The sequence below is a fragment of the Bacteroides faecalis genome, from assembly GCF_003865075.1.
In the GTDB taxonomy this organism is placed as follows: Bacteria; Bacteroidota; Bacteroidia; order Bacteroidales; family Bacteroidaceae; genus Bacteroides; species Bacteroides faecalis.
The window spans coordinates 171,240-286,582 of sequence record NZ_BHWB01000005.1; the positions used below are offsets into that span (position 1 = coordinate 171,240).

At 38.9% G+C, this 115,343-nt stretch carries 106 protein-coding genes, 2 tRNA genes and 8 pseudogenes (1 of these 116 only partly in view); 53 read left to right on the forward strand and 63 right to left on the reverse strand.

The genetic code is table 11. The features are described 5' to 3' along the window. Window positions 1–694: 694 nt before the first annotated feature. A tRNA-Thr gene (locus tag EJF25_RS10745) sits at window positions 695–768 on the reverse strand. Window positions 769–1,085: 317 nt separating this feature from the next. On the opposite strand from EJF25_RS10745, the gene EJF25_RS10755 reads away from it, so the two are divergent. From EJF25_RS10755 to EJF25_RS10780, 6 genes are read left to right on the forward strand one after another with little or no spacing between them, the layout of a single operon-like run. Then, window positions 1,086–1,601, forward strand: coding sequence for a DUF4199 domain-containing protein (locus tag EJF25_RS10755; RefSeq protein WP_125041134.1), 516 nt, complete (start codon window positions 1,086–1,088; stop codon window positions 1,599–1,601). Window positions 1,602–1,658: 57 nt separating this feature from the next. Next, complete coding sequence (locus tag EJF25_RS10760; protein ID WP_125041135.1) at window positions 1,659–2,609, forward strand: glycosyltransferase family 2 protein; 951 nt, start codon at window positions 1,659–1,661, stop codon at window positions 2,607–2,609. Between the two features lie 20 nt (window positions 2,610–2,629). After that, on the forward strand, window positions 2,630–3,178 hold the full coding sequence (locus EJF25_RS10765) for a DUF6452 family protein (protein ID WP_125041136.1): 549 nt from the start codon (window positions 2,630–2,632) through the stop codon (window positions 3,176–3,178). Beyond that, window positions 3,117–3,920, forward strand: a complete 804-nt coding sequence (locus tag EJF25_RS10770) for a DUF6048 family protein (RefSeq protein WP_200832899.1) — start codon at window positions 3,117–3,119, stop codon at window positions 3,918–3,920. The genes EJF25_RS10765 and EJF25_RS10770 overlap by 62 nt, the downstream gene beginning before the upstream one ends. A 6-nt stretch (window positions 3,921–3,926) precedes the next feature. Next, the gene (locus tag EJF25_RS10775; RefSeq protein ID WP_125041137.1) at window positions 3,927–4,508 is read left to right on the forward strand and encodes a manganese efflux pump MntP; all 582 of its coding nucleotides are present in this window, start codon (window positions 3,927–3,929) and stop codon (window positions 4,506–4,508) included. A 24-nt stretch (window positions 4,509–4,532) separates the two neighbouring features. Beyond that, on the forward strand, window positions 4,533–5,549 hold the full coding sequence (locus EJF25_RS10780; RefSeq protein WP_125041138.1) for an FAD:protein FMN transferase: 1,017 nt from the start codon (window positions 4,533–4,535) through the stop codon (window positions 5,547–5,549). Between the two features lie 121 nt (window positions 5,550–5,670). Here EJF25_RS10780 and EJF25_RS10785 read toward each other — a convergent pair. Further along, window positions 5,671–5,886, reverse strand: a pseudogene (locus tag EJF25_RS10785) (DMT family protein); the annotation flags it as partial. 70 nt (window positions 5,887–5,956) lie between these two features. On the opposite strand from EJF25_RS10785, the gene EJF25_RS10790 reads away from it, so the two are divergent. The 10 genes from EJF25_RS10790 (at window position 5,957) to EJF25_RS10850 (ending at window position 16,981) form a co-directional block, all read left to right on the forward strand. Next, window positions 5,957–7,771, forward strand: a complete 1,815-nt coding sequence (locus EJF25_RS10790) for a recombinase family protein (RefSeq protein WP_125041139.1) — start codon at window positions 5,957–5,959, stop codon at window positions 7,769–7,771. A gap of 48 nt (window positions 7,772–7,819) precedes the next feature. Beyond that, the gene (locus EJF25_RS10795; protein ID WP_005924449.1) at window positions 7,820–8,674 is read left to right on the forward strand and encodes a hypothetical protein; all 855 of its coding nucleotides are present in this window, start codon (window positions 7,820–7,822) and stop codon (window positions 8,672–8,674) included. Between the two features lie 260 nt (window positions 8,675–8,934). Next, on the forward strand, window positions 8,935–9,843 hold the full coding sequence (locus EJF25_RS10805; RefSeq protein WP_005924455.1) for a hypothetical protein: 909 nt from the start codon (window positions 8,935–8,937) through the stop codon (window positions 9,841–9,843). 544 nt (window positions 9,844–10,387) lie between these two features. Further along, a complete protein-coding gene (locus tag EJF25_RS25085) occupies window positions 10,388–10,561 on the forward strand; it encodes a hypothetical protein (RefSeq protein WP_167332510.1) in 174 nt (57 codons plus the stop codon). Window positions 10,562–10,883: 322 nt separating this feature from the next. Next, window positions 10,884–11,699: a hypothetical protein gene (locus EJF25_RS10820; protein ID WP_125041141.1), complete on the forward strand. Its 816-nt coding sequence runs from the start codon at window positions 10,884–10,886 to the stop codon at window positions 11,697–11,699. A 357-nt stretch (window positions 11,700–12,056) separates the two neighbouring features. After that, the gene (locus EJF25_RS10825; RefSeq protein ID WP_125041142.1) at window positions 12,057–13,079 is read left to right on the forward strand and encodes a DUF3871 family protein; all 1,023 of its coding nucleotides are present in this window, start codon (window positions 12,057–12,059) and stop codon (window positions 13,077–13,079) included. 88 nt (window positions 13,080–13,167) lie between these two features. Next, window positions 13,168–13,614 carry a JAB domain-containing protein gene (locus tag EJF25_RS10830; RefSeq protein WP_125041143.1) on the forward strand — a complete coding sequence of 149 codons (447 nt, stop codon included), beginning with the start codon at window positions 13,168–13,170 and terminating at the stop codon, window positions 13,612–13,614. 150 nt (window positions 13,615–13,764) lie between these two features. Next, window positions 13,765–14,352 carry a tyrosine-type recombinase/integrase gene (locus tag EJF25_RS10835; protein ID WP_087321666.1) on the forward strand — a complete coding sequence of 196 codons (588 nt, stop codon included), beginning with the start codon at window positions 13,765–13,767 and terminating at the stop codon, window positions 14,350–14,352. Between the two features lie 749 nt (window positions 14,353–15,101). Continuing rightward, window positions 15,102–15,764 carry a hypothetical protein gene (locus EJF25_RS10845; RefSeq protein ID WP_005924471.1) on the forward strand — a complete coding sequence of 221 codons (663 nt, stop codon included), beginning with the start codon at window positions 15,102–15,104 and terminating at the stop codon, window positions 15,762–15,764. A 5-nt stretch (window positions 15,765–15,769) separates the two neighbouring features. Then, window positions 15,770–16,981, forward strand: coding sequence for a hypothetical protein (locus EJF25_RS10850; RefSeq protein ID WP_005924472.1), 1,212 nt, complete (start codon window positions 15,770–15,772; stop codon window positions 16,979–16,981). Window positions 16,982–17,045: 64 nt separating this feature from the next. Here EJF25_RS10850 and EJF25_RS10855 read toward each other — a convergent pair whose 3' ends face one another. From EJF25_RS10855 to EJF25_RS10865, 3 genes and pseudogenes are all read right to left on the reverse strand, one after another. Continuing rightward, a complete protein-coding gene (locus tag EJF25_RS10855; protein WP_125041144.1) occupies window positions 17,046–17,417 on the reverse strand; it encodes a DMT family protein in 372 nt (123 codons plus the stop codon). Between the two features lie 77 nt (window positions 17,418–17,494). Continuing rightward, window positions 17,495–17,653, reverse strand: a pseudogene (locus EJF25_RS10860) (DMT family protein); the annotation flags it as partial. Window positions 17,654–17,668: 15 nt separating this feature from the next. After that, complete coding sequence (locus tag EJF25_RS10865) at window positions 17,669–18,415, reverse strand: PP-loop family protein (RefSeq protein WP_125041146.1); 747 nt, start codon at window positions 18,413–18,415, stop codon at window positions 17,669–17,671. Window positions 18,416–18,596: 181 nt separating this feature from the next. On the opposite strand from EJF25_RS10865, the gene EJF25_RS10870 reads away from it, so the two are divergent. The 4 genes from EJF25_RS10870 to EJF25_RS10885 all read left to right on the forward strand — a co-directional run bounded on the left by EJF25_RS10870 (window position 18,597) and on the right by EJF25_RS10885 (window position 22,658). Continuing rightward, window positions 18,597–20,024 carry a tetratricopeptide repeat protein gene (locus EJF25_RS10870; protein ID WP_125041147.1) on the forward strand — a complete coding sequence of 476 codons (1,428 nt, stop codon included), beginning with the start codon at window positions 18,597–18,599 and terminating at the stop codon, window positions 20,022–20,024. A 9-nt stretch (window positions 20,025–20,033) separates the two neighbouring features. Then, the gene (locus tag EJF25_RS10875) at window positions 20,034–20,504 is read left to right on the forward strand and encodes an NfeD family protein (RefSeq protein WP_125041148.1); all 471 of its coding nucleotides are present in this window, start codon (window positions 20,034–20,036) and stop codon (window positions 20,502–20,504) included. Between the two features lie 25 nt (window positions 20,505–20,529). Continuing rightward, a complete protein-coding gene (gene floA / locus EJF25_RS10880) occupies window positions 20,530–21,531 on the forward strand; it encodes a flotillin-like protein FloA (protein ID WP_125041149.1) in 1,002 nt (333 codons plus the stop codon). A 248-nt stretch (window positions 21,532–21,779) separates the two neighbouring features. Beyond that, a complete protein-coding gene (locus EJF25_RS10885; RefSeq protein WP_125041150.1) occupies window positions 21,780–22,658 on the forward strand; it encodes a nucleoside phosphorylase in 879 nt (292 codons plus the stop codon). Between the two features lie 364 nt (window positions 22,659–23,022). Here EJF25_RS10885 and EJF25_RS10890 read toward each other — a convergent pair whose 3' ends face one another. Both EJF25_RS10890 and EJF25_RS10895 read right to left on the reverse strand, forming a co-directional pair. Then, window positions 23,023–23,682 (reverse strand): NAD(P)-dependent oxidoreductase, encoded by a 660-nt coding sequence (locus tag EJF25_RS10890; RefSeq protein WP_125041151.1) that lies wholly within the window; start codon window positions 23,680–23,682, stop codon window positions 23,023–23,025. An 82-nt stretch (window positions 23,683–23,764) separates the two neighbouring features. Then, window positions 23,765–25,675, reverse strand: a complete 1,911-nt coding sequence (locus tag EJF25_RS10895) for a PAS domain-containing hybrid sensor histidine kinase/response regulator (RefSeq protein WP_125041152.1) — start codon at window positions 25,673–25,675, stop codon at window positions 23,765–23,767. Between the two features lie 135 nt (window positions 25,676–25,810). Between EJF25_RS10895 and mnmE the strand changes: the two genes are divergently transcribed. From mnmE to EJF25_RS10905, 3 genes are all read left to right on the forward strand, one after another. After that, entirely contained in the window at window positions 25,811–27,211 is a 1,401-nt protein-coding gene (gene mnmE, locus EJF25_RS10900) for a tRNA uridine-5-carboxymethylaminomethyl(34) synthesis GTPase MnmE (RefSeq protein ID WP_125041153.1), read from the forward strand. Between the two features lie 107 nt (window positions 27,212–27,318). Next, on the forward strand, window positions 27,319–27,459 hold the full coding sequence (locus tag EJF25_RS24890; RefSeq protein WP_160119402.1) for a hypothetical protein: 141 nt from the start codon (window positions 27,319–27,321) through the stop codon (window positions 27,457–27,459). Between the two features lie 74 nt (window positions 27,460–27,533). Beyond that, window positions 27,534–28,187, forward strand: a complete 654-nt coding sequence (locus EJF25_RS10905; protein ID WP_125041154.1) for a hypothetical protein — start codon at window positions 27,534–27,536, stop codon at window positions 28,185–28,187. 69 nt (window positions 28,188–28,256) lie between these two features. On the opposite strand, the gene EJF25_RS10910 is transcribed toward EJF25_RS10905, so the two are convergent. The 13 genes from EJF25_RS10910 to EJF25_RS10975 form a co-directional block, all read right to left on the reverse strand. After that, entirely contained in the window at window positions 28,257–29,357 is a 1,101-nt protein-coding gene (locus tag EJF25_RS10910) for a DUF3843 family protein (protein ID WP_125041155.1), read from the reverse strand. Window positions 29,358–29,564: 207 nt separating this feature from the next. Continuing rightward, window positions 29,565–29,903 carry a hypothetical protein gene (locus tag EJF25_RS10915; protein WP_125041156.1) on the reverse strand — a complete coding sequence of 113 codons (339 nt, stop codon included), beginning with the start codon at window positions 29,901–29,903 and terminating at the stop codon, window positions 29,565–29,567. Window positions 29,904–30,178: 275 nt separating this feature from the next. Then, window positions 30,179–30,346, reverse strand: a complete 168-nt coding sequence (locus tag EJF25_RS24895) for a hypothetical protein (protein ID WP_160119403.1) — start codon at window positions 30,344–30,346, stop codon at window positions 30,179–30,181. Window positions 30,347–30,392: 46 nt separating this feature from the next. Further along, window positions 30,393–31,043 carry a hypothetical protein gene (locus EJF25_RS25635; protein WP_235016779.1) on the reverse strand — a complete coding sequence of 217 codons (651 nt, stop codon included), beginning with the start codon at window positions 31,041–31,043 and terminating at the stop codon, window positions 30,393–30,395. Window positions 31,044–31,089: 46 nt separating this feature from the next. Continuing rightward, entirely contained in the window at window positions 31,090–33,615 is a 2,526-nt protein-coding gene (locus EJF25_RS10930) for a phospholipase D-like domain-containing protein (RefSeq protein WP_125041157.1), read from the reverse strand. After that, window positions 33,612–35,132: a hypothetical protein gene (locus EJF25_RS10935; protein WP_125041158.1), complete on the reverse strand. Its 1,521-nt coding sequence runs from the start codon at window positions 35,130–35,132 to the stop codon at window positions 33,612–33,614. The genes EJF25_RS10930 and EJF25_RS10935 overlap by 4 nt, the downstream gene beginning before the upstream one ends. 33 nt (window positions 35,133–35,165) lie before the next feature. Continuing rightward, entirely contained in the window at window positions 35,166–36,251 is a 1,086-nt protein-coding gene (locus EJF25_RS10940; RefSeq protein WP_125041159.1) for a competence protein CoiA family protein, read from the reverse strand. After that, complete coding sequence (locus EJF25_RS10945; protein WP_235016787.1) at window positions 36,214–36,672, reverse strand: helix-turn-helix domain-containing protein; 459 nt, start codon at window positions 36,670–36,672, stop codon at window positions 36,214–36,216. The genes EJF25_RS10940 and EJF25_RS10945 overlap by 38 nt, the downstream gene beginning before the upstream one ends. A gap of 87 nt (window positions 36,673–36,759) precedes the next feature. Next, the gene (locus EJF25_RS10950; protein WP_125041161.1) at window positions 36,760–40,692 is read right to left on the reverse strand and encodes a DEAD/DEAH box helicase family protein; all 3,933 of its coding nucleotides are present in this window, start codon (window positions 40,690–40,692) and stop codon (window positions 36,760–36,762) included. Further along, the gene (locus tag EJF25_RS10955) at window positions 40,682–41,677 is read right to left on the reverse strand and encodes a restriction endonuclease subunit M (RefSeq protein WP_125041162.1); all 996 of its coding nucleotides are present in this window, start codon (window positions 41,675–41,677) and stop codon (window positions 40,682–40,684) included. Before EJF25_RS10955 ends, EJF25_RS10950 begins: the two co-directional genes overlap by 11 nt. Window positions 41,678–41,685: 8 nt before the next feature. Next, a complete protein-coding gene (locus EJF25_RS10960; protein WP_125041163.1) occupies window positions 41,686–42,540 on the reverse strand; it encodes a GIY-YIG nuclease family protein in 855 nt (284 codons plus the stop codon). A 43-nt stretch (window positions 42,541–42,583) separates the two neighbouring features. Then, window positions 42,584–42,802, reverse strand: a complete 219-nt coding sequence (locus EJF25_RS10965) for a helix-turn-helix domain-containing protein (RefSeq protein ID WP_125041164.1) — start codon at window positions 42,800–42,802, stop codon at window positions 42,584–42,586. Between the two features lie 934 nt (window positions 42,803–43,736). After that, window positions 43,737–44,774, reverse strand: coding sequence for an alcohol dehydrogenase (locus EJF25_RS10975; RefSeq protein ID WP_125041165.1), 1,038 nt, complete (start codon window positions 44,772–44,774; stop codon window positions 43,737–43,739). 437 nt (window positions 44,775–45,211) lie between these two features. Here EJF25_RS10975 and EJF25_RS10980 point away from each other — a divergent pair, with 437 nt between their 5' ends. Then, window positions 45,212–46,222, forward strand: a complete 1,011-nt coding sequence (locus EJF25_RS10980) for a beta-ketoacyl-ACP synthase III (protein WP_125041166.1) — start codon at window positions 45,212–45,214, stop codon at window positions 46,220–46,222. Between the two features lie 32 nt (window positions 46,223–46,254). Here EJF25_RS10980 and EJF25_RS10985 read toward each other — a convergent pair whose 3' ends face one another. The 8 genes and pseudogenes from EJF25_RS10985 to EJF25_RS11010 form a co-directional block, all read right to left on the reverse strand. Further along, window positions 46,255–46,539, reverse strand: a complete 285-nt coding sequence (locus EJF25_RS10985; protein WP_125041167.1) for a DUF202 domain-containing protein — start codon at window positions 46,537–46,539, stop codon at window positions 46,255–46,257. Window positions 46,540–46,759: 220 nt separating this feature from the next. Continuing rightward, window positions 46,760–46,968 (reverse strand): annotated as a pseudogene (locus EJF25_RS26580) (hypothetical protein); the annotation flags it as partial. 123 nt (window positions 46,969–47,091) lie between these two features. After that, a complete protein-coding gene (locus EJF25_RS26140) occupies window positions 47,092–47,223 on the reverse strand; it encodes a hypothetical protein (RefSeq protein ID WP_262707204.1) in 132 nt (43 codons plus the stop codon). Window positions 47,224–47,229: 6 nt separating this feature from the next. Next, window positions 47,230–47,410 (reverse strand): annotated as a pseudogene (locus tag EJF25_RS26585) (hypothetical protein); the annotation flags it as partial. A 77-nt stretch (window positions 47,411–47,487) separates the two neighbouring features. Beyond that, complete coding sequence (locus tag EJF25_RS10995; RefSeq protein ID WP_125041168.1) at window positions 47,488–47,745, reverse strand: hypothetical protein; 258 nt, start codon at window positions 47,743–47,745, stop codon at window positions 47,488–47,490. Window positions 47,746–47,927: 182 nt separating this feature from the next. Next, the gene (locus EJF25_RS11000; protein WP_125041169.1) at window positions 47,928–48,824 is read right to left on the reverse strand and encodes a fimbrillin family protein; all 897 of its coding nucleotides are present in this window, start codon (window positions 48,822–48,824) and stop codon (window positions 47,928–47,930) included. Between the two features lie 74 nt (window positions 48,825–48,898). Next, on the reverse strand, window positions 48,899–49,855 hold the full coding sequence (locus EJF25_RS11005) for a fimbrillin family protein (RefSeq protein WP_125041170.1): 957 nt from the start codon (window positions 49,853–49,855) through the stop codon (window positions 48,899–48,901). Window positions 49,856–49,894: 39 nt separating this feature from the next. Then, on the reverse strand, window positions 49,895–50,830 hold the full coding sequence (locus EJF25_RS11010) for a DUF5119 domain-containing protein (protein WP_160119405.1): 936 nt from the start codon (window positions 50,828–50,830) through the stop codon (window positions 49,895–49,897). Window positions 50,831–51,073: 243 nt separating this feature from the next. Here EJF25_RS11010 and EJF25_RS11015 point away from each other — a divergent pair, with 243 nt between their 5' ends. Beyond that, window positions 51,074–51,505 (forward strand): DUF6078 family protein, encoded by a 432-nt coding sequence (locus EJF25_RS11015; RefSeq protein ID WP_125041172.1) that lies wholly within the window; start codon window positions 51,074–51,076, stop codon window positions 51,503–51,505. Between the two features lie 116 nt (window positions 51,506–51,621). On the opposite strand, the gene EJF25_RS11020 is transcribed toward EJF25_RS11015, so the two are convergent. Next, window positions 51,622–53,712 (reverse strand): virulence-associated E family protein, encoded by a 2,091-nt coding sequence (locus tag EJF25_RS11020; protein ID WP_125041173.1) that lies wholly within the window; start codon window positions 53,710–53,712, stop codon window positions 51,622–51,624. 1,118 nt (window positions 53,713–54,830) lie between these two features. Next, a complete protein-coding gene (locus EJF25_RS11025) occupies window positions 54,831–55,085 on the reverse strand; it encodes a hypothetical protein (protein ID WP_125041174.1) in 255 nt (84 codons plus the stop codon). A gap of 155 nt (window positions 55,086–55,240) precedes the next feature. Between EJF25_RS11025 and EJF25_RS11030 the strand changes: the two genes are divergently transcribed. From EJF25_RS11030 to EJF25_RS11040, 3 genes and pseudogenes are all read left to right on the forward strand, one after another. Beyond that, on the forward strand, window positions 55,241–56,329 hold the full coding sequence (locus EJF25_RS11030; RefSeq protein ID WP_125041175.1) for an acyltransferase: 1,089 nt from the start codon (window positions 55,241–55,243) through the stop codon (window positions 56,327–56,329). Between the two features lie 213 nt (window positions 56,330–56,542). Continuing rightward, a pseudogene (bla, locus tag EJF25_RS11035) lies at window positions 56,543–57,422 on the forward strand (class A beta-lactamase, subclass A2). A 47-nt stretch (window positions 57,423–57,469) separates the two neighbouring features. After that, a pseudogene (locus tag EJF25_RS11040) lies at window positions 57,470–57,985 on the forward strand (GNAT family N-acetyltransferase); the annotation flags it as partial. Here EJF25_RS11040 and EJF25_RS11045 read toward each other — a convergent pair. Further along, on the reverse strand, window positions 57,983–59,248 hold the full coding sequence (locus EJF25_RS11045) for a metal-dependent hydrolase family protein (RefSeq protein ID WP_125041176.1): 1,266 nt from the start codon (window positions 59,246–59,248) through the stop codon (window positions 57,983–57,985). The pseudogene EJF25_RS11040 and the gene EJF25_RS11045 sit on opposite strands and share 3 nt — an antisense overlap. Before the next feature lie 149 nt (window positions 59,249–59,397). Between EJF25_RS11045 and EJF25_RS26145 the strand changes: the two are divergent. Both EJF25_RS26145 and EJF25_RS25645 read left to right on the forward strand, forming a co-directional pair. Continuing rightward, window positions 59,398–59,763, forward strand: a pseudogene (locus EJF25_RS26145) (GNAT family N-acetyltransferase); the annotation flags it as partial. A 51-nt stretch (window positions 59,764–59,814) separates the two neighbouring features. Beyond that, window positions 59,815–60,348, forward strand: a complete 534-nt coding sequence (locus tag EJF25_RS25645; protein ID WP_235016788.1) for a HEAT-like fold family protein — start codon at window positions 59,815–59,817, stop codon at window positions 60,346–60,348. A 170-nt stretch (window positions 60,349–60,518) separates the two neighbouring features. Here the strand turns inward: EJF25_RS25645 and EJF25_RS11055 are convergent, their stop codons facing one another. Both EJF25_RS11055 and EJF25_RS11060 read right to left on the reverse strand, forming a co-directional pair. Continuing rightward, window positions 60,519–60,983: a MaoC family dehydratase gene (locus EJF25_RS11055; protein WP_125041178.1), complete on the reverse strand. Its 465-nt coding sequence runs from the start codon at window positions 60,981–60,983 to the stop codon at window positions 60,519–60,521. 97 nt (window positions 60,984–61,080) lie between these two features. Further along, the gene (locus EJF25_RS11060; protein ID WP_125041179.1) at window positions 61,081–61,617 is read right to left on the reverse strand and encodes an SGNH/GDSL hydrolase family protein; all 537 of its coding nucleotides are present in this window, start codon (window positions 61,615–61,617) and stop codon (window positions 61,081–61,083) included. A gap of 99 nt (window positions 61,618–61,716) precedes the next feature. Here EJF25_RS11060 and EJF25_RS11065 point away from each other — a divergent pair, with 99 nt between their 5' ends. Next, window positions 61,717–63,357: an RluA family pseudouridine synthase gene (locus tag EJF25_RS11065; RefSeq protein ID WP_125041180.1), complete on the forward strand. Its 1,641-nt coding sequence runs from the start codon at window positions 61,717–61,719 to the stop codon at window positions 63,355–63,357. Window positions 63,358–63,435: 78 nt separating this feature from the next. After that, on the forward strand, window positions 63,436–64,425 hold the full coding sequence (locus EJF25_RS11070; protein ID WP_125041181.1) for a fimbrillin family protein: 990 nt from the start codon (window positions 63,436–63,438) through the stop codon (window positions 64,423–64,425). 197 nt (window positions 64,426–64,622) lie between these two features. Here the strand turns inward: EJF25_RS11070 and EJF25_RS11075 are convergent, their stop codons facing one another. Both EJF25_RS11075 and EJF25_RS11080 read right to left on the reverse strand, forming a co-directional pair. Beyond that, a complete protein-coding gene (locus EJF25_RS11075; protein WP_125041182.1) occupies window positions 64,623–66,020 on the reverse strand; it encodes an MATE family efflux transporter in 1,398 nt (465 codons plus the stop codon). Window positions 66,021–66,133: 113 nt separating this feature from the next. Continuing rightward, window positions 66,134–66,340, reverse strand: a complete 207-nt coding sequence (locus EJF25_RS11080; RefSeq protein WP_125041183.1) for a hypothetical protein — start codon at window positions 66,338–66,340, stop codon at window positions 66,134–66,136. A 56-nt stretch (window positions 66,341–66,396) separates the two neighbouring features. Between EJF25_RS11080 and EJF25_RS11085 the strand changes: the two genes are divergently transcribed. From EJF25_RS11085 to EJF25_RS11095, 3 genes are all read left to right on the forward strand, one after another. After that, entirely contained in the window at window positions 66,397–66,702 is a 306-nt protein-coding gene (locus tag EJF25_RS11085; RefSeq protein ID WP_125041184.1) for a nitrous oxide-stimulated promoter family protein, read from the forward strand. A 61-nt stretch (window positions 66,703–66,763) separates the two neighbouring features. After that, a complete protein-coding gene (locus EJF25_RS11090; protein ID WP_125041185.1) occupies window positions 66,764–67,495 on the forward strand; it encodes an SDR family NAD(P)-dependent oxidoreductase in 732 nt (243 codons plus the stop codon). 77 nt (window positions 67,496–67,572) lie between these two features. Next, entirely contained in the window at window positions 67,573–67,842 is a 270-nt protein-coding gene (locus EJF25_RS11095) for a zinc ribbon domain-containing protein (RefSeq protein WP_125041186.1), read from the forward strand. A 152-nt stretch (window positions 67,843–67,994) separates the two neighbouring features. Here EJF25_RS11095 and EJF25_RS11100 read toward each other — a convergent pair whose 3' ends face one another. Next, on the reverse strand, window positions 67,995–68,264 hold the full coding sequence (locus tag EJF25_RS11100; RefSeq protein WP_125041187.1) for a GNAT family N-acetyltransferase: 270 nt from the start codon (window positions 68,262–68,264) through the stop codon (window positions 67,995–67,997). 12 nt (window positions 68,265–68,276) lie between these two features. Further along, window positions 68,277–69,617, reverse strand: a complete 1,341-nt coding sequence (locus EJF25_RS11105) for a TIGR01777 family oxidoreductase (RefSeq protein WP_125041188.1) — start codon at window positions 69,615–69,617, stop codon at window positions 68,277–68,279. Window positions 69,618–69,739: 122 nt separating this feature from the next. On the opposite strand from EJF25_RS11105, the gene EJF25_RS11110 reads away from it, so the two are divergent. From EJF25_RS11110 to EJF25_RS11120, 3 genes are read left to right on the forward strand one after another with little or no spacing between them, the layout of a single operon-like run. Next, entirely contained in the window at window positions 69,740–70,582 is an 843-nt protein-coding gene (locus EJF25_RS11110; protein WP_125041189.1) for a DNA-formamidopyrimidine glycosylase family protein, read from the forward strand. A gap of 30 nt (window positions 70,583–70,612) precedes the next feature. Further along, on the forward strand, window positions 70,613–71,593 hold the full coding sequence (locus EJF25_RS11115) for a lytic transglycosylase domain-containing protein (RefSeq protein ID WP_125041190.1): 981 nt from the start codon (window positions 70,613–70,615) through the stop codon (window positions 71,591–71,593). 10 nt (window positions 71,594–71,603) lie between these two features. After that, entirely contained in the window at window positions 71,604–72,449 is an 846-nt protein-coding gene (locus EJF25_RS11120) for an ion transporter (protein ID WP_125041191.1), read from the forward strand. Between the two features lie 7 nt (window positions 72,450–72,456). Here EJF25_RS11120 and EJF25_RS11125 read toward each other — a convergent pair whose 3' ends face one another. Further along, on the reverse strand, window positions 72,457–72,831 hold the full coding sequence (locus EJF25_RS11125; protein ID WP_125041192.1) for a ribosomal maturation YjgA family protein: 375 nt from the start codon (window positions 72,829–72,831) through the stop codon (window positions 72,457–72,459). 164 nt (window positions 72,832–72,995) lie between these two features. Between EJF25_RS11125 and EJF25_RS11130 the strand changes: the two genes are divergently transcribed. Continuing rightward, window positions 72,996–73,664 carry an MgtC/SapB family protein gene (locus EJF25_RS11130; RefSeq protein WP_125041193.1) on the forward strand — a complete coding sequence of 223 codons (669 nt, stop codon included), beginning with the start codon at window positions 72,996–72,998 and terminating at the stop codon, window positions 73,662–73,664. 17 nt (window positions 73,665–73,681) lie between these two features. On the opposite strand, the gene EJF25_RS11135 is transcribed toward EJF25_RS11130, so the two are convergent. The 3 genes from EJF25_RS11135 to EJF25_RS11145 all read right to left on the reverse strand — a co-directional run bounded on the left by EJF25_RS11135 (window position 73,682) and on the right by EJF25_RS11145 (window position 76,037). Next, a complete protein-coding gene (locus tag EJF25_RS11135; RefSeq protein ID WP_125041194.1) occupies window positions 73,682–74,479 on the reverse strand; it encodes a TIGR03915 family putative DNA repair protein in 798 nt (265 codons plus the stop codon). Continuing rightward, on the reverse strand, window positions 74,476–75,759 hold the full coding sequence (locus tag EJF25_RS11140) for a putative DNA modification/repair radical SAM protein (RefSeq protein WP_125041195.1): 1,284 nt from the start codon (window positions 75,757–75,759) through the stop codon (window positions 74,476–74,478). The genes EJF25_RS11135 and EJF25_RS11140 overlap by 4 nt, the downstream gene beginning before the upstream one ends. A 101-nt stretch (window positions 75,760–75,860) precedes the next feature. Beyond that, on the reverse strand, window positions 75,861–76,037 hold the full coding sequence (locus EJF25_RS11145; protein ID WP_004301965.1) for a BF3379 family histone-like protein: 177 nt from the start codon (window positions 76,035–76,037) through the stop codon (window positions 75,861–75,863). 146 nt (window positions 76,038–76,183) lie between these two features. Here EJF25_RS11145 and EJF25_RS11150 point away from each other — a divergent pair, with 146 nt between their 5' ends. The 4 genes from EJF25_RS11150 (at window position 76,184) to EJF25_RS11165 (ending at window position 81,554) form a co-directional block, all read left to right on the forward strand. Next, the gene (locus tag EJF25_RS11150) at window positions 76,184–76,828 is read left to right on the forward strand and encodes an AlbA family DNA-binding domain-containing protein (protein WP_125041196.1); all 645 of its coding nucleotides are present in this window, start codon (window positions 76,184–76,186) and stop codon (window positions 76,826–76,828) included. Window positions 76,829–76,871: 43 nt separating this feature from the next. Further along, window positions 76,872–78,260: an alanine/glycine:cation symporter family protein gene (locus tag EJF25_RS11155; RefSeq protein ID WP_125041197.1), complete on the forward strand. Its 1,389-nt coding sequence runs from the start codon at window positions 76,872–76,874 to the stop codon at window positions 78,258–78,260. A 113-nt stretch (window positions 78,261–78,373) separates the two neighbouring features. Next, complete coding sequence (locus EJF25_RS11160; RefSeq protein ID WP_077154910.1) at window positions 78,374–79,006, forward strand: DUF8491 family protein; 633 nt, start codon at window positions 78,374–78,376, stop codon at window positions 79,004–79,006. Window positions 79,007–79,382: 376 nt separating this feature from the next. Then, window positions 79,383–81,554 carry a KamA family radical SAM protein gene (locus EJF25_RS11165; RefSeq protein ID WP_125041198.1) on the forward strand — a complete coding sequence of 724 codons (2,172 nt, stop codon included), beginning with the start codon at window positions 79,383–79,385 and terminating at the stop codon, window positions 81,552–81,554. Here EJF25_RS11165 and EJF25_RS11170 read toward each other — a convergent pair. The 4 genes from EJF25_RS11170 to EJF25_RS11185 all read right to left on the reverse strand — a co-directional run bounded on the left by EJF25_RS11170 (window position 81,551) and on the right by EJF25_RS11185 (window position 88,444). Continuing rightward, window positions 81,551–82,879: a nucleobase:cation symporter-2 family protein gene (locus tag EJF25_RS11170; RefSeq protein ID WP_125041199.1), complete on the reverse strand. Its 1,329-nt coding sequence runs from the start codon at window positions 82,877–82,879 to the stop codon at window positions 81,551–81,553. The two genes, EJF25_RS11165 and EJF25_RS11170, sit on opposite strands and share 4 nt — an antisense overlap. A gap of 58 nt (window positions 82,880–82,937) precedes the next feature. Further along, entirely contained in the window at window positions 82,938–83,645 is a 708-nt protein-coding gene (locus EJF25_RS11175; RefSeq protein ID WP_125041200.1) for a nucleoside-specific channel-forming Tsx family protein, read from the reverse strand. A 72-nt stretch (window positions 83,646–83,717) separates the two neighbouring features. Continuing rightward, a complete protein-coding gene (locus EJF25_RS11180; RefSeq protein WP_125041201.1) occupies window positions 83,718–85,316 on the reverse strand; it encodes a SusD/RagB family nutrient-binding outer membrane lipoprotein in 1,599 nt (532 codons plus the stop codon). A 14-nt stretch (window positions 85,317–85,330) separates the two neighbouring features. Further along, a complete protein-coding gene (locus tag EJF25_RS11185; protein WP_125041202.1) occupies window positions 85,331–88,444 on the reverse strand; it encodes a SusC/RagA family TonB-linked outer membrane protein in 3,114 nt (1,037 codons plus the stop codon). Between the two features lie 122 nt (window positions 88,445–88,566). On the opposite strand from EJF25_RS11185, the gene EJF25_RS11190 reads away from it, so the two are divergent. The 3 genes from EJF25_RS11190 (at window position 88,567) to EJF25_RS11200 (ending at window position 89,685) form a co-directional block, all read left to right on the forward strand. Further along, window positions 88,567–89,151, forward strand: a complete 585-nt coding sequence (locus EJF25_RS11190; RefSeq protein ID WP_125041203.1) for a uracil-DNA glycosylase family protein — start codon at window positions 88,567–88,569, stop codon at window positions 89,149–89,151. 42 nt (window positions 89,152–89,193) lie between these two features. Further along, complete coding sequence (locus EJF25_RS11195) at window positions 89,194–89,547, forward strand: arsenate reductase family protein (RefSeq protein WP_125041204.1); 354 nt, start codon at window positions 89,194–89,196, stop codon at window positions 89,545–89,547. Between the two features lie 65 nt (window positions 89,548–89,612). Further along, a tRNA-Trp gene (locus EJF25_RS11200) sits at window positions 89,613–89,685 on the forward strand. Window positions 89,686–89,996: 311 nt separating this feature from the next. Here the strand turns inward: EJF25_RS11200 and EJF25_RS11205 are convergent. The 4 genes from EJF25_RS11205 to EJF25_RS11220 all read right to left on the reverse strand — a co-directional run bounded on the left by EJF25_RS11205 (window position 89,997) and on the right by EJF25_RS11220 (window position 93,918). Then, window positions 89,997–90,431, reverse strand: coding sequence for a DUF5053 domain-containing protein (locus tag EJF25_RS11205; protein ID WP_125041205.1), 435 nt, complete (start codon window positions 90,429–90,431; stop codon window positions 89,997–89,999). 57 nt (window positions 90,432–90,488) lie between these two features. Beyond that, window positions 90,489–90,668: a hypothetical protein gene (locus EJF25_RS11210; protein ID WP_235016780.1), complete on the reverse strand. Its 180-nt coding sequence runs from the start codon at window positions 90,666–90,668 to the stop codon at window positions 90,489–90,491. Between the two features lie 245 nt (window positions 90,669–90,913). Then, complete coding sequence (locus EJF25_RS11215) at window positions 90,914–91,675, reverse strand: C1 family peptidase (RefSeq protein ID WP_160119406.1); 762 nt, start codon at window positions 91,673–91,675, stop codon at window positions 90,914–90,916. Between the two features lie 365 nt (window positions 91,676–92,040). Continuing rightward, window positions 92,041–93,918 carry a vWA domain-containing protein gene (locus EJF25_RS11220; RefSeq protein WP_125041208.1) on the reverse strand — a complete coding sequence of 626 codons (1,878 nt, stop codon included), beginning with the start codon at window positions 93,916–93,918 and terminating at the stop codon, window positions 92,041–92,043. Between the two features lie 152 nt (window positions 93,919–94,070). On the opposite strand from EJF25_RS11220, the gene EJF25_RS11225 reads away from it, so the two are divergent. Together EJF25_RS11225 and EJF25_RS11230 are read left to right on the forward strand one after the other, a co-directional pair. Further along, a complete protein-coding gene (locus EJF25_RS11225) occupies window positions 94,071–94,643 on the forward strand; it encodes an RNA polymerase sigma factor (protein ID WP_125041209.1) in 573 nt (190 codons plus the stop codon). After that, the gene (locus EJF25_RS11230) at window positions 94,640–95,902 is read left to right on the forward strand and encodes a carboxypeptidase-like regulatory domain-containing protein (RefSeq protein WP_125041210.1); all 1,263 of its coding nucleotides are present in this window, start codon (window positions 94,640–94,642) and stop codon (window positions 95,900–95,902) included. The genes EJF25_RS11225 and EJF25_RS11230 overlap by 4 nt, the downstream gene beginning before the upstream one ends. Before the next feature lie 12 nt (window positions 95,903–95,914). Here EJF25_RS11230 and EJF25_RS11235 read toward each other — a convergent pair whose 3' ends face one another. The 7 genes from EJF25_RS11235 to EJF25_RS11265 form a co-directional block, all read right to left on the reverse strand. Further along, a complete protein-coding gene (locus tag EJF25_RS11235; RefSeq protein ID WP_125041211.1) occupies window positions 95,915–97,099 on the reverse strand; it encodes a DUF418 domain-containing protein in 1,185 nt (394 codons plus the stop codon). A gap of 152 nt (window positions 97,100–97,251) precedes the next feature. Further along, window positions 97,252–98,124, reverse strand: a complete 873-nt coding sequence (locus EJF25_RS11240; RefSeq protein ID WP_125041212.1) for a pyridoxamine kinase — start codon at window positions 98,122–98,124, stop codon at window positions 97,252–97,254. A gap of 63 nt (window positions 98,125–98,187) precedes the next feature. Continuing rightward, window positions 98,188–98,769 carry a LutC/YkgG family protein gene (locus EJF25_RS11245; protein WP_125041213.1) on the reverse strand — a complete coding sequence of 194 codons (582 nt, stop codon included), beginning with the start codon at window positions 98,767–98,769 and terminating at the stop codon, window positions 98,188–98,190. Further along, entirely contained in the window at window positions 98,762–100,150 is a 1,389-nt protein-coding gene (locus EJF25_RS11250) for a lactate utilization protein B (protein ID WP_125041214.1), read from the reverse strand. The genes EJF25_RS11245 and EJF25_RS11250 overlap by 8 nt, the downstream gene beginning before the upstream one ends. Beyond that, the gene (locus tag EJF25_RS11255) at window positions 100,147–100,887 is read right to left on the reverse strand and encodes a (Fe-S)-binding protein (protein WP_125041215.1); all 741 of its coding nucleotides are present in this window, start codon (window positions 100,885–100,887) and stop codon (window positions 100,147–100,149) included. Before EJF25_RS11255 ends, EJF25_RS11250 begins: the two co-directional genes overlap by 4 nt. 50 nt (window positions 100,888–100,937) lie before the next feature. Beyond that, window positions 100,938–101,483: a 7-carboxy-7-deazaguanine synthase QueE gene (locus EJF25_RS11260; RefSeq protein ID WP_125041216.1), complete on the reverse strand. Its 546-nt coding sequence runs from the start codon at window positions 101,481–101,483 to the stop codon at window positions 100,938–100,940. A 26-nt stretch (window positions 101,484–101,509) separates the two neighbouring features. Further along, the gene (locus tag EJF25_RS11265) at window positions 101,510–101,869 is read right to left on the reverse strand and encodes a 6-pyruvoyl trahydropterin synthase family protein (RefSeq protein ID WP_125041217.1); all 360 of its coding nucleotides are present in this window, start codon (window positions 101,867–101,869) and stop codon (window positions 101,510–101,512) included. A 165-nt stretch (window positions 101,870–102,034) separates the two neighbouring features. Here EJF25_RS11265 and EJF25_RS11270 point away from each other — a divergent pair, with 165 nt between their 5' ends. After that, window positions 102,035–102,394: a YbaN family protein gene (locus EJF25_RS11270; RefSeq protein ID WP_125041218.1), complete on the forward strand. Its 360-nt coding sequence runs from the start codon at window positions 102,035–102,037 to the stop codon at window positions 102,392–102,394. Here the strand turns inward: EJF25_RS11270 and EJF25_RS11275 are convergent. After that, entirely contained in the window at window positions 102,364–102,930 is a 567-nt protein-coding gene (locus tag EJF25_RS11275) for a 5'-methylthioadenosine/S-adenosylhomocysteine nucleosidase family protein (protein ID WP_125041219.1), read from the reverse strand. The genes EJF25_RS11270 and EJF25_RS11275 overlap by 31 nt on opposite strands. Window positions 102,931–103,496: 566 nt before the next feature. Between EJF25_RS11275 and EJF25_RS11280 the strand changes: the two genes are divergently transcribed. Beyond that, complete coding sequence (locus EJF25_RS11280) at window positions 103,497–103,949, forward strand: cold-shock protein (protein ID WP_125041220.1); 453 nt, start codon at window positions 103,497–103,499, stop codon at window positions 103,947–103,949. A gap of 6 nt (window positions 103,950–103,955) precedes the next feature. Continuing rightward, on the forward strand, window positions 103,956–104,327 hold the full coding sequence (rbp, locus tag EJF25_RS11285; protein ID WP_125041221.1) for an RNA-binding regulator: 372 nt from the start codon (window positions 103,956–103,958) through the stop codon (window positions 104,325–104,327). A 107-nt stretch (window positions 104,328–104,434) separates the two neighbouring features. Here rbp and EJF25_RS11290 read toward each other — a convergent pair whose 3' ends face one another. The 3 genes and pseudogenes from EJF25_RS11290 to EJF25_RS11300 form a co-directional block, all read right to left on the reverse strand. After that, window positions 104,435–104,719 (reverse strand): hypothetical protein, encoded by a 285-nt coding sequence (locus EJF25_RS11290; protein ID WP_235016781.1) that lies wholly within the window; start codon window positions 104,717–104,719, stop codon window positions 104,435–104,437. Between the two features lie 767 nt (window positions 104,720–105,486). Further along, window positions 105,487–105,564 (reverse strand): annotated as a pseudogene (locus EJF25_RS11295) (DUF4248 domain-containing protein); the annotation flags it as partial. A 238-nt stretch (window positions 105,565–105,802) separates the two neighbouring features. After that, window positions 105,803–108,205: a tetratricopeptide repeat protein gene (locus EJF25_RS11300; protein WP_125041222.1), complete on the reverse strand. Its 2,403-nt coding sequence runs from the start codon at window positions 108,203–108,205 to the stop codon at window positions 105,803–105,805. Window positions 108,206–108,519: 314 nt separating this feature from the next. Here EJF25_RS11300 and EJF25_RS11305 point away from each other — a divergent pair, with 314 nt between their 5' ends. Together EJF25_RS11305 and EJF25_RS11310 are read left to right on the forward strand one after the other, a co-directional pair. Next, entirely contained in the window at window positions 108,520–109,689 is a 1,170-nt protein-coding gene (locus tag EJF25_RS11305) for an acyltransferase (protein ID WP_125041223.1), read from the forward strand. A 76-nt stretch (window positions 109,690–109,765) separates the two neighbouring features. Beyond that, window positions 109,766–111,001: a DUF4934 domain-containing protein gene (locus EJF25_RS11310; RefSeq protein ID WP_125041224.1), complete on the forward strand. Its 1,236-nt coding sequence runs from the start codon at window positions 109,766–109,768 to the stop codon at window positions 110,999–111,001. A 383-nt stretch (window positions 111,002–111,384) separates the two neighbouring features. Here the strand turns inward: EJF25_RS11310 and EJF25_RS11315 are convergent, their stop codons facing one another. The 3 genes from EJF25_RS11315 to EJF25_RS11325 all read right to left on the reverse strand — a co-directional run. Continuing rightward, entirely contained in the window at window positions 111,385–113,802 is a 2,418-nt protein-coding gene (locus tag EJF25_RS11315) for a cytochrome c biogenesis protein CcsA (RefSeq protein WP_125041225.1), read from the reverse strand. 10 nt (window positions 113,803–113,812) lie between these two features. Then, the gene (locus EJF25_RS11320; RefSeq protein ID WP_235016782.1) at window positions 113,813–114,880 is read right to left on the reverse strand and encodes a chorismate transformation FkbO/Hyg5 family protein; all 1,068 of its coding nucleotides are present in this window, start codon (window positions 114,878–114,880) and stop codon (window positions 113,813–113,815) included. A 74-nt stretch (window positions 114,881–114,954) separates the two neighbouring features. Next, a protein-coding gene (locus tag EJF25_RS11325) for an aryl-sulfate sulfotransferase (RefSeq protein ID WP_125041227.1) crosses the window boundary here: on the reverse strand, window positions 114,955–115,343 show its 3' end. 499 nt of this gene lie beyond the right edge of the window; only the last 389 of its 888 coding nucleotides appear in the window; the start codon falls outside the window, past its right edge — the gene reads right to left on this strand; the stop codon is at window positions 114,955–114,957.

Sequence of the window (115,343 nt, forward strand, 5' to 3'; positions counted from 1 at the left end):
AGCGAATAAGCAACTCTAAAAAATGCATATATACTAATGCGATAATCATAGTTTTTAATATGATTCTATTAAAACAGTTGCACATCATAATTAATAACAGGATAAATCGTAATATTTATCTTTCTGAGTCAACACCACTACTTAAACAAAGTAAAATAAATCGATAATGACGAGCAACAGTATCTGTCATTCTGAGCCTGTCGAAGAATCTCCTCTTCTGTAAACATAAAGAAGAGACTCTTCCTCTTTGCAGTCGTCTGACTATACCATCATATTAAAATCAAAAGATATTTTGAACGAAACTAACGACAGAATAGATCATTTCATTTATAACTAATGTGATTCAATACCTATAATCAATTAATTCAGTTCGATTATTAAGACTTTTTAGTTTCATACCTTGAAACAAAGAGTTTCTCCGCGTGAAACTATTGGTTTCATGGGTTGAAACTATTAGTTCCAAAGCATTTGAACTAAACAGCTTCATTATTGATTTAAAATATACCAGTTTAAAAAGCTACAACTCAAAGATTGAATAATCACAAAAAGCGGGAGATCCAAACAAGACAGTTACGTCTTTTAGATTTCCCGCCATCTTTTCCCACCTACAAAGTGAAAAAATAAAAGGATGAGGTTGGTATTACTTTAATAAGAAAAGCATTCAGGAGAATTACCTGAATGCTTTCCTTGTTTGAGCCTCTTGTCGGATTCGAACCAACGACCCCGAGATTACAAATCACGTGCTCTGGCCAACTGAGCTAAAGAGGCGGGGGTGGGTAAGCTTACTATATCGCGCCGCTACAACCAACTACCTTTGCTGCGATCAAGCCCTGGAGGATTCGAAGGGAGCTGGCCGTATAGGACTTACCCGTTTTGCGGTTGCAAAGGTAGATATATTTCTGGATTCTGCAATAGATTTCTAGAACTTTTTTCTTTCAAAATCATTAACCAATTACTTTTCAAGCAATTAAATCTGCAAAAAAAATATTCAATAGATGGTTTTTATTGCTTTATTAACTTTAACAACCATATTTCCTCCATCAACCGATATTATTTGTACCTTTGTGCACTATTTATAAAGAAAGATGACAGATAACAGAAACTATCTACAAAAATACGCCATGCACTTTGGTACATATATGGGAGTCTATTGGATACTGAAATTCATTTTATTCCCATTGGCAATGCATATCCCATTCCTCTCAATTTTATTCATAATCTTAACATTGGCAGTGCCTTTCATTGGTTATTATTATGCGAAAATGTATCGCAATAAAATATGTGGAGGAAGTATTGAGTTTTCACATGCAGTTCTTTTCACTATGTTTATGTATATGTTTGCCTCACTTTTATTAGCTGTGGCATATTACATTTATTTCCAGTTTATCGATCATGGCGCCACTATAAACGCTATCATAGAAGAATTGAGAAAGTTCATAAAGCCAAATGAAAATGAAGAAGCTATAAATGGCATGATAGATTCGCTTAACTCATGGACTCCTATCAATATCACAATGCAACAATTGTCTCTAAATGTGATATGGGGAAGCATTCTGGCTATTCCTACCGGACTTCTGGTAATGAAGAAAGCCAAACCGTAGAAACAACGAGTCGTCTCAATCATGACTTGTAATTAATAATTAGTTATTAATATAAAGATGGATATATCAATAGTAATACCATTGTTTAACGAAGAAGAATCGTTGCCTGAACTTTACGCATGGATTGAACGTGTAATGAAAGCTAATGGATTCTCTTTCGAAGTGATTTTCATTAACGATGGAAGCACTGACCATTCGTGGAAAGTGATAGAAAAGCTCAAAGCCCAATCGGACTGCGTAAAAGGAATCAAGTTCCGCCGCAATTACGGTAAATCTGCGGCGCTTTTTTGCGGATTTGAAGAAGCACAGGGCGATGTAGTCATTACAATGGATGCCGACCTGCAAGACAGTCCGGACGAGATTCCCGAACTTTACCGGATGATTACGAAAGAGGGTTACGATCTGGTATCCGGTTGGAAGCAAAAAAGATATGATCCATTATCGAAAACACTACCAACCAAACTTTTCAATGCTACAGCACGCAAAGTATCCGGAATTAAAAATCTGCATGACTTTAACTGTGGTTTAAAAGCCTATCGCAAAGAGGTAGTGAAGAATATCGAAGTTTATGGCGAAATGCACCGATATATCCCTTATCTGGCTAAAAATGCCGGATTCAAGAAAATAGGTGAGAAAGCGGTACATCATCAAGCCCGCAAATATGGTACTACCAAATTCGGACTAAACCGTTTCGTAAATGGATACCTGGACTTGATTTCTCTCTGGTTCCTTTCTAAATTCGGAATAAAGCCCATGCACTTTTTCGGATTGCTGGGTTCATTGATGTTTCTGGTCGGAATGATTTCTGTTATCATTGTAGGCGTCAGCAAACTATATGCCATGTACAACGGTTTACCTTACCGATTAGTAACTGACTCTCCTTATTTCTATCTGTCGCTGACAGCGATGATTATTGGTACTCAACTATTCCTTGCAGGATTTTTGGGCGAATTAATCTCACGCAATGCACCAGAACGAAATAACTACCAAATAGAAAAGAAAGTTTGACTCACACTCAATAACCGATTATGAAGAATTTAATTCGTATCTTTCTATTATTAATCATCACCGGCAGTACTATCAGTATCTATAGTTCATGTTCGGATGAAAATGATTGCTCGCTGGCAGGACGTCCCATGATGTATTGTACACTATACACAATCGATCCGGACACAAGAGCTATGTTGAATGACACGCTCGATTCATTGACCATCAAAGCATTCGGAACCGATTCTATCATTCTCAACAATGAGAAGAAAGTACATACCTTGATGCTTCCACTGCGCTACACAAATGATTCTACTATATTCATCTTTTATTATGACCTTAAACGTCAGCCAAAAAATGTAGATACATTATACATAGTGCAACAAAACACTCCGTATTTCCAGTCTATGGAATGTGGCTACATGATGAAACAGAACATTTTGAGTGTTAAATTCGGCAAACCGGGAAGACCGTCTCAGCCAGATCGGATAGATTCTCTCTATTTACGAAATAAAGAAGCCAATACAAATGAAATTCAGAACTTGCAGATATTCTATAAGTACCGTGACCGTACACCTGCGATTGATTAGCCTGCTTCTGCTCTTTTGTATCGGACTCCCGGCAGCAGCACAACAACCCAGCCAGAAGGCGACGCCTCAGAAAAGTCAGAAGCAACAGAAAAAAGAGGAAGCTGCGAAAGTCGATACCATTCCGTTATACAACGGAACATATATTGGTGTGGACTTATACGGTATTGGCAGTAAAGTTTTAGGAGGTGACTTCTTGAGTTCCGAAATCAGTGTCGGAGTTAATCTTAAAAACAGATTCATCCCAACCATCGAATTCGGTATGGGTGGAACAGATACTTGGAACGAAACAGGAATACATTATAAAAGTAAAATGGCTCCCTTCTTCCGGATTGGTGTAGACTATAACACAATGGCAAAAAAGAAGGAAAAAAACAGCTATTTGTATGCCGGCCTGCGCTATGCATTCAGTTCCTTTAAATATGATGTATCCACTCTGCCTGTTCACGATCCGATCTGGGGAGACAATATCAATAATCCAAGTCTGGAAGATGACTATTGGGGCGGAAGTGTTCCTTTTAACCATCCGGGTATGAAGGCTTCTGTCCAGTGGATCGAGATTGTATTAGGTGTAAAAGTACGTATTTACAAGAATTTCAACATGGGCTGGTCGGTACGCATGAAGTATAAGACAAGCGCATCTACGGGAGAATTCGGCAATCCTTGGTATGTGCCGGGCTACGGAAAGTTCAAATCAAATAATATGGGAATCACTTATTCCCTCATTTACAAACTACCTCTTTAAAAAACAATGACAGGACTAGAGATTTGGCTGCTTGCAATAGGTTTGGCGATGGATTGTTTCGCTGTTTCGATTGCAAGCGGTATTATTTTGAAACGTATTCAATGGCGACCAATGTTAGTGATGGCATTTGCTTTCGGCTTCTTTCAGGCTATCATGCCTTTTATTGGCTGGATGTGTGCCAATACTTTCAGCCATTTGATAGAAAGTGTAGATCACTGGATAGCTTTTGCCATTCTGGCTTTTCTTGGGGGACGAATGGTTTACGAATCTTTTAAAGAAGAAGGATGCAGACAGGAATTTAATCCGGCAAGTCCGAAAGTGGTGCTTACGATGGCCATAGCAACAAGCATTGATGCATTGGCAATTGGTGTTTCTTTTGCTTTTTTGGGAATACGAGATTATAGAGATATCCTCTCTCCCATCCTCATTATCGGATTGGTATCATTCATCATGTCTCTTGCCGGACTTATTTTCGGTATCCGATGCGGGTGCGGTTGCGCACGAAAATTGAAAGCCGAACGATGGGGTGGAATTATTCTTATTATTATCGGAATTAAAATATTGATCGAACATCTGTTCCTTCAATAAAATCTACTTTAAATAGAACAACGTATGAAAACAAAGAAAAGTTTCATTTGGCTGGCCTTCCTGATTTTAGCTACAATCTGGATCTTGGTCAGACGCAATCAACAGAATGACTATAACAGCATTACCGGTTTGGTATTCGGCACAGTATATAACATTACCTATCAATATAAAGGTGATTTAAAACCGGAAATCGAAGCTGAGTTAAAACGTTTCGACTTTTCTTTATCGCCATTCAATGATAGTTCAGTAATCAGTCGAGTCAATCGCAATGAAGAACTGGTAACAGATACTTTCTTCCAAAAATGTTTTAACCGTTCCATGGAGATTTCCCGCGAGACAAAAGGTGCTTTTGATATTACAGTAGCTCCGCTTGCAAATGCCTGGGGATTCGGTTTCAAGAAGGGAACATTTCCCGATTCATTAATGATAGACAGTTTATTACAAATAACTAGTTATGATAAGGTGAAATTGGTAGATGGTAAAGTAATCAAAGACGACCCTCGCATGATGTTGAGTTGTAGTGCTGTAGCTAAAGGATATTCGGTAGATGTGATAGCGCATTTTCTGGATAGTAAAGGTATCAAGAATTACATTGTCGATATAGGTGGCGAAGTGGTGGTAAAAGGAAAGAATGCTCAAGGCGGTTTATGGCGTATCGGAATTAATAAACCTATTGACGATTCTCTATCCAGACAAAAAGACTTGCAAACCATACTTGAAATTACGAATGCCGGTCTGGCAACTTCAGGTAACTATCGTAATTATTATTACAAGGATGGCAAGAAATATGCACATACGATTGATCCCAGAACAGGATATCCTGTGCAACACAGTATTTTATCTTCTACGGTGATAGCTAAAGACTGTATGACTGCTGATGCACTCGCTACCGCTTTTATGGTAATGGGATTGGAAGAAGCGGAGAAATTTTGCAAAGCGGATCCCAACATTGATGCTTACTTTATTTATAGTGGAAAAGATGGAAAGTTTGAAACCTACTTCACAGAAGGGATGAAGAAGTACATAAAAGAAATCAAATAAAAAAGAGAAAATAAAGAATAAAACAAAAGTTCTGTTTCATGTACACAGAGCCTTTGTTTTTGTCCAAACGGACGCTCTGTTTCGATCAAACAGAGCGTCCGTTTAAAAGGTATCAAAAAAACTATTTCATGAATACGAAATACACAGCTGCAATCAAACAGACGAATGCAGCAAAATGATTCCAATGCAACGCCTCGCCTTTAAAAAGGACAGTAGTAAATATAGTAAAAATAATAAGAGTTATCACTTCCTGAATCACTTTCAACTGCATTAAAGTAAACGGACCTCCATTACCGATAAAGCCAATTCGATTTGCCGGAATTTGACAAGAGTACTCACTTAACTAAATAGACTTGCCCAAGTGAAATTTTACACCTATATTTACTTCATAATCAACATATTACATTATGATAAAAATTATAGGATACGCACGAGTTTCTACTACAAAACAAGACTTATCTCGACAAAAGCTAAAGATTAAGGAGTTCTGTGAGAACAACAATTATGAGTTAATTGAAATTATTGAGGACTTTGGAATATCTGGTGTGGTTGCAGACAGAAAAGGTTATATCGAATTACAAAGTAAAACCTACAAAGATGCAGACATGATAGTAATCTCTGAGTTATCACGTTTGAGCAGGCAAGAAGATGTAACAGAGACAGTTTACAACATTCAACAGATTATTAATAAAGGATTATCTGTAATACTCTTAGATAGTCCCAGTAAAATTTATGAAGCTAATAAACTTTTAGACATTACAGAAATACTTATCCTCACTATCAAAGCATGGGCAGCAGCACAAGAAAGATTGGATATTAAAAAGAAGAACCAAGATGGGAAGCAAGCTCTCTTCCAAGCTTATCCTTATGCAGTTGTAGACCAAAAAATACCTTATGGATATAAAGCAGTTCCTAACCCCAATGGGAAACGTCCTAAATATATTTTAGAAGAAGTACCAGAAGAAGTAGAGAATATAAAAAGACTCTTCGCTTTAGTAAACTCTGGTAAGACACTGGGAGCAGTAGCCAGATATTTCAATGAAAGGAATATTACTTTTAGAGGATATTACAGCACTGTTGCCATTCTAAGCAACTATATCCATAGTGATATTTATAGAGGAATCAGAAGAAGAACACAGAGATTAGGTAGAGAAGAACCTTATACCATCGAGGTTAGAATAAAACCTATTATCAGTGAAGAGGATTTTATGAAAGCACAAGAACTGATTAAAAACAACTATAAAAATACTCCAACTGGAAAAGTCAATCATAATCCATTAAAAGGAATCATCAGATGTAGATGTGGGAGAGCCATGACTGTAAAAGACAAAAAGCCAGCAGCAGGAATTTCAAAACTAACATATAGATGTAGCTGTGTTGATAGGAAATCTCATCCAGACTTCTGTAAATATAATATTGATGAAGTTTCTTACGACCTTACGAATGAAATATTATATAGTCTTTTCAAATCTATGCACACAGCAGAATATATCAACTTCTTTAGGAACCAAACAGACAATAGAGTTACAGAGCTACAAGAGGAAATAGCTGGAATTGAGAAACGTTTATCTACCCTATATCTTGATAAAGAGAACTTATCTAATGAAAGTCAAGAAAATGCCAACAAGTTTCTACTAACCACCAATCCTACCCTTTTAAACATTATCCAAGAGAAACAGAACCAGTTAGATGAGAAGATAAAATCTATTGATAAAGAAATTATAAGATATAAAAAATCACAAAGTAAAAAGATAGCAGACATCGAAAGGATTAAAGATAATAATGGTAAAGAGAAGCTTCAAAACCTCAGCATCGAAGAACAAGGAGAACTATATCATAAATATTTGGAGAGAGTGAATTATATTCCTGTCACTACTATGCAGGGATATTATATTGTACAGTTCCTTAATGGAATTAAATTCTATATAGCTATTACGAAAGTCAGAAGCATTGCAATGGCTTCTCTCCTATTAGACAACTGGACGATTGATGAAAAAGGAATTATAACAGCGAACTATGATACTTTAAAGTCCTGTGATATGAAGAACTTTAGCATAGAAATGATTAGGAAAACAAAGACTATGACTTTACAAGAATATCTTAAATCAGACCTTGCAAAAGAAAGAGCCTTGCATCTTGACCTTAGTTATAGAGAAAGATATTTAGAAGAACTACATAAAGCAGGGTTGGATGGTAGGCTCAGACCATTAAAAAAGGAATAACTTCATCCTTTTTAATTATCTTTGCTTCCAAACCATATAAGCAAAGATATGAGACCAATTGAAAGACTTGAAGAAACTTATTTCCCTAAAGGCATAGAGTTACTTGAATACATGGAGGAGGTAGCAGTACTTTATGTACCAGATTATGATATAGACCATGAAACAGGAGAACAATATATTTATGGTACAACCGCCTTGCCCTTATTCATAAGAAGATACAATCAGAATAAACTATATGGTAACTTCACATACGAAGATTATATAGCCAATGAGGACATACAAAATACGCTGAAAGGCTTGGGTGTTGATATAGATAAGTTTTGGTTTCTGCTTCTATTCATCTTTGACTATACTTGTGGAACGTGCTTAGATGGAATGAAAGCAACAGGCATTGGAATAGAACAGCTTACCAAATTTGCCAAAGCCATAGCTGACAACCATAAGGAGATTAACCAATTTGGAGTAAGTTTTAAGAAGCCTATTACAGTCTCTGTAAAGGTTGAAGGCAAGCATCAGATAGTAATTGACAATGCCAATGCCATAGGCTACTTGGCTACTACCATCATCAATAACCTAAAGGAGATAGAGGAACATCCTTGGATGCAGAGCCAACAAGTCAGCATGGACACCCATGCAGAAGAAAAGGAATCCGTTCAGATATGGCTGTTCTATAAGATGTTCAATGACTTCTTCAATTTATCCCCATACAATAAGCAGTTTAATGTCAGACAAAAGAAAGGAGGCACCATATCACTCAGTAAGACATTGCTCATATCAAGGCTTATCTACTTCACCAAGCTATCTAAACATAGTAAATTCTCAGATGATGAAGATGTCCTAAAAGGCTACATCAAGCAATATAAAGACAAGAGAATTAATACTGTGAATAGCATATACTTCTAATAACACACTGATAACCAATCAAGTCCTGCTCCGTACCATTAAGAGGGTACATAAAAGCAGGACTTTTTTTCTCTCTTTTAATCCTACCATTATATCCCATCTTTGCATCGTCAAAACGATAGCGGACGAGCTACCAATTTAGAGGGGAAATAAAACCACTCATTAATTTCTCTCTTTTAATCAGCCCAGAAGCCAGTAGCTTTGCAATATCAAAATTAACAAAAGCTGGAGCGCACCAGTCTAAAAACAGCAAAGAAGATATGATGACTATTTATTTTTATGGCAGCAATCGTGAAATCGTAGCAGAGAATGTAAAGAAGTGCTATTCAATGATTGAGAAATATGGCTTTAATGCTGCAATGGGTAAGATTAAGTTAGTTGGCAGCGAGGATTTAACAGGAGAGAAATTATTAAAGGTTTCCATTGTTCCTAAGTCCAATGCCAAACCTCTTTCAATAGACAACTGGATGCTGAATACAGAAGAGGTTACAGATGCCACTGAAAGAGCAGCAGCTAAAGCCCCAGTGGATGGACAACACAGGATGATAGCCATGTTCATACTGGAGGTAGAAGGCTATATTGATTTTAATGAAGAAGAAATGACTGAAACCATTAAGAAACCAGAGAATATGAGTTTGGCATTATTTACAGCCTCTATCAATAACGGCAGACCTTGGAATTACAAAGACTTTAGCAAATCAAAGTTCCAAACAGGAGACGAGAGAATTGATTATATTGAAGCACAAATTCAAGAAACAGGATTGAAGTCTGACGTAATCTATAGCTTTTATACATTAGGGCAACCAGAGGTTAAAGCTAATGTCGCCAAAGACCTTAAATTGGGCATAAATAGACTACCCAAATCTTTAAAGTTAAATGCAACCACCCAAGAGTTAGGCGATAAAGTTCTAAAGGCTTTTAAAAGCAGTAAAATCTCTGAATCTACATACGATAATGGAAGATTAGCAAAAGGATTTAAGCTGTTCTACAATGAATACAAACCAGAGATTAGCCAACTCCAGCAGTTAATCGCCATGATTAGCAAAGATGTGTGGTTTGGTAGTCAGAAGCCAGACGGTAGTGCAGAAGCCAAACAATATTACAAGAATTTTGAAAAATGGTTCCAATATATGAATGAGAGTAACAACAAGTCTGTAGAAACTGCATAACCAACTAACAATAAAGCCCATGTGACAGGTGGGCTTAATTCTTAACCAACTAAATAATAAAACAATGAACCCATATATCATACAATCCAGTTTATATTTAAGCACTATCTACGAAGCAATAATTGCTAAGCAAGAAATACTAAGAGCTAAAATGCAGCAATACAATGATGTCAAGCTCTACTTGTTCAGTTTCATTCTCCCAGAATATAGTTCTAATGAATATATTGCAAATAGCCTCAAACTTTATAATGAAAATGAACTGTTCCCCATTATTATAACTTCCATTACATATAAGGAAGTTAATAATCCAAGAATAGCTTTCAAGAATGAGAATGGAATTATACACTTAGTCCTATGTTTTGAACATAACAAGGAGGATTGACAAGGAGCAGGGAAATGTGAGAGGTTTCCCTGCCTACTTAATACTTCTGAATTGTGGTCTTATCATTAGTTCCCCACTTGTGGAATTACTACTTTTACAGTAGCACAGACAGATAATCCCACCACACAGATTGACGGACTACAAACTATTCAGAATATCAAAATGGAAGAATTTACCTATGAGCAGATAAGGGCTAAGGCTCTTAAACAGGGAATAAAAGATAATAAGGTTCATATTGGATTATGGGCTAATTTTAATAACTATCTAAAGACAAGGAGAAAGAAGAATGGAAAGGTTACTACCTATTATATCTCATTGCAAAAATTGGCTTATTGACAAGATAAAAATTGAAGCAGAGAGATTCATATTGTTAAATCTTTGGGGTGTGCTTATTCACTTTTTACTGCGTGTCTAAACACCCCCTCTCTACACTCCTACGCTACATTCCAATAAGACCCATGCAATGTCCTTACGGACACCGCACAGGTAATCTGTAAGCTGGGAGTGACTAAAATCAATGATATGTGGATTTATAACAATCATTTCTATAACAAGCTGAGCGAACTTAGAAAATCCAACAGGTTAAGTTCCTCTAAAGTGAGATTCTTATTAAAGACCAACCAAATCATTTTAATTAAACATATTGAGCGATTGCCTTATGAGTTACGAGAAATTACCATTCAAGGAGTATACAGTAATGAGCAACAATCTGATTCAGAAGTTAGGTTGTGCTGATGTTTACAGGACATATGTGTTACTATTGACAGCAGACAAATATACATTGACCACTGACACTACAATAGACCAACTTGCATCATTCGTTGGTGATAAACCTGCCAACTATAAAGGTGGTAAGAGTTCCAAATCATTCAATGACAAGTTAAGAGCCACAGGAGAAGTCAGCATACAGGATAAGGACAGTGGTAAGAAAGATAGGACTTGGACTGATTATATATTCTTTCCTGTCAGCTTTGGACATTACAGAAGAATTAACAGGGAGTTTTACGATTCATACAACAATACTCTGGATTTAAAGCTCAGAGGATTTATACTTAAACTGTTCAGTGCAGCAGAGCCATACAGTCATACTATTACCTTATCTGTAAGAATACTGAAAGAACTAATCCACATGGGACATGGCACTATCTCCAGCTACATAGACCAACTAAGGGAGATGGACTTATTGGATGAAGTTGGAGATTCAATCATTTTAAAGGCTAAAGGTTTGCTTATAGACCTACCCAAAGATAAATATGTGAAGGAAGTGAAAGCAGACTTTGAACACATGATAGCATTTAATGAGAGCAGAGGAAACCCCATTTCAAGGGAGTGCATGATTTACAAGAAGTACAAGGAGAATAATTTTGAGGAAGTAAAGGATATGCACGCTCTTATGAAATCATTATCAAGTGGATTGGTAGGCAGGAAGCAGGAAGTAAAGGACAAGGAAGAACTAACAGACCTATTTCTATGAATCAGCCTAAGCAATCATCAATAAGCGTACCATTGGCAGTGTTTCCAATTCTAAAGAGTTATGCACGAGACACCCCTATCCATATAAACGCCCCCTCATGGCTCTTAAATAAAAAGAATGCTTTAGTAATGCAGTCTGATAGCTGGCAGGAATAAGCATTCTTATTAATCCAAGAACAGGCACGATGCACTATTACCACTGCTTACCAATAATTTACTAATGCTCCTCATTCCCTTTGAAAGAATCTTTAGGGAAAGACATAGAACAGCCTAAGATGCAAACGAAGTAATTCACTTGTGTTTTAGGTTTGTTCTTGTTAAATCCATTCAATCAATAACCATTTAATTCAATTTCATTATGAGAGATTTAGTAATTATGCCAGCTATGGCACAGCGTAGAGAATCATTAAACATGGGTGAGTTTGCAGAAGAAGCAATCATTGTGGAAGAAGTTGCAGCACCCAAGAGAGTAAACCATTTCATTGAAGCCAACACACAGGAAGCAACCTTGCATCATCTAAAGCATGAGTGCATTACCCCTGTGTTCTCCAAAGACAACGAACTTACCATTAACCATGCTGCATTTGTGGAAACCATACAGGATGCAGCCCAATCATTCTTTAGTGGTGAGAGAGTGGAACAGGCAGATATTCGTGTGAGCCACATTATCAAAGGTAGAGTCCCTGAAGCTATTCATAAACCAGCTAACCAACTGTTGGAATCTGATAAGACCATTTATTATGAAAGGGCAGCATTCAGCATTGATGTTCCTACCATTTATGAAACAGTAGGTGGAAATAAGCTGAACTTGTCTATCGTAGGTGTGAGAGCTTATAATCAGATGAACTTATACAGCAAAAAAGTTCCAGAGTTGTTCCGTCTTGCGATTGGCTTCAAAAACCAAGTCTGTTGCAATATGTGCATCTTTACCAATGGCTACAAGGATGATTTAAGAGTGAGCAGTACAAGTGAACTCTATCGTGCAGCATTGGAACTGTTCAACAACTACAATCCTGCCAAACATCTGCATTTGATGCAACAGTTGGGCAACACTTCTATGAGTGAACATCAGTTTGCTACTTTATTGGGCAAGGCAAGACTTTACCAATGCTTGCCAACAGGCTATCAAAAGGCATTGCCAAGAATGTTGCTCACTGACACGCAGATTAACAGTGTAGCCAAAGCATACATTCACGATGATAACTTTGGTTGCTTTGGAAGTGAGCTTAATATGTGGAAGTTCTATAACTTGCTTACAGGAGCTAACAAGTCAAGCTACATTGATTCATTCTTAGACCGTTCTTTAAATGCTACTGAAATGGCAACAGGAATCAACGCAGCTTTACATGGTGACGAACGCTATAAGTGGTTCATTGATTAAATGAGCTTATTGATTGAGAGAGGAAAGGGCAGCTATTAGGTTAGTTGTCCTTTCTTTATTTCTACCAACTTATTAAACATTGTACATTATGGATATAGATTATACTGTGGGAGAAGTGGAACTGTCCTACAAACCAAAATTCAAAAGTCTGCATAAGGTAGCCAGTTCAGAGGATGCTTATAGATACTTGCTTCCTACCTATAAGGAGGGTACAATCTGTTACAAAGAATACTTCAAAGTTCTGTTCTTGAACCAAGCCAGCCAAGTTTTAGGCTACACTCTTATATCAGAGGGTGGAATAACAGACACAGCCGTTGATGTAAGAGTTATCCTGCAAGCTGCATTGCTCACCAATTCAGTAACTATCATTCTTGCACATAATCACCCAAGCGGTAATCTGAAACCAAGCAAGGAAGATTTAAGATTGACAAAGCAGGTCAAGGATGCAGCCCAACTTATGAGAATTACAGTTTTAGACCACCTCATACTTACAGATGCAGGATATTACAGCTTCGCTGATGAGGGAGAATTATAATAAGGTAAGGGTCACTCAATTTCTAAGTTGGGTGTCCTTATCATATTCACTTTGATAATTAGTGAATGTTCCTTTAGTAATCAATGAGTTAGTAAATCCAACTCAGAATTAATATTCACTTCTATTTATTTCATTATAAAACAGAACATTATGTCACTTAAATATTCAAGCACAACGGCAGACTATCTTGTTTGGTCTGATGCAATGAACCTCATAAGGAAGTTAGCCAAAGATGAGAATTATAAAATCTCACTTCTTATAGCTTTGGGATGCTTCACAGGATTAAGAATATCTGATATTCTATCTCTAAGGTGGAAGCAGATATTAGGTACTGACGAGTTTACAGTAATTGAGCAAAAGACAGGCAAGGTAAGGACTATCAGATTGAACCCACAATTACAGCAGCATATTAAAGAGTGCTACGAGCATATAAATCCAGTTGGAATAAATGCGCCAATTCTTATAAGTCAGAAAGGCACTATCTTCACAGTTCAGAGAATTAACATCATTCTTAAAGAGGTGAAGAAGAAGTACAGATTAAAGATTAAGAACTTTAGTTGCCATTCTCTTAGAAAGACATTCGGCAGACAGGTCTATAACATGAACAGTGATAATGCTGAACTTGCTTTAGTAAAACTCATGGAACTGTTCAATCATAGCTCTGTTGCCATTACTAAAAGATACTTGGGGTTAAGGCAGGAAGAGATTCTACAGACTTATGACTGTTTGAGCTTCTAATAATTGGGACAGGATTATTAAGATACATCTTTATAGTGGTCTGAATGGTTCTGTCCCAAATCAATAGAATATTGAGCTTAGGCACATCTAAAGTCCAATCTTGGCAGTTTGGCATTTCAGCCCTATAGAAGTAAGTCAATTCCATAATTTTACAGACTTTAGGATTATCTCAACTCTTATTAGTCATGTTACAGGTAGCACTTCTTGAATATCCAACAATATGCTGACTTAAAGACGGTAATTCAAGGTGGGTAAGAATGTTCAGAATTTAGTCCTTATATGGGGAGAAGTGAATTTGATACCCACATGGATTTGGAGAGTTCAGATGCAATTCTGCTTAAATACTCCATTAATACCCTGTTTAGTAACACAATAATTACTATTAATCCACACTTCATGCTTATTAATTTAGAACCTTTCATTATCTTTGCACCAATTCCAATGAACTAATGAGATAGGGAGTTGGAAGGACATATTTAACGAAAGGTGTTATTGAAATTATCTTCTACTGACAAATTCTCGCAAAATTTGAAATGGAGTGAAGATGGTAGCAATAGCACCCACATCATTTGTTATATACCTACCTTTTATAAGGTTTCTATATCTCAAACTGGTGTGGGGCTATTGTTTTATCCACTCCAAAGGCAATGCGAGAAGCCAGTCAGTAGGGTAAAACATATATAGTTCCCACACCTTTTTTATTTTAAATAGCTTATCCATAGGGAACAGGTAGGCATAATATCATTATTATGGAATTAGTTAATAGTTTAAGTGCCAAAAGTCCTCTATGCTATGATACAGGGTGTAGATTATATATGCCTTCATCATTCTTAGAGAAATCCTTTAAGTTACCATATATCGAATACACTACTAAAGGCAGAATAAGTAAGAAAGAACGAGAAGAAAAATATATTCTAAAAGAATGGGATAAACTTAGATTCTTATATAACTGCATGAGTCAATGTACAGACTTTTGCATATCTCAAGATGAAGTAGATTACTTATTATCTGATTCCTTCAAGACTTTATGTAACATATTTCAAAAAGCATACCCACCTGTTATTGATGAAGATGGATGCTTAATCATTAAATCTTTTGATGAGCCACCTAGAACTTATGTCCCTATAGCTAATCATGTGGGAGAATATTGTAGATATAAAATAGAATATTTTCCAGAAGAGGGTACATTATATGTTCAAACCACTAAGAAAGGAGATACTAAGAGTGAAATTAGAAATCTTAAAGTTGAATGCTCATTCGAGTTTTATAAATATCTACAAATATATTGGGGCATAGCATATATTGAATACCTGTCTGAAGGGGGTGAATATAATTGTTGCCCTAAATATGAAACACGCAGAATTTATGACGCTATAGATAGAGGCATGATTAGAACAATGAAATCAATATAATAACAATGAAATCAATTAGATTATTGGCAACCTCACTATTGGTTGCATTAAGCATGGGAGTTTGTTCCTGTGGGGACGATGAATTGGAGGTAAATCCACCTTTAACCAATGTAGAACAAATGTGCTTGGAATATGGAATTACAGACTATAAGAATATCGAATTGCTAAGTCTGTTTGAACATGGAAATAATACTATTATCAATTTAGGTCAAGCAAACTTCTCTGGACTAAAGGATGATAAGCTATGGCTTGCATCATTCAACGTAGAGAACAAATCACCTATTATTAATTGGACTGACGAGTTGCCATTTAACAGGAATCGCAGAATTTACAAAGGCTATGGAGAATATGAAGATGTTACGATTCAACAGATAACTCTGTTACAAGTAATGCCATTCAATCAAGACTTTGTCGCATCATTAAGTTACAGCTTTGGAAAAGACTATAGCTACTATGCCTTACTTTTCAAACAGAGTTCACAAACTAAAGAAGTTCAAATTAAAGAGGGTGGTTTCGGCATAGGCTTATGGTACGAAAACTCTATCATAAACAACAGATGTTGCTACTCGCTGTCTGGAGATACTATCTATGTAGCAGAGAAAGGTTTTGGATTTTCCAATAATGTAGGAACTCTCTATACTTCTGAACTTTTATCTTATGAAGAAGCAATCTACAGTCATAGAGATAATAAAGGCTTCTTCGTGGGTAAAAGAAGTTTTAAATTGGGAGAGGATTTATGGCATATCCAAGTACCACAGCTTAACGATGAACCTGCTGATGCCAAGATTGAGGTCAGTGTAGAAGATAAATCTACGCCAGTTTGGAAGTTCAATGTCAATATTACACATTATGATGGGGCTAAGAAGAATGTAACATTTGAAGTAGATACTGATAATGGTACAATCAAAGGACAGGATGATTATGCTTCCCTCATTATAGGTAAATGGAAGATGACAAGTGGTAATGCTGTTGCCACCCATGTAACTTATAAGAATGATGGTACATTTGAATACACAAGTACAGAAGATGGCTCTTATAACGAAGTGGGCAAGTACAAGATAGACGGTAAGAAACTCTATGAAATGTACAGTGATGAAGATGAATGGATTATCAATGATATCCTGTTACTTAATTCAATGACCTTATCAGTGCAGGAATTGGAAGCTGATGGAGTTACCCCCACAGGTCAGAAGTACTCTTATCAGAGAGTGGAATAAAGGACTTATTCATACTAAAAGTGAGCAGCATTTGAGAAAACTCTTATGCTGCTCTCTTCTATAACTATTTCATAAATACAAAATAGACAGCCAATATTAAGCAAACAAAGGCAGCTACATGATTCCAGTGCAAAGCTTCACCTTTAAAGAATACGGTTGTAAAAACTGTGAATATAATAAGAGTTATTACTTCTTGAAGAACCTTCAACTGCATCAAGGAAAATGGTCCTCCATTACCAATATATCCAATGCGATTCGCTGGAATTTGACAAGAATACTCAAGAAAAGCAATTGACCAACTAAAGGCTATTACCCCTATCAATGGAAGACCAGCAAACCAAGAATATTCCTGTTTCATCTTTAAATGACCATACCAAGCAAAAGTCATGAAGACATTCGATACTATAAGCAATAAAATTGTGTAGAGAGCTTTCATATTATTCTAATTCTACTATACATTATTATATATCAACGTAAAGTGTTAAATACCCAGTTGGGTTTTTCTATTTTATTATACTCTGCAAGTGCAATGCACCATGAGAACAATATGACTGTATAAAGAGGCCAGTTCGAAATAATTTTCATTTCCTGCAACTTCAAATGTCCGTACCAGGCAAATGTCATAAAGACATTAGAGACAATCAGTAATAAAATGGTGTATGTCGCTTTCATAATGTAAAAATTATATCAATCTATTTTATCCGGTAATAATTCATCCTGAACATTCGTCATGCTTCCCCAAAGACTGAATCGTGCCTCCGGATTCATTTTTTCCAACTGTCGTAGAATTCCTTTCATGTCACTTCGGCTGGATTGTGATTCATAAGGGCAATGCTTTACTTGCTTTCGATAATCATGTAAAGCAGCCAACTCTATTAAATCTGATTCATGCACCAAACACATCGGACGAATGATCGTCATATCAAATTTCTTCATCTCCAGTCGGGGTGGCATAGTACTGAAAGCTCCCTGATATGTGATATTCATCAAAAGAGTTTCAAGAATATCATCCATGTGATGTCCTAAAGCAATCTTATTACAACCTTGTTCTTTAGCAATCGTAAACAAAGCTTTCCTACGATTCCAGGAACAAAGGAAACAAGGAGACTTACGCGTATCTGTAGCAGGATCAAAAGAAGTCTCATACCGTACAAAAGGTACTCCAAATGTCTCACAATGCGCTTTCAAATATTCTGTATCACTCTGATAAGGAATATTTGTCATCACAACATGAGCTGCCACTATTGAGAAGCGTGGCTTATAAATACGGGCACGTTTACCCAACAATTCGACAAGTGCTAACGAGTCTTTTCCACCCGACAGACCAATGAGGATTTTATCTCCTTCTTCTATCAGGCCATATTGCACCACTCCTTTATTAAAACGCCGTTCAATACGGCGAATCATCTTCTCTTCCTCGGTAAATTGTGTCATAACTTCAAAAATCGGCTGCAAAAGTAAACGAAAAGAATGATTTAAAGAAGAATTAACATAATAGAATCTCTGAAAAAGAGTTTATTTCTAATAAATTTGTATTTTTGAACAGTTGATGGATTAATGAATAACTGACAACGATTGTCTTCCATAAATCTATCAGTTATAAACACTAAAAACAATGAAAAGAAAATATATTCTACTTTTAATTTGCAGTTTTTTTCTAAGTGGAATCTCTGCTCAAACAATAGAACAGGCTCGTGCCTTATATGCTAAAGGTAATTATGAAGAAGCCAAACCAGTCTTTAAGAAATATGTTAAATCCCAACCGTCAAATGGTAACTATAACTTTTGGTATGGAGTATGTTGTTTGAAAACCGGAGAGCCTAAAGAAGCAATTCCATATTTAGAGGTTGCTGTCAAGAAACGTGTTACTACCGGACAACTCTATTTGGGACAGGCATACAATGATAGCTATCAATTCGAAGACGCAATAGAATGCTACGAAGAGTACATTGAAGAACTGAATAAACGCAAAAAACCGACAGAAGATGTTGAAGCGCTTTTGGAAAAAAGTAAATCGGACTTGCGCATGTTGAAAGGTGTCGAGGAAGTTTGTATTATTGATAGTTTTATAGTAAATAAAACTAACTTTTTGGCAACCTACAAAATCAGCGAAGAATCCGGCAAGTTATTTACTTTCAACGAATTCTTCCAAACAGAAGGAAATCATCCGGGAACGGTATACGAAACTGAAATAGGAAATAAAATATATTACAGCGAGCAAGGAGAAAGAGGAAATCTAGATATATTTTCAAAGAACAAACTTGCGAATGAATGGAGTAATGGGCGTCCATTGCCCGGTAGTATCAACGAATCCGGAAATGCCAATTATCCTTTTGTCTTATCAGACGGACTGACTATTTATTATGCGACAGATGGTGAAGGACTAGGCGGCTATGATATTTTCGTCACTCGTTACAATACCAACACGGATAGTTATCTGACTCCGGAAAATGTAGGTATGCCGTTCAATTCTCCGTACAATGATTATATGTATGTGATCGACGAATACAATAACTTAGGATGGTTTGCTTCGGACCGTTTTCAACCGGAAGGTAAAGTCTGTATTTATGTGTTTATCCCTAACTCATCTAAGAAAACATACAACTATGAAGCGATGGATACGCAGCAAATCATCCGATTATCCCAGATTCATTCACTAAAAGAAACTTGGAAAGATGAGAATGAAGTCAATGAAGCTTTGCAACGTTTGCAAGAGGCAATTAATCATAAACCTCAGGAACGTCGTACGATAGATTTTGAATTTGTTATTGATGATAACACTACTTATTATCTGTTGAACGACTTTAAATCTCCTAAAGCCAAACAGCTTTTCCAACGTTATCAACAACTTGAAAAAGATTATTTGCAACAGGTAGACAAACTGGAGAACCAACGCCAGCAATATGCCCAAGCAAACAAACAAGGTAAAGATAGAATGTCTCCGGCTATCCTTGATTTAGAGAAAAGAGTCTTGCAAATGTCCGGAGAACTAGATACTCTTGCTGTAAGTATCCGTAATGCAGAAAAAACGAACTCTAAATAAAACAAAACTATGGATATACTAATTATCGCCGTTCTCATTATTGCCGCAGTGATACTATTTTTAGTTGAACTGTTCGTGATCCCAGGTATTAGCCTGGCAGGTATTTCAGCACTTGTCTGTATTGTCTACGCCAACTTCTATGCGTTTGCAAATCTGGGCATGGCGGCCGGATTTATCACTTTAGGAATATCGGCAGTAACTTGTATCGGCTCTTTGGTCTGGTTCATGCGATCAAAGATGTTGGACAAACTGGCTTTGAAAAAAAACATCGACTCTACTATAGACCGTAGTGCAGAAAAAAGAATAAAAGTGGGTGATACTGGAATCAGTACAACTCGTCTGGCACAAATCGGCTATGCCGACATTGACGGCAACATTGTAGAAGTAAAATCAATGGATGGTTTCCTTAATGAGAAAACTCCGATCATTGTCAGCCGGATTACCGATGGTACAATCATGGTTGAGAAGCTAAAAAACTAAATATTCACTTTAATACAAACTATCAATGGACACATCTTTTTATTTGCCTATCTTTCTGATAGTCGGAGGTATTATCTTCGTGATAATATTTTTCCATTACGTGCCGTTCTTCCTTTGGTTGTCGGCCAAAGTATCCGGAGTTAATATCTCGCTGATACAGCTATTTTTAATGCGTATCCGTAACGTTCCTCCTTATATTCTCGTTCCGGGAATGATTGAAGCTCATAAAGCGGGACTGAAAAATATTACGCGAGACGAACTGGAAGCTCACTACCTGGCGGGCGGCCACGTAGAAAAGGTAGTACATGCCTTGGTATCTGCATCGAAAGCTAATATTGAATTACCTTTCCAAATGGCTACTGCTATTGACTTGGCTGGACGTGACGTATTCGAAGCCGTACAAATGTCTGTAAACCCGAAAGTTATTGATACTCCTCCTGTAACAGCTGTTGCAAAAGATGGTATCCAGTTGATTGCCAAAGCACGTGTAACAGTACGTGCCAACATCCGCCAGTTAGTCGGTGGCGCCGGTGAAGATACAATTCTTGCCCGCGTAGGTGAAGGGATCGTTTCTTCTATCGGTTCTTCTGAAAGTCACAAGTCAGTACTCGAAAATCCGGATTCTATTTCCAAACTTGTACTTCGTAAAGGTTTGGATGCAGGTACTGCTTTCGAAATTCTATCCATTGATATTGCGGATATTGATATAGGTAAAAATATCGGTGCTGCTTTACAAATCGATCAGGCTAATGCTGACAAGAATATTGCTCAGGCTAAAGCTGAAGAACGTCGTGCCATGGCTGTTGCTTCCGAACAGGAAATGAAAGCTAAGGCTCAGGAAGCTCGTGCAAAAGTGATCGAGGCAGAAGCAGAAGTTCCGAAAGCAATGGCAGAAGCTTTCCGTAGTGGTAATCTGGGAATTATGGATTATTATCGGATGAAAAATATCGAAGCTGATACTTCAATGCGCGAAAATATTGCAAAACCAACTTCTAGTGGCAATACGAATCAACCATTGAGTAAATAAGAGACTTCTCTTTGGCAAAAGAGATAAGGAAAGTGGAAATTTACTACTGATATTCTAAGAAAACTTTTCTTGGTCAGGATTGTTCTTATTTTATAGAACACAAGTAAAAGTTCCACTAAAATATAAACTATAGCTTTGGGAACTGATTAAAAAAAGAATCTTTTAGCCCTCTCTTGCGAGCAGTAAAGGGAGTAAGATGAAGTTTCTAACTTTTTAGCCAGTTCCCAAATGTTTTAAATCATAACATTATGAAAAAGTACTTTCCATCCTCAGAACTGATTATCAACGAAGACGGTTCAGTATTCCATCTTCATGTAAAGCCCGAATGGTTGGCTGACAAAGTAATCCTGGTAGGTGATCCCGGCCGCGTAGCACTCGTAGCTTCTCATTTCGAAAACAAAGAATGCGAAGTGGAAAGCCGCGAGTTTAAAACTGTTACCGGAACTTATAAGGGAAAACGAATAACAGTGGTATCTACGGGAATCGGTTGCGATAACATAGATATAGTGATGAATGAACTAGACGCTCTCGCCAATATCAACTTTGAAACCCGGGAAGAAAAGGATGAATTCCGCCAGCTAGAATTAGTACGTATCGGTACTTGTGGTGGTTTACAGCCTAATACTCCGGTAGGAACGTTCATTTGTTCACAGAAATCTATTGGATTTGACGGACTTTTGAATTTCTATGCTGGACGTAATGCAGTATGTGATCTTCCTTTTGAACGTACTTTCATCAACCATATGGGATGGTCAGGCAATATATGTGCTCCGGCTCCTTATGTTATTGACGCCAGCGAAGAATTGATCGAACGAATCGCTAAAGATGATATGGTACGTGGTGTCACAATTGCTGCCGGAGGATTCTTTGGTCCGCAAGGACGTGAATTACGTATCCCTTTAGCAGATCCCAAGCAAAATGATAAAATTGAAGCATTTGAATACAAAGGTTTTAAGATTACCAATTTCGAAATGGAAAGTTCAGCACTGGCAGGGCTTAGTCGCTTAATGGGCCATAAAGCGATGACTGTTTGTATGGTAATAGCCAACCGACTGATAAAAGAAGCAAATACTGGTTATAAAAATACAATCGACATATTGGTAAAAACAGTTTTGGATAGAATCTAGAATTAAGAATGACTCTTAAAGTTGTTAAGAATATCTTTGTCCTTCTATAGATGTGTATAAATGAAAATATAAGTACTCTTTCAAAATTAGTTTGCTATATACGAATGATCTTCGATAGTATCTTTTCATTCAAAGCGGAGTGAAGAATCTCCTCTTCTTCATATACAAAGAAGAGATTCTTCTTCCCTATGGTCATCTGACTATACCTTAATATTAAAATCAAAAGATGTTTTGAGCAAGGCTAATGACAGATACTATAATTGACCATAGTATTAATTATGATGTACTACTTAGCTTAATAACTTGACTTATGGCAGACTTCCACCGGATTTCTTAAAAATAAGGTGAGTCTGTTTCAAAAGAATCAATAGCCAATTGTAAACCGTTCCTGATGATGTTGAGGAAATTCTAATTCATCAATCATTGCCGCTGCATAGTCTTCTACAGAAATATGACTATTGCCTACAATATCCACAATCATATCATCTTTTCCTAAACGGTAACGTCCGGTACGTACTCCCGATTTCATATCAGCTGCCGGAGAGAAAAACACCCAATCCACTTCCTTTTCCTTTTTCAAGAATTTCAAATAGAATTCGCCTAAAGCTTTTACTCCTGGTAAAATATTCTCCGGCACCTCTCCCGAATCCATCAACCGCAATCCCGGAGCAATAAACAATGAACCGGCTCCGCCTACCATCAGAAAACGATCCACTCCCGCTTTCTTCACTCCATCAATAATAGTCAGATAAACTTTTATGGTTTCTTCATATATATTGGGATTATTCCATCCCGGATTAAATGCACTGATCACAGCATCAGCTCCTTTGCATACTTTGCACACCTCCTCCAGCGAAGACACATCTGCTTTCACCACTTTCAGTTTCTCATTCTCAATTTTTATCTTTTCCGGATGACGAACTACGGCTGTTACTTCGAAATCACGATTCAAAGCCTCATTCAGAAGGGCAGATCCGACAAAACCACTAGCACCTATGAGGACGATTTTTTTCACTTTCTTCATATTCCAACAAAAATTAGATTGTTATTACTATTTCTAATAACACTACGATCTTTAAAATGTTGATCCCTCAAAGAAAGATAAGTTAGCCAATATAAGACTCTATAGTTTCCTTCAGTCGTTCCAATGAATATGGTTTGGATATTACAGCATTACATCCTGCTTGAATAGCCTGTTGTTGTTCCGTATAAAAAGCATATGCTGTAACCGCTATAATAGGAACTGAAAGAGAGATAGTACGTATCTTCTCCGTCGCCTGAATACCATCCATTACAGGCATACGAATATCCATCAATATCAGATCCGGTTTCTCACGAATAAAGCTATTCACAGCTTCCTGGCCATTACGCACCCACAGAATCGTATATTCTTTCTTCAATAAAATATTCAATTGAGCAAAGTTGGATTCTATATCTTCAACAATTAATATCTTCTTATGCTGTTCAGACTGCGAATCCTTCTTAGAAGTAAGTATTCTCTCAGCCACTTCTTTCGGCATCTCCAAATAGGGTAGATAAAGTGAAAATGTACTTCCTTTTCCTAGCTCAGAACTCACTTCAATCTTACCTCCTAAACGTTCTACAATACTTTTACAAATAGAAAGTCCTAATCCAGTGCCTTGTACGAAATCATTCAATTTTTCAAATCTGGTAAAAATACGTGGAAGCTTATCTTCCGGTATTCCACAACCAGTATCACTCACGAAAAGTTTTAGCCAGTCTCCTTCATGCTTCAATCCCAATGTGATAACCCCACTCTCAGTATTTTTAATAGCATTCGACAGGAAATTGAAAAGCACTTGCATCACCCGGTTACGATCAGTAGATGTCCAGAATTCTTCTTCCGGTCGAACAACCTCCAATCCAACATTGGACTTCATCTTAAGTTGATGTACTTTTTCCACTTCATCGATCAAACCGGAAATCTCAACTTGCTGAAAATGCATTTCAGACTTCCCTGATTCAATACGTGACAAATCAAGAATATCATTTATCAACTGCAACAACAAATTACTATTTTTCTGTATAATCTCTAGGTACTCATGTTTTTCTTCTTCGTCTTCTGTCACCGCCATAATCTCTGAAAAACCTACAATAGCATTAAGAGGGGTACGAATTTCATGACTCATATTCGCTAGAAAAACCGATTTCATCCGGTCTGCATCTTCTGCCCGACGCTTAGCCTCAATCAATTCTTGAGAACGACGAATCCGGTCACCGATATCATGTATCAGTGCCAATACCTTATTTGATTCAAATGGAGCAATCCGAGCTTGAAAGTAATATCTTCTGCCATCGACTTCTAATGGATATTCAATCTCCTTGAGTTTTCCATCTGCCAAACACTCACTAATATTACAAATAAATAAATCACTCACTTCCTTGGAATAGATATTCCGGGCATCCACTCCTCTTAACACTTCTACCGGATGAAGCAAAATTGTATCCGGTGCCATCAAGACATCGGTTATAAAGAAATTACCATCAAAGATAAATATGAATTCAGGCAGTGCTTCTATTATTTTACGATTGTATATTTCGAGATGTTTTATTTGTTGCTCTTTCTCACACTGCAAAGTGACATTAACAGTATAAGCTAACAATTTATCCGGATGACCTTCGTCACTATCTTCTCTATGAGACAAGAAATGATCCTCCAGCCAAATTATTTCTCCATGTTCACCTATACAGCGAACCCTCATCTGAGACGTTTTCGACTCTGATGCAAGCATTTCCGCAAACGCTTCCTTATAAGCAGCAATATCATCGGGATGTGCAAACTGATAGAAATCATCAATATCTTTAAAAACAACGCCTACTTCTTTCAAGCCAAGCATACGAAAATAATCATCTGTAAAACTACACTTTCCTGTAGGTATATCATATTCCCATAAAGCTATTTGATGAGCTGAAAGCACAGATCGTATTTTCTGTGAATTTTCACGTATAATTTCACTATTCTTGTTTAGTGAATATAAATTTGTATCTGGCTCCATAAGCGATTATTGCGTTTTGTATTGTTGTGTGTTTTTGAGTCGCAGCAAATATAAACAAATAAAGCACAACTTGTCTCTATTCTTCTTTTTTTTACTAAGAAAAAACTATCTTTGTCCATTCATAAAGAAAAAACAATGAATCAAGATACAATCTGTGCCATCGCTACTGCCCAAGGAGGAGCTATCGGAAGCATTCGTGTTTCCGGACCAGAAGCTATTTCCATTACTAGCCGCATCTTTAAACCGGGAAAATCTAACAGAAAATTCAATGAACAAAAGCCTTATACACTAACTTTCGGACGTATTTACAACGGGAAAGAAATCATTGACGAAGTACTTGTAAGCTTATTCCGTTCTCCTCATTCCTACACAGGAGAAGATTGTACAGAAATCACATGTCATGGCTCATCGTACATTCTCCAACAGGTAATGCAATTGCTCATTAAAAATGGTTGCCGTATGGCACAACCAGGTGAATATACACAACGTGCTTTTCTCAACGGAAAAATGGATTTAAGTCAAGCGGAAGCTGTAGCGGATTTGATAGCCTCATCATCCGCTGCCACTCACCGATTAGCAATGAGCCAAATGCGAGGTGGTTTCAGTAAAGAATTAACGGACTTACGTGGTAAGTTATTAGATTTCACTTCGATGGTAGAACTAGAGCTTGACTTTAGTGAAGAAGATGTGGAATTTGCCGATCGACAAGCTTTACGTCAATTAGCAGATGAAATAGAAGAAGTCATATCTCGTTTGGTCAATTCTTTTAATGTAGGTAATGCTATCAAAAATGGTGTTCCCGTTGCTATTATTGGTGAAACAAATGCTGGAAAATCCACTCTTCTGAATGTATTATTGAATGAGGATAAAGCGATTGTTAGTGATATACATGGTACTACCCGCGATGTGATTGAAGATACTGTCAATATGGGTGGTATCACTTTCCGCTTTATAGATACAGCAGGAATTCGTGAAACAAACGATATGATTGAAAATTTGGGTATCGAACGTACTTTCCAAAAGTTAGATCAAGCAGAAATTGTACTTTGGATAGTAGATGCCACAGATGCAAATTCTCAGATTATTCAACTATCTGAACAGATCCTGCCTCGTTGTGAAGGTAAACACTTAATCGTGGTATTCAACAAAGCTGAGATCATACACAAGACCCAGAAGGATTCTCTAAGAACTTTTTTCCAACAAAACTTCTTGCAGGAACATACGGATATGATCTTTATTTCTGCAAAACAAAAGTTACACACTGATGAATTGGAAAAGATGTTAGTCAATGCTGCTCACTTACCAAATATTACACAGAATGATATTATTGTCACGAATGTCCGACATTATGAAGCTTTAACCAAGGCATTGGAAGCAATACACCGAGTACAAGAAGGATTAGATGTGCAGATTTCTGGTGATTTCCTAAGTCAGGATATTCGAGAAGTAATCTTTCATATTTCGGATATTGCGGGAGAAGTTACAAATGATATGGTGTTGCAGAATATATTTAGGAATTTCTGCATCGGAAAGTAACCCATAATTATCAACGATTACAAATTATTAGATATTAGACTTAAGAGGGTGTCCAAAAAGGATACCCTCTTACTTTTTTCAACAAGGAGTTCCTGACCGACTTCCGTGTGCTCGTCCTGTTTTTCTATCTGGTATTCTCAAGTGCTCTTGCCATTGGCTATGCTGTGCAGAGTTACAATCTGGCCAAGCAGAATGCTGCACTTGAGTATTACATCGAGAAATACCTGAGTATTCCTCATCGTAAGTAAATCACAGTTATTAACCCCGATGCGCTCGGTGGTTGGCATCATAATCATCGAGTGCATCACAATTTTTCATCGCAATGAAAATAAACATTTCCTTTTACACTACTGCCAACGAGGCTTTGGCACGTGTAACCAAGTCTGAGAATCCGGATTCGTGTGAAGTTATATTCGCACAACGTGTAACCAACAAGGCTGACCTCGGCTTTGGTCATCGTGAGCGTCCTGAGTTGGAGTACACACTCGTGGACTTCCACTTCCGTTTCACCACCGAAAGAGATCTCCATGTGTACAACATCACCGAGGATGCTGACTATTATTTCTACTATTGGTTGGCATCAATGTCTGATCTGGGTTCCACCTTCGACCAGTTTGTTTGCTTCCGCAATGACATGAAGGATGGCACAACCGAGTTCCACCTTTTTTGTGGACTCATCAGCCACAATCGTTTCTACATGAAGGTTCCATCGAATGCATTCAGCGACAGAGCAATGGACGCCATGGATAACATCTATTTGGAACTTGGAGATCCTGATGCTGACATCGAGGTGTATCATGAGCCTTACATACTTTGCTCTCCTTTCAATAGTAAGTTGGTACCGGGCCACTCGATCTTTGACGAGCCACAAGAGACTGATATGCTCTATGGCGCAGAGAATCCCCTAAGCCATGAACTTGTCCAGCCCTACCTTGCAGAGATCCTTGAGAATCTGACTCAGGAACTCGTAGGATAACCACTTCACTTCTATAACGACCGATGCGTCTGAGAGTCAATCATCATACTCATCGAACGCATCGTTTTTTTAATAATCATGATCGTGGTAATAGTGCCTGCGATGATTGCGTGCTATGAAGTCAATATTCATCGTGAAGATATGGTTGCCCAATTCACTTGGCATCATACAGCTCAGGCCGCCATCCTCCAGCATCTTGTTCTCCAGCAGGTAGTTCAGCATTTCGGGATGCATGGCTTCAGTGTTGAAAACGGCATCCATGGTTTCTGTCTGCAGCTTACGAGCATCACACTTCTTGTAATAAGGATTATCCTTGCACTTGATGGCGTAAATCATATTCGGAGCGAAGATGATTCCGGCTTTCTTGGAGATGAATGCAACCTGTGAACCTGATGGCAACTGATGTTCCATTTCGTCAATGTCAATCTCTGGAGCCACTTTCCTCAACCATTTCTTGAGTTCGCTCTTATTCTCGAAGAACGCCATTCGTTTGGCTTTCGTGCGCTCCATATAGAGTGGATAGACACTCTCGTATGATACTTCAAGTTGCTTGTTACGTTCGCACATCTTGTCGTACACATCCCTGTTCGACTTGAACAGCACGCCATTTACCTCCCAATCGTTATCGCCATATTTTACAAGAGCAGTACAGATGTATGCGTCCGTGCGAAACAGGTCGGAATACACATTCTTCAGCTTGCGTTCATCCCCCTTCGAGTCTTTCAACGTAACATACTCAGCATTTGCCTCTTTTACCAAGAAACAATCCTGCTGGCAATATCGAAGGCTATGCAGCTTGTCTGCTTCGTCATGCATACCATGATAATAATACATGTCTGCCAACCACAGATGAGGTACAAGCGCCATAGGGCCAATCTCTGTTGTCATAGAGAAGGTAGTTTCTACATAATAAGCAGCCTCGCTCTTCTTGAACTTCTCCTCGTATGTATCATATAGCTCGTAATAACGATCTTCAGAAAGAGGTGAGCAAAGTAGATAAGACCTTCGTAGCCAAATCAGCACATGCTTCAGTTTGAAGTAGTCGTTTGCCTTATCCTTGTTGTAAACAAAGTCAAGCAAGCCTTCATTCACATCCACATACATCGGACATGGCTGCACTCCTACCGGATAGTAAGGAGCAAAGTCATACGGGAATATTGTTCGTTTCATTTGTATTTCTGCTTTTATTCGTTAACCTTGAACTCCAGGACCTTCACACGGTCAGCACTTATGGTTCCATAGCCTTCAAGTTCAAGTACTATGCGGTCTTTATCTCTATAGAAGAAACCACCCCACAGGTATGTCACACAATGGGGATCCTGCATAATGTCATAAGAATTTCCACCCTCGAAGCGCAATCTGAAAGGACAAGACCTATCACTCCAGATATTTGTTGTATATTGATATTCCTATCTCGTAGATATATTGTGGTGACCACAGGTCAACATTCGGCATGTGAACCTCCACACATCCCTCGAAGTGGAAGTCAAGGATGACTGGTGCATCTCCATCCCAACCTTCAAGTTCGGGAAAGCCACAACCTATCAATTCCACAGATACTGTAAACGTCTTAGTATCTCTGTCCCAATGGAATGAATGTATCTCAGAGTCATGAAAGTTCCAATCGTTGTTATCGTCAAGAAACATCTCGATGTTCTCTATGCCATCGATAAGTTTCTCGGATCCATTCTTTATCGTTTTGTGGTATTTGTACATATTCTGTCCTTATATATTATAGTAGGTGACATCTGACTCACAGAAGCAGCAGATGATGACCTCTCCGTCGTAGTCACTCTCACGGATAGTCTTCAACGCAATCTCAGCAGCCTCTGTTTTTGGATAACCATATACCCCGGTACTAATCAAGGGAAAGCGATGCTATTGATACCCTTTTCCTTGGCAACGGTTAGCAGCATTCACGATAGCATCCACCCTCAACTTTGTTATGTCACCAACGACGAGTCTTATTTTGTTCATTGGTTCTTCTTTTATTATTTTAACGCAAAGCAATCTACAACAGATATACCTAATGTTCCTGCTTGACCACTTTCAACTATAGATATGGCGGTCATTTCTGCTTCTGCAGGAGAGGATGCTGATACTTGAATTACAATCGTCTCTCCAAGGTCAGTAGTTATCTGTACGTCAAATAATTCCATGTGATGCCAGTATTTCTTTTACAACTTCAATATCATGATTATTGTTTCACTTTATCTTCTTCGTTGCCCCAAAATCGCTGTAATGGATCTGAACATGTTTTATTCCATGTTGTGGCAGTACATCCATTCTACGTTGGTCATAGATCTTTCTTTGCTCTCCACGAGAAACACCACTCACAGTTGCTTTAGGGTCGAAGAATGAAGCTGATTCTGTGTGTTGACTCTCACAATATTCAATAACAAGATTCAACGACTCATAGTAAGCATCTACAGGAAGACACCTGCCTTGCTTACCTTCGCTTGCATCACCACGCAGAAAATCAAAGGTGTGTTGTTGAGATGCCTCCATGCCGAGAATCTCATTACAAAGCGAGACAACATAGTATTCGTCCGAATCTCTTCTCCCTTTATTAGTGGGGTTTGTTTGAGAAATCGGCTTCTTATTAACCTCTTCTTGTAGCTTTATTATTGCTCCTTGGGAATGTGGAATATGCCACTTGTTGCCAATTCGGTACGCATGAGGAATCTTTCCATCTCGCAACAGCCGACGGAGATACTGACCAGATCTCTCGCTTCGTTCTTTTAGCAAACCGTATTTATCCAGAAGTACATTCGCTTCTGGTGGAGCGATTTCTGCCTGATGATTGTCTTCAAGCCACTTGTCTATACATTTTATAATCTGAATGATGTCTGCCATTATTGATTAGTGTGAATTGATTTTCTACTGTAGCACTTTAGCGAAATTAAACCAATTCGCTTTGTTTATAGCCTTTGTACTTAGTCATGCCCCTTAGAGAATAAGTGATATTCGCGTATCTTGGGTGAAAATAAGTAAACTTCCATGATTCAGTTTCCATCGCCACATCGTATGCGTAAATAAATCCATATCCTTGTCTGTATAGGTAAATCTCCTCATCGTACCTTGATAGTTCACGAATTGGAGTACCAACTTTATAAATTTCATATAAGTGATTAATGACTGCATACGTTTTGTTATCAATCGTTTCCGATTCCAGGATTGCCAACTTCTCACGGAAAGAAATGATTATTTCATCCAATGTATCAGGTTCCTTCTTCCATACATCAAAGCTGTTGAGGACAGTCAGAATCAATTCATACTCTTCATTCCTAAAACTGAAATAGCAAAGCGAAACATAGAGCATTGTGGTAGCATCCTTGAGCATATCATGAACTTTTCGCTTCTTGTTCGTGTCCTGTTCATGAGTGAAATGCTGACCATAGACGACGAAGAACATACAAGCACACTCGTAGAACTTGTCACGCACTTCATTGACCTTGATGACCGATTTACCATGATTCTGCATTAGGAAAGATACAATCGTAGCCGCCACGGCAAACGATGAACTTTCATTCAATCCAGCCTTACCGATGAGTTTTGGTAGATGACCACCGCCATTTACCGGCATTGATTTGCTTCCTTCCTCTTGTATGGATTCATCCTCTGCTTTGGCGTAGAGATAATCCGTCATCTTCACAAGATACGAAAACACGTCATTCCTCAGTTTCTTTGCCTCTTCTGCCTCGCTCTGTTCCTTGCTCTCCTGATCAACAAGAACGGATTGCACATCGTCATTACCTTCATTTTCTTTCTGCAAGTCAAACAGATCATCTTCGCTTGCTTCTTCGTCTGTTTCTGTCTTAAACAATATGCCTTGCAGGAATGACAGAATACGAACACCAGAGTGCATACTCAGGTTCAAACGACTGCCATCCTTCAGGTCGTCATACTGCTCTCTGTTTATTGACTCACTCTCATCATCAGTCTTCTTGCGTTTCTCCTTTGCGCTAACACGAAGGTTAACGGTCTTGCTGCCATCATCAAACTCAATGAAGCCAAGTATATGACTGATATTGTCCATCAATCCCGAGTCATCCAAGAGGCTCGACAACTTTCTGCGCTTTGGATCAGGATTGCAGCTCTCCACGTTTACCTCGCTGACGACAAGGCAATAGTTCGAGATGGTTTCCTCATCTTGCGTCAGCACCACAAGATGCGCATCAGATTCACTCTCAATGTCTATCTCCATTGTATGAGCTGTCACCAACTCAACTTCTTGAACTACTTCAAGGTCGGAATCTTTCACCTGCAATGTACAAGTAATGCCTTCTGTAGAAATCGTCAGATGCAGTTTCTCTTCCTTATTCTCACAAGACATCAGCGTTACTTGGCGGTTGCTTGAAGGTGTATCGTCTCGTTTAGGCGGTACAATCTTCTTCAGATCATCGTTAAACAGTGGTTCAAACTTCTCCTCCAAACCTAACTCTCGGATATATTCTTTCCGCTCATCAGAATGTACAAGTATGCAGGCTTCGTCATTGAATGAGCGCTTATTTGTTCCGAGTGCCATATTACCGATGTTGGCGCTACCTGACAACAACCATGTATCATTGGATGCATGAATTTCAATAATCTTGGCGTGCAATGGCGATTGCTTGTCTGTATAGCTATAGAACTCTACACCTTCATTCTTCTTGATTAGTTCGTATGGAGCACTCTGTCTTGACAGATCCATGACGCAATGAAACTCTTCAGGGTCAAACACATCCTTCAAGCACTTTATGGCATCACCACGAGTGTCATAGAAAGGGGCAACAACGGTTATCTCTTCAACCTCTGCGTCACCGATAGTTTCTACAAGACGGTTCATAATCGTGTCCTCTGAGTCATTGTAAAGTAGCATAGCTGTTTCGCCTGACTCCATCAGTATCTCATCGTCATCGGTTTCTGAATTTATCCAATCACATTGCTCCTCAATCCATTCCATTTGAAGCTGTACAAGCGATGAAGATGAGGAAATGAGTGACTTTACATACTCCCATCCACGCTTCAGTATCGCGAAGTTAGGCGAACTTTCTCCCTTGGCATGAAAAGCATTCCATACCTCCTCGTTGTTCGACATACCGCTAAAGGTAATGTTACCCGAACCGACAATCAATGCCGCTTCATCCATACCGAAAAGCATGATGACCTTAGAATGGAACACGCCACCATAATGATTCTCCTTACGAACCAATTGATAGCCGTTCATCTTTACCTGATGGCAGCTATACGATGCGTCCGACAACAACTGGTCATACATAGAAGCGTCGGTCAACACTACTACATTCGTAATACCAAGTCGCCTCAATGTAGGCAGATAAACTGACTCAAAAAATATAGGGTCGAAGTTATAGCAAGTTATGACTGCCGAATGATACACGTTCACTCGTTCGCCCAGTATCTTGATAATGTTCTTACGTTCAATCATTTTGCCAGTTCTTTAAGAAGTTCAACACCATCAGCAGTCAGTTTGTAGTTCTCTACAAGGCGAAGGTCAGACACAAAGTTATACAAAGTGTTGATACGAGGTGAACTGTGCGTAGAGAAGTAACCATCCAGCCATCTTACATAACCGTTTTCTATAGCCAGTTTCTGCGTAGGTACACCATTTTGGCTGAACTTACGCATGGCTTCGGTGTAGTGGTTGTAAATGATGTAATCGGTAAGGAACATCTTTACATAGTCATGGAATGGCATTCCCATTTTATCCTCCAATACCTCAAACGAATCCAAGGCATCGTTTCTCACGTCATGGAAGAACTCGTTCAACAATTCCTTGTGTTCGAGATATTCCTTGTTTTGCACATAGTTATCAAGCATTTGGTAGAAAGCCTTCGACATTTTGCTTTCTGGTACCTCAATGGAATCCCAATCATCAAGCAATTCATCAAGCAACTCATTGCCAATGCCCATTTCATCGCAGACATCATCTGACATACGTTCAGCAAACTGATCTATATTCTCCCATCCTCCAGGCATTGCTGATTCCCTCAGCTTCTCAAGCACATCGACAAATATGTTGAGTGCCTCAAACTGACGGCTGTCATTCAGGTAGTATGCATACCATCCCACAGCTGCAGCCGAATTAACCTTGCCTTGTTTGAACTGTTGATAGATGAATCGTGCATACTCCAGTTCTGAAAGCGACTCCACGTCATTGTCTGCAAAATATCGGAGAAGGAGATAGATAGTTTCCTTTCGCATCGTGCTTGCCATGCCGCTTGCTGGACGATCCTCTTGCAACAGCATTTGTCGCAACAAAGTACGTTCCTCACCCTCCTGCATATCATGCGACTGAAAAGCATGTTCCAAGTCTTCCAATTCATTGAATGTGACTTGTCCCACATTGACACACTTGCAAAACAGCTCTGAGCACTTCTTCCCGATGCTCGCCTCAAAAGCATCTGCAAGCGTTTCGCCACAGATGTAATCCGAATCTTCCTTCTTTGTGATGTTATAGAAGTGTGGCTTATCTGCTATAGGTGCAATCAAGCCCATCTCCTGCAATGAGGCCACATAGTAAGTACCAAGGGCACCTAACGTACCCTTCCAGTATCCACCAGAGTTCTTGCCGCCTGGTGTTGCACTCTTCGCTATATCAATTATGTCGCCACCCTCATTAACTACCTCAGTAGCCACCGTAATACCAGGAATACCTTGGCTGTTATCGCTACTGGCATGTATCAGAGCCATTAGGAATTCTGACATTCTGATATGCTTACGGAACTCGCCCAACGAAGCATTCTCACGTTCGGCATAGAAGTTTTTCAGCAACCAGCAGTAAAAGCTATAGTATCTCACACGCAACGTCACAACGTTCATTCCGGGTAACAGCGTAGTAAACAACTGCTCGGATGCTGTACGCATACCCAGTGGATTCAGTCCTACGCTCAGCGAGTGGCTGGTGCTCATAAATGGAGCAAATGCAGAATCGTTCTTTAGCATGGTTGTGTATTCCTTTCTTTGTTTATAATTCTGTTACTGGAGTTCTATCCCCTCGTTACATTCTTGTAAGCACTCATTCATCTCTTCTTCATTAAGTACAAAAGATGCACATGTCTTTGCTTTTGCTGTATCATGAGGCTCAAAACGATTCAGTCCAAGATACTTGTATAATCGGCACAGTTTGCCCATACCATCGTAACTATCCACATAATTCTTACAAAGCAGACAGTTCTTTATTCCGAACCTCTGATACCCCATCCATTTAGCAAGTTCATAAATGCCGAATGCCACATCCGTATGAAAACAAATCTCACACAGTGCATTTCTTCGTTCTCTTTTCAATTCCTTGCATAGACAAGCATCCTGATAGCATTGGAATTTTCTTGACTGGTAGAGAATGTAACGTGAGAAGGCAATCTCTTGATTTATGCTCGTATTATTGTGATCCTCTGTTTTGAAGCCATAGAAAGCCGTTTTAGCAGCAACAACGGACTCACGATGATGGTTAGTCATTCGTTTTCCTTCACAAAACCCGTTAGCAACGACATTATCAATATCACTCTCGTCCTTAATCTTGACCTCAATTATCTTACACCCACTATGCAGCTTCTCAGATTCACTCGCATGAGTAACAAAAATCTCAATGTAGATAGGTTCTCTTTCTGGATGAGCTTTTGACCTTATCTTCAAATCAGAACGACGTCTTATTTCATCGTAAGGAATTTCTTGTTCGCATGAATCATAGAACTCCTTTAGGTTGAAAGCCTTGCGTTCATATTTCTCGCAGTCATCATATCTAACAAACTTACATGTCTGTACATTCTTGCAGTATGAATGATACTCAAACTCCATGTTGAAGACATTTTTATCGTAGAAAGCCTTTTGTATCTTATCTTTTGCAAGAAAGTGCAAAGCAGTTTCAAGGGCAGTTGGACAATCAACTCCAGGTTGATGTGCAAAGTGATGCTCACGAATTAAACCGGCATTCTTTGCCTGTAGAGGTTTCTTACAGGCCGGACAGAAGCATCCACACTCATTGCCATTCTCCACACTGTCAATGTGGACGAGGTCACCCTCTCTGTTAAGAGCGTATGTCAGATATGCTTTCGTGGTCTTCATCGTTTTTGAGTTCAACAAAGTCTATCTTCATGCCTAACCCCTGTGCAATCTGAGTCAGCACATCAAGGTCAACCGAAAAGTTACCAGCCTCAATACGCTTCAGGGTATTAGGCTGAATGCTCGATTTCAGAGCCAGCGTCACCACATCCAACTGCTTCTGCTCACGCAACTCACGGATTCTGTCACCCATGAGCATGCGATTCTGTATTGGATCACGCTGATAAGAAAAGACTGATTCAAAACGATTGATCATGAGCTGACGGTTAATCTCGCCCATGATTACACCTTCATCCCCCTTGTATATCTTATCAAAGAGAGATGCCAGAAAGTCTGTAAACGGAATATTTGCTTGCTGTTCCCACTGATAGTTCATCTCGGAATGGAACCCGATAATGAACTTGTCTCCTTGTGGTGTTTCCACCAATACCCGTTTAGGGTCAAGGTAAGTTGCTTTTGTTTTCATTTTTCTAACGCCGAGTTTATAGTGCTGCACGGCACTTGTTAATAATTAATCCGAGAAATCCATCGTCAACTGCAATGATTCACCTTTGTCCATTGGCTTAATCATGCTTTCGATGTACTTCTGTTCTTCCTTTGTTATACCATACTTCTCATAAAGCATTTCGTCTGTCCATGCATGAGAGAAGTCTTGCATAGGGACATAATGATACACACCAGCAAGTGCATCCTGTGTAATCTTCATTGATGATACGAGGATTCTAAATAGGCGTGTCTTTAGGTATGAAACAAAGTTCTCTGCTTCCTCCTTTGTATTGAAAGGAGCATAAACGTATGTCTGTGAGCAAACAGAGTTTCCATCTGAAATGATTGGCTGACCAAGAATCATCTGGTCATTACCTGAGCCACCAGCCTTAGGAATAAAAACCTTCGTGCCAGCTATCGCATTACTATTCTTTCTGATATTTGAAGAACGCACATAGCCAATTTTACGAACATTATTCTCAAGGTAGTATAGCATTACGTCAAACTCATCTGTCTGAGTATCACTCACGTCAAATGGAGTTTTCTTACTTGTACGTGGATTTGTTGGAATACCAAACGGAGTATCAGATGATATTATACCCTCAACGAAACTTGCATCTTCTTCCTTTGCCAGTGTTACAATCTTCTGAACGAGAGCTGCCAAACGTGGTTCTCGAATGATCACATCAAGTTTATTGAGTTCAAGAACAACATTTTCCGACTTGCCATTTTTGTGCAGAGAATAGTCACAAGCACCGTCATAGTTCTTATCACGGACAAAATAGCAGATTCCACCTTTGATCTCTACATCAGGGAAAAGTTCACGAGGATTATGGTATGCAGTAATTCTCGAAACCTGCTTAGACGAAAGCATGTCTCGACGGAATGGTTCTATAAGATTTGTACGACCACCAGTAAACCATTTAGATGGTATTACCAATGAAGATAGTGATGATGTTGATTCCTTTGCTACTCTACAGAACTCCTGGAAAATTGGCGCATCGTTAGTACCACCAGAACCACCTTCGTCCTGATAAGGAGGATTTCCTACTGCTATATTTATACACATACTCTGTATCTTATTTATGTGCTCCTCGGCATTGTCACCGATGAGGTCGTATGAATTAAATTTGTCTTCTATATTTTCTATTGGCATTCCAAGTGCCTCATATACCTTGCGAGTAAACTCGTATGCAATGGATGATGTCGGGATGGAATAAACCTTGTCTTTATAAAGCTCGCCAAACTCCTGTAGAATAGCATAAGCAAACTCGCCTTCCTTTGAAGCAATGTCCATAAACATGCTGTCTCGGGTTATCTGTTCGCGAGGTAGTTCAGAGAGCATCTGCCTTGCCAAAGCATTAGGCGTTACAATTTCAGATGTTGACCAACGACCAAACTTGCGCATGGCATTCTCAACTCTTTCGATTGCAGTCAACGTTTCATCATGAGCAAGCGTATTGATGTTATGAATCTTATAGTCGAGTTGATGAAGAATGTTTGGATTTAGATTCTCCAACAGCAACTTCAAGATTTTGATTCTAAGACCAAGATTTGCAAGTATTCGCTGATTGTTATCACCTTCGTTGCCCTTTGTAACTATGTCCTGAAGGGAAATCACTTCATCATCAGTCAAGAAGGCGAACAAGAGGATTCTCGAACATAATGTTGCAAAACGTTTATCAAAGGAATTGTCTTCTTTCTTGTCCTCGGTGTCATCTTTTGGTTGTCGTTCTTCACCACCAGTATCATCACCAGTATCAGGCACATCAAAGTCATCATCTTCATCGTCTTCTGTAGGCTTAACCTTCAATCCTCCACGAGAGCCGATTGGTTGTTGCCTCATGATTTCCTTGTTGATTTCTTCAATATCAGCAAGGGAATGATCAACAGAAACGTCTTGTGCTTCATCCAGCACACTACGTTCCTTGGAATAAGCACGAACGGCATCAAGAATATTTGAAGGAGTTACCTCTTGCAGACGTTGCTTGTTCATCCATATTATTGGAGAAACCTGCAATTCACGCTCTAATCGGTGCTGGAGATTGGTATTACCATTCGCATCAGTGTTTACATCGTAAATATGCGCCCCTAGCTCTTGCAAGATGAACATTCGGTTAGGATCGAAGTCAACAAGAAGTGTCTGAGGCTTCATGTTGTATTTTATCTCGTTACCTTCTTCATCCTTGTACGTCTTGATGTAAGGACTCTGTAAACGGAATACTGCCTGGTCATACTCTTGTGGTGATGCTGTATCTTTGAGATAGAGCATAGTATCCCATTCTGGAACAGTTGAACCCGTCAGCATTCGGTTTACAGTAAGCGTGATAGTAGGTTTATCGTTCTCCTCGCAATATGCAATATGCTTCTTGACGTCATCAACGTTTCTGAAACGATGTTCATCTTCTACACCTGCAATGTTAACAATCTCGTATTTAGATAGATTCTTGAACTCAGCGGAATGGGTGGTGAGCAAGGTTTCCATGGCATCACAAGATGCACGGAATGGCAGAACACAAACAATGTGACGGCATAACTTACCATCTTGAATTCTCTCGTTATCAAGAAATGAAAGAATATTATTGTCCTCCTCTGAACCATCAATAGCCTTCAAGAAATCAAGTATTTCTGTTTCATGCTCAAATTGCTGATGCAAACCATCGTTTGACCTCTTGATCGACTTTGGTTTGAACAATTCGCTGAATGCAACGGTTATTCCGTTCTTCTGCATTTCTGCAAGTTTGCGCAATGCAGATTCGTTTGGATTGAACGCAAAACGAACCATCTGAGGAAAACCGTAGTAAGGATTCTCCCATTCGTCTTTGTTGTCAAGATTTTCCTTGTCCCAATCCTCACTTGCCTGAGCAATATCAGAGAATTGGCAATAGCAAATCACATCCTCATCGGTAAACTCATCACCCATAAGGATTCTGTAAGGAGTGCCAGAAAGGTGAAGCTGGATATTTGCATTAAGTTGAGTTATCTGCTCGTCAACATCATCAGAAGAGTCTTCATCATACTTCTTCTCCTGAGCGAGTTTCTTTCCTTCAACAGCTGGCAATACTCTCCCGTAATGCTCTGCACGAGCACCAAAGTGAGTTTCATCAACAATAAGTAGATCAATGCTCTGGCTGAATAGATCTTTGTGTCTATCCTTTATTTCATCGCTGCATAAGTCTTGGAGAGTAAGACAAATGACTAGTTTCTGATGGTTTGCCTTTGCCTCTGTAACTAACGATTCATTACGCTTCAAGTCATCGCCATCCTTAAATTCGTATCCCTCAAAGTTCTTGTAACTCTCTACGGTTTTCTTCCACTCTGTTTTTACGTCAGCCTTTGCGGATACGACTACAACAAGTTCTGCACCCATTTCTTTAGCACAACTCATTGCCGTAATCGACTTACCGAAGCGCATTACAGCATACATCAGCAAGCGCTTGCGACCATTATTCTTTGCGTTGATGAAATTACGAACAACCTCTGCTTGGTTTGGGCGAAGTTCTATAGGTTCTTCTCCACGCTCATAATGAAAATCAACAGGCACTCTACCGTCTTGCATAGAGTAGAGCTTATAGCGACCATTTTTTTCCTGAACACTTCTTTTGATGTCACGAATAGCTTCATCAACGTCATCTGTAGTCGCGTTCTCAAAGAACTCATTAGAATAATATGGAAGGTCAGGAATGGTATTACGCTCAAGGCGATTCCTTCCTTTCTCATGAATAACAAACTCATGAACCGACAAGTCACGGAAATATTCATCACCTGCCGTTGCTGGCTCATCATACTTCTTCTGTAAATCAGCAAAGTATCTGCGCCACTCATTCAGACGTGTTTCAACAGGACGGTAAGTGTCGCCAATCTTCAGATAGTTAGGCACAGTACCTGTCTCGAACGCATAGATGTGAGGTTCTACACGTCCTGTTATGAATTTATCTATGATAGGACTATTTGTCATTCTCTTTCTGATTTAGGAAGGTTATTGCATCAACGACTTCATTCTTTGACCAATCCATCATCTTTGCATATATTCCGTTGTGCTTATGCTTCAGGTCTTTCTTGCAACCTTCGCATGGTGTTTCGGTACATGTAATATTACCGAAGATGTCTGCGTGCTCATGGACAATCGTCTTGCAACTATTTGGCAGAACATACTTCAATCCATCCATTTGCCAAACATTCCATGAAATAATCTCAGCCATTTCTGCTACAAGTTCCATAGATGGTTGTTCGCTCCATACTGTTTCGTAATAATCGAAGAATGTCATCAATAGATTCTGCCTTGCGAGTAGGAGATTATCACCTTGCCATTCATAGCCAAATGAGCATTTATATGCAATCTTCACCCAATGAATCCAGTCCTCTTTAGCTTTGACATTTTCGTTAACTACACGGAGCTTTCTATCAAGAAATCCAACTCTTTGGCTTATGTCTTCAAAGAAACGACCTGTTACAGTATCATAACGACTTACTATGAAAGGAGCTTCGCCGCAAGTAATCTCCATTACGGTTTTTGTAACGTATTCCTTCCAAGTGATTGTGTCTTTTTCTTTGAATACACAACCTTCCGTCGGTTGCCATTCCTTGCCTTGATTGGAACAGATATTAAACACATCCTTGCGACCAAACAATCTCTCATCAACATCATTGAGCATCTGATTGCAAAGCCAAGAAGGGGTGAAAACCTCAGCCATCTTGCGAGCTCTTGTCTTCTGGTGCTCCTTGTTCTTCAATACACGAGGCACAATTATATGACCATTCTCACCACAAATCTTTTCCGTTGTGATCTGGTCATAGAAGGTGTAACCATCCCCACGTTCTGCATAATCATCTGTTGCCCACATGATATGCTCGCCAGTGGTATGGTCACTAAGAAGAATCTCGAGGATCTCATGCCCCCAAGACAACATCACGTCTTCTTGTATGTCAACTCCGTATGTCATTATTTCTTTTAGTTTCGTTTCACGACATCACCGAGTTTCCTGCCGTCCTGATCGCGCCAATCATCCCATCCGTTGCTTGGGCGGCCGAGGATGAAGCCGCTGGCTCCGCTTGGGCTTTCGAGCGCCACGTCATGCTGAAGGATGATCTGACCTTTGTCGGTCTTGCAATGCTCAGCAATGAACTTATTGCGTGATACGATGGGCTTGTAGCTGTTCACTATCTTCTGGGCGAAGATGCTGCCTCGGTGCAGGATGAACTGCTGGGGGGGGGCGTCATAATGACCGATGCCGTGAGCTCGACGGTCGGTTGCTTTGACGTAGAAGAGATGCTCCGTCTGGGGTTGCGCCTTGGGTGCATCGAAGATTCCACAGCCGTAGAAGCGTGTGAGCAACTGGATGTCACGGAAGAACACCTCCATGTCGTTCACTCGAAAGGGTGCGATGTTTGGCTTCTTCGGGTTGGCTCCGTTCAGCAGGGTGAAGGATGCTACCGCCTGTGCTGCCTCAATGCCGAGATACTCCAGATACTTCACGTCATCGCCGTAAATCTTGTGGTTGTCGGAGATGAACACGAGTGCCGTCTGCCACCAGCCTTTCTTCTGCAGGTGGTCGTTCTTGCGGTTGGCAAAGTCGGTTGTCTGTCCGATGTATGCCTGTGGCTGAGGCTCGTCTGTGTCGCCAAGAAGTATGTAGAACGCTGGCTGACCGGAGATGTCCGTGAGGTTATTGGCAAGGGTTATCTCCTCGCGAGGAATGACATACAGGTGACAGGTGCTATTGGCACCCATGTAGATATTCCTGGCACCCACGAGCGTACCGTCTATCAGCTCAGTGTGTATCGTAAATGTATTCTTGGCTCTCATTTGTGAAATATATATTCTTTTTGTCTAATAATATTACTTCGTCTTAATCCATCCTTACCAAATCACCAATCTCGCAATCGAGTGCTTTAGCAATTTTGACTAAGGTTTCAAGCGGTGGCTGGCTGCCATTCGTACACCATTTGCTGACCGTAGTAGGGGCAACGCCCAACTCTTCTGCAAGCCATTTGTTGGTTTTCATCTTATCAGCAAGAACCGCCTTGATGCGATTGACATTGCTATTGCCTTCCTTTTCTTTTGCCATATATACATTATTAATATATAGAAATATGGCACAAAGTTAATAAAATTATATGAATCCCTACACGAATTTTATGTTTTTTAGCATAAATGATATATAAAAATAGTGTTTTGTTCACTTTTTGACACCCCTAATGATAGTTTTTTACTGCCTAAGTACAAGAAATTCGTAAAATTACAGCAAAGACTGATGGTAAAATGAAGTGTAAGTTTTAACTCGGATAACGATGGTACAACTGCTAACAAAACATTTCAAAATATGGATAACACACGTGAATTTTACTGGATTTGGAAAGATTTCTCGCTAAACGTTTGTCACGGCTTTTTCATTTAATCTTTGAATTGGGCGTACCATTCCCCTACCCATGCCAGTGCGGCATGGGCGGGAATACCGTTATTGGTAATCAATACGTTACGAATATATCAAATCTGAATTTTTCTCATTTTTGAGCCAGAAAATGCAACACGTTAGTGAAGCTTACCGCTAGCTCCCTTATTATCTGCGCCGTCCTCTTTTGCTTATCTGATATTTTTTTCCTTCTGTTCTTCCAAACGGCAATCAGTGCCAACACCATTTTTTGAATTGTGTCCAGGTTCCTAGCCACTCGTTCAGCCTTACGCTTTATACTGTCCTGCCGGAGGTTGCGGTCAAGATCCCAGTGCATGCTTTCAATAGCCCAATGCTGTTTGGTTATCTGACTAAGCCGCTCTGCACTGCTATCCAGGCTTGAAATGTACAGTCGCTGTTCAGATGTACTCCTGCCATCAGAGTTTTTCTCCGTAGATGTGAGTATTTCTATGTATCGGAAATCAAGAAAAGGAAAGAGTTATCTCTTATTCCCGTTTCAGACTGGCTTTATCACAATCAACCAATATCAAAGACCAACAATAAATATATCCAAACAATGATATACTTTTTAAACTCTATTATTTGTTTCTTATTTATCTGTTATAGCCACCTTGATAACACCATCCAACTTATTTTCAAACATACGGTAAGCTGTCTCAATTTCGCTCAATGGAAACCTATGTGTAATAAGAGGAATCGTATTTATTTTGCCTTTCTCTATTAGACTAAGAATCTCGGCACAATCACAACCATCCACTCCACCTGTTTTAAATATCAAATTTTTACCATACATATCAGGTAAAGGGAGAAGTTGGGGGTTGTCATAAAGAGCCACAATTGTGACAACAGCATTAGGACGAGCACATTCCCATGCTATGCGAAAAGTTTCCTCACTACCAGCTACTTCCAATACAACATCCGCTCCCCTATGGTTACTATTATTCAATACAACATCTTTGCATTTTTCCGGTTCTACGACCAGTACATCAGGATAATGTTCACGAACAAATCGAATTCTTTCAGGCGACTTTTCACAAATGATGATACAAGATGGTTTCTTCAACATCACACACAACAAAGTACAAATTCCTGTAGGACCGGCACCGATAATGAGAACCGTATCATCCTCGGAAATCTCCGAAATACGAGCTGCCCAAAATCCTGTTGCAAGCACATCGCCTACAAATAAAGCCTGTTCATCACTGACTATATCAGGAATACGATTTAATCCCTGGTCCGCATATGGAACTCTGACATATTCCGCCTGACCACCGTCAATACGGCATCCTAATGCCCAACCACCATTTGGATCAGTACAATTATTAACGTAACCTCTTTTACAAAAAAAGCATTCTCCACAAAAAGTTTCCACATTTACTGTCACCCTATCTCCAGGTCTTACTAAAGTGACATCTGATCCTACTTCTTCCACAACACCTACCATCTCATGTCCAACCGTTATCCCGGGAACCGCACGTGGTACACTGCCATGCTTAATATGAAGGTCACTAGTACAGATACTACTAAGCGTTACACGCACAATTGCATCCCGCGAGTTCTGTATCTCTGGTTTTACTTTTTCCTGTAGTTCAAATTTTCCATGTTCAACGTATGTATATGCAAGCATAATATCTTCCTTGTTTATTAAACCAATATGTTATACAATTACAAACGTACACAAAATTTTCCATTCCTATGTATATTTATATTAGATACAATGATCTTTGATATCACTCTCCTGATATTACAACCAGACCATTAGCAACTCTGCGAAAAATCATCCCATTGCATGTACAAAAAGAAATTATTCAGAATAACAAGACCATCATACTATAAATTGACTGTAAGAACATACCTATTTATTCTATATTTCAACATAGAACCTCTCCAAATACCCAAACCAACCATATAGCTAAAAATTGGTCAAAGTTTCCTTTACATTGATAAAAGAGTAGCGTGTTTATCAGCCCACTATTGTATATTCTCCTCTTTTCTGTATATTGCGCCCGCATTTTCTTTTATACGATAAGCTTTATTAAAAAAATCAATAAACCGATAAAACCAATGCAGACAATCAATGCCGTAATCACAGGAGTCGGAGGGTATGTACCCGATTACATCTTAACCAACGATGAAATCTCTAAAATGGTAGATACCACTGACGAATGGATCATGGGACGCATTGGCATAAAAGAAAGACATATTCTGAAAGACAAAGGAGTTGGCACTTCATACATAGCACGTAAAGCAGTAAAACAGTTACTTCAACGTACTCAAACTCGTCCGGATGATATTGATTTAATCATTGTAGCTACAACCACTCCCGACTATCGTTTACCCTCAACAGCTTCTATTTTATGCGACAAATTAGAATTGAGACATGCTTTTGCCTTTGATATGCAAGCTGTTTGTAGCGGATTCCTTTATGCTTTAGAAACTGGAGCAAATTTCATACGCTCAGGAAAATATAAGAAAGTGATTGTAGTAGGAGCTGATAAAATGTCAACAATTATAGACTATACAGATCGAGCAACTTGTCCAATTTTCGCTGATGGAGGTGCTGCTTTCATGCTTGAACCTACTACTAAAAACTTAGGTATCATGGATTCTGTTCTGAGGACAGATGGAAAAGGTCTACCTTTTTTACATATAAAAGCGGGAGGATCCGTATGTGAGTCGTCGCATTATACACTGGATAACCGTATGCACTATATCTATCAGGAAGGACGTACAGTTTTCAAGTATGCCGTTGCTAATATGTCTGATGCCTGTGAAGCAATCATTGAAAGAAATCATCTGAGTAAAGACGATATCAATTGGGTAATTCCTCATCAAGCAAACCAGCGGATTATCAGTGCTGTCACCCAACGCCTGGAAGTTCCATCTGAAAAAGTCATGGTTAATATCGAACGTTTCGGCAACACAAGTGCCGGAACACTTCCTCTCTGTATCTGGGATTTTGAAAACAGGCTCAAAAAAGGTGATAATCTGATTTTCACAGCCTTCGGAGCAGGCTTTGCTTGGGGAGCTATTTATGTAAAATGGGGATATGATGGACAGGAGAACGAAAAGTAGTTCCTGAAAAGACGTGAAGCAACCCACAATAATCACTCCTCTCTGTACCGTTTCAAATGTTTTCTCACCTGCCAAAAGCGGACAAATCCAAAGAAAAATAATACAATACCTGATATAATACATACCCACGCAAGACCACCCAAACGTGAGATACTTTGAATTTGAAGTATTCCAATTCCTGCGGTAAGGAGATAAAAAGAAGTACGGATATATGCAAACAAAGTCCTTTCATTGGCAAGCCTAGTCCTCTCGACTGCTAAATGATCACGAAGTATCAACTCCTTGTCATTCATAAATTTATCAGTTGTTTTTGACATAGTGTTATATTACTATACATGTTTTTCTATTATTAGAAACAACTAAATTATACAAAATGTTTTTCTAATTTAACTACATTCCAAAATCTCACTACTCTTCTTAAATAATGAAACTAAATTTCCTTATTTCTGCTTTAAACGAAAATCGGTCAATGCCAACTTATCATACAATATATAAGCTTCCATAATAAGTGTACATTTGGCCCCAATAATAGTATTTTTAACCGCTTCTTATATACCCTTCCTGTTCATAGCCACGTTTATAAGGATGAATCATTTCAATAATCGATTCTAAACGTTTGTCAGCAACAGTCATATTTTTATAGCGGTCATATTGAGATACACCAGCCAAATCAAAATCTCCAAAATGGATATAGTGTTAGGTATCATCTGTAACCATGAACGCAAATCATTCGATTGGGAATAACGGATTTTCCCCCACTTGATTTTATCTCATACCATTATTCCAATTTACCATCAACATCATAACGTTGTGCAAGGTAAATATGCAATCCTTGTGGATCTCTCAATCGATAACTTCTTCCATAGCCACTAAACTACCAATATATCTTCATCCAATAGCTCTTTTACTACATCAACCTGAAATTTACTGGAAGCAATTCTTTCTCCTTCCAACAGCTGCATCATTCTTCGGACAAACGCCAAAGAGATTTCTTCTTTCATTTATTCTTATTTTTGATTATATAATAATAGCAGAATGAACTGTGTGTTCGACCGCTTATCTTTACTCAATAAATTAGGTATAACGATAATCTTACACATTATAAATCGTGGGAGAACTGTTTACTAACAAAATATTGCGACAATTCGCAAAATCCAGAATTCCCTTCACATTATTAGCAGGTATCCGAAAAGGGTACCTTCAACACTCATTGTTTTAAATGATATCTTAAGCTATTATTAAACTCTCTATCAAAGCAACTTATCTTATTTCTCAGCCCACTCCAAAATAGTCGGACTTTTCACGTTCACCCCAAACAAATGTGCTTTTGCCAAAATATTACGTGCCAATTGAGCCTTATACTCTTCAGGAGCATACCTAAAATAGGCCTCAGCAGCACGTACATGAGCTGCATCAGGAATGGGAAACTCTCTGAGTTCCGGTATTCCAAACTCAGAAGTATCAAGTTCTTTACGTTCACTTGTTGTCAATCGGTCAGATGACATCTTTGATAATTCGTCCATAATCAATAGGTCTATATATTATTATGGAGTTATAACAAAAAAGAAACATTATGGTTAAATAAGTAGAGAAAATTAAAGAAAATAAATAATATTCAAAACACATGCTATTCTTCAGATGAAAACAATTACCATTGAACAGCCTCAGCATTCCGGTTTGTTACGTTCGGAGTATATGTAACAGATTAAAGTAACTGTGTAATAGTGATGGCATATTTAATGCGTTGATTAGGTTGCCAGGCATTTCCACTCAAAGTAACGTTTTTAGTTGTACCCAAAGTTACTAAGCCGAGTAACGTCGTATAGTCATAAGTAATACGAATCACTATGCCTGATACACTTTGGGGAATCAGCAAAAGTCGATTTGGAAACTCATATGCAGGATCTGAAGGAGCAAGTAAAGTTCCCGTCGCGTTATCATAAACATTAAAGATAGAGTTGCTGCCTTCTGTTTTGGTCCAGGTAGGCGTTGGTAAAGCCTTAAAACTTCCTCCATTACAAACATTCAGCACATCAATTTTCTTGATTCTACATGAAGCAAGACCTAATACGGCTTGTATCTTAATAGTAAAATACAACTGAGTGAGTGCATGTTTAAATGTCAGTGCAACAGAACCACTTGTTAAGTCATTAGCAGATTCGGCGTACATCAAATCGACAGGAGTTGTACCCTGCCGGAAGCTAGGAAACTGAATGCCATTGGTTGAATCATAACTCGGAGTTACCGCACCATAAGGACTGGTAGCTATAAATTTCAATGCTCCTTGAGGCGGCCAATAATAAGTCCCCCCCGTACTTTTCCAAGCACTGCCAGTAGTAACATAACTTATTTGCATATTATCCAAGTACTTTCCCGCATTTGCAAAATTATATGAACCTCCTGATGGTTTGTAATAGGCAGTGACATTAAAAGTCTCTGTAGTAGGATAAGTCGTACCACTAATGATGGCCCGCGTATTTTGTTCTATCAAGGGTGTAAAAATGATAGGAGTCTGCCGCTGTTCTTCCTCAAAATCAGACTTGGAACAACTTATTATTATAAGGGCTGCTGTTATAGCAGCCCCTAAAAACTTCTTTTTCATAATCGTCTAAGTTATCCATTCGATTACACATTATTTAAATCACCTGCCTAATGCCAAATACTCATTATTTTCATTTAGTTCGCTGTCACAGGTGTATTAGTATCAGCTGCCCAGTCAGTAACTGTAGGTGTATAAGTAATCTCGGTCAAACCGCTACGTGAAATGGTTATTGCATATTTTACACGTTGATTGGGAGCCCAAGTTCCGGTTAATGTCACATCTTTTACTTGATCCGCTTCTACCACTGCAGTACCTATCTTTAAATCGAACTTAAGATGAATTTTAACTCCAGCGGCGCTCTGTGGTATAACAGCCAATCGGTTTGTAAATTCATAAGGAGTACTTGTAGCAGCATTAACAGCAATACCCGTCACATCAGAATAAACAGAGAAAACTGGATCTGTAGTACCCGATGTTGTCCACGTAGGTGAACTCAACGTTTTAAAACTACCCGTATTGTATAAAGTAGTAAGAGACAACTCTTTTATCTGGAAAGTAAATCCTTTCTGCACCGTTGCTATAGTAAAATAAAGCTGTGTCAGTGCATGTTTGAAAGCCAATGCAACGGGTCCGCTTGTCAAGTCTACAGCCGACTCAGCATACATTAAATCTATTGGAGTTGAAAGATTCTGACTAAAACCTGTAAACTGTGATCCATTGGTTGCATCATAGGCATAAGTCGCCGAGCCGTAAGGGCTGTAGGCGGCAAACCTAAGACTACCTGTAGGAGGCCAATAATATGGATCTGATGAATTTTTCCAAGTACCGCTTACATTACTAATCTGTAAATTATCAAAATACTTTCCATTAGCGGTATAATCATACGAACCTGTAGTTGTCTTATAAAAAGCAGTGACACCGAAAATCTCCGTAGTAGGATATACAGTTCCATTGATTATAGCACGGTTAGACTTACCAACCGAAGTATCAAATGAGATTGGATTCTTACTTAACTCATCAAGAGAATCCGTTTCCGTGCAACTGATGGTTGCGAAGGCCGCAATAGCAGTCCAAAATAAAATCTTTTTCATAATTTCTGGAGTTTAGTTTTCTTTATATTAATTCATACATCAAGCAGGAACAGGAATTTCAATATCCTCCCAATCAACTACCCCAGGATTAAAATCACTCCCTTGTCCACCGCCCCCATTGTCTTTGATAACAATCTTTTGTTTAATGACAAACTCCCCACCACGCGTTAAACTCTTAATAGGAGTGGTAAGATCATCTAATTCCACAACTTTGGTTTCACCATTAGTTAAAGCTATTGATACATGATGTTTTACATCTTTCCGCTGATGAGGACCAAATGAGCGAAACTCTCCATATAAATACCCTTCATTCTTTTCTGGATTCACCTCTGTTTTCTTCAATACCACTTTCATGGTTCCTTCTTCACCTTCCCGATGGTGTCCATCATTCAAAAAAGCAGATGTGTACATCCCCGTTACGGTTGCCGTTGCCGACTGCAAATATTGTATCCCTTCCACTACAATCTTAAACCGATAGGTGAACACTCGCGGACAAAGAGTGACAGACAGCTTTTCGGAAGCCTCTTCTGGATTATAATTTTCAACGTACGAACTAAACAAGGGGTCTGGTTCATCCACGTAGATTATCCCATTTTCAATCTGTTGACGTACATAAGATTCCGCAGTTTCGGGATGCTCCATACCCCGGTAGTAATTGGCATCCAATTCAAAGAAATCCGATGTATAGATTAACAGAGAGTAAGAGTCGCAAGGCAAACTAATCTTACCGTTTTCACCTGGCAAAGTTTCTGAAAACGAAGACTTTCCGGACAAAGGATAAAAAACCAGACTTGCTGTACGCATGTTCAGGTCCTCAAATGCAGCCAGCGCATCGGGGAGTAAGTCAGCGATTACAACATCAACAGTTTCTTTCTTCTCACACTCATTACAAGGCTCATTATCTCGGATGCAACTTACAACACAAAGCTGGAAGATGACAGCCAATATTATTGTTATCCTGTTTCTCCATCCCATATTGCAACTGTATCTGTCGTGAGAACAAAAGGTCTCTAAAATAGTTTCATAATTTATCCATTTTCTTTTGAAACAACGATTATCAGGCATTTATCTTATTATAATAACGTATTAAAATATATATAGGCTAAGATTTCTCACTATTACCATGTTACTCAAACTTTTTTCAACAAAGATCCCCCATAATATTTCTCTTTCTTAATTTAAACTCCTACCTTTGTAAAAAATAGTATTTCACATAAAATGAAACAAGAAACTAACCAATCAGCTCCTTATAGCTTTGCCCGTTGTTTCAACGTCCAATGTTTACAAGCTTCCAAATGTCTGCGTTATTTAATTACAGAAAATGACACACCCAACACTCCCTTTATCACTGCCGTAAGTCCAGTCTGTTATCCGGAAAACACCAACAAATGCCCATACTTTCACACTGCCGAAAGAGTCCAAGTGGCTTGGGGAATCAAGCGATTACTGGAAAGACTGCCTTACGAAGATGCAGTCAGTATCCGTAAACACCTAATCTGGTACTTTGGCAAAACAAACTACTACCGGTTCTACCGGGAAGAACGTTACCTGTTGCCTAAAGATCAAAAGTACATCCAACAGGTATTCCATAACAAAGGAATTGCTGATAAGCCAACTTTTGATCGCTACACAGAAGAATATATTTGGTAAATTTCCATCACCCGTCACATGAGAGAAGATAACTAATTAAGAATAAGCCAATAAGCCGGTGACGAATAAGCGTGATGGCACTGTGACGGTAATTTTTCCGTCACAGTGCCATCATATTAGTCAATAAACTTAACTACATGATATACAACACCTTTTCGTGTATGTTTGGCAGGAATCTCTTGTTTCCTCAATATCCTTCCGAACACATTCACTCTCTTAACTGACATCGAAATTCCACTATTTCTCTGAATATGCTCCATTATTTCTGCCGGGGCCAGCCACTCTCCTTCTTCTTTTGGTTCTGCTGCACGAAAATAACGGAAAAAAAGTTGTTCTTCGGGAGGAACCTGCTCAAACTCGCGGTTATTTTCAATCATAATCTTCTCATCTGCCTGATCGAACCAATAGCGCTCTCCATGCTCCAACTCGTACATAGCCTGGGCATACAGTTGTTCATAATCAATCGGACGATTGGTATCAATCACTCCCGTCACTTCCACACAAATAAATCTGCGACTCCCCGAAGGATCGGTCAAGAGATCTTTCTGATTACTGGTAGCAATAAATGAAGCATAACGGCGCATTTCATGAACTGCGGTTGCATAAGGCTTACGCACATTCACCACTGGCTTTTGCAAAATATGCTTCAGAAAACCTTGTTGCGTAGTACTTACCTGATCAAACTCGTCAATATTAATCAATGCAAACCGGTTCAGGTAAAGTTCAGCGTCCTTCTTACGTGAAAAGTCGATACTATCCGTATAATAAGAACGTTCCGAAGGCGGCATGATACTACGGCAAAAGGTAGATTTACGTGTTCCCTGTGCACCCACCAGTAAAGGTGAAACACTATTAGCATATTTCTTATCCATTCCACGCCAATGCGCTACCATATTTAAAAACCACCGATGAAACAAGTCCGCCCAATATGGATTTGCACAAGGAACAGTATTAGCTAAAACGCGAATACGATCTACCCCATCCCACTTCGGAAGCCTATATAAAAAATCCTCCAACGGATTAAATACCGGTATACGATTGGAATAAATATAACGACTAATATCTCTGTCCCACAATGGAATACCCTCCATCTGTGCATCCAAAGCAATGCTATTCAAGGCACTTTTACTGACAGGATTAAAGCGGAAATGAAAAGAATGCCTCTCACGGTATTCCACCTCCCCGATTTGTGTGTTAAAGCGGAACTCATAACGGCGTTTCATAAATTCTTCGGTCTGCAATGCCAGCCTTTGTTCTTTACTCAAACTGACTTTCTTGCCGAAACCTCTGGATTCCGTATATATATTATTTATTATCTTCCGGATAAGCACTTCCTCCCTGCGTTTATAAAAATGAAAAACAGCACGTTTCACCACTTCTTCTTCCGGAATCCCCGAAGAGAAACAGTTTCTTGCCAGTTGAATAGTCAATGGTTGCCAATCGTCAGCATTCAGTTCACAGTCCGCTTCCTCCAGATCAGTATATGCTTTTCCCAATGCAGCTTCAAATAGCATCGAAAATGCATCTTCCGAATCAAAACCAGGTATGGCCCGAGCCAATGGAGATTTTTCGGATTGTACTGCTTCACGATAAGTAAGTTCGTCTGGCATCGCCATGGGTTGAGATAAATAGAATTGTACGGAGTTGGGACGAACCATTATATCCGGATCATAAGACAAACGTGAATACTGTTCCAAAGTAGGTTCTTTAGGCAAAATATCAAATGGCAACTGAGGTTGATAGCATTTCACAGCCAACCGATAGGCATGAGCATGGAATATTTCCGCTTCTTCCCGCGTCTTTGGCAGTGAATTGTCCGGACGGGTGAAGGTAGTCCATATCTTAACGGTTTTTCCACTCGATCCCATAAAAGCACAACGAGTCTGAGGTTGTTCACTTGCCTTTTGTTTCACTAATGCTACTTCGGCTTTGTTGGATAACGGTCCGACAGTCAGTTCTACAACACCGTTGTAAGCTTTCATTTGTCTCACGCCACCCACTTTCCTGAACTCAGCAGCAGGAATGATCTTAGGAAGTTTGTCAGCACAATCACAACGATCACCAGGTAATGCATATCTTAGATATTCTCGAAAAGTAGAAACAGGACGGGATTTTATTTCGGTTTGTACTTTATTTACCAGCGTTTCGAAGTCCACCGCGCTAAGTGTGGTAATGTCTCCGTTGTTACGAAGTTGAGTTATTTTCATTGATTTCAAAATAAATTAGTTGTTTTTGCAGCGTCTTTGGACGTTGAACCTGCTAAAGTAGCTATAACTTTTCAATTTGGCAAGATAATCATAGAAATAATGTAACAACTTATCCATCTTATATTAATAAGAAAAAAAACGACCTATTATTCAATTAGTTTCATAGTAGTAAACTATTGGTTTCATCGGATGAAACTAAAAGTTTCAAGCATTTGAAACTATTGGTTTTGCTATATGAAACTAAAGGTTTCACCTGCTTGAAACTATTGGTTTCAGCATATGGAACTAAAAGTTTCACCGTATATAAAACCCATTTCAACTGCATAATAAAATGATTTGAACTGTATATGAAGACATTACGTATATAGTAGAGAGAGTTTTTTTCTATTACCTTATAATAAACAGTAGATAATAGTTGTAAGTTCCAAAACCACTTTAGTTTATATCCATATAATTTCATTAACTGCAAATAAGCAAACCCTGCAAGTATGGGCATCTATGACTTAAACACACACTTAAGAACAAATTCATTTACCCAAAAACGTAGAAATTTATATAGAAAAACAAGAAAAAAGTTCATATTATTTGTTTAATAAAAATATAGTATTACCTTTGCAATTGAAAGTTAAAGTGAATTGAGATTTGGAAATGATGCGGCACCCCCCAATAGACTATGTATGCAGATAAAAAAAAATCTCATCTTTCTATTGCATCAATCCTATTATATATAAATCAATAGATGATTTATCATATAATAAATTTGATACCGCCTATAAACTATTATATAATTTAGTAGATTATTTCAATAGTGCATCTTATCCTCTTATCAATGATATCCTAATGGAACGTATTTGATACGTCCCGGAAAAGTTAGCTTATGATTATAATGACGACGCCAGAGTAATTGTATTTAATTTTGGTTTTGCACTAATGAGTTTAAATAAAGTTGTTTCGATTATAGTATCAATTAATTAGTAAAGTCGATCAACTTACTAGCAATTGAATTGGAAAGAATTCATATAATTAAAAGTATGAATGAATCAAATAAATTGAAGTCATTTTAAATAAGTAGATAATAGCAAAAAGTCTTCTTCAAGCAATTGTATTGGAGAATGTAATTACAAATAAGACTTAGAATACTTTCCCGTTTCTCTCCCCCAGAGAGGATGCCTTCCCCTCGGGCATCCTCTTTTTTTATAAATCACTGTGACGGCACCATTCTTCACCACACTGCCATCACAGTTTGCCATCACGTCATTATTCACTGATATACAACATATCACATTAAGTTCTGTGACGCGTGACGGATATTTTTCACTTTTCAACATACAAGAGAAGCTGTTTTTTATATCTGATGCCCTGATTATTCCCATATATTGTTATGTATATCAAGTTTTTTTATATCTTTGCCCTCCGATAAGCTGCATCCGGAAAATCAACAAAGTATCCCTATCATGAATGCATGCTTCGTATAAAAAGACAAAACTGAAATCATCTTACTATTACTAACAAGAATACTCAAACTAAAATGAAACGCATTGTTTTTTTGGATTATGTACGCGTATTTGCATGCTTTCTCGTCATGCTTGTCCACGCTAGTGAAAACTTTTACGGTGCTCCCGGCTCCACAGACATGGCAGGTCCGCAATCTTTTTTAGCCAGTGAGGCAGATCGGTTGTGGGTATCTTTGTATGACGGTTTTTCCCGCATGTCAGTACCATTGTTTATAATTGTTTCCGCCTTTCTTCTTGCTCCCATGAAGGAGGGACAGACTACATGGCAATTCTATGGTAAACGCTGCCTCCGTATTCTGCCACCGTTTTTCATATTCATGATATTATACAGTACCCTACCATTATTATGGGGACAAATAGATGGAGCAACATCAATACAGGATTTATCACGATTATTACTGAACTTCCCGTCACAAGCCGGACATTTTTGGTTCATGTATCCGTTGATCAGCATTTATCTGTTCATACCTATTATATCACCATGGCTAAAAAAAGCTACGGCAAAAGAAGAGCGTTTCTTCATAGGGTTATTCCTGTTATCAACATGTATGCCGTATCTCAACCGTTGGTGCGGTGAATTGTGGGGACAATGTTTTTGGAATGAATATCACATGTTGTGGTACTTCTCTGGTTACTTGGGATACCTTGTACTGGCACATTACATACATGTACACCTTACATGGAACCGTTCCAAACGTCTCACTATAGGAGCCATTTTAATGGTTGTCGGTGCTGCATGGACCATCTACTCATTCTATGTTCAGGCTATACCTGGAATAACTCATTCCACGCCTATAATAGAAATTGGATGGGCTTTCTGCACAATCAATTGTGTACTTCTCACTGCAGGAACATTCCTTATGTTCACATGTATAAACGCTTCGAAGTCTCCACGAATCATAACAGAATTATCAAAACTCAGCTATGGTATGTACCTTATGCACATATTCTGGCTCGGATTTTGGGTAACAGTATTCAAAGGCACACTGGCATTACCAACTGTTGCTGCCATTCCATGTATTGCAGTGAGTACATTCATTAGCTGTTACGTAACTGCAAAAATTATCTCATTCATACCAGGCAGCAAATGGATAATAGGATAATTATCTAAATTAACAAATATCATAGCTGTGTCAAGCAATCTGCGTTTTGCATTGCTTGACACAGTTTTTTTATATAGCCCCATTTGATGGAAAGTAGATACAATTCATTACTTTAGTCCGTTGTTTTTTCTTATCCGAATTCGTTTGTTCTTTGAGAAATCTCTATATTTGTGCCAATATAAATGATCATTCACCCTTTATACCTAAACCCAAATGCAAACTTCGGTATTTATCCTTATCCTATCAGTTATAATTCCATCTCTTCATGCACAAAATTTCAATCTTGAAACTCAACTTAAGCAAGCCATTGAAGGGAAAAAGGCGGAAACAGGAATTGCTGTTATTATTGACGGAAAAGACACTATAACGATTAACAACCAGGCACATTACCCGTTGATGAGTGTATTCAAGTTCCATCAAGCATTGGCATTGGCTGATTACATGAATAAAAAAGGGTTATCATTAGAGACTCAGATACCTATCACGAAATCAGATCTGAAACCGAATACCTATAGCCCATTACGTGATAAATATCCACAGGGAGGAATTGAGTATTGCCGACTTATTAAGATATACACTACAACAGAGTGATAACAATGCTTGTGATATTCTTTTCCACTATCAGGGAAAAGGGCCCAAAGCTGTTAATGATTATATTCACTCGTTGGGAATCCGAGATTGTGCCATCGTTGCTACAGAAAACGATATGCATCAGGATTTAGATCTGTGTTATCAAAATTGGAGTACTCCCCTTGCTGCTGCTGAGTTATTAGAGATATTCCGTAAGAAAGAATTGTTTGCCAATAAATATAAGGAATTTATTTATCAGACTTTAGTAGAATGCCAGACAGGACAAGATCGCCTGGTTTCACCTTTAGCGAATAAAGGGATAACGATAGGACATAAGACAGGAACAGGAGACCGTAATGCCAAAGGACAACAAATAGGCTGCAATGACATCGGATTTGTGACATTACCTAACGGACGATCTTACAGTATTGCGGTTTTCGTGAAAGATTCGGAGGAGAATAGTCAAACAAATAGTAAAATTATTGCAGAAGTTTCACGTATTGTTTATGAATACGTAAAGTAAAATAATAACCTAAAAAACAGAAGTTCAGAGATATGAAAACAGAAATGATAGTATCACCCACTCTCCATACAGAACGTTTGTTGCTACGCCCTTTCTTCGAAAGTGATGCAGAGCAGTTTTTTATCTCTTGCCAGAATCCCAATTTAGGAAACAATGCAGGATGGAAGCCGCATGAAACTTTTGAAGAGTCTTTTACTATTCTTCAAACTGTTTTCATCGGACAAGAAAATATTTGGGCAATCACGCTGAAAGACACACAACAATTGATCGGTTCCATCGGGATTGTCCCCGATCCGAAACGAGAAAATCCACAAACCCGCATGTTGGGTTATTGGATTGACGAATCGCACTGGGGACATGGATATGCAACTGAGGCCACGCAAGCAGTACTTCAATATGGCTTTGAAGAACTAAAACTCCAACTCATATCTGCCAATTGTTATCCACACAATGAACGTTCACAAAATGTTCTTAAAAAGAACGAGTTCATTTATGAAGGAATACTTCATAAAGCAGAACTGAGTCATGACGGACAGGTATATGACCATCTGTGTTACTATTTACTCGCTCGATGAGAGGGTATGCTTATAAATCTGTCCGCCTTTCATAATCAAAAGTATATTCTTTTCCGGATTTTCCAAAAGGGTGACGTCTTCCAAAGCGTTACCCTCTACCAGAATCAGATCAGCCAAAGCCCCTTCTTCAATTACTCCCAACTTACCCGGATAGGGATTTCGTGAACCGGAGAGCGCAAGTAACTCGGCATTATCATGAGTAACCATTTTTAATATTTCAAAGTTGCTGAACCACTTTTGTAATTTGCCAATTCCTTTATTCTCATTAACTGTATTAGCCGGATTAAACAATAAATCGGTTCCCCATGCCAGATTTACCTTGTATTTCTTTGCCAACTGATAAGTACTATCCGTACCATGAACCACCATCTCATGCTTAGCTTGTTGTTCTTTTGTCGGATATTGATTATCTTCCAAAGTAAATGGCTGCATACTTAACCACACGTTTTTTTCTGCAATCAGTGCCATCGTTGGTTCATCAATCAAATGACCATGTTCAATACTTTTCACTCCCGCATGAATGGCACGGGAAATTGCTCTCGGCACATATACATGAACCATCACGTAAGTACCGACATCTTCCGCAGCTTTTACCGCTGCATTAATCTCTTCTTCAAAATATTGAGTATCTTCCAAACGATCATAAAGTGAAGCAACTCCCCCACCCGTCATCAACTTTATCTGACTGGCTCCCAAACGAAGATTGTTACGGGCAGCCACAGTGACAGCATCTACCCCATCCGCAATGATCGCAGCTCCGATTTCTTCGGTATGTGTCAGTCCACAACAATCAAACGGACGAGGTTCTTCATAAACTGCCCGAAAGTCACCATGCCCACCGGTCTGTGAGATGATGGAGCCACTCGGATAAATCCTAGGTCCGGACAATATCCCTTCGTCAATCGCACGCTTCAATCCGAAAACCGGCCCGCCTGCATCTCGAATGGTAGTAAATCCCCGTAACAATGTCTTTCCGGCTTCATGCCCCGCTTTAAACTGAGTATAAGCATCATCCGCTGTCAGTAAATCCATCATAGTATTGCATGACATATACGAGTGCCAATGAGCGTCAATCAATCCCGGCATGAGAAACTTACCTTTTCCATCTATCACCATTGCCCCTTCAGCAGATATCGGTAACTCAGAGATCTTCTGAATATGTCCTTCTTCCACTAAAACATTCCCTTTGATAACCTTCTCATTGATTCCGTCGAAGATTAATACTCCATTAATTAATACAGACTGATTCATAACTACTTTAATTTGATTTCAGGCAATTAAAACCTATCTATCCGCATTTTGTTCGTACCTTTAAGGATGATTGACAGATTCTGACATCGAATATCTCCATAAAAAAACTATCTTTGCATGAATAAATAATAAAGACTTGATACAATCACATGATTTCCCAACCCACTCCGCAAGATTATAATGAGCTGACTCTGTTATGGGAAGCTTCAGTCCGTAGTACGCATCATTTCTTGACGGAAGAGAACATTCAGTATTATAAACCATTGGTACGGGAACAATATCTGCCGGCTGTAGATTTGTACATCATACGTCGTGAAGATAACCGAATCGTTGCTTTCATGGGATTAAGCGATGAATTAATTGAAATGCTGTTTGTTCATCCTGATGCACAAGGAAAAGGATATGGCAAACAATTGATTGACTTTGCCGTAAATAAAAAACAGAAAACTAAGGTCGATGTAAATGAACAGAATGAAAAAGCGTTGCAATTTTATTTGAAAAGAGGATTTGATGTAATAGGACGTGATGCAACGGACCCTTCCGGCAAACCTTTTCCCATTTTACACATGGAAATAACAGCCCCTTTCGTCAATCAGTTATCCAAACGTTTCCATATCGAGGATATTCACTCTCTCATATATCAAATAAAATACAACAGTTCACGTAAAGAAGAGCTTTACCAACTGATCTTTGACAAAGACAATTATACCTCCTATCAGGCTCTTTGGACATGTAGTCATTTTCCTCCTTCGGAAAGAAAATGGTTGGAAAACAAACAGGAAGAGCTTATCGATGAAGTTCTCCATTGTCCCCATTCCGGAAAAAGACGGATTCTTTTGCAATTATTGGAAAAACAGTCTTTTAAAGATATCACTAGAGTAGATTTTCTGGACTTCTGCCTGAACCACATGTTTTCTAAACAAGAACCACCAGGTATACAAAGTCTTTGTATCAAACTGGCTTACAAGCTTTGCCAACCGATTCCGGAATTATTGCAAGAATTTTGGATGATGATAGAAATGGCTAAAGAAGAACAAGGATCAGCAGCTGTGAAATCGGTGATACGGAATCTATCGAAAAAGAAAAAACAAAAAGAATAAATGGGATAAATGAAGAATATGAGGCAAAGGCATATTGACTAGTGGTTTGCTTAATAACATTATATCAGTTATGGACTACGCAAATGATGCGATTTTGAAATATCAGAATCGCATCATCTATTTAATCCGTAAGAGAAAAGTATGATCAATTAAAGGTAAAGACCTACTTATCAATTGAAATAATACAAGAATACAGCTATTCCCTCCAATGCTTTCTTAGGTTGGTCTTTTATTTCAATAGCAAACTTGATCTCTGCTTTTGCCACACCACGCAAGTTTGTCAATGAATGCAACGTAGTTACCAAACGCACGCTCTGACCTGACAACACAGCCTGACCAAATTTCATTTTGTCCATACCGTAATTGATCATCATTTTCAAATTATTCACCTGAATGATCTGGTTCCACAAATAAGGAAGCATAGACAAAGTTAAATAACCATGAGCGATGGTGCTTTTATAAGGACTTTCTACTTTAGCACGCTCTGTATCCACATGAATCCATTGATGATCCAGAGTTGCATCAGCAAAAAGATTAATACGTTCCTGAGAAAGTTCTACATAATCGGAAACACCGATTTGTTGTCCAACCAATTTTTCAAATTCTTCATACGAGTTGATAATTACTTGAGCCATAGTTTTTATTGTTTTATGCAGATTATACATCAATTATTGACTGCAAAAATAGGAAAAATAAATGATATGGCTCTCAATAAAGAACAAAAGCTATTTTTTACAAAGATGACTCGTTGGATTCGCGAACAGCTTGTTTCAGAGTATCTGATAATATACTGTATCCTCTTCCATTCAAATGTAAATCATCAATAGTCATTTCCGGATTCAATCGTCCATCCGACAATAACTGATCGAATACATCCAGATAAACAATGTCTGTTCCTGCCAGTTTAAGTTGTATTTTCTGATTAAGAATACGTATAAAACGATTCACTGCCGTACTATAATCATCATAATCATTACGAGGAAAAATACAGAACAGGAATGTTTTCAAGGAAGGAATAGCAAGTACAGCTTTCACATATCGTTCCACATAATCATCCATATTTTCCTCATTCAACTGATAAATATCATTTGTACCAAATTGAATAACGACCTGACAATCAGAAGTATCTTTATCAAATGATTCCACATAGAACAATCCTCCACCGGGAGCACCATAATTGAAACACTCCCACTGCGGAAAATAGACATTCAAAGCCCAGAATGCCATATGACTGTTGCCCACAAAAGCAAATTTTGGTTTATTCTCCATACAATTCTTCGATACCTTTTAAACTCTAAAACAAATATAGAACAAATTTCGCAGATTTAGTTTACTTTTGTATCCGTAAAGATAGCTATATACGAACTGATGAAACATTTTTTCAGCCAATCGATTTCTCACATTCCGTTACCGGAGAAATTCACATATCCTTTTCATTATACGCCTCATCCATTATGCGTATTAGCCACAGAAGAGGTAAAAGCATTTATTGAGACACAAGTGGAATGGCAAGAAGAATTATCGTTGGGTAAAATGTTCGGTGTTCTAATTGTGCAGGACAATGAAGAAGTGATAAGTTATCTGGCAGCTTTCTCCGGCAACCTGGCGGGAAAGAATCTACATCCTTTTTTTGTCCCTCCTGTCTACGATCTATTACAACCACAAGGTTTTTTCAAGATAGAAGAAGCACAGATCTCTACTATCAATTCACGAATAAAAGAATTGGAAACTGCCCCCACCTATCTGACTTTAAAACAAAGACTAAAAACAGAAATTGAACAAGCAACCGTTGCATTAACCAAAGCCAAAGCCGAACTAAAAGCAAACAAAGAAGCAAGGGAGCTTCGACGTCGATCCGTAGCTTCTCTTTCTGAAGAAGAACAAACAGCTCTTATCAAAGAAAGCCAGTTTCAGAAAGCCAATTTCAAGAGATTGGAACGGGAATGGAAAAAGTTATTAGAGGAACGAAAGGCAGAAGTTGTAGCATTCGAGACAGCCATAGAAGATTTAAAGATGGAAAGGAAAGAACGTTCCGCTACCTTACAACAGAAACTTTTCGAGCAGTTCCGAATGCTGAATGCGAAAGGGGAAGTAAAAGACCTATGTACTATTTTTAAAGAAACGGTACATAAGATTCCTCCCGGAGGAGCTGGTGAATGCGCATTACCTAAATTATTACAATATGCTTATCTACACCAATTGAAACCTTTAGCAATGGCTGAATTTTGGTGGGGAAACTCACCTAAAACGGAAGTACGGCATCATGGTTATTATTATCCTTCCTGTAAAGGCAAATGTGAGCCCATCTTGAAACATATGCTACAAGGATTGGAAATGGATGAAAATCCTCTTACCACTGACATATGTCCACACATGGATTTAGAAATTGTTTTTGAAGATGAATGGCTGCTGGTAGTCAATAAGCCCTCCGGAATGCTATCTGTACCAGGTAAAATTGAAACAGCAGACTCTGTTTATCAACGTGTGCGAGAGAAATATCCAAATGCAACCGGACCAATGATTGTCCATCGCCTGGATATGGCAACTTCCGGATTATTACTCATTGCTAAAACCAAAGAAGTGCATCAACATTTACAAGCACAATTTGAAAATCATACAATCAAGAAACGATATATTGCTCTACTCGATGAAAGCAAACTTGAAAAACCAATAAAGAAAAATGGAAGGATCGAACTTCCTCTTTGCCTGAATCCATTAGACCGCCCCCGGCAAATGGTCAGCGAAGAATATGGTAAAACTGCAATCACCGATTATCAGGTATTGGAAAGTTCCGGAGAATATATCCGTATCCTCTTTTATCCACAAACCGGACGCACACACCAGTTACGCATACATGCCGCCCATCCGCAAGGTCTGGGGTGTCCTATCGTAGGAGATGAACTTTACGGAATGAAAGCCAACAGACTTTACTTGCATGCCGAATATATTGAGTTCTGCCATCCTGTTTATGGCGAAACAATCTGCCTGCAAAAAGAGGCGGAATTCTAAAAACGTTCTTTGTAATGAACTAAATTCTTTTTGAAATGTATATAAAGACAATTATTAATTTTCAAAAAGAACCTAACTATGAACATCCAGTTTCGACTTACAAAGCATTTTGCCGTATCAGCCTTAGTGATACTACTATTAGGATCATGTTCCAAAAACAATATCTACATTGACGTTACCGTCCCGGATGGAAGTGAAAATAACGGAGGTAACGGCAGTGATAATAATAATGACAACGGAGATCCGACCAAAGATAAAACGTTGGTAACATTCAGTGCTTCTGTGGAAGGCAGAAACATGACACGAGCTATGTCTCCCATGGGTAAAGGTCTACAGAGCTGGTTGTCTGCATACAAATCCAATACCAGAGATACAATCAACGGTGCTCCTGTCGAAGAGGGAGATTATATTACTTCTTCTCCCGGAGTATTGTCAGGAATTCAAGGATATAAAATGTATTTGAGCAACAATATCTACAGTTTCTATGCTGTATCCTGTAACACTAAAAATCCTGCTCCTGTCTTTACAAAAGGAATATCCGAACCCTTATCCAACGGAGTGGATTACCTCTGGTGGAGTGCCTTACATCAGGATGTAACAAGCTCTCAAATAAATATCCCGATTTCTTTTCAACATGCAGCCACACAAGTGGTTATTACGATAGACGGAGGCGAAAATATTACGCTCAATAAAATAATCTCGGCCACTATCACTCCTACAAAACCCGGAGCTATTATGGATCTATCAACTGGAATTATTTCCTCCGAAACAGCTTATGCTCAAGCAGCAGCAATGGGAATCAATAACTTTACCATACAGTATATTATGCTTCCTCTGAAAAGTTCCGACCCTATGACTTTAACTTTGGAACTATTGGTGAACGGAGAAAACACCGTACGTACTTATATCGCTTCCGTCACCCCACCCGATAATAACCTGAAAGGAGGGAATTCTTATTTATTCAGAGCGATCATCAATGAAAATTCTGTTTCATTTGCTAATGTTAGCGTAAAAGAATGGACCGATGTGGACGAAAGTGGTAATCCCATTTATCCAATACAGAATTAAATCGAGGAAGCAAGAAGTTTGAAAGATCTTTATTACACGAAATTGACCCAAAGATTGACAATCTAATTTTACACCTTCTGCAAACAGTGAAATGTCCTCCTAAAGTAAAACGCAAAACTTTAGGAGGACATTTCATTGTCTATATAAAGGACAATTCGTCAAAGCTCTTTCTTTTAAGTCAATCCTTATATCGGTTATTAACTAGATTGAGCAGAATATTCCAGCTCTTTTTCTTTGGAAGAAGATATAGGTGTGAGACAACTTTTCTTTAACCTACGATAAACATAAACAAATGCAGGAATTAAAAATAAATCCGCTGCGATCCATGCGGTCGGATCACCAAAACAAACAGCTATAAAACCGAAAGCCGGCACTGCATAAATACTGACTAATATACGAGCAATCATTTCCGAAACACCGGAAAACATAGCAAGATTCGTATATCCTACTCCTTGAATGGTATAACGGAGAATACAAAGTAATCCGAGTGCAGGGAAGAAACAGCAAGCAATATGAAGGAAGAGTTCCGTATTTTTCAAAATTTCCGTCTCCGAAGGATCTACAAATATCAAAGCAAAATACTTAGATCCTACCATCAACAGTACAAAAGTCAAGGCTGTATAAATTAGCATCATCAGTATACTGGCCTTAATTCCTAACCAAACACGTTCCGGTTTACCGGCTCCGTAATTCTGTCCGCTGTAAGTTGCCATGGCAATACCCAAACTCTCAAATGTACAGATAAAGAACATTTTGATACGCATAGCTGATGTAAATGCCGCTACACAAGCCGTCCCCAACGCATTGTTAGCACTCTGAAGCATTATACTGCCAATTGCAGTAATGGAAAACTGCAATCCCATAGGTACACCTATATAAAGCAATGTCTTAGCCAATTTCGGTTGGAATCGCCGTTCTTTTGGAGAACTCTGTAATATTTCAAACTTCCTGCGCATATAAATATAGCATAGAACCGCCGAAAGTCCCTGCGAGAAGACAGTGGCAATGGCAGCCCCCGCCACTCCCCAATTAAGTACCAGAATGCAGAATAAATCGAGAACGATATTTAATACGGTGGATAAGAGCAGAAACCAGAAAGGCGTTTTACTATCCCCTAATGCACGAATAATACTCGAAAGAAGATTATAGAAGAAAGTTGCCGGAATGCCGATAAAGGTTACAAGCAGATAATCGTAAGCTCCGTCAAAAATAATTTCCGGTGTACGCATTATACGAAGTATATCGGCACAATAGATACTGGTAATAACAGCAATGACCAAAGACATCCCGACAGCCAGTTTCAGACTGACGGCAACATAACTGCGCATTGTACTGTAATCTCGTGCACCAAACTTCTGTGATACGGGAATCCCAAATCCGCCGCAACAACCATTACAAAAGCCCAGAATAAGAAAGACAACCGATGTACTTGCTCCAACAGAAGCTAATGAGTTTATTCCCAGAAACTTTCCAACTATTGCAGCATCCACAAGTGAATATGTTTGTTGCAATAGATTGCCGAGTAATAACGGCAGTGTAAACTTTAAAATTAGAGGTAATGCCGGCCCTGCCGTCATTTCTTTAGAAGTTGCCATACGTCTATGTTCTAAAATCAGGCGCAAAGATACGGAGAATCCAACGAATAAAATTTAGTTTTCTTCGCCTCTTTCATTGACTTAAATCAAAAAAAGAACGGAGCATAGATCTATTAGCTCTTTACCAATCTTTTAGGAGAACCATGCCAGGAGCAACCTAAACAATAGACCTCTGTCAAATCGAAACCTTCCATAGAAGTCCCTTGCTGTTTCGTAACAACCTCTCCATTCTCCATTACATAAACCAGTAATCTTTCTCCCAAATCATTCTTCACATACATAGCAGCAATCTTACACTGCGGACACAATAGCTTTTTCATGCTGCAAAGATACAATAGTTTTCTGTCAGTTTATTATCTTTGCCCCATATTCAGTTATGGAGAAAAGAAAGAAATCGCGCATTGAACAAGAAAAAAGGACGGTTGAGATAATGATACGCCTCTACTGTCGGAAAAAGGAGAAGAATGTCACGCTTTGCCCGGAGTGTGAAGAATTGCTCCGATATGCACACGCCCGTCTTGATCGTTGTCCTTTTGGAGAAACTAAAAGTTCATGTAAACAGTGTACTGTCCATTGCTACAAACCTATTATGCGTGAACGAATGCGACAAGTAATGCGTTTCTCCGGTCCGAGAATGCTTATATATGCTCCTTTGGAAGCCATCCGCCATTTATTAAGATAAAATCAACGGTTCTTCCAGGATCCCGAATAAAAGAGTAATCATCAACTTAATATTTATCAACATGAAACGAGCAATTATCATAGGAGCCACTTCAGGTATCGGACAAGAAGTAGCAAAAATACTTTTATTGGAAGGTTGGAAACTGGGAGTAGCTGGCAGACGTCAATCTGCACTCGAAATCTTTCAGCAGATAGCACCAGATCAGATAGAAATCGAAGAATTAGACATTACCCAAGAAGAAGCAACTGATAAATTGCAAATACTTATCAATAAGTTAGGAGGTATAGACTTATTCCTGCTTAGTTCCGGCATAGGTTATCAAAATATAAATTTAGATAGCAAGATAGAGTTGGACACAGCACGCACCAATGTGGAAGGATTTATCCGGATGGTAGACAGTGCTTTTACTTATTTCAAAGAAAAAGGTGGCGGTCATCTGGCTGTTATCAGTTCTATAGCAGGAACAAAAGGACTGGGAGTGGCTCCCGCCTATTCTGCAACCAAACGTTTTCAAAACACCTATATCGATGCACTCGAACAATTGGCTCACCTGCAAAAATTAAATATTCATTTCACTGATATCCGTCCGGGATTCGTTGCGACAGCTTTATTGAACGACGGAAAACATTATCCAATGCTGATGAAGGCGGATAAAGTAGGATATAGTATTGTTAAGGCTATTAAAAGAAAACAACGGGTAGCGATTATAGACACACGTTATCGGATTCTCGTATTCTTCTGGCAAATGATTCCCCGATGGATATGGAAACGAATGCCGATAAGAACGAATTGATAATTAACAAGGTTAGATAGTTCCTTTTCTAATAAAACTACCTATATTTGTTCCCGAACAATATAAAAAGAAATAAAATGGAACAGAAAATTTGCCAAAGTTGTGGTATGCCAATAGATGACTCTACTTTTGGAAAAGAAGCAGATGGTAGCAATAATGATGAGTATTGCCATTATTGCTATGCAGACGGACATTTTACTATGGATTGCACAATGGACGAAATGATTGAACACAATCTAAAATTCCTCAATGAGTTTAATAAGGATTCAGAAGTAAAATTTACCTTGGATGAGGCACGCGCAAGTATGAAGGAATTCTTTCCGCTACTCAAAAGGTGGCAATCATAAAATCCTGTAAGATTTGTTCCATTTTTCTAGAGTGATACCGGATTAGAAGGACAGATATTAATACTCATCATTACTGTTTTACTTTTCTTAAAATGATCTCAACTCTGAATGACTATGAGATTTGCTTGTCATTACCGAATTGGAGTATTTCATTAAAGTGATAAGAACTCCGGATGACGTTCCAACCATTTCACTGCATAAGAGCAGGTTGCTTTAGGTTTCAATCCAGTTTGCAAAGCAAATTCATAGGTAGCTTTTACCAATGCGGCAGCAATTCCACGCCCTTCAATGGGTGGAGGGACAATTGTATGAATAATATCAAGGCTATCGCCTAACAAACGATATTCAACAAAAGCAGTACGACCGTCTACTTCCGTTTTAAACAATTTCTGTTCCGGTTGATGAATAATTTTGTAATCCATGTTACTATAGTTTTAGAGTTGTTCAATCCACTTCAAACGTGTTGTATCATAACCGCGACGTTCAGCAGCGGTAACCAGTTTCTTCTTCACTTCTTCCGGAAGTTGTGGAGTACGGCTCAATATCCAAAGATATTTATCAGTACTACTTCCAATAAGAGCATAATTATAATTCTCCTCATCCAATTCCAGAATATAATAATCGGAATAAACTCCGGGAAAAAACGAAACCTTCAATTTCCCAGGTTGAGCCAGATCGGGGATAATAGCACGTCCGGTAGCTGTTTTGCAAACATTATACGGAGCTTTCTTTTTACATCCGCGGTTTTCCACTCGAATCGTTCCGTTAGGACGTAATGTATAAGTAGCCGTTACATCAATAAGTCCCCGCTCGAAACGATTATCAAAACGGGCTATTTCATACCAATGTCCCATATAGTGGGAAAGATCCAAATTATTGACAGTATGATGATCTGTTCCTTCCAATAATTTTTCCACTGTCGGCACTGAGAAAGTGAAACCGGCATCAAGTAAGCGTGTAGGATGAACATATTGTCCTGTGGTCAAAAATGAAGCGGCCGCACCATAAAGCAAACGAAAAACTGTACGGGGAACTGTAACTGTCATCCAGGAATGATATGCTTTCGCCATTGCATTCGTAAAAGCCAATTGGGTAATTTGTTGGGGAGCAACTAAATTAAAAGTTCCCTGCAATGATTCGTTATTAATGATGAAAGCTATTGCACGACACAAATCACGAATACTGATCCATGAGAAAGGTTGCGTACCGGGACCTATCACAGTAGCTACTTTCATCATCTTCAGAGATTTCAGCATTTGCTGCATAGCTCCTCCGTCAGGAGAAAGTACAATACCGAAGCGAGTAATCACCGTTCTCGTTGATGCCGGACATCGACGGGCTTCTTTCTCCCAAGCATAACATAAATCTGACAAAAATCCTTCTCCCCGAACTTTACTATATTCATCGAACACAGTTGTATCAGCACCCGGTTCTTCTCCTTCCTTTGAAGGATAATATCCTGTAGCAGAAGCGGAAATAAACAGTTTCGGCTTCGTTTTGATGGTCCCCAAAAGGCGAATAATATGATGAGTTGTATTAATACGACTATCATACAATTCTTTCTTATATTCGGGAGTCCAACGTCGGTTGATAGGAGCACCAGCCAAATTGATAACAACATCACAGTGGGTCAATGTCTGAATCAGACGACCGGACATATCCTCACGAAACATCGATCTCCCGAGCGGAATTATCCGATGCCCCTCCGTTTCAGTCAGAAACTTGGAAAGATGTTTGCCTATATATCCGGTGGCTCCGGTAATTGCTATATTCATATTGATCCATTGTTTTTTTAACTATACTAGAAAACGTATAAAAAGCAAGAAAAGTTCTTTGAAAAAAGTAAAATGAGGTTATCTTTGCAAGAGAACATTTTCGAAATATAAAAAAGAAAAATATGATCGAAGCACCCGAAGCACGTCATCTGTGCGAACAACTAGACAATACTGTTAAAGGAAAACGGATCACCAATGTGTTCGCCCAATTTACGCCTCATAAATTTGCCTGGTTCTCCGGAAGTCCCGAAGAATATGCAGAATGGCTGACAGGAAAGGTCATTAGCCATGCCCGGTCGCAAGGAGGAATGGTGGAAATATCCATAGAGGACCGAATGCTTGTCTTTACGGATGGAGTAAATTTGCGTTATTATGCTCCGGGGGCAAAGTTGCCTGCCAAACATCAACTCCTGATAGGATTTGAGGATGAAAGTTGTCTCATAGCTTCCGTACGTATGTATGGCGGTTTGATGTGTTTCCTGAAAGGAAAATGTAATGTTCCTCTTTTTGAATATTACCTGACAGCCTGCAACAAGCCACAAGTAATGTCAGAAGCATTTAACAAAGAATATTTCCTTAACCTCATCTGCCAAGATAGCGCACAGAAAAAATCCGCCAAGGCTTTTTTAGCAACGGAACAGACTATTCCGGGACTCGGAAATGGAGTATTACAGGATATTTTATATCATGCACGCATTCACCCAAAGAAAAAAATCGGTGAACTGACCGACAAACAGAAGGAAAATTTGTTTTATCAAGTGAAGGAGACAATGAACGACATCTATCAGCAAGGTGGGCGTAGTACAGAAACAGACTTGTTCGGAGAAAATGGCAAGTATGTAGCATGTTTATCCAAAGATACGGCTGGCAAAATGTGTCCCCGCTGTGGAGAAACGATTATAAAAGAAAATTATCTCGGAGGCAGCATCTATTATTGCCGGGGATGTCAGACACTCTCTGATTAATAAATTTAGAATTAAACTTTTAACAACGAAATGAAGAAACAGTATCGAATTAATTATATTCTCTCTCTTATTCTAGTGTTTGGTATCGGCACCATGCTTCCCACGCTGATTGGCAGTAGTATGGTCAGTGAACAACATTCCGCCAAGTCGGAAGTTCCTTATTGTGTCACTCCTCCGACTGTTCCCGATGAAGTCTCTTTTGATGGTGAGACTATTGATCTACGCCGTTATGACCGTCGGGAGCGGATGGATCGTGAAATGATGTCATTTACTTACATGCACTCAACAACAATGTTATTGGTTAAGCGAGCCAACCGGTATTTTCCAATTATCGAACCTTTGCTAAAAGAAAACGGTATCCCCGACGACTTCAAATACCTGATGGTTATTGAAAGTAATCTGAATGAGATCGCCCGTTCTCCGGCTGGTGCAGCCGGATTATGGCAGTTTATGCCTGCCACTGCAAGAGAATTTGGTTTAGAAGTAAACGATAATGTAGACGAACGTTATCATATAGAAAAAGCAACAGCAGCTGCATGTAAATACTTCAAACAAGCATACGCCAAGTACGGAGACTGGATGGCTGTATCCGCTTCTTACAACGCAGGACAGGGACGTATATCTTCCCAGCTCGACCAACAACTTGCAAGCCATGCCATGGATCTTTGGTTAGTAGAAGAAACTTCCCGTTATATGTTCCGCCTGCTTGCTATTAAGGAAGTTCTTAGTAATCCGCAACGTTACGGTTTTCTGTTAAAAAAGGAACATCTGTATCCCCCTATCCCTTATAAAGAAATAGAAGTTACCACGCAAATTGATAATCTGGACGACTATGCCAAACAACAAGGGATCACTTATGCCCAACTGAGAGATGCGAATCCCTGGTTACGGGAACATTCTTTAAAAAACAAAAGTGGAAAAAAATACGTTCTTAAAATACCTACACAAGAAGGTATGAATTATGACCCGAAAAAAACTGAAGCCTATAACAAGAATTGGGTAATTGATTAAAAACGTAATAATGAAACTGAAAGAAAGAATCCATCATTTTTTGCATGATCAGAAACTGAAACATAAATTATATGTTATCATTTTCGAATCGGACACCCCTGCCGGAAAGCTGTTTGATGTGATTCTTATCTGGTTCATCCTGCTTAGTGTATTATTAGTGATCATCGAAAGTTTGAAAGGACTTCCTACTTATTTGGCAACTCCGTTTGTCATCATGGAATATATCTTCACCGCTTTCTTCACTTTCGAATACATAACAAGAATTTACTGTTCGCCTCAACCTAGAAAATATATTTTCAGTTTCTTCGGTATTGTCGATTTATTGGCAACTCTCCCACTTTATATGGGTCTGCTTTTCCCGGGAGCACGCTACTTATTAATTATCCGCGCATTCCGTCTGATACGAATATTTCGCATTTTCAAACTTTTTAAATTTCTAAATGAAGGAGAACTTTTACTTGCCTCTCTTCGGGAAAGTAGTAAGAAGATTGCAGTATTCTTTCTTTTCGTCGTTATCTTAGTAATATCAATCGGAACTCTGATGTACATGATAGAAGGTACACAACCTAATTCGGAATTCAATAACATACCGAATAGTATTTATTGGGCGATCGTCACTATGACCACCGTTGGTTATGGGGATATTACTCCGGTCACCGGATTTGGAAAGTTTCTCTCGGCTATAGTTATGTTAATCGGTTATACGATTATTGCCGTACCTACCGGAATCGTATCCGTTACCATGATGAAAGAATATAAACGAAGAATGGAAAAAGAATGTCCCAGCTGCCATCGTTCGGGACATGAAGATAATGCAAAATTCTGCAAATATTGCGGGCACAATCTGGAAGAATAAGTGTACCTTAGGAAAGTTTCGGACGTTTACAGAAATGTTCGAATATTAAGATAAAGAGACATCCCACTGCATAACAACCAATATCTTTCCAATCAAACGTTGAACCCAGAATAATTCTTGCCGGCCGATTAGTGATTCCTAATGTCTCTACCAACTGGAAATATTGTAAGATCTCCACAAAACATGCAAATAGGAAAACATAGAAAGGCATTCGGGGAATTCCCGTCGGCAGGAAGATCCGTACAAAACTATAAACCAGCAGCACGACTAACACATCCCCCAGATAGGGACGTACAAAACTATCGTGTACATATAAAGCAATCAATACTTCAACACAAAATAGTACAATAAAACTAATAATGTAAAATATCCTTTTCTTCATAATCTCTTCAACTTTCTGGGAAATAAATAGCTTTTGGTTTGCGAATATACGATAAAATACAGTTGTCATGTTCAATTATTCCTAAATAAATGAGCTCAAAAGGGAAAAGAATTGTATCTTTAGTGATCTAATCATCCTATAAAAGTAGAAAGGAGATTATGCCTATGATGTTGAACTTCGATTTTGTATTGAGATTATTGGTGGCAGGAATATTAGGTGCCATCATCGGATTAGACCGGGAATATCGTGCCAAAGAAGCCGGTTACCGGACTCATTTTCTAGTTTCATTGGGTAGTGCCCTGATTATGATCGTTTCACAATACGGATTTCAGGAAATTATCAAAGAGAGTAGTGTTACGCTTGATCCTAGTCGTGTAGCAGCACAAGTGGTCAGTGGTATCGGCTTTATCGGTGCGGGGACCATCATCTTCCAAAAACAAATTGTCCGCGGACTGACTACCGCCGCCGGTATATGGGCAACAGCCGGTATCGGCTTAGCTGTCGGTGCAGGAATGTATACTATCGGTATCGCAGCAATGATATTGACACTGATCGGACTGGAACTTCTGAGTTATATATTCAAAAGTGTCGGTATGAAAAGTTCAATGATTACTTTCTCTACCGACAATAAGAACACATTGAAAAGAATAGCAGACAAATTTAACTCTAAAGATTATCTAATCGTTTCCTATGAAATGGAAACTCAACATTCCGGTGAATCGGAATGTTATCAGGTCACAATGGTGATCAAATCAAAGCGTAATAATGACGAAGGTCATCTTCTCTCACTCATACAGGAGTTTCCGGATGTAACGGTACAGCGAATTGAGTAGACACTGGAACGAGATTTCTACTTTTGGGAAGAAGGAGAAGAAAAATTCTGTTTCTCCGTCAGATATTTCCAATAGCGGACAGGCATATCCTGTTTATGTTTTCGTGGATTAAGCCGTTCTTTAATACATATAGCTTTAAAATATGTCTTCCAGAGTTGCTGAAAGAGTTTTTCATCCTTATCCATCAAGCTTTCATCCAGCATACCGGTAATAAGATGTGCTTCACGACTATCATCATTGAAAGATACTTCGGTAACTTCTTGCAGATCATAATAAAAGCCATAACGTCGTTTCATATCATAAATAATCCATTTCTGATCTGCAAAACGATCTTTGAAGTGCTGGATTGTAAGTGGTAACGCATTAAACTGTGGTTCAAATGCTGCAAAAAACGTCCCGTCAGCAGCTTTCTGGAAACGAACAAATTGTAATAAATGCACTCGTTCGCCATCTACCTTTTTCCAGATATGGGCAAGTTGAAGTACATCAGGGTCCGCAAAATTAGTTTCTATAGAGCGGGGGGTATCAATAGCTTTACGGATATAGCGAAAAAGCAACATTCCCACTTCCGGAAGTTCCGACAACCAGCTTTGTGTCAGACATCCTAAAGCTGAAGAAGATACTTTTTTCTGCAAACCTTTCCATACGCGGGTAGCTTTCTTTTCATCTGTAATGACCATATGCAGATCATTATAAAATAAAGGCAATGGATCACCTTCCGACAATAATACATCGGGAAAGGTCTTACGGAAATAGGCATCGAAGACAGCAGTCAGCAGACCGTCGAAGGTTTTATCGTAGACAAAAACGATCATGGAGTATCTAGTATTGGAGTAATACCAAAATCTAATGTTAATTGACGTTCGTCAATCTTCTTTTTAGGTTTCGGGATTAAAAGACTACGTACCCGTTGCGGAGTCAATTCATGCACCGTCTGCATAGGTAACTCTTTACAAGTGATGAAATATTGTGCTTTTTTCATCACTACACCTATCTTCTTTAATTCGTAATAGCCTAAACGGGAGAAGCGACGGGAAGCAACAATCAATTTAGCCGATTTCACTCCAATACCAGGTACACGAAGAATCAATTCATAATCAGCCTTATTGATATCTACCGGGAAACGCTCCGGATGGCGCAAAGCCCACGATAATTTCGGATCAATCTCCAAATCAAGATCCGGATAAGCGTCATCTACTATTTCATCCACTTTAAACTGATAAAAACGCATCAGCCAGTCTGCCTGATACAAACGGTTTTCACGTACCAAAGGTGGTTGTTTGAGAGCAGGAAGACGCTTATCGTAGGTATTCACAGAGACATATCCGGAATAATAAACACGTTTCATGGTAGGTCCTTGATAGAGTGCCGATGAAAGGAAAAGAATATCTTTATCCGACTCAGAAGTGGCCCCCACAATTACCTGAGTACTCTGTCCGGCCGGTGCAAAACGCGGTGCATGACGAAACCTTTGACGTTCTTCTTTGCTTTCAAGTACTCCTTGTTGTATATACTTCATCGGAGCGAAAACACTTTTATGATCTTTCTCCGGAGCTAGGAGTTTCAGGTTTTCCTCTTTGGGGATTTCTACATTGACACTCAGACGATCGGCATACAATCCGGCTTCATTGACCAGTTCGCGACTGGCACCCGGAATACTTTTAAGATGAATGTATCCATTAAAACGATAGACTAGACGGAGATCTTTGGCTACTCGTACGAGGCGCTCCATTGTATAATCCGGATTACGGACGACTCCGGAACTAAGAAATAATCCTTCGATATAGTTGCGGCGATAAAATTCGATTGTAAGTTCTACCAACTCCGAGACTGCAAAAGTTGCCCGCGGAAGATCGTTACTCCGGCGATTGATGCAATAGGCACAATCATAGATGCAATAATTGGTAAGCATGATCTTGAGTAAGGAGATACATCGTCCGTCTTCAGCAAAACTATGACAAATACCCCAGCCGCCCACTGTGTTACCTAAAGTGCCCGGTTTATTAGCGCGCACCGTACCACTGGAAGCACAAGATACATCATACTTGGCAGATTCTGCTAGTATCTTTAATTTGGCAAGGACATTTTCGTTCACGACTTACTATAGAATTAGACTCGCAAATATAAAGGAAAAAGGGCACGTCGCCAAAACGACATGCCCTTTTCTTTTTCTGATATCTGAGTAGACTCCTAATCTTATTTTTTAGAAGCTTCCAAAGATGCTTTACGGAATTCTTTCATTGCTTTTTCAATTTCCAAAGAAGCCTTACGAGCACGAGTTCCTGCTGCTTTGTTACCATTTTCAATCTGAGCGTTTGCATCTTTTGAGAAGTCAGCATAAAGAGCTGCTACCTTTTCTACCAATTCTTTCATAATCCTTTTATTTTTTCGTTAATAATGTGTCGCAAAAATACACTGTTTCCTGAAATAAACGCATAAAAACAATATTTTTTTTGAATTAATCTGCGAAAAATACCTAAAAAAAGGGCTTTTCAGCATTTTTACCTACCTTTGTAGCCATGAAACCGCTTACAGATACCGACTATATACATACTTTGATTGCTGAAGGAGAGCATCAACAGCAGGACTTTAAATTCGAAATATCAGATGCCCGTAAGATAGCAAAAACACTATCGGCTTTTGCAAATACGGATGGTGGCAGATTATTGATCGGTGTAAAGGATAATGGACGGATTGCCGGTGTACGCTCGGAAGAAGAAAAATATATGATCGAAGCAGCTGCCCAACTTTATTGTTTGCCGGAAGTGGATTATAAAATGCAAACGTATATTGTGGAAGGTCGCCAGGTATTGGTAGTCACTATTGAAGAAAGTCTGCATAAACCGGTTTATGCCAAAGATGAAAACGGTAAACCCCTCGCCTATCTTCGCATTAAAGATGAAAATATTTTAGCAACACCTGTTCACTTGCGTGTTTGGCAACAAAGTGAAAGTCCACGTGGCGAACTGATTCGCTATACCGAACGTGAACAACTCCTACTCGACCAGTTGGAACAAGGCACTTTACTCTCTCTCAACCGATATTGTCGGCAAACCGGCATTTCCCGCCGTTCTGCCGAACATCTGCTGGCTAAATTTGTTCGTTATGACATCGTAGAACCTGTGTTCGAAAACCACAAATTCTACTTCCGTATAAAAAAATAAAAAAACACATCGCTATTCCAGATTGGATACTTAATACTTAATTATGGGCTTTATCAACGAAATCAATGACTTACTCTGGACTTACATCCTAATAATCATGCTACTTGGTTGTGCTATCTGGTTCAGTGTACGCACTCGATTCGTACAATTCCGTATGCTGCGCGAAATGATTATATTACTGAGTGAATCTGCCGGAAAAGGTAAACAGGGTGAGAAACATGTATCTTCTTTTCAGGCATTCGCCATATCCATCGCCAGTCGTGTAGGAACAGGTAATCTGGCAGGAGTAGCTACGGCAATTGCCATCGGAGGTCCCGGATCCATATTCTGGATGTGGGTTATCGCCCTACTCGGTGCATCGAGTGCTTTTATCGAATCCACTTTAGCACAGTTATACAAGATACGTGGAAAAGACTCCTTCATCGGCGGACCAGCCTACTATATGAAAAAAGGATTGAAACAACCCTGGATGGGCATGCTCTTCGCCGTACTTATCAGCATCACTTTCGGTTTTGCTTTCAACTCCGTACAAAGCAATACCATTTGCGCTGCAGCAGAGCACGCTTTCGGATTTGATCATATTATATTAGGTAGCATTCTGACTGTGCTGACATTGGTTATTATCTTCGGAGGTATTCATCGCATCGCGCGTGTCAGTAGCATTATTGTGCCAATTATGGCATTAGGATATATAGGACTGGCTTTCATTATTGTTTTGCTCAATATTACCCATTTACCAGGAGTTATCTCACTCATCATCGGTGATGCTTTCGGTTGGGAACAGGCTTTGGGCGGAGGAGTCGGTATCGCATTGATGCAAGGTATCAAACGTGGACTATTCAGTAATGAAGCCGGAATGGGTTCTGCACCGAATGCAGCGGCTACTGCGCACGTCTCGCATCCGGTTAAACAAGGATTAATACAGACATTGGCTGTGTTTACGGATACCTTATTAATCTGTACCTGTACGGCATTCATTATCTTGTTTAGTGATGCTCCGCTGGATGGTTCTGCCAATGGTGTGCAACTAACCCAACAAGCATTAACAAATGAAATAGGTGCGTCGGGGAGTATCTTTGTTGCCATAGCACTTTTCTTTTTTGCATTTAGCAGTATATTGGGGAATTATTATTACGGAGAAGCCAATATTCGTTTTATCACCCAAAGAAAATGGGTACTTTATGTTTACCGGATATTAGTCAGCGGCATGGTACTTTTCGGAGCACTTGCCACGCTAGACATGGTTTGGAGTCTGGCCGATATTACCATGGCACTAATGGCAATCTGTAACCTGATCGCTATCCTTTTCCTCGGGAAATATGCAATTCGTCTGCTCGCTGACTATCGTGCCCAGAAGAAAGCCGGTATTTCAAGCCCAGTTTTCAAAAAAGAAAGAATGCCGGACATCGAAAAGGACATCGAATGTTGGTGAAACCCAACTGTTTTTCTTACCTTTGCATCCAAATTAGTGAACGGCAAACTAATATCGTTTGATCCTGTGCACTTTATTCTCTAATTTGTAACCTGTAATTTGTAAACATAACAATGGGCTTATTTGGTTTATTCAAGAAAAAATCCGATGAAACAAAAGTCGGCAACGTAGAAGATTTTATATCACTGACCCGGGTCTATTTCCAATCAGTAATTGCTACGAACCTAGGTATCACAAACATTCGTTTTTTACCTGATGTAGCTAACTTCAAACGTCTTTTTAAAGTGCCGACGCAAAACGGAAAACTGGGACTTGCCGAAAAAACTGCTTCACGCAAAATGTTGATGCAGGATTACGGTCTGAGCGAAGGCTTTTTTAAAGAGATTGATGCATCTGTTAAACGGAACTGCCGCACTCAGAACGATATCCAGTCTTACTTATTTATGTATCAAGGATTCTCTAACGACCTGATGATGTTGATGGGTAACCTGATGCAATGGAAATTCCGTATGCCTTCTATTTTTAAGAAAGCTCTTTATGGAATGACCCAAAAAACAGTACACGATGTATGTACTAAATTAGTATGGAAAGCTGACGACGTGCACAAGACTGCCACTGCTGTCCGCCAATACAAAGAACGTCTGGGATATTCGGAAGATTGGATGACGGAATATGTGTACAATATCGTAATGCTCGCTAAAAAAGAGCCTAAACGGAAAGATGACGACACAGAGACGAAAAAATAAATCGTTCGAAATGTTAGAAAGAAAAAAATAATCGTAAAGAATAATATGGTAGGAAAAGCGAAGTTAGATAAACTCCGCTTTTTTTGTTATCTTTATAGAGTATTTTACTTCCGCAAGATCCCCAAAAGCTTCAGAAGGACATTATTTACCTGTTTGTTGAATATTAATAGTCCACTTCTCAACTATTAATAACCTACATTCCAGCTATTAATACTCTACATTTCAGTTATTAATAGTCTGCAAACAGGCTGTAAACGATATAGGAACGGGTTTATCGACACACTTGCGAAAGCTAGACAAATCGATAATGACAAATAGAAGTATCTACTACATCAATTTTAGACTTATTAATTAACCAATAAAAGAAGAATCGCTTATGAAACAAAAGAAAATGCTTACACTTACTCTTTCACAGTTAAAACAGATCTATAGCCAGGACATACCGGAGTTGATGGAAATAGCAACAAGAAACTCAACTATTGAGGATTTCAAATCTAACTTATCACTATATCTGGATACCTGCAAAATAGATGGAGAAATAGCGGAAGAGGCAAGAGAGCAAATTCGACTCTTACTACATTATGATGGGCTAAATGTCCATGAACTGTCTATGGGACAGGATATGCCAGTACAGACAATTCGGTTGCTTTATCAGTTTCTGACAGGGATGTTGGAGAATGTAGAAATGCCGACGGATTTGTTTATAGAAATCTTTCAGCTGTTCAAGAGGCTGAAAGGGGAAGAGGTTTCCATACCATCACCCCAACGTATCAAAAACCGCAGCGATCGCTGGGCTACAGGACTGGATGAAGAAGTACAGGAGATACGTGCTGAAAATAAAGAGCGGATGTTACATTTGCTAATCCAAAAAATAGAGAACCGGAAATCAAAACCTTCGGTACGGTTTCATTTTGAAGAAGGAATGAGTTACGAGGAGAAATACCAATTGGTAAGTGAGTGGTGGAATGATTTCCGTTTTCATCTGGCAATGGCAATAAAAAGTCCGATTGAGTTAAATCGCTTTTTAGGGAATTCACTTTCCTCCGAAACGATGTATTTGCTTTATAAAGCCCGGAAGAAAGAAATGCCATTCTTTGCAACACCCTATTACCTTTCATTGCTTAATGTGAGTGGAGAAGGCTACAATGATGAAGCAATCCGAAGTTACATCATTTATTCACCGAGGTTGGTGGAGACTTATGGAAATATCCACGCCTGGGAAAAGGAAGATATTATAGAAGCCGGGAAGCCGAATGCCGCCGGATGGATAATCCCCGGACATAACATTCACCGACGCTATCCGGAAGTAGCAATTTTAATTCCGGATACCATGGGGCGTGCTTGCGGAGGACTTTGTGCTTCTTGCCAACGTATGTACGACTTTCAAAGTGAACGGTTGAATTTTGAATTTGAAAGTTTAAAACCGAAGGAAAGTTGGGAACATAAATTGCGCCGATTGATGACTTATTTTGAAGAAGACACCCAGTTGAGAGATATTCTTATCACCGGAGGTGATGCGCTAATGAGTCAAAACAAGACACTACGAAATATTTTGGAGGCTGTCTACCGCATGGCGGTACGCAAACAGAAAGCAAACCTCGAACGTCCGGACGGAGAGAAATATGCAGAGTTACAACGAGTACGGTTAGGCTCCCGCCTACTGGCCTATTTGCCGATGCGTATTAATGATGAATTGATTGATATCTTACGGGAATTTAAAGAAAAGGCTTCGGCTATCGGAGTCAAACAATTTATCATTCAGACTCACTTCCAGACTCCTTTGGAGGTTACTCCTGAAGCAAAAGAGGCTATCCGAAAAATTATTTCCGGTGGATGGACTATTACCAATCAGTTGGTGTATACGGTTGCCGCTTCCCGTCGGGGACATACGACACGACTTCGCCAAGTACTCAACTCATTAGGTGTAGTATGTTATTATACTTTCTCTGTGAAGGGATTTAATGAGAACTATGCGGTATTTACACCCAATAGCCGTTCGATGCAGGAACAGATGGAAGAGAAAATATACGGACGAATGACTCCAGAACAGGCAGAAGAGTTATACAAACTGCTGGAAATTAAAACTGAAACAAATGAAGATATCAAGAATGGTAATGAGAAGTCTCAAGCAACCATAAAAAAAGAGCCCAAAGAAGGTACCGCTACTTTGATCAGGCGCTTTATGAAAAAACATCATCTACCTTTTCTGGCCACTGACCGCAGTGTCTTAAATTTACCGGCCATCGGTAAAAGCATGACATTCCAGTTGGTAGGACTGACTGAGGATGGAAAACGTATTCTTCGCTTTGAGCATGACGGAACACGTCGTCATAGCCCGATTATCGGAAAGATGGGTGAAATCTATATTGTAGAGAATAAATCATTGGCTGCCTATCTACGTCAATTAGGGAAAATGGGAGAAGATCCGGAAGAGTATGCTTCTATCTGGAACTATACAAAAGGGGAAACCGAACCTCGTTTCAGTTTATACGAGTATCCCGACTTCTCCTTCCATATGACAGAAAGAATGAGTAACCTGATGATTTAATTCTTCTTACTTTCTTCTTTCACCCGTATTACTATATTGGTAATAATTGCAGTCAAACCTCCGGTAGTAATTCCAGAAGAGAAAATACTTCGAATTGCTTCCGGAGCTTGTTTTAATACGTCCGGCATTAATTCTACCCCTAGTCCTAAAGACAAGCTCACTGCCAAAACCAATGTTTCCTTCCGTCCTATTTCCTGAGATGCGATAATACGGATACCGGCAGCAGCTACCGTACCAAACATCAGCAAGGTTGCACCTCCTAATACCGGATCGGGCATCAAAGAGAATACGGCTCCTACAATAGGAAATAGCCCTAAAAGAATAAGCATAACGGCAATATAATAGCCAACATAACGGCTGGCAACTCCGGTCAATTGAATAATGCCATTATTCTGTGCAAAGATGGAATTTGGAAATGAATTGAATACTCCTGCCAGAAAAGAATTGAATCCATCTGCCATTACACCACCGGAAACACGTTTCAAATAGGCATCTCCCTCAATAGGATAACCGGAAATCATAGAATTGGCGGTCACATCTCCAGTAGCTTCAATAGCAGTAATCAGATAGACCAAACCAATAGCAATAAAAGAAGAAATATTAAATTCAATGCCGTATTTAAAAGGTTGGGGAATATTAAAACCCATCAACATCTCCGCATTCAAGGAACTCATATTGACTTTTCCCAAAACAAAAGCAAGACCGTAACCGAGACAGAGTCCCAAGACGATAGAACTCATGCGGAGATATTTGTTTTTGCAACGATTGAAATACAGAACGCTCAATAGCACTAATGCAGCGATAGAAAGATTTTCCCACGCACCGAATGTACCGTTATCCATGGCAGCAAAACCTCCGCCACAAGATACAATCCCTACTTTTATCAAACTCAACCCGATTAATAATACGACAATGCCGGATACCAGTGGAGTAATGATATTGCGCAGATACTTGAATGTACGACTGACAATCATTTCAATAGGAGCTGCCGTCATACAGGAACCGAATATTAGAGGAAGCCCCCCTACCATCCCTGTAGCTATAATCGGACCGATAAAAGAAAAGCTGGTTCCTTGTATACAAAGTAAACCTGCTCCGAAGGGACCGATACGACGACATTGAATAAAGGTGGAAACACCTGAGGCAAAAAGCGACATGGATACCAAAAAGCCTGTCTTTTCGACATCCAGTTTGAGAGCACTAGCTATAATAAGAGGTGGAGTAATGATAGCCACAAAAATAGCCAGCAAATGTTGTAATGCAGCAAACAGGGCTTCTTTAAAAGGGGGGCGGTCTTCCACGCCATAGATTAAATCAGTTTTCATCCGATAGTTTATTCAATAATTCATGTTAGGTTCACACATTAAGATAGCAATTCAACGCTTACTTTAATGTCCATTTCAAAGCTAAAGTCGGAATGGTATAAAAACCGTCTCTTCCTCCAAAGTTGTTACTTAGTTCCAACTCAGAACCGACGCTCAAATTAAAATTCTTATTCACACCTTTAATGCGGTTCAGGTTTACCCAAAACTGAGGTTCCGAAAGGAAGATAGTCTTTCCGTAGTTTGTCTCCTCGCGCCACCAGTCGGCAAAACCGGAAAAGGTGAGTAGATCACGACAGAAATTCAGATACCAGGTACCTGTCAGCTGAAAGTTGTTGGGTGAATGATGTTTTTGAATATACTTATACATGGCTGTCAATGTGAAACCTCTAGAAAAGGTAACATTATTGTAGGTATAAGTAGCTCCTGCCAGATATGCATTTTTGTAAGAATAACCTTTTGCCAAACCACCATTATACTCAATATGTGCAGAGAATGGACCTTTCCAAAACTTCAATTCACGTGCAATTTCCCAATAGGCGGAAGCAACCCCGGAAGAGGTATAATCCATATCCACAAAGAAATAAGTGCTACCCCAGTTATCCGGTTGGAATTTCTCGACAGTAGAAGTGAATAAAGGACGCTCTTTCAAATCTTTGTCGTACAACGAACGCCCGAAGTCATAATGTAGCTGAATGTTTTGCGCTTTGAGTTCCGGCACCGCGAAAAAGAGCATACACAGAAAAAGAGCAAAAATGATCTGTTTCATAATAGATGTGTTTTAATGAAGGTACAAAAATAGTTAAACGGACACACATATACACATTACTATGACCAATTTTTATTTCAGGTTATTATTTCCTGTATCCCACCAAAGTCTCGTACCTCCATTATCATCGTCCCCCAAAGCTTTCACAAGAGCGAGATACTGTTCGAGATCTTCCGTTTGCAGCGTACCGGGAAAGCAAAGACGACGTATCATTATCTCCGTATCGATACTTCCGTTTTTGCTATGGTTGAAACGTACAGGGAACAAACGGGGATATCCTGTCCGCCGTTGCTCTGCCCATGCTTCACAACCTTCAGGAAACATAGCAATCCATTTTTGAGTGATGATTCTTTCTAGCTTTATCTCTTTATCGTCTTGGGGATTCCACTTCGGTGAAACTTTACAACGAGCTTCTATATTATTGGCACTTTCAAAAGTATCCACAAAATCAATAGCTGTCCGTTCACAATTCAAATAGTCCTCTACTTGATATATACCGCATTGGTGAAAAGAAGTTATTATTCCGTTTCGATAGCAGGTTTCTTCATCCTCATCTGTCCATCCACGCAAAGCAGCTTCGGCACGCAGAAACCAAATCTCCGCAGGCGTCATCAGAGGCGCATCCGTACTTTGATTACAAGATAATTTAGAGAGTCCGGCATAATGATTGTGTGCAAAACATGTTCCCTGACGAATTCCACGATATTCCCCCTTATACTTTTCATCCGTACAAGATTCAAAATAGACTTTTAGTCGCGGATCTTCAAAACCTTTCAGAATAGATTCCATAGCAGCACTCATATAAGTTTCATTCCAGACACGATTTAATTCACCCAACGGATTGGTATAACCGGATTTTGTTAAGACTGCTACTCCTTCTGTTTCAGCTTCAAAAACACCATATTCATTCTCCAATCCTTTGAGAAATTCCAGACGGGCTTTATCCGGATCAACCGCAGAAAGGCGCATGGACAAACGCATCCGTAAAGAGTTGGCGAACTTGACCCATGTGGAATATTTACCATCCAGCAAAATATCAAAACGAGCAAATCCGTTAGATTCGGGTTTCTCCTCTATTATATAACCAGTAAGAGCAACCACAGCAGAATCCAGCTCATTAAAAAACTCATAATAAACATCTTTCTGAGTATCAGGTTGATAATGACTTTGTGCGTCAGCAAAGTGTTTATAAATAACAGGACCATAATAATCTGTCATACGATGCATTACTTCTACCTTTAGTATTTTTGTTATGCCGAACAAAGCCGGTTGCTCATGACGAGTTGCATTTTCCGACTGAAATATCTGTGGAAAAATATAAGAATATATATTTGTCCACATGGCACTATTCCAACCGTCCTGCAGGTTATAATCAGAATTATGCGTACCTCCGTTCAAAGGTTTACTATCATGCATATACCCACAAAACATATCTGCATTCAGATTTTGTATCAGCTGGAAAGGCCAATTTTTCCCTTTCCCATAATCATAATTAAAATAAATGCCTTGCTGAATAATTCCCAATCGAATCCCATAACCATTGTCGTCAATAATCAAATCTTCATCGGTAATACCGGATAAGTCTGTATTGAACTCACGAAACTTTCCGGTACATGCGACAGACAGTAACAGGACACCCAACAAGCATATGTATGTGTACTTCTTCATCATCTCCCCTCCTACCTTTAAAACTCACATTTCACAGTAAAGCCCAGACTACGTGTAGTAGGCATACCAAAAACTTCAATGCCCTGATTGTCATTACCTGTAGATAACACCAGATCGGGATCGAACGGGGCTTTCTTATACAGGAAACAAAGATTACGTGCAACAAAAGAAAGTTGCAGATTTTTCAGAACATTCGTTCTCTGTATCCATTTTTTGGGAAAATTATAACTCAATGAGACTTCCCGCAAACGAAGGTTGGTTGCATCATACATATAATATTCCGTTACTCCGGCACGTCCTCCCACTACATTCTTATAGAAACCCTTTACATTGTCTATACGGTTTCCTTCCAACATTATATATCCTCTGTCGCGTGCCTGAGCCGTTACTTCCGAAACACCATAAAGATCCATTTCAGCCTGAGTTTGTGAAAGAACCTCACCCCCATAACGCCAGTCCAATAAAAAATAGAGACTAAAACCTTTATAAGAAAAGGTATGATTCCATCCCATCATAAAGACAGGATTAGCATTTCCTACTTTCACCGTATTGCCATCACCTTCCACTTGAGGGAGTCCTTTATAATCCCCTTCCGTTTCGTACAAAATATTCCCTTTGTTGTCACGGACAAACGCCTTACCATAAATATCACCAATAGAACCACCTTTCACAAGTTTCATCGCATAACTGGACGAGAAACTGGTAGGTCCATAGGCAAATTCCTTCAACTGTTCATGCAATTCAAGAATCTTATTTTTATTGGAAGAAAAATTCAGAGAAGTCTTCCAGGTATAATCGGATGTTAATATCGGAGTAGCATCTACCGCCATTTCCCATCCCCGATTCTGAATATCTCCGGCATTGACATAGCGATAGGCATATTTATCTCCGGCCAGAGCAGGAAGCTTGAAAAATTGATTATGAGTATTCGTACGATAATATGTAAAATTGAATCCTAAACGATGCTGTAAGAATTTCCATTCCGTACCAATCTCCGTTGATCGGGTCATTTCCGGTTCCATCTCTTCAAAAGGAGCAGCGTCATTGGCTTGCATTTCTCCCCCTGCAGTAATATGTGAGACAGAATTGGTAATAAATAGAGGAATATCATTTCCCACTTTACTGTATGTCCCACGTATCTTGGCAAAAGAAATCCATTCGGGCAACTTAATCCATTTGTCAATCAAAAAAGAAATTCCCACAGACGGATAAAAGAAACCGGTTTTCTCATGTCTGGTATAGGCAAGAGTAGACGACCAGTCATTACGGGCAGTCAGATCAAGATATACTCCCTCCCGATATCCCAATTGAGCCGTACCAAACACAGATTGCAGTTGCCGACGGGCATCTATTTTCTGATCAATACTGGATGATCCGTTCATGATGATATTTGCAAGATTAAAAACATTGGCATATTTTAAAGAAGCATTTTTAGAATCGTAACGGATAGAATTCACATTTTTATCATTGATACTTCCACCAATAGCCATATCTAATGTAAAATCATCCCATTTCTTTTTTCCCATCATCATGACATCACCATAGATCAATGTTTCCTGATAATCCATTTCAATATATCGTCCATTCGCTCCACACAATGCGGGAGCTGTAGAAGCGTAAAACTTCTGCCGTAACTTATCGGCTAGATAATCCACATTACCCCGAGCCTGAATAGTCATCCAATCATTCACTTTCAGAGTTGCCGCAATAGAAACGATACCTCGCATACGTGTATCCTTACTCTGAATACGGTTCACCACCCAATAAGGATTCTGTTCAAAATCCTCGGTAAAAGTATGCCAGTTTTGCGTATTCAGTCTTCTATCTCCATCGTATGCTTCAAAATGATCTTTATAATAAGATAGATCTTCTCCCCTCGGAAAACGATACAACCCTACCAACGGATTCATGTAAAAGCCTCCTGAAACAGGCTTATTTTTGACAATCTGTCTCATAACATTCACATTACCGTCTAGTTTCAAGTGTTTATTAAACATGACTGCTGTCTCCCGTAGATTGATATTATGTCTCACCAATTGATTCTTATCAATAATACCTCTTCCGGTCGTATTGGCATAAGAAAAATAGGTCTGAAGTTTTTCATTTCCATAATTAACAGACAAAGAAGAGATAGATGTCACCCCGGTACGAAAAAAATCATTCAGGTTATCGGAAGCTATTAGATTGGAGCGGGTTCCCCAACTATCCACGACATCGCTTACTCCATACCGATTTTGCATTTCAGGAAGAGTAAAAGCTTTTTCAAAAGTCAATCCGGTAGAAAAATTAATATTCCTTTGTCCCACCGAGTTACCTTTCTTCGTTGTGATAAGAATGACTCCATTGGCAGCCTGACTACCATATAAAGCAGCTGCAGGAGCTCCTTTTAAGATACTAATACTTTCCACATCCTCCGGATTCAGATTAGAGACACCATCACCTCCATCCCGGTTACCAGCGTTTGCCGTCCCACCAATAGCAGAATAAGCCTGCTCCGAACTTTCATTCAGCATTGGTACTCCGTCTATCACATAAAGAGGCTGGTTGTCACTGGATACCGAACGAATTCCGCGAATGCTTACTTTAGCGGATCCTCCCATACCGGAAGAATTCTTATTAATCTGTACTCCGGCTGCTTTCCCGGCTAAAGCAGTGATCATATTCACTTCTTTCACCCGATTCAATTCCTTTCCGTTTATATTCTGGACGGCATATGCCAAAGAAGATTCATTCTTTTCAAGTCCCAGAGCAGTCACAATTACTTTATCGAGTATCAATGTGTTTTCAGCAAGACATACTTCAAGTGTCTTTTTACCTGCCACACTTACCTCCGTCGGCTTATAACCCACAAATGAGATTTCCAAAATAGCACTGTCCGGAACAGATAAAATGAAGTTGCCTTTCACATCAGTTGCCGTCCCTTTTATCCCTCCCTTTTCACGGACATTTGCACCAATTAACGGCTCACCATTCATATCAATAACGCACCCTCTCACTAACGAATCAGTAGTGGTGGAAACTTCTATTATTTCTTTAAATCCCAATTGTTTTGAAGCATAACTTTTTTCACCTGAGAAAAAGAACAGAATGATAATAAAGCAACTTAGAATTATTCTTATTTTCAATAACATCTTATGAAGAGTTCAAACATTGACGGACAAAAATAACTAAATATTTTTAAAAGAACATTTTTTCGCATCGATTTTGAGAGAAAAGAACAATATCATTATTTTTGTAGAAAATTAAAAGAGAAATGGAAATAGAAATTGAAACACATCCATTAGAACCATTTCTTCCATCAAACGCAAAATTGCTGATGTTAGGGAGTTTTCCGCCACAGAAGAAACGTTGGTCTATGGATTTTTATTATCCGAACCTGAACAATGATATGTGGCGTATTGTTGGATTTTTGTTCTTCAACGACAAGGATTATTTTCTGAACGAGACACGAAAAGCGTTTTGTCGTGACCGGATCATTGATTTTCTGAATGAGAAAGGTATTGCGTTGTTTGATACCGCCTCATCCATTAGACGATTGCAGGATAATGCTTCAGATAAGTTTTTGGAAGTAGTACAACCTACGGATATAGCAACATTGATTCGTCAAATTCCCTTATGTAAAGCAATAGTTACTACGGGGCAAAAAGCGACTGATACGCTCCGGCAACAATTGGAAGTGGAAGAACCGAAAGTCGGTGATTTCTCCGAATTTATCTTTGAGGGACGTGCCATGAGACTGTACAGAATGCCTTCTTCGTCGCGCGCCTATCCGTTGGCACTGGATAAAAAAGCGTCTGCTTACCGGGTTATGTATCAAGACTTGGGAATGTTAATGTAATTAAGTAATAAATATCTAGTTTTAAAATATAAATCATCGAATATGAAACCTTTATTTTTGCAATATCCGGCGTGTAGTACATGCCAAAAGGCCAAGAAATGGCTTGTAGAAAATAATATTGAATTCACAAACCGGTTGATCGTTGAAGATAATCCTACTGTGGAAGAACTCAAAGAATGGATTCCGAAAAGTGGTTTACCTTTAAAGAAATTTTTCAATACGAGTGGAGTAGTATATAAAGAATTGAAGCTTAGCGAAAAACTTCCCAACATGAGCGAAGAAGAACAAATTGCATTACTTGCTTCCAATGGTAAATTAGTGAAACGCCCTCTGATAGTCACAAACAGCTCTGTACTAGTTGGTTTCAAACCCGAAGAGTGGGAAAAATTAAAATAGTTAAAAACTTATTTATCCGAACGCTTGCAGATTCAGAAGTTTCTACTACCTTTGCAGCCGCAAATACGGGAGTAGCTCAGTTGGTAGAGCACCGGTCTCCAAAACCGGGTGTCGGGAGTTCGAGCCTCTCCTCCCGTGCAAGATTAAATAACTGTAAATCAATAATTTACAGCTATTTTAATTTAAAAGTGGGACAAAATCGGGACACTTTTAAAAATGTGATTTTCAAATGCTTACGTTTTTCCGATTTGAAAGAAAGTAAAAATATACCGAAGAGCCAGCAAACAAGCCTCCCTCAAGGAGAATATATTCTACGTTTTACTCAAATGGAAAATACACGTGCTCTTTCCAGATTAAACTGATCCCCTTTTTCATTTTGTACTTCTTTATACTAAAAAAATAAAAAAGGCCTCCAGTTCATGAAAGCCTTTCATCCGAAAGTTGTGTTTTTAAAAGCGATGCTTCCTCAAACGGAGAGCACTTCTCTTTATTCGTTCACTCAAATCAAGTAAACTATCTGATAATAAATCAATTTCTTCGTTAGTAAAGACAGTAGCCTTATTATTAACATGATAACCATTCAAACGCTGACTGAACCAAGAACGTGACTTATTAAAATATTGTTCAGCAATGTAAAACCAAGTTATAGCTGGAACAATATCTTTCAGCGCTTGCTTGAAATCATGCTCATCAATTAACGCCTGTGACAGATCAATTGTTTCCTGAGCTTTAGAAGAAAGGATCTCAGCAAACTCACGTTTTTCCTCCTCGGTTTTCCCAGATAACGTATGAGCTATTTTACCCCGGAATTGTTTCCGTTGTTCATCCGTCTCTAACTGGAGAAATTCATTCAACAAATTATTTATTTCCCTATCTGTTCCCATACACTTTTATATAATTTGTTATTTAAAGTACCCCTTCACTACATGAGGGGGTTAATGTTAGTCTTTCAGTTGTTTGAGGAGTTCGATCAACTTATCCAGCTGAATATCGATCAACCTCTCTAACTCTCTTCGTGAGTATCCTTGCTTTAACAATTCCTCCGCACTTGGGGCATAGAATTGCAAGCATCGCTTTACATGTTCTATGTGAGCCTTTAGCTCATCCTGATTGTCAAACATCGCTTTAAAAACACAGTACAAATACAATAAACATTTGTTTATTAACAAAGCTTTTACAGATAAATCTGCCTTCAAGTTAATTATTTAACACTTATATAACCTGAAACTAAGAAATCAATCAGGAAGTGTTTAAGAGAATCAGTACATTTATAACAAACAAACTTCAACCATGGAGATTCTTTACCCCAATTACATATTAGAAAATATCGATATATTGATTTCTATTGTTTACATCCAGCGACTGGTCATTTCAGATGAAGTGCCATTGCATCATTAGCATAAAGCAAGGCATAAGCATAGGGAATGCGTCCATATCCTTTATCCCCAAAAGATTCTCCGAATGAATTTTTAAAAATGAGATATCCTCCACCGGGTGTTTTATCATCAGCTTGATAGCCAACAATCAGGATACTATGCCCATCAAATACATTTTCACGCTCTACTACCGCCAGTTCGCCATGCTCCCCAATAGCTTCACCTTGTTTAGGCCATTGAAAACCGATCGCAACCGGATGATTAGCGTCCAATTGTTTTTGCACTTCGTGCAACTGCTCTTTTGTAATACCATTTTTAGGATTCCACTGTTTAATCCATATCTGTTTACCAATTTTACGAGACATCGCATCTTTTTTTGCCGACTCAGAAGGTTCTACTTTCTCTGTGAAACGCGTAGCGTAAGGCATATAATCGTCTGCACAGATTCCATATTTTGCCATTCCGTCTATCGCATAATTAAAGAACGAACCATCGGCATTTATTCCCTCTATCTGATTGGCAGACCAGTTCAGATATTCTACCGACAACGGTGTGTTATCTTTCAAAACATGGGCGCGTTCAAATTCTATTAAACCAACAATGGTAAATATAGAACAAGTTCCCCTACTACCCTGATCTTTTACTGATATTCCATACTTTTCAAAAAGTGGACGCAAATCTTTTCCCTGTGCAAAACCTTTTGAAAAGGAGAAAAACAATGCAACAACAATTAAAGTTAAGATTTTCTTCATTTGTACAATTTTTATAGTCATCAGACAAAGATAAGATTTGAAAAACATGAAAACAAAAAAACGGAGTTTTTTTACTCCGCTTCCATCAATTACATCATACCATTCATATTAATCAAACAGCTTTATCCAAATGGCAGTCAGCTTCTTCACGTTCAAATCCACGTGAGTTACTTCATTGCTTTTCAGTTTGATATATATTTTCTGATCTCCAATAAGGAAAGGTATATCTTAATCTCTGAACACTGCATTGTAAAAGATAGCCTTATCTAAATTTGTTCGTTCCATGACTGTTACCCTCTCGTTCCATAGTTATGGAACTAAAAAGATAACAGCTGTGGAACGAATGAATGAGAGTACTACCTTTTTTAATTATCAGTATCCAGCCCCTTAGCAGCCTCTACCAAGCGAACAAACTCTCTCCTGTATCCTTTTTCATCATTGTCTAAGCCTTGTTTAGCCAAATCAATCACTTTATCATAAGTAGCATCCCCTTTGAAATCGGAATTCCTTAGTAACTGTCCGAACATGGCAACAGCCGAAGCAAATTTGAAATCGGAAGAAACGTTATTTCCTTTAGGATCAACAAAAGGAAGGTCCATCTTTTTGCTTTTATCTTTATCCGGAGATTTATAACGAAGTTTCACTGTTAGCAGTTCATTAGAGCCTGTCGGTTTCACAATTGTTTTCTCCTTCTCCTGATATTTCAAATCATCTACTTTTCCCACATAATCGTTCTTTACACCTACCGGAATTACTTCATATAAGGCAGTCACTGTATGTCCCGCTCCCATATCTCCTGCATCTTTCGCATCATTATTAAAATCTTCATCTTTCAATAAACGACTTTCATAACCTATCAATCTATAAGTCTGTACCAGCGCAGGATTGAACTCAACCTGAAGTTTTACATCTTTTGCAACAGTATGTAAAGTTCCTCCAAACTCACCTACCAAAACGCGATTGGCTTCTTGTAAATTATCTATATAAGCATGATTTCCGTTTCCTTTTTCGGCCAGTGTTTGGATTTTGCTGTCTTTGTAATTACCCATTCCATACCCTAAAACAGTTAGAAATACGCCACTCTTACGTTCTTTTTCTATCAATTGCTCCAAACCTTTTTCGGAAGAAACACCTACATTAAAGTCACCGTCCGAGCAAAGAATAATTCGATTGTTTCCATTAGAAATAAAATTCTTTTTTGCGATACTATAAGCCAATTGAATACCTTTGCCTCCCGCTGTAGAACCTCTGGCAACGAGTTCATCTATTGCTTCACGTATCTTCTGTTTATCACTCCCGGAAACGGATTCCATTTTTACATCCGCACTACCGGCATAGGTCACAATTGCGACTTTATCTTTATCACGCAAATTATTGACCAACATTTTAAGAGATGACTTCACCAAATCCAGTCGCTCCTTTCCCCACATAGAACCGGAGACATCAATCAAAAAGACCAAATTAGAAGCAGGCAAGTTATCTGTTGGAATCTCTTTCGCTTTCAATCCGATTCGTACCAAGCGATGAGTAGTATTCCAGGGACAGTCACCGGCCTCTATTGTTATCTTTACCGGATCATCTCCGGTTGGCTTCGGGTATTCATAAGTGAAGTAATTCACCAATTCTTCCGTACGAACAGCATCTGTAGGGGGAAGTTCGCCTCTATTAATAAAACGACGCATGTTACTATAAGAGGCTGCATCCACATCAATGGAGAAAGTAGACAGTGGTGCATCCGAAACTTCTTTGTAACCATTTTCATTGATCGGTTTATATTCTTCACTATTTATACCTATTACTCCTCCTACTCCCCCTGCCAATGCATTGGTTAAACCTGCATGTCTTAGTTCCTCTACTCTTACAGATGTTAAAGCGCCTGTAACAGTCAACTTCTTTTGTCTACCTGTTCCGCTCACAACAACTTGTTCTAATACATCCTTAGCAGATTCTTTCATCACCACATTTATTTCCTCAGACTTAACAATCACTTCCACTGTCTCATAACCTATATATGAGAAACATAAAATTCCACCTTTAGCTACTTGAATGGAGTAAGCTCCTTTGATATCTGTAATAGTCCCGTCTTTTGTTCCCTTAACGGTTATATTACAACCTATCAACGGATTATTCTTGTTATCTACAACTGTTCCTTTTACTTCTATAAGCTGTGCACTTACTTCTCCCAAAGAAATAACTGCCATTAGCAGTACGAACATGAACACTCTAAATTGATTTGTTTTCATAACTACAAGTATTTAATGCCATTATTAATTCACTTTTACTATAGAGATGCAGAATACACACAAATTCCATAAGCAGACTAGATTTTTTTTTATTTTTCTTCTGTCCGTTGTGATTTATCATTTCTATTTCTATCTTTGGCAACAAAAACAGAATTCTGATATTTAGAAGAGACATATCAAAGCTATCGGACGAAGAACTACTAACATGTTATACCAAGTCCGGGAATACAGAATATTTCGGTGAATTATATAACCGTTATATACCGTTGCTTTATGGTCTCTGCCTGAAATATCTACAAGATGAAGATGATGCACAAGATGCAGTCATGCAACTATTTGAGGATCTAATCCCCAAAATGAACAATTATGATATAAAAATATTCAAACCATGGCTCTATCGAGTAGCTAAAAACCACTGCTTGCAACTGTTACGAAAGGGAAACAAAGAAATTTCACTAGATTATACCATTAATATTATGGAATCTGATGAATTTCTGCATCTTTTAAGTGAAGGGGATAATTCAGAAGAGCAACTCAAAGCATTGCATATTTGCCTGGAAAAGTTGCCCGAAGAACAACGAACCAGCATTACCCGTTTCTTTCTGGAAGAAATGTCTTATGCTGACATTGCCGAACAAACCGGACTTACTCTGAATAATGTGAAAAGCTATATCCAAAACGGAAAGCGAAATTTAAAAATCTGTATTAAGAAACAAACCCTATGAAACTATTGGATTACATACGAGGATTACGCAAAGGGAAAGAAGCCCATCGACTGGAAAAAGAGTCGATGAGGGACCCTTTTCTAGCTGACGCCATGGATGGATACCAGCAAGTAGAGGGAAATCATGAAGAACGGATTAAGGAACTACAGAATCTTATTACAGCCCGTTCTACAAAGAAAAGATATTCGTATGCCATCACTTGGAGTATTGCCGCTTGTCTGATCATCGGAATTGGGATCAGTAGTTATTTCTTATTCCTGAAAAATAACATGCCGGAAGATACATTCATAGCAAAAGAAACGACTAATACTACGACAGTAACTCCTGAAATTCCAATTAATCCGAAAACTCCCAAGGAAGAAACTATTCATTCCCCATCTGCTGCAAAAAAGAAACTTCCTGCCAAGAATACTGTTACTATAAAAGAAGAGGTTGTAAAGCCCACAGAAATAGAAGATGAGGAACACTCTATTAGTACCATAGATACACTTATCTTACCTAGTAATGAGAAAGATACAAAAAGGCTCAAACTGAGTGCCAATGCCCCCAATATTATAGAAGGAATGGTGATCGATGAAAAAGGTCAGCCTCTTGTTGGTGCTAATATAACTTTTGGAACAAATGAAAGGGATAATAAAGATCAGTCTCTACTTTATGGTACCGTAAAAACGCATGAAGGAAAAATTGACGGTACTATCACAGACATTAACGGAAAGTTTACCATTCCCCAAGAGCACCTCTTTGGGAAATTGAAAGTAAGTTACATTGGGTATGATCCTGTCAGCATCACTATTAAGGACTCACTTCAGCCCATACTCATAGCAATGAAAGAAAGTAGTCAATCAAAATTTGACGAAGTTATAATAACCGGAACTAGTGCACAGAAGAAGATGACTGTTACAGGTGCTATCACATCCGTAAACGTAGATGATCTGAAACAAGCGCCTCCTACCAATGCTTTGGCAGGAAATATAGCAGGAGTAACCAAACAGATAATTCCGAAACCTGTAATCGGAATGAAAAAGTACAAAAAATACCTGAAAAAGAACCTGGTACCTCCTACGGATGAAACCTGTGGCGAAATGAAAGGATCGGTCATATTAACTTTCTCAGTCGATAAAAAAGGACGTCCCAACTACGTTAAAGTAAAGAAAGGACTTTGCGAATCCGCAGATAAAGAAGCAATACGCCTAATCCTGGATGGTCCGGATTGGACTTATGGAAACACTTCTGCGGAAATTACAGTAAAATTCAAATAACCGGGGATACTATTATCTCCCGGTTCCAATCCAAGTACCCTTGCGCCACCAGAACTCCAAAGGACCTTGCTTATGCCGCGCAAGCCACCAACGGCTGAATATCAGTTGAACAGTAAAGATACATACTGCAATAAGAAGACTTCCTGTTGCTCCTGCATATCTATACATAGAGAGTCCGAAGCCATAATAAATACAAACTCCCATGATAGATTGGGATATGTAATTGGTCAAACTCATACGTCCATATGGAATCAACAGACTTTGCCAACCATATCCACTATTTTTCTTAAACCAAAGCAATGTAAAAATAGAAACAAGAATAACCATGAAAGCAAAATTTGTATAAGAAGGTACGGCTATTTTATAAGGAACCAAAACAGAAGGATTGGTTATTAAATCGGGCACGAAGGTCTTCAAACAATAGAGAGGAATAAAAGCAATGGCAGCATATTTCAGCATCTTTTTCCAGAAACATATAGATTCTTCACTTTTAATAAAATACTTTCGGCGTCCCAGCAACATTCCGAACATGAATAAAGCAGCGGTCTGAAACAGACGACCATTTTCTACTTGCCAAATGTTACTATACAATTGCCCGTCAGTAATATTAGAACGAAGTACTTCCAGGAAACTACCATTAGCTGTTACTACCTGGGCACGTTCAGCATAAGGGATAAAGTGACCTGTCACAGGTACATAATTTGGATCTATCATCGCATAAATAGCACGTCCCCATTCATAAGGCTGCAAAAGCAATATAACGGCAATCCAGAAAACCGTTTTATTATTTAATTTACATACCGGAATCAGAGCAAAGCCAACTACTGCATATAACAAAAGTATATCACCATTATAAAACAAGGCATGTAACTGTGCAAATAAGAACAACAAACATAGCCTCCATGCAAAACGTCCACGAAAGTCAGTACCCCGTTTTTCGGCATTACGTAATTGGATATAAAAACTAAACCCGAACAATAAAGAGAAAGTAGCATACGCTTTTCCGGCAAACAAGAAGAACATCGTATCCCACATATACTTATCTATCGTTTGTAACCACGCCGGTACTGTAAATTCCAATGGTAGAAACAAATTATAATGTTCCAGATTATGTAACAATACAATAGCTAAAAGGGCAAATCCACGCAGAGCATCTACTACTCCAAGTCGTTCAGTCGTTTTAAGTGTTTGAGTCATAAAATAGATTTATTCAGGATTACTTAATAATAGCGGTAAAAATAACAGTAAAATCTGAATTACAAAAGTTTATAAACATTAAAAGAAAATGGGTCAAAAGATAACTATTAAGGAACCGGGATCTTGTTCTTTCCGTTCAATTCATGATTTCACTAGATCAGTTCGTAACTAGCCATTTGTATAGGCATATCTAAATTATGCAAAACCTTCTCCAGCAAAATCCCTTCCCTATTATCATACTCATACCCAAAAGTAGCCCGAATCCCTTGCAAAATAAATTGTGTTGCACGGTCTAATGCCATCGGAAGGCTATCTCCTTGCATCAAAGAACCGGTTATAACACTCGTAAAAGTATCTCCTGTTCCCGGATAATGAGCCGGTAAATACGGACAGGTCACTTTCCAATAGCGATTTCCGTTCCTGTTATAGGCATAAACGGAAGTTTTACGTGTATCTTTATGCACCGGAACACTGGTTATTATAACGACTTCCGGTCCTTTATCGGATAAATGACGCAGATATTCCTTCAATTCTTCATCTGTATTATCAGCTTTATATGGTTTATCCAACAAATAAAAAAGCTCGGTCAGGTTCGGAGTTATCACATCTGCTTTTGTGATGAGATGACGCATTTCCTTGACCATATCCATGTCGAAGTTAGTATATAGACGTCCATTATCTCCCAATACCGGATCTGCCACTACCAAACTATCCGATCTTCTGAAATCATTAATAAAATCAGAAACAATCTGAATCTGCCTGGGAGATCCCAGATAACCGGTATAAATCGCATCAAACTGTACCTCCAATTTCTTCCATTCAGCAATAATTTTCGGCATTTCATCGGTCAGATCCAAAAAGGAAAAACCGGGATACTGTGTATGATTAGATAATACAGCTGTAGGAAGTGGACAAACCTGAAATCCCATCGATGATAAAATGGGAATTACAACCGTCAATGAAACTCGTCCCATCCCCGAAAGATCATGAACAGCCGCTATTTTCTTTACTTTATTTGCATACATTACATTATAATTATTTATGCGATTTAGTAGTTAAAAATCTAATTTGTCACCCCTCTCCGTCATTCATTTCAAAATAACTAATACTTCCCGCGCCCCATGAGCCCCCATCACTAATGCCTGTTCAATGTCAGCCGTCTTAGACGGACCGGAAATAAATGTTCCAAACTGATATTCCTGTCCGACTAATCCGCAATAAGCATCAAACATCGTATTTACAATTTTATTCCGATCGAGTAAAATTACCAGGCTTTCGGAAATAAAGTAAATAGCTTTATACTTGACTCTTTGTGGAATCCATATGGCTCCATTTTCTGCAACCCCTATCTCTCCTTCAATTACTGCCACCTCTGTTCCATCCAATTCTTTCGGATCATCGAGATTGTCCGGATTGAAAGTGGCACAAGAAACCTCCGGTAACACAGAAGCTATACGTGTTGCAGCCGGATAAGTTCGGCGGATGACTTGATTCACATCCTCTCCTTCCCCTAATATTATAGCAGTACCGCCTACAGCACGACTAATCGCACAAAACTGTTCAAGCTTATCAGGATAAGACAGCCGTTTCATATCTACTATATCCGGCTTGTCATAACGAACCTGTGTATTTTTGCGGATACTCGCTAATATTTCTTCTCTACTACTCATTGTTATCCTCCTTTCCCTGTACTTCATTCTTTTTCCACATTTCATTGAACGACTCTTTAGCAAACTTCGGAAGTTCACGTCCTTTACCCCAAGCATCAAGATCATTATATTTCATGAAGCGTGGCAAACCATTCACAACAGGAGCTACCCACAAAGCCGCATTGAACAATGCCGGACGGTCCATCAGGAACTTCATGCCACCGGACATTATCTTCTTTCCGGCATTTGCTTTTCCTAAACCATCCAAATCCTGGCGCCATTTATAAATCTGCTCTGCCAAATCTACCTTCACCGGGCAGACATCAGAACAGGACATGCACAATGAACAAGCAGAAAGATTATCGTAATACTTCTCCGGATCATGTGCCATCCCCAGATTAATACCGATAGGTCCGGGAATAAAATAAGTATAAGAATATCCTCCGCTCCTGCGATACACCGGACAAGTATTCATACAGGCACCACAACGGATACAATTCAATGTTTTAATATGATCAGTCTTAGAGAGTATTTCACTTCGACCGTTATCCACGATAATAATATGATATTCACCCCCTTCGCGTGGACGGCGATACTGAGAAGTATAAGTTGTCACCGGCTGTCCGGTAGCCGAACGTGCCAACAGACGTGTAAATACTCCTAAAGATTCCAGATCCGGTACAATCTTTTCTATTCCGAAAGCAGCAATATTCAGTTTCGGATAAGATGTTCCCATATCTGCATTACCTTCATTTGTACACACAACGATATCGCCCGTAGAAGCTACGGCAAAGTTTGCTCCCGTCATGGCAGCTTCTGCATTGAGGAAAAGATGTCTTAGATTCTTACGAGCCGCATGAGTCAGATAAGTCGGATCAAAATTACCTTTTTCCGTACCCATCTCTTTTTCAAAAAGTTCGCCTACTTGCTCCCGTTTGATATGAATAGCAGGCATTACAATGTGGCTGGGAGCCTCATGCATCAATTGAAGAATACGTTCTCCCAAATCCGATTCAACAACGTCAATTCCACGTTCCATCAGGAAAGGATTCAGCCCGCACTCTTCGGCAAGCATAGATTTGCTTTTGATAAAATGATGGACATTATGTTCATTCAATATATCATAAACGATGGCACAATATTCGGCTGCATCTTTCGCCCAATGAACAATAGCACCATTAGCAGTAGCATTCTTTTCGAACTCAACCAAAAGTTCTTCCAAATGGCTGTTGGAATAAAGCTTCAATTCACAAGCCTTATCACGCAGTTCCTCCCATTCGGGAACTTCTTTACTCATTTTGTCCCTTTTGACACGAACCATCCAAAGGGTTTCGTTATACCACGCTGCCATCTTGCTGTCCTGCAAGAACTTCTCTGCAGCTTTTGCATGTTTGGTACTCATGACTGCGAAGCTAAGATTTCTACTATATGAATGATTTTTATAGGAAGATGTTCCCTTTCAATAACGCCTTGCATATGCATCAAACAGGAACTATCGGCTCCTACTATATATTCGGCACCGGTAGCCATGTGATTTTTCACCTTATCCCGTCCCATACAAACAGATACCGCTTGTTCTTCCACAGCGAACATACCTCCAAATCCACAACATTCATCCACACGAGCAGGTTCGAAAACTTCAATGCCTTCTACCATATCAAGTAAATCACGCAATTTATTAAAATAAGGAATGTTCAACTCACTTGGAGCAGAAAGAAGTAGTTCGCGCACACCATGGCAACTATTATGAATGCTTACTTTATGCGGAAAACGTGCCGGTAGTTTCGAAGGTTTAAGTACATCATGGATAAATGCACAAAGATCATGAATCTTACCCGCACTTTGACAAATATGTCCTTCTTTCTTTAGGATACCGGGATGGTTCTCTTTCACAAAAGCCACACAACTGGCAGAAGGACCGACAATATAATCGTACTTCTGAAACAATTCATCAAACCGGAGTGCCAATTTCAACGATTCATCCTCAAAACCGGCATTTGCCATCGGTTGTCCGCAACAGGTCTGGTCTAACGGATAATCGACATCTACTCCTAAACTTTTTAATAGCTTATACGACGCCACTCCCACATTCGGATAGATGGCATTGATATAACAAGGAATAAACAAACCTACTTTCATAATGTATATGTAAAATATTATAAGCTCCTCCAGTCCATCCGTTTATCTATTTAGCGGATGTCGATAAGTTTATGCGTTTGCAAGCTAAGTCTCCATTTGGGATGTCGCATTACGCAGTCTACTGTTTCAGCAGTATTATTACAAGAACAAGGCTGAAGGTAAAAATGTTCGGCAAAAAGTGATTCATACATGCTGATATCTTGTCCTTCATAGACAACTTTCACTTCATCCATCCGGGCAATCTCCAGTTTAGAGCCATGCTTAGGCGAACAAGTTACCCAATCAATCGATTCAGGCAACACACAAGTTCCATTTGTTTCGATACAAACATATTTACCCGCTTCATGCAAACGGTCAATAAAACCATTATCGATCCATAACGAAGGCTCTCCCCCTGTCAGAACCACCATAGTAGCGGGATATTTTCTTACCTCTTCAATAATTTTCTCATCAGTCAGCATGATTCCTTCTTCATGCTGTGTATCACAAAAGCTACATTTCAAGTTACATCCGGAGAAACGGATAAAGACAGCAGGGGTTCCGGTATGATAACCTTCCCCTTGCAAACTATAAAAGATTTCGTTAATCTTTCTCATCGTTCATTCGCATCTTTAAATTATTCTCACTCGGATTCTTTTTCATCTTCCGGATAATCTTTTTCGTAAATGATTATATTCCCTTCCGACTCCTGAACTTCTACTTTATAACATTGTGGAATCTGTTTGCAAACCCAACGTGCTATATTTTCAGCTGTCGGATTAAATGAAAGTACTTCATTCAGATTTTGATGGTCCAACTTTTCTTTTACCAACTCTTTGATACGGGTGAAATCTACGACCATTCCTTCTGAGTTTAGCCGTGTAGAACGGCAATAGACAGTGATAATCCAATTGTGACCGTGTAGACTGGCGCATTTACTGCGATACGGAAGTACCAGCTTATGGGAAGCCGATATCTCCATGCGTTTAATTACTGTAAACATTGTTTTAAGTATTTAATAAGTTTCCTGCACCTAATGTCACCTCGATGCAAGGACAAAGGTAATACAAAAAGAGTGTTTATTCGACAAATAGGAGTGTTTTTTCTTCATCTAATTCAGCACACAAATAAATTTGCTTCTACATCCAGTTTGCATTATCTTTGCGACATGAAAACCCTCTGTATTGTTATAGGAAGTATTTCTCTGGCACTCGGCATTCTCGGCATCTTTTTGCCGCTATTGCCTACTACTCCTTTCTTACTACTCACCGCTGCCCTTTACTTCAAAGGGTCACCCCGGTTATATAATTGGTTACTAAATCACCGGCATTTCGGGCCATACATTCGTAACTTCCGCGAAAACAAAGCAATACCTTTACGTGCCAAAATCATTTCTCTCACTCTAATGTGGGGAACCATGTCTTATTGTATATTCTTCCTGATCCCACTTTTATGGGTAAAAATACTCCTTGCACTGATAGCAGCAGGAGTCACTTATCATATTCTTTCTTTCAAAACGTTGAAATAATGCGAAAGTCCCTGACGGGCTTCTGCCAGCTTATCCTCCCAATGTTTCACCGAATTTTGTCCGATGATATCCGACACATATTTCACCGAAATAAAAGGTATTTCTTTCGCCCGGCAAACGAATGCTTGCGCATAAGCTTCCATATCTACGACATCTCCAGTGACATGGGTCAGCTCTGTCAAGAAACTATCTCCTGTATTGCAAACTCCTTCTTCCGTCCAATGTTGACAAAAACCTTTTTCTTTGAGTAAAGCAGACGAGTCAATCTCCGACTCCAATCCAAAATCTGTCATCTTTTGCATATCACGGTCTACAAACTTACGACAAACAAAGATATCTCCTACTTGGTGATTAACGGTTCCAGCCGTACCAAGATTCAAAACTAAATTCGGTTGCACCTGCCGAATCGCTTCCGCCAAATGAAAAGCTGCCTTCACTTTACCAATACCTGTACGAATATAATAAGGTTCCACTTCAGGCCATTTAATCTCTACAAATTCGCCTTGAACAGCATAGGTTACCAATATTTTCAACATAAACGTTTTTATTTTACAGATTTCTATTCTTTTATAAACTTATCAATCGAAAATCGAATGTACAAAAGTAATCATTTTATTGATTTTTTCCTCTATCTTCCGTATGTAAAAAAAATATCAGCATACTCTATATTCCAAACCGCCTATAGTATATCAATCCAGAAAGATACCACATATTCACCGGACATAAAACGACCAAACAATACCTGCTCCCAAAAACATTCGGAAGAGAGAATTAGAACTATAAAAACTCCACTATCAAGTCAAAAGATTCTTTGATTTCAGTTCTTTTCTAAATAAAACACGAAAACTTTCGTGTAATTATAGGATTTTGAAATATAATCCGTATATTTGCTCGATAAGCAATTGGGTTTATTCTGATTCTTCTTTGTTTGTGTTTGACTCCGTACTGTCTGCAGTGGACTTTTTCATTTTCAAGATCGATCTCAATTATTAGTCCATTTTGTCTAGAGAATATCCATTTTGAACTTTGATTATTTAGCATTGAAAGATTGATGATGACATCAATGGTAAAATGCAAAAAGTAATTACATAAACAATTATATATGGTAAAAAAAGAAACATCAACTAAAAGAGATCGAGAAAAAGTAAAACAAACTAAGAAAGAAGAAAAACAAAAAAGAAAAGAAGAACGCCTGAATAATGGGAGCCGCAGCTTTGAAGAAATGCTTGCATATGTGGATGAAAATGGAGTACTTCATTCTACACCACAGGAAAAACCCAGAACGGAAATTGATGCCAGTGAGATTGCAGTCTCAGTTTCCAAGCAGGAAGAAATGGAAGATCCGCTTCCTCTTAACGGACGAATAGAACATTTCAATAAATCCAAAGGTTATGGCTTTGTGAAGGATGCAGAAAATGATGAGAAATATTTTTTCCACATTACTTCGGCTCCGGATGACATTACGGAAGGAGATATAGTAACATTTGAAATAGAACGTGGTACGCGGGGAATGAACGCCGTGCGCATCTCAATTATTAACAAAGTAAATAAATAGTAAAAAATGAACATTTATGTTGCAAATTTAAGCTGGGGTACAACATCTGACAGCTTGCAGGAATTATTCTCACAGTTTGGCGAAGTAATAGCAACCAACATCATCACTGACAGAGAAACGGGGCGTTCACGCGGATTCGGTTTTGTTGATATGCCGAATGATGAAGAAGGTCAAAAGGCTATTAACGAACTGAATGAGACTGAATTTGAAGGTAAAAACATTGCAGTAAGCGTAGCACGTCCAAGAACTGAAAGACCTTCAGGTGGTCGTGGTGGTTACGGTGGTGGTAATCGTGGTGGCGGCTACGGCGGTGAAAATCGCGGTGGTGGTTACGGTGGTGGAAACCGTGGAGGCGGTTATGGCGGTGGAAGATATTAATTCCCTGATTATATAAAAAGCTATCATAATAGAGGATGCGCCCAATTTTGACGCATCCTTTTTTATGATACTTACTCACTATTACAGCCCTAACTATGCTCTCATAGTCACTTGATATCATCATGTAGATGGTCATATTTCTTCCTATATCGGATATAGCGTAATGTCCATTCACGCCTTTTCTCCATAAACTCTTCTTCTGTAAGAAGTTCATAATAATAGCTTAAAATGCGCTCGTAAAAGCTCAAGCATTTATCATCTTTTTTTAACTTTCCGTAAGTCTCCTTACCCATGTTTATTTGGTGGCACATCTCTATGATTTTCACGTGCTCAAGCTTAAGCAATTCTTCAATAAAAAGCCCAAAGACATAATGATGAAATTCTTTTTTCATTTCTTTCTAATTTAATTATTAAAATAATGTGATTAAACACTAAATATTTTCACAATAGTCCGGACATATCCGAACTGTATTTCTTTGGTTTACCCTAACTTCACAGAGTGTTTCTTGAAAGACGAAAATATTCGTACTCTACAACATTAGTGATTAATTTTATTTCATTATTATATTTATACAAAAAAATGATCAATATTGAATCCTTACTCTGCCTGATCGAGATAACTAAAATGATTAGTAAGCTCTACTGGAAAAAAATTATGAATAGTCTGATGGGTACAGTAGGTACAGAAGATATCCCCCATCAATTCACACACACATGCATATGCGTACATTATAATGCGAAAAATGAAAATACAAAAACACTTCAAAACAGAATGTTTCTCATGTCAGGCAACAATACCCATACAGAAATTCAGCAAAACTCCATGAATATTAATAAACCCATCCCCACTGCAATGCCTCCCTCGAAACGATGGATATCGAATTTATCATCAACATACAAGTGTTGGAACAAGATGAGGATATGGAGGTTAAACTTAATACCTCCCTCAACAGGCTAGAGCATCTGATAAAGCACAGGGCCATTACCAATGTAGACGGCAAGGGAACTTACGCGTACGTATGTGTGTGTGTGAGGAAGGTCAGGTAAAAGTGTACCTACTGTACCTGTTTACCCATAAAACCACCCACCGCTTTGTAGGAGTTAAAGCATAGCTTTACGGTATCTATAGCTATGCTTTAGCCTACGTAAAGCAATGGCCTTACAGTTCACCCAAGGCATCTACAATTACCCTTACTTCCAACGGTGTATAAGATCGGCGTTGTAGCTGATAGCCTAAGCAGCAGATCACAACTGAACATAACTGACATTCGCAGGATTTATAAAACATTATCAGCTGTAAGGGCTGCTGGAAGAAAGAAATTCGATAAGAACATCTCAAAATATAAATAAAGGAAAAAAGAATTGATACAATTAACCCGGATACCCCAAAAAACTTCATGAATGATATATGTATATCATCCATGAAGAATTTACCATCTCTTTATAAAGATTTTGAATGTATCATTCCCAATCACCTACGATTTATTTTGCAAATTACCTTTGATAATTTGTATCATATGTTTATAAGCCATATTTTGATTTGCCAACATATTGAATTTTTCCAATGATTGGTTATAAGCTTCAAAGGCCTTTTGTGTTTGTTTAATATCCATATAAAGTTTACCCAAATAAAAATAAAGATATGCGATCTTTGCTGTGTAAGCAGTATAACATTTATCAGAATCTCTCAAAATTTCTGTTTCTATATCAAAATAACTTCTCAGAGTGTATTCATACATCTTAATAGCGGATGATATACGCTCATTATATTTTTCTTTAGCAGCATTAATAGAATCCTCCGACAGTGGAGATACTGTTTCCATTTTTTCTGCTATTTTCTCTGCTTGATACCAATATAATTTCCCAAGTGTCAAGTAAGTATTTGCCAATTCCGGCAAATAAATTTCCGGTTTTCTATCTGCCAATCCTTTTCTGATTTCCAGAGATTCTAATAATAGAGACTCACTATCCGTCCATCCATTTTCAGCACATAAATCACCCAGATTATACAAACATTGAGCAATATTGGAAGTATATTTGCCGGCATTCAACTCTTCAAGTTCTCGATAAACCCTTAACGCATAATAAATAAAGACACGTGCCCTGCGATGCTTACGAGTATCATTTTTATAAAAGCACCCAAGATTCATCCACGCCATTGCAATATCAGCCTTATATCTTTTTCGCTTGTCTTCACACAAGCTTTCATATTTATCCCTTATTTCTTGATTCAGCTTTTCACCTTCTTCTTTTTTATTATTTTGATAATATAGAACACTCAAATTACTCTTAACAAGAAAAATATAATGATCATAATCACTTTCGGGATAATGATTGGACAACACTGTATAAAGTAAAAGAGCTTTTTGATAACTGGCTTCCGCATCTTGATATTGCCCTGATCGATTATATAAATTACCCACAAGATTAAAGCTTCTGGCAATAAGAGATAAGTTTGGGGATGGAGGAAGTAAATTGATAAAATCCAAATGAAAAGTCTGCAAATATTTATTTTCCGGTAAAGACAAATAAAGCTCAATAGCTTCGTTATAGAAATCCAACGCTTTTTCAAAACGATTGTTCTTATCAAGAAAACGTGCATACTTATAAATAAGATATGCACTCTCTTCTCCTGAAAGACATCCTTTTGCTACTTGAATAGCACGTTCTCTTATTATACAAGCTTCTCTGAAACGATTTGGATTGGAACGGTCAATCAGACGGCTTTTAGCGCATAGCAGTAACTCTTCCACATTGTTCTTCAATAAATTCCGGGCATCTTCCAATACTAATTTCGCTTGCTTGTACTTATCAAGATGATGATCTCCCTCTTTATTTATATCATCTACATTCAATATCCGAGCCACCTCTTTATCATCCCCATGTTCCAAAAGAAAAGCTACTTTTTGTAATCTCAGACTTGAAGTTTCCGCAGATAATTTGTTCAGTTGATACACAATATTCAACAGCAACTTATTCTGTTGCTCCAAATCCTCCTGAGCCTGATTAATTTGATTCAATAAATGTTTTTGTTTTTGCTGTTTCTCTGTCAGCCTCAGGGTTAGCATCTCTATATAATCTTTCGCATCTTCCCACTCTTCTTTAAAATCATCTTTGGGAGATCCGGGATGCTCAATACTTTCATATTTACTGAGCCTCGTAACTTTCTCTTCTATCTTATTTTGCAATTCCAGAATCTCATTATTAACTTTGGACAGAGATTCACGACATTCACTTTGGATTTTCTTGAGTTTGATAACCTCACTATTGTTGGCAGAAAAAGACAGATGTTCTACATCTCCGATACAAGTATTGCCCAACATGATACTGGACTCTCTTATCTCCATATCACTTGTACCGTCCAGATATGGCAATAGTCTATTCCCTTCCTTATTCTGAAGTGCTTTAAGTAATCTCTGTGCACTCATATTAACATCCAAGCACAGTTGTGATGAATGATTATATGCGGGAGGAATATAATAGTTATATCTTTTACCTATAATAGCCTTCAATTTACGAAGTCTTCTTTCTTCCTCTTCCCCTTCATTTAAGCTTTTCTGAAAAACATAAATGTTAGGGAATCCTTGTTTTTGTTGTGTTTTTCGAGCTTCATAAAGTTCTTCAATCGTATAACGACCTGCCTTACGATGAAATAATGCTATAAACAATTGACTTGTTTTTACTTTCTCGTCATATCTATCCTGTGATGGAATTCCATTATACCCATTATCAAAATGTTCCCAGATTTCTAATTTGAATATGATTTTTCCATCATAGACATCATTCAATCTTTGAATTAATAGAGTGACCGCCTCACGATCTTGTTTTAGTTCTTCACTGGAAGCCAAAAATACCCGAACAATAAATGGAGCTGACATAAGGATTCTTTTATTTCTTTGTTATTCACCATAGCATTAGGATAATGTCGAAACATACCATGACTGGACAGGTTAAATCTCACACTAATCCCCAATAACTTACGACAATGTCCAAAAATACAAAGTTTTTTCTATTAGGACAACTTATAAAAGTAAAAATCATCAAGGAAGAAGAATCAGAAGTTTATGGATATGGCTAATCAACAAAGAAAAAACAAGTATTTTGGTCTATTTTTATCTTTAAATGAACGAAAATTTTCCTTTTCAAGACTCCATCTTTCCTACCTTTGCAGGAAACTTAAACACATAAAACAATGACTCAAAACGCTATTACCGAAAATCGGTTGGTTTGGCTGGACGTTATCCGTTGCATAGCCATGATGATGGTAATCGGTGTACACTGCATCGATCCTTTTTACATTTCTCCCACAATGAGGGTGATACCGGAATATACTCATTGGGCTGCTATTTACGGCTCATTACTCCGTCCATCCGTTCCACTATTTGTAATGATGACCGGATTGCTCTTGCTTCCTATTAAGCAACAACCATTAGGAAATTTCTACAAGAAACGTATTTACCGTGTATTGTTTCCTTTCCTCCTCTGGTCAGTCTTGTATAGTATGTTCCCCTGGTTTACAGGTCTTCTTGGATTGCCGAAAGAAATCATCGGAGATTTCTTTTGCTACACACAAGGACATGAATCACAAAGTCTTATGGATTCTCTGAAAGACGTGGCAATGATTCCATTCAACTTCAGCCATAAGGAAAATCACATGTGGTATATTTATCTGCTTATCGGATTGTATCTTTATATGCCTTTCTTCTCCGGTTGGATAGAAAAGGCAAGCAATAAAACCAAACAAACATTCCTGTTTATTTGGATTATCTCTCTTTTTATCCCTTATATACGTGAATATGTAGCTAATTTCCTTTTCGACCGGAACGGTTATGTATTTGGAACTGATACTTGGAATGAATTCAGTATGTTCTATTATTTTGCCGGATTCAATGGCTATCTGTTATTGGGACATTATGTAAAACAAGGAAACAATTGGAGTGTACTAAAAACATTTCTCATCTGCGCAATCATGTTTGCCATCGGTTATTATGTCACTTATACGGGCTTTAGCACAACTGCTGCCAATCCGAATGCTACCGAAACGGAGATGGAACTTTACTTCACTTTCTGTAGCCCGAATGTACTATTAATGACTCTGGCAGTATTCCTCATATTACAAAAAGTAGTAATCAATACGCCAATTGTAGTAAAAGCACTGGCCAATATGACTAAATGTGGCTTTGGTATATATATGGTACACTATTTTGTAGTAGGTCCATTCTTCTTACTGATAGGTCCTTCTGCAATACCTATTCCACTGCAAGTACCTTTGATGGCTGTATGTATCTTCATTTGCAGTTGGGCATTCACAGCACTTATGTATAAGTTAATGCCTAAGAAGGCACACTATATTATGGGATAAGCATATAATAATGTGAATTCTAAGACTTAAACAAGTCTTAGAATTCACATTAAGTTAAATGAAAAACACGCAAATTATGAAGAAGTTTTGGATGTATGCAGTCTGTACCATCTGTCTGATGGCTGCTTGTACAGAATCTCAGCACTTTACAACTGAAGGTTTATGTCTTGTGGATGTAGCAAGTGCTATGGAAAACCAGACAGAACTGAAGATATCCGACTTGGGCAATGATGTTTGTTATATCCCTTTGGAAACTACTGATTCTTGTCTGATAGGCAATGACCCGAAACTGTTGTTGCTGGACAAACACATCGTTGTCTATACACGTAAAGATTGCTTTCTGTTCAATAAAACTAACGGTAAGTTCATTTCCAAAGTGGGGTATGGCGGTGATAGCCCTGAAGCCTATTCCGATGCCAAGCCTATCTATAATGATGTGGAAAAGATGTTATGTTTCAAACGCGAACCGAATATCTTTCAGCGTTATGACTTGCAAGGTAAATACCAGGGAAAGATGATGATACCCACTCATCCGGTTGTACCGAATGATTTCATTTTTACAGATTCATTCGCGATAGGACATTACAATAGCATAGGACAAGAGTTCAGTAGCCGTTCGTTAGTATTCTTCAATACTCGGGGCGAACAGAAAGATACGCTTTCCAGCCTATTGCCTGTACTTCCTGAGAAACACATTGGCGATGTTAAAAGATTTTCTGTGCGAAAACAGGGATTGACAAACTTCGTTCTAGTAGAGTTCAAAGATGACAGTTATTCGGCTAATATTACCGATTTGTCTTTCTTATGGAAACAAGGTAGTAAAGTTCGTTTTAAAGAGGCTTTCATCGATACGATTTATACGCTGGAGAGAAATCGGCTAGTTCCTGACATTGCATTTTCTACTGGAAAATGGCATTGGGGAGCAGAGGCGCGTACAGATTCTAAAGACAATCACAACCGTCTGCTAATGACAACGGTATTTGAGACAAACCTGACTCTTTTCTTCCAATCCGTACGTGAAGTCTATAGCGACCAACCGGAAACCTACAATGGCGTTTATGACCGTAAAGCCGGTACCACCCGTATGTATCCGGAAAAAGCCGGGTTTATAGACGACCTAAACGGATTCATGGCTTTCTGCCCCCAGACTTATAATTCTCTGGGCGAATATGGTATGATGAAAAGTTCGAATGAAGTCTTGATATGGTTAGAAGAACATCCGGAGGCGGTCCAAAATAAGAAACTATCTGCATTAAAAAAGTTAAATGAAGATTCTAATCCAATGGTGGTGATTACTGTGCCACGAGAATAGTGTGGTGAATATACATAAAACCGTTGCCGGATTTTCGATTATTTGGAGAATGTATGAGATGCTTGTAAGTTATATCTATTAGACGGTACCTGAAAAAATAGCATATTCTAAGCCAAAAGCCCTAAATACACTATAACCTTCGTCGCAAGGAAGTGAGAGAAGTGATAGCAGTACTCATCATGAGACGTATTACTATCGGAAAAATATGGTATTCAATCTCCATCCACAGCTATCAAAAAAATACTTCAAGAAAAAGAAGGAAGATATGTTATAATAAAGTACCCCTAAAATGAGTTACTCCCTATCAGTCAATCTTTGATTATTAAGGACCTAATTATTATTAGAAGTAGCAAGCATCAATAAAACATACGTTTAATATATGATTAAGAGTTTTGCCTGAAACGTTTGCGAGCCAACATAGACAAGGCAAGGACAATACACAATCCTATTCCCCAAATCCACAATCCTCCTCCACTACCTTCAGTTTTACCATAAGAGTGTAAGCCACTTAAATAGTAATTCACTCCAAACCAAGTCATTAAGACTGAAAGTATAGAGACCACAGAAAGCAGATTGAAGCACCAATCTGTTTTACCTTTCAGTAGTGGTACAAAACGTAGATGAAGAACTAGTGCATAAATCACAATTGATATCAACGCCCATGTTTCTTTCGGGTCCCACCCCCAGTATCTTCCCCAAGAGACATTTGCCCAGATGGCTCCTAAAAATGTCCCCGCGGTCATAAAGAACAGACCGAGAATCATTGCCATTTCATTCAGCAATGTCAGTTCACGAATACGAAATCGAAGTCTTAACTGATTAGCAGTTGAAAGTAAACTCATTAAGATCAGATTGAATAGTCCTGTTAAGGCACAAAGTGCAAAGAATACATATCCAATCATGATAATAGCTACGTGTGACATCAGCCAATACGACTGAAGCACTGGAACCAGGGGAGTTATTTCCGGATTCAAATGATTTAATCCGGCTACGAAGAGCATGATTCCTCCCAATAATCCGGCCAAGGCAGGAAGAATAGGAAAACGGCGAGCAAACAGCAATCCGCAACCAACCAACATCCATGAAGTGCATACCATCGATTCATAGGCATTCGCCCAAGGTGCATGACCGGAAATATACCAACGCAACAGTACTCCGGTTGTATGTGCCAAGAAAGCTATTACTAGAAGAGTAATCAAGGGAATATTTAATTTTCTACCCCATTTAAAGTCCGTCATCATCTCTCCACACGCAATAAACAGTAGTATCCCGCCTAAAATCAGATAAGCCAGACGACACCCCAAAAACAGGTCCAACTGATTATAAAGAAGTTCCGCTTTTATTTTTTGATTATCGATAACGGGAGTTTTACTTTTTGCTTGCTGGAAGATTTGAATCATATCCACTACCTTATCCGCTTCTTTCCAGTCATTGGAACGTACTCCATTATTCAACTCATAGAGATACCAATCCATAATTTTAGAAACAAACATAGAGTCTTTTCCTTGAAAAACATTCAAACTGTCACCGGCTGAGTACCATTTACCCCGTACATCATTTTCGTCCGGAAAAAGAGGTAATAACTGACGCTGCATAATCTGGTAAATAATATTCACCGATTCATCCAGTTTCAACAAGTCCGAATCCAAGCGTTTACGCTCTGCTGCCGATTTTGAATAGATTGCATTCACTTCATCAGCCAATACATAGTTCCCGTTTTTGTCAAATACATCTTGCCATGCCATGTACTTTCCATCTCTTCCGAAACGTTTCAGAATCTCCTTATTATCTACTTTAATAAAAGGGACTTTCCCCCACTCCTCGGGAAAAGATAATAGATTCAAAAAGAACTGGTCTGAAGTAAGACCATTCATTTTCTCCGCTCCGTAAAGCTTACGCAGAATAGCAGACGTATAACTATTGACCGGTTCTAAACGACCATTCGGATTGAGTACCACCAACTGCCCAAATTTCTCCGCATGTAAAGAAGAGACAGTTGGAGATTGTGCCCGCAATGTTTGCGTACCGAATATACCACCGGATAATCCTAAAAGAAGCAGCAAACAAAATGGCACATTCTTTTTCATCGCACTCAACTCTTTACGTAAACGGCCAAAACGAGAATTCTTACTAAACAACGTGAGCACAAAACCTACAAATAATAAGAAGTAACCCGTATACGTCAGTTGCATACCGGGACGGTCATAACTCACAGACAAAACCGTTCCCAATTCATCCCGATCAAACGAAGATTGAAACAATCGGTAACCATTTACTTCTATCACCTTATTCATACGCACAGTAGCAGTGAAAGAAGGTTCGTTTTCCTGCTTTATTACCAAATCACTCTCGTATGACATCGGACTGTGTGACCCGGGATAACGTTCCAACCTAAAATCATTGAGCTTAACAGAAAAGGGCAGGGAGGTATTTCCAGTCCCTGCCCCATCATCTCTCATCATGTAATTCACCGTTTCCCCCTCACGGATATGCACAATTCCTGTTACACCCACATAATGAGAGGCAGCTGCCCCCAACCACATAAAAATAAAAGCTCCATGAAAAAACAAACTACCTTTATTGATTCTTTTGAAATAGCTTCCCTGAAGAAACATACTCAACAAATTGATAGCCTGCAGCAATTGTAACAAGATAAACCAAGGGGCATAATAAAAATACTCCCTGGCTACAGCAGGACCGTATGAGTTCTCCACAAAAGTAGCGATTGCCAATATCACTGCATAAAGTGCCGCCAATACATACATCAGAACAGGTGAGGCTATCAAACGAATCAGTTTCATTAGTTTTATGTTATAAATAAGCAATACCTTCAATTTCTACCAGTAGCTCTTCTCTGCATACATCGGCATAAAGATATGCAATAGGAACATCCGGACAAAGTTTATCCAAATCTTTTTTCACTACATGCACATCCGTTTCATTCTTCAGGTACACACGAAGAAGCTCCAATTTGCCGGAATGTTCGGGAAGATTCTTCTTTCCTTCTTCCAAGCCAATCAAATGCTGGATGTTTTCAAGTGTAATCTCTGTCTGCGAAAGTACATTCCCATCTATGATACTCTCTTCACCCCGAATAGCAGCTGTCCCGGAAATATAAATCATTTCTAAACTTTGATCGGTCAGTAGCTTTCCCCTTTCAAACTTTGGAGTTTCTTTTTCCGTATCGGTCCGATGGCTTATCAATACATCGTCCGAATAATCATGGGCTGCTCTCTGCCAATCATTGTCCAAAGGCACAATGTCAATATTTCCTTTAACAGCGTTAAAGTCTATCTGCACACCACCATATTGTGTTCCGATTCCCGTAGCTGCCGGATATCCATATAACCATTCCGAAGAAGCATAAAACCTGGAACGCACGTCATTAAAATCTTGGTAGCACTGATTTCCATGAATCAAGTTTGTAATACGCTCCAGATAGTTCCACTGACGAACAATATCTCCGAAATTCATCCCTTCCGTCTTAAGGATTTCTTCTGCTTTACGAAATGCTTGCTCCGATTGCTCACAAATCGGTAGGTTCAAATCACCTGCACAAAGTCCTCCTGCTACAACTTCTAAGTAATCAGCCGCTTTAATACGGAGATAATGTCCCCATGCGGTTTCCTGTTCTTCTATTACTACTGCCTCATCAGCTGTTTGCTCCAACGAATGTACTTCCAAAATCAACTCTCCTGCCAAAGGTTTCTGTGCAACAAGCGAAACCAGTGGACGGGGAGCAACGAAATGTTTGTCCACCCATTGTTCAAGAAAATTCCGTTGAAGTTGATATTCCTGATTATCCGAACAGAGTGTAAAGAAGATAAGACGAATTACATTTTCCCGACGGAAGACAGATTCCAGTAGTTCTTCCGCCATCCGTTGCCAGGGTTTATTTTCCGCTGTATATAGTTCACATTTTATTCGATGATATACCATACGACATACAGGAATTAATGATAGGTTGCTACACCTTCCGGTTTATCAACACTATATACAGAAGACATCGTTTGCAATCCAGGATGATTTTCCAAAGAGTAAAGTACGTTCTTCTGGCGGTCTACCAACAACATATGTACTTTATCTTTCGGATTTACATGTCCGGTCCAATTAGTTATCAAGAAACGTCCGTCAGAGAAGTATTGGAAACCTCCTAAGAATTTAAGCGGTTTGCCGGGAATATCTGCATTGGATATTTCCCAAATTGTTTTTCCTTGGGGAGTTACTTCAATCAAACGGGGATTCTGGTCTTTGTCCGCTACGGCAATCAACGTATTTCCATTAGGAAGGCGGGTCAATGAATGAGGACCACCGGGGACTGACAATTCCCATACCACTTTCC

Excerpts from the sequence above, each read along its gene's own strand:
- EJF25_RS11075 (WP_125041182.1), bottom strand. The coding sequence starts at position 66,020 with ATGGCAACTTCTAAAGAAATGACGGCAGGGCCGGCATTACCTCTAATT.
- EJF25_RS11240 (WP_125041212.1), bottom strand. The coding sequence starts at position 98,124 with ATGTATGCAAATAAAGTAAAGAAAATAGCGGCTGTTCATGATCTTTCG.
- EJF25_RS11195 (WP_125041204.1), top strand. The coding sequence starts at position 89,194 with ATGAAACCTTTATTTTTGCAATATCCGGCGTGTAGTACATGCCAAAAG.
- EJF25_RS11015 (WP_125041172.1), top strand. The coding sequence starts at position 51,074 with ATGAAACAAGAAACTAACCAATCAGCTCCTTATAGCTTTGCCCGTTGT.
- EJF25_RS10935 (WP_125041158.1), bottom strand. The coding sequence starts at position 35,132 with ATGCTAAAGAACGATTCTGCATTTGCTCCATTTATGAGCACCAGCCAC.
- EJF25_RS10950 (WP_125041161.1), bottom strand. The coding sequence starts at position 40,692 with ATGACAAATAGTCCTATCATAGATAAATTCATAACAGGACGTGTAGAA.
- EJF25_RS11130 (WP_125041193.1), top strand. The coding sequence starts at position 72,996 with ATGATGTTGAACTTCGATTTTGTATTGAGATTATTGGTGGCAGGAATA.
- EJF25_RS10770 (WP_200832899.1), top strand. The coding sequence starts at position 3,117 with ATGAAATTCAGAACTTGCAGATATTCTATAAGTACCGTGACCGTACAC.
- EJF25_RS11155 (WP_125041197.1), top strand. The coding sequence starts at position 76,872 with ATGGGCTTTATCAACGAAATCAATGACTTACTCTGGACTTACATCCTA.
- EJF25_RS10915 (WP_125041156.1), bottom strand. The coding sequence starts at position 29,903 with ATGTACAAATACCACAAAACGATAAAGAATGGATCCGAGAAACTTATC.
- EJF25_RS11220 (WP_125041208.1), bottom strand. The coding sequence starts at position 93,918 with ATGAAAACAAATCAATTTAGAGTGTTCATGTTCGTACTGCTAATGGCA.
- EJF25_RS10835 (WP_087321666.1), top strand. The coding sequence starts at position 13,765 with ATGTCACTTAAATATTCAAGCACAACGGCAGACTATCTTGTTTGGTCT.
- EJF25_RS11070 (WP_125041181.1), top strand. The coding sequence starts at position 63,436 with ATGAACATCCAGTTTCGACTTACAAAGCATTTTGCCGTATCAGCCTTA.
- EJF25_RS10855 (WP_125041144.1), bottom strand. The coding sequence starts at position 17,417 with ATGAAAGCTCTCTACACAATTTTATTGCTTATAGTATCGAATGTCTTC.
- EJF25_RS11205 (WP_125041205.1), bottom strand. The coding sequence starts at position 90,431 with ATGGGAACAGATAGGGAAATAAATAATTTGTTGAATGAATTTCTCCAG.
- EJF25_RS11170 (WP_125041199.1), bottom strand. The coding sequence starts at position 82,879 with ATGAAAACTGATTTAATCTATGGCGTGGAAGACCGCCCCCCTTTTAAA.
- EJF25_RS11270 (WP_125041218.1), top strand. The coding sequence starts at position 102,035 with ATGAAAACCCTCTGTATTGTTATAGGAAGTATTTCTCTGGCACTCGGC.
- EJF25_RS11250 (WP_125041214.1), bottom strand. The coding sequence starts at position 100,150 with ATGAGTACCAAACATGCAAAAGCTGCAGAGAAGTTCTTGCAGGACAGC.
- mnmE (WP_125041153.1), top strand. The coding sequence starts at position 25,811 with ATGAATCAAGATACAATCTGTGCCATCGCTACTGCCCAAGGAGGAGCT.
- EJF25_RS11115 (WP_125041190.1), top strand. The coding sequence starts at position 70,613 with ATGAAGAAACAGTATCGAATTAATTATATTCTCTCTCTTATTCTAGTG.
- EJF25_RS10975 (WP_125041165.1), bottom strand. The coding sequence starts at position 44,774 with ATGCTTGCATATACATACGTTGAACATGGAAAATTTGAACTACAGGAA.
- EJF25_RS11315 (WP_125041225.1), bottom strand. The coding sequence starts at position 113,802 with ATGAAACTGATTCGTTTGATAGCCTCACCTGTTCTGATGTATGTATTG.
- EJF25_RS10985 (WP_125041167.1), bottom strand. The coding sequence starts at position 46,539 with ATGTCAAAAACAACTGATAAATTTATGAATGACAAGGAGTTGATACTT.
- EJF25_RS10850 (WP_005924472.1), top strand. The coding sequence starts at position 15,770 with ATGAAATCAATTAGATTATTGGCAACCTCACTATTGGTTGCATTAAGC.
- EJF25_RS10875 (WP_125041148.1), top strand. The coding sequence starts at position 20,034 with ATGGATATACTAATTATCGCCGTTCTCATTATTGCCGCAGTGATACTA.
- EJF25_RS11305 (WP_125041223.1), top strand. The coding sequence starts at position 108,520 with ATGACTCAAAACGCTATTACCGAAAATCGGTTGGTTTGGCTGGACGTT.
- EJF25_RS11245 (WP_125041213.1), bottom strand. The coding sequence starts at position 98,769 with ATGAGTAGTAGAGAAGAAATATTAGCGAGTATCCGCAAAAATACACAG.
- EJF25_RS11065 (WP_125041180.1), top strand. The coding sequence starts at position 61,717 with ATGAAACATTTTTTCAGCCAATCGATTTCTCACATTCCGTTACCGGAG.
- EJF25_RS11105 (WP_125041188.1), bottom strand. The coding sequence starts at position 69,617 with ATGAATATAGCAATTACCGGAGCCACCGGATATATAGGCAAACATCTT.
- EJF25_RS10825 (WP_125041142.1), top strand. The coding sequence starts at position 12,057 with ATGAGAGATTTAGTAATTATGCCAGCTATGGCACAGCGTAGAGAATCA.
- EJF25_RS11265 (WP_125041217.1), bottom strand. The coding sequence starts at position 101,869 with ATGTTTACAGTAATTAAACGCATGGAGATATCGGCTTCCCATAAGCTG.
- EJF25_RS10930 (WP_125041157.1), bottom strand. The coding sequence starts at position 33,615 with ATGATTGAACGTAAGAACATTATCAAGATACTGGGCGAACGAGTGAAC.
- EJF25_RS10820 (WP_125041141.1), top strand. The coding sequence starts at position 10,884 with ATGAGTTACGAGAAATTACCATTCAAGGAGTATACAGTAATGAGCAAC.
- EJF25_RS11010 (WP_160119405.1), bottom strand. The coding sequence starts at position 50,830 with ATGGGATGGAGAAACAGGATAACAATAATATTGGCTGTCATCTTCCAG.
- EJF25_RS10775 (WP_125041137.1), top strand. The coding sequence starts at position 3,927 with ATGACAGGACTAGAGATTTGGCTGCTTGCAATAGGTTTGGCGATGGAT.
- EJF25_RS10830 (WP_125041143.1), top strand. The coding sequence starts at position 13,168 with ATGGATATAGATTATACTGTGGGAGAAGTGGAACTGTCCTACAAACCA.
- EJF25_RS11060 (WP_125041179.1), bottom strand. The coding sequence starts at position 61,617 with ATGGAGAATAAACCAAAATTTGCTTTTGTGGGCAACAGTCATATGGCA.
- EJF25_RS11125 (WP_125041192.1), bottom strand. The coding sequence starts at position 72,831 with ATGAAGAAAAGGATATTTTACATTATTAGTTTTATTGTACTATTTTGT.
- EJF25_RS11025 (WP_125041174.1), bottom strand. The coding sequence starts at position 55,085 with ATGGGAATAATCAGGGCATCAGATATAAAAAACAGCTTCTCTTGTATG.
- EJF25_RS10955 (WP_125041162.1), bottom strand. The coding sequence starts at position 41,677 with ATGACATACGGAGTTGACATACAAGAAGACGTGATGTTGTCTTGGGGG.
- EJF25_RS11260 (WP_125041216.1), bottom strand. The coding sequence starts at position 101,483 with ATGAGAAAGATTAACGAAATCTTTTATAGTTTGCAAGGGGAAGGTTAT.
- EJF25_RS10790 (WP_125041139.1), top strand. The coding sequence starts at position 5,957 with ATGATAAAAATTATAGGATACGCACGAGTTTCTACTACAAAACAAGAC.
- EJF25_RS11275 (WP_125041219.1), bottom strand. The coding sequence starts at position 102,930 with ATGTTGAAAATATTGGTAACCTATGCTGTTCAAGGCGAATTTGTAGAG.
- EJF25_RS11255 (WP_125041215.1), bottom strand. The coding sequence starts at position 100,887 with ATGAAAGTAGGTTTGTTTATTCCTTGTTATATCAATGCCATCTATCCG.
- EJF25_RS11120 (WP_125041191.1), top strand. The coding sequence starts at position 71,604 with ATGAAACTGAAAGAAAGAATCCATCATTTTTTGCATGATCAGAAACTG.
- EJF25_RS11280 (WP_125041220.1), top strand. The coding sequence starts at position 103,497 with ATGGTAAAAAAAGAAACATCAACTAAAAGAGATCGAGAAAAAGTAAAA.
- EJF25_RS11080 (WP_125041183.1), bottom strand. The coding sequence starts at position 66,340 with ATGAAAAAGCTATTGTGTCCGCAGTGTAAGATTGCTGCTATGTATGTG.
- EJF25_RS11110 (WP_125041189.1), top strand. The coding sequence starts at position 69,740 with ATGATCGAAGCACCCGAAGCACGTCATCTGTGCGAACAACTAGACAAT.
- EJF25_RS11005 (WP_125041170.1), bottom strand. The coding sequence starts at position 49,855 with ATGAAAAAGATTTTATTTTGGACTGCTATTGCGGCCTTCGCAACCATC.
- EJF25_RS11215 (WP_160119406.1), bottom strand. The coding sequence starts at position 91,675 with ATGAAGAAAATCTTAACTTTAATTGTTGTTGCATTGTTTTTCTCCTTT.
- EJF25_RS11100 (WP_125041187.1), bottom strand. The coding sequence starts at position 68,264 with ATGGATTACAAAATTATTCATCAACCGGAACAGAAATTGTTTAAAACG.
- EJF25_RS11210 (WP_235016780.1), bottom strand. The coding sequence starts at position 90,668 with ATGTTTGACAATCAGGATGAGCTAAAGGCTCACATAGAACATGTAAAG.
- EJF25_RS11135 (WP_125041194.1), bottom strand. The coding sequence starts at position 74,479 with ATGATCGTTTTTGTCTACGATAAAACCTTCGACGGTCTGCTGACTGCT.
- EJF25_RS10870 (WP_125041147.1), top strand. The coding sequence starts at position 18,597 with ATGAAAAGAAAATATATTCTACTTTTAATTTGCAGTTTTTTTCTAAGT.
- EJF25_RS10795 (WP_005924449.1), top strand. The coding sequence starts at position 7,820 with ATGAGACCAATTGAAAGACTTGAAGAAACTTATTTCCCTAAAGGCATA.
- rbp (WP_125041221.1), top strand. The coding sequence starts at position 103,956 with ATGAACATTTATGTTGCAAATTTAAGCTGGGGTACAACATCTGACAGC.
- EJF25_RS11235 (WP_125041211.1), bottom strand. The coding sequence starts at position 97,099 with ATGACTCAAACACTTAAAACGACTGAACGACTTGGAGTAGTAGATGCT.
- EJF25_RS10910 (WP_125041155.1), bottom strand. The coding sequence starts at position 29,357 with ATGAAACGAACAATATTCCCGTATGACTTTGCTCCTTACTATCCGGTA.
- EJF25_RS11310 (WP_125041224.1), top strand. The coding sequence starts at position 109,766 with ATGAAGAAGTTTTGGATGTATGCAGTCTGTACCATCTGTCTGATGGCT.
- EJF25_RS25085 (WP_167332510.1), top strand. The coding sequence starts at position 10,388 with ATGGAAGAATTTACCTATGAGCAGATAAGGGCTAAGGCTCTTAAACAG.
- EJF25_RS10895 (WP_125041152.1), bottom strand. The coding sequence starts at position 25,675 with ATGGAGCCAGATACAAATTTATATTCACTAAACAAGAATAGTGAAATT.
- EJF25_RS26140 (WP_262707204.1), bottom strand. The coding sequence starts at position 47,223 with ATGAAAGAAGAAATCTCTTTGGCGTTTGTCCGAAGAATGATGCAGCTG.
- EJF25_RS11185 (WP_125041202.1), bottom strand. The coding sequence starts at position 88,444 with ATGTTATTGAAAATAAGAATAATTCTAAGTTGCTTTATTATCATTCTG.
- EJF25_RS24895 (WP_160119403.1), bottom strand. The coding sequence starts at position 30,346 with ATGGAATTATTTGACGTACAGATAACTACTGACCTTGGAGAGACGATT.
- EJF25_RS10865 (WP_125041146.1), bottom strand. The coding sequence starts at position 18,415 with ATGACACAATTTACCGAGGAAGAGAAGATGATTCGCCGTATTGAACGG.
- EJF25_RS11320 (WP_235016782.1), bottom strand. The coding sequence starts at position 114,880 with ATGGCGGAAGAACTACTGGAATCTGTCTTCCGTCGGGAAAATGTAATT.
- EJF25_RS10805 (WP_005924455.1), top strand. The coding sequence starts at position 8,935 with ATGATGACTATTTATTTTTATGGCAGCAATCGTGAAATCGTAGCAGAG.
- EJF25_RS11160 (WP_077154910.1), top strand. The coding sequence starts at position 78,374 with ATGGGCTTATTTGGTTTATTCAAGAAAAAATCCGATGAAACAAAAGTC.
- EJF25_RS11095 (WP_125041186.1), top strand. The coding sequence starts at position 67,573 with ATGGAACAGAAAATTTGCCAAAGTTGTGGTATGCCAATAGATGACTCT.
- EJF25_RS10980 (WP_125041166.1), top strand. The coding sequence starts at position 45,212 with ATGCAGACAATCAATGCCGTAATCACAGGAGTCGGAGGGTATGTACCC.
- EJF25_RS25645 (WP_235016788.1), top strand. The coding sequence starts at position 59,815 with ATGGAAATAACAGCCCCTTTCGTCAATCAGTTATCCAAACGTTTCCAT.
- EJF25_RS10940 (WP_125041159.1), bottom strand. The coding sequence starts at position 36,251 with ATGAAGACCACGAAAGCATATCTGACATACGCTCTTAACAGAGAGGGT.
- EJF25_RS11150 (WP_125041196.1), top strand. The coding sequence starts at position 76,184 with ATGAAACCGCTTACAGATACCGACTATATACATACTTTGATTGCTGAA.
- EJF25_RS10965 (WP_125041164.1), bottom strand. The coding sequence starts at position 42,802 with ATGGCAAAAGAAAAGGAAGGCAATAGCAATGTCAATCGCATCAAGGCG.
- EJF25_RS10885 (WP_125041150.1), top strand. The coding sequence starts at position 21,780 with ATGAAAAAGTACTTTCCATCCTCAGAACTGATTATCAACGAAGACGGT.
- EJF25_RS10845 (WP_005924471.1), top strand. The coding sequence starts at position 15,102 with ATGGAATTAGTTAATAGTTTAAGTGCCAAAAGTCCTCTATGCTATGAT.
- EJF25_RS11020 (WP_125041173.1), bottom strand. The coding sequence starts at position 53,712 with ATGAAAATAACTCAACTTCGTAACAACGGAGACATTACCACACTTAGC.
- EJF25_RS10765 (WP_125041136.1), top strand. The coding sequence starts at position 2,630 with ATGAAGAATTTAATTCGTATCTTTCTATTATTAATCATCACCGGCAGT.
- EJF25_RS11190 (WP_125041203.1), top strand. The coding sequence starts at position 88,567 with ATGGAAATAGAAATTGAAACACATCCATTAGAACCATTTCTTCCATCA.
- floA (WP_125041149.1), top strand. The coding sequence starts at position 20,530 with ATGGACACATCTTTTTATTTGCCTATCTTTCTGATAGTCGGAGGTATT.
- EJF25_RS11290 (WP_235016781.1), bottom strand. The coding sequence starts at position 104,719 with ATGAAAAAAGAATTTCATCATTATGTCTTTGGGCTTTTTATTGAAGAA.
- EJF25_RS11090 (WP_125041185.1), top strand. The coding sequence starts at position 66,764 with ATGAAACGAGCAATTATCATAGGAGCCACTTCAGGTATCGGACAAGAA.
- EJF25_RS11085 (WP_125041184.1), top strand. The coding sequence starts at position 66,397 with ATGGAGAAAAGAAAGAAATCGCGCATTGAACAAGAAAAAAGGACGGTT.
- EJF25_RS10995 (WP_125041168.1), bottom strand. The coding sequence starts at position 47,745 with ATGGACGAATTATCAAAGATGTCATCTGACCGATTGACAACAAGTGAA.
- EJF25_RS11175 (WP_125041200.1), bottom strand. The coding sequence starts at position 83,645 with ATGAAACAGATCATTTTTGCTCTTTTTCTGTGTATGCTCTTTTTCGCG.
- EJF25_RS10905 (WP_125041154.1), top strand. The coding sequence starts at position 27,534 with ATGAAAATAAACATTTCCTTTTACACTACTGCCAACGAGGCTTTGGCA.
- EJF25_RS11045 (WP_125041176.1), bottom strand. The coding sequence starts at position 59,248 with ATGAATCAGTCTGTATTAATTAATGGAGTATTAATCTTCGACGGAATC.
- EJF25_RS10780 (WP_125041138.1), top strand. The coding sequence starts at position 4,533 with ATGAAAACAAAGAAAAGTTTCATTTGGCTGGCCTTCCTGATTTTAGCT.
- EJF25_RS11145 (WP_004301965.1), bottom strand. The coding sequence starts at position 76,037 with ATGAAAGAATTGGTAGAAAAGGTAGCAGCTCTTTATGCTGACTTCTCA.
- EJF25_RS10760 (WP_125041135.1), top strand. The coding sequence starts at position 1,659 with ATGGATATATCAATAGTAATACCATTGTTTAACGAAGAAGAATCGTTG.
- EJF25_RS11000 (WP_125041169.1), bottom strand. The coding sequence starts at position 48,824 with ATGAAAAAGAAGTTTTTAGGGGCTGCTATAACAGCAGCCCTTATAATA.
- EJF25_RS11030 (WP_125041175.1), top strand. The coding sequence starts at position 55,241 with ATGAAACGCATTGTTTTTTTGGATTATGTACGCGTATTTGCATGCTTT.
- EJF25_RS11180 (WP_125041201.1), bottom strand. The coding sequence starts at position 85,316 with ATGATGAAGAAGTACACATACATATGCTTGTTGGGTGTCCTGTTACTG.
- EJF25_RS10960 (WP_125041163.1), bottom strand. The coding sequence starts at position 42,540 with ATGAGAGCCAAGAATACATTTACGATACACACTGAGCTGATAGACGGT.
- EJF25_RS10755 (WP_125041134.1), top strand. The coding sequence starts at position 1,086 with ATGACAGATAACAGAAACTATCTACAAAAATACGCCATGCACTTTGGT.
- EJF25_RS25635 (WP_235016779.1), bottom strand. The coding sequence starts at position 31,043 with ATGGCAGACATCATTCAGATTATAAAATGTATAGACAAGTGGCTTGAA.
- EJF25_RS11165 (WP_125041198.1), top strand. The coding sequence starts at position 79,383 with ATGAAACAAAAGAAAATGCTTACACTTACTCTTTCACAGTTAAAACAG.
- EJF25_RS11230 (WP_125041210.1), top strand. The coding sequence starts at position 94,640 with ATGAAACTATTGGATTACATACGAGGATTACGCAAAGGGAAAGAAGCC.
- EJF25_RS11300 (WP_125041222.1), bottom strand. The coding sequence starts at position 108,205 with ATGTCAGCTCCATTTATTGTTCGGGTATTTTTGGCTTCCAGTGAAGAA.
- EJF25_RS10890 (WP_125041151.1), bottom strand. The coding sequence starts at position 23,682 with ATGAAGAAAGTGAAAAAAATCGTCCTCATAGGTGCTAGTGGTTTTGTC.
- EJF25_RS11055 (WP_125041178.1), bottom strand. The coding sequence starts at position 60,983 with ATGGCTCAAGTAATTATCAACTCGTATGAAGAATTTGAAAAATTGGTT.